Source organism: Bacillus sp. FSL K6-2944 (genome assembly GCF_038005385.1).
Taxonomy (GTDB): Bacteria; Bacillota; Bacilli; order Bacillales; family Bacillaceae_G; genus Bacillus_A; species Bacillus_A cereus.
The window spans coordinates 575,001-690,343 of the sequence record NZ_JBBOTE010000002.1 but is presented as its reverse complement, the minus strand read 5'-3'; the positions used below and the strand labels follow the sequence as shown (position 1 = coordinate 690,343).

The window sequence follows — 115,343 nt, the reverse complement described above, 5'->3', positions numbered from 1 at the left end:
CAATTTGAAATATACCAGCGTTATGAAACGCTCCTTTCACTAATGAAACAGACTGTAATTTATCATTATCTATTTTACTTTCATCTTTTAAAGCGATACGGAGCCTCGTCACACAATGTGCAGCTTGTTCAATATTGTCTTTCCCACCAATATACTGCAACACTTCCTCTGCTGTTTTACGATAGTCTTTCCCCATATTCCCGTCCCTCTTTTCTTTTTTTGATACCGTTTACAATTACATATTAACTCGTATATATAAGTTAGTCAACACTCGTATATACGAGTTTGTGTTTTTTTTATAAAAAAAAGAGATGAAACAATATTTTGTTCCACCTCTTTACTTCCTGCGTGCCACATCCGAAAAGTGAAAAATATCTAAACGGTGGCGTGATTCTGTATATTCAAACTGACTTCCATCATACAAATGTGTAAAGTTTTTCACAACGACAACATAGTCTGTTCCATTTAAATCTAAATACTTTCTGTCATCCTCTGTACATGGCTGTACTTCTATTACCCTCTGCGAATAACTAATATGTAGCCCAAGCTCTTTCTCGATGTATTTATAAATCGATGCAGTTGCAATTTCTTTCGTTAATCCTGGAATAAACTCAGATACAAAATGATTTATATCTAAAATTACTTTTTCTCCATCAATATTTCGTACACGTTTAATATGGTCAATCTCTGTTTTTTCTTTTACATTTAATAATTTCGCAATTTCTTTTGTGGCTTTTTCTTTGTCCATTTCCACAACTTCCGTAATACAATGACGTCCCAAACGTTCATTTTCTTCTTGGAAACTTACAATACCGCCAAAATTAAATTCAATATTTTTTCGCTTTAAAACAAAAACACCTTTTCCATGAATTTTTTGCACATATCCACGCTCTTGCAGTAAATCTACAGCTTTTCTTACCGTGCCTCGGCTTGCCTCATACTGCTTCATTAATTCTGTTTCTGATGGGATTTTGCATCCCTCTTTTAATTGTTTATTATCAATAGATTTACTGATTTCTGTATAAATTTGTTCATACTTACTCATCATCTACAATAGCCCCTTGTCACCTTCTAATTCTATATGTATTATAACATGCTTCACTCTTCTGCCAATCTCTCACTTATTTTCCAGTACAAGAAAAATATAGGTAAATATTTAATCTTTAAAACGTATTTTTATAAAAATTTTTATATTTTTCTTTTCATTCAAAAAAACATGTAGTATACTAACTTCAAAATCAGAGGAGAAAGGGAGCAAAGAACTATGCTTACTTATACAACAACTGTAGTTACATTTGCACAAAAACATCATCATCATACGTAACCCTTGAAACCTAGCGGAAAAATTACGCGTAGGTACAAGGGTTATTCCCGTTGTACCTACGCTTTGGCGAAAGAGCCATGTAGGTATTTTTTTATCTACATGGCTCTTTTTTTATTGTCAAAAAGCTAGTAAAAAATGATGTTTAAGCAAAACTTACTACAAAGGAGTTAACAAAAATGGAAACGAAAAAATGGGGATTATGGGTTTTAACAGCATTTGTTATCGGGAATATGGTTGGCGGTGGCGTATTTATGCTTCCAGCAAATTTAGCACAAGTATCAGGGCCAATGGGTTCTACACTCGCATGGAGTATTACAGGCCTTGGCGTATTTATGATTGCACTTGTATTTGGAAATTTAGCGATTCGGAAACCAGAATTAAAAGCTGGACCACAAAGCTATGCTCAAGCGATGTTTCCTTCAAAAAAAGCTGGTAAAGTTGCAGGATATAGTATGGCATGGGGATATTGGGCTGCTAACTGGGCTGCAACAGCATCTGTTATTATTTCCTTTGCTGGATATTTATCAACATTCTTTCCAGTTTTACAAAGTAAGCAAATTCTTTTTTCAATAAATGGATTTTCACTGGAACTCGGAAAAGGATTAACTTTCCTCGTATGTAGCCTTATGCTGTGGGGAATTCAATATATTCTTTCTCAAAATATTGATCGAGCTGGAAACATGAATCTACTTGCTACCATTGCAAAAATTATTGGATTTACAATGTTTATTGTAATTACATTATTCATTTTCAACGCCTCTAATTTCGGAGACGGTCAAACCTTTATGAATGAAGCAGGACAATCAATCTCATTAGGTGGACAAATCAATTCAGCTGCTATTGCAACACTCTGGGCATTTATCGGTATTGAATCAGCAGTTATGCTTTCTAATCGTGCAAAATCACAGCGCGATGTAAAAAAAGCTACGATTTTCGGATTAATTATCGCTCTTCTTATTTACATGTCAATTACTTTACTTACAATGGGAGCTCTTCCGCAAGATGCTTTAAAAGAGTCTCAAAAACCATTAGTAGACGCATTAAATTTAGCAATTGGAAATAAAGGTGCATATATAATGGCTTTACTCGCTCTTATATCTTTATTTGGATCTACAGTTGGCTGGATTGTTGTTAGTTCAGAGGTACCTTACCAGGCAGCAAAAAATGGACTTTTCCCTAAGTTTTTCGGGAAAACAAATAAAAAAGGTAGTCCTTCAAAATCATTATTGATTACAAATGTAATGACGCAAATTTTCTTATTTTCAACGATTTCTGGTACTGTTTCAGAAGCGTATAGTTTCGCTATCGTCGTAGCAACATTAGCCTATTTAATTCCATACCTTGTTTCTACCTTGTACCAATTAAAATTAGTTATTACAGGAGAAACGTATGATATACTGCCAGGATCTCGAGTAAAAGATGGAATCATTACGACATTAGCGTTGATATACTCCATTTGGGTTATCAAAACGGGAACTGCTGATTTAAAAACATTCTTCTTAGGAATTGGATTGTTCGTATTAGGTCTTATTCTTTATCCAGTACTAATGAAAGACTCACAAAAAACGGATTAAATAAAGAGAAGCTGCTGGCTTCTCTTTTTTATTAAAAATCTGTAATTAACTTTTCTTTTAGCTCTCCTACAGATAAAGGTTTCGCATAATAAAATCCCTGTACATAATCACAGCTCATTGATTGCAACAAACTCTCTTGCTCTACTGTTTCTACTCCTTCAGCAACTACTGCTAAATTTAAACTATGAGCAATTTCAATAACGGATTTTACAATCGTTCGTTCTGGTTGTGCGTGATCATAATGAAATTCACGAATAAAATTACGATCAATTTTTACAATATCCAGTGGTAGTTGTTTTAAATAATATAAGGAAGAATAGCCAGTTCCGAAATCATCCAAAGCAATTAAAACACCCATATTTCTTAATTCTTGTAATGTAGCAATAATATAATCAAAATGGCGGACTGCAATACTTTCCGTTATTTCTAATATTAAACGGTTCGGAGGAAAACCAGTTCTCTTTAAAATGCTACGTACTGATAAAATAAAACGTTTCTGCATTAATTGTTGTATAGATAAATTCACAGATAACTTTAGTCCTTCTTGATAATTCGGCAATGTTTTAAACAAGCGACATGATTTTTCTAATACCCAGTCTCCTAGTTTTATAATAAGTCCAGACTCTTCAGCTACAGGGATAAATTCGCTTGGTGAAATAGGTCCGTCTTCTGTCATACAACGTACTAGAGCTTCTATACCAGAATATCTCTTCGTTTTCAAATCAATAATAGGCTGCAATGCTACATCTAACTCTTCATCACGAATTGCCTTTTGCAAAGCAAACTCAACTTTCATTCTACGATTTATTTTCGCGCGTAGCTCATCTGTAAAGAAACACGCAGCGTTTCTCCCCTGTTCTTTTGCACTATACATAGCTAAGTCAGAGTTTTTCAATAACGTTTCCACATCTTGTCCGTCTTGTGGATAAGAACAAAGTCCCAGACTAGCTGAAATGTATACTTCATGGCCTTCCAGCATAAATGGTGCCTGAAAACATGACAACACAGATGTCGCTAACTGACTCATATCATCTTGTCTATGATTTTTTGTTAACAGCACAAATTCGTCGCCACCTAGCCTAGCCAGAACATCTTTCTCTCCTAGTACATAATGCAACCTTGAAGCAACTTCACTTAAAAGTAAATCCCCTATCATATGACCTAATGTATCATTTACTAATTTAAAACGGTCCAAATCAAAGTAAATCATACCAAATTCTTTTTTATCTGCAATCAATTCGTTAACGGTCGTTATTAATTGTAAACGGTTAGGCAAACTCGTTAAAGCATCATGATAGGCAAGTTCCCTATAACGACTTTCACTTAGCCGCAATCTATGTTCCGCTTCTTTTCTACTACTAATATCATTTCGAATTGCGATAAACTGGTATGGCTCTCCTTTTTCATTTAAAAATGGAACAATTGTTGTTTTGACCCAATAATATGTACCATCTTTTGCTCGATTCCGAATCTCACCTGTCCATACTTTCCCATTCAAAATACGCTTCCATAAGTCTTGAAAAAAGTTTTTTGGATGATGTCCTGAATTTAAAATACGGTGATCTTTTCCAATTAATTCTTCTCTTTTGTATTTAGAGATTTCACAAAATTTATCATTTACATATGTAATAAGACCTTTTCGATCTGTAATTGCAACAATTGAAGACTCATCTAATGCTAACTTTAAATCTCGCAATGAAGAGTCATATAATGCATGACCTCTCTGTTCTAGCATGCGCATCTCTCCTTGCTTCTATCTGACTAAAACACAACCTGTTTCTCTTCATAGAAATAGAGATATTTCATTTTCTAATACTAGCCCATTACATAAATTATCTTTTTGAATAGACCGATTAAAATAACATAATATTATTTGTAATAAAAAGCAATATTATACCGTTCTAATTATAAATAGTAGCTTCTCATCTCCCTAATTATTTCGTACCTTATTATACTGCAATCCCTTTAAGTGGCTCTATGCAAGCCTTGTTTCCAACTAATACCACTCACATCTGATCTCTTTGTTTTTAATAACGAAATAGAAATTAGAACATACTACATAACTATTCACGAATAATAATATAAAACTCTACATCAATGTATATGTTTTTGAATTACAATAACAAAATATTAACATATTTTCACCTTAATTTTGGAAGTATTTTATAAATAAATACCGTATTAAACTAAAAAAGAGGATAGCCTCTTTTTTAGTTTAATACGAATATGGTATTTGCTGATAACCTGGGTATGGCATTGGATACGTTACAGGGTATGGCGACGGATAAGCTACTGGATATGGAGCCGGATAATACCCTCCACTTGTTGCACCTGTTAATGCACCAGCTGTCAGTCCGCCTAACACTCCTCCTGCAAAGCTTCCAGGGAAAAATCCGCCTCCCCATGAACTACCACCACCCCAGCCCCATCCGCCTCCGTGATGATGATGGTGATCATAGTGATTGTGTCCTCCATGGTGATGATGTCCACCGTTATGATTGTGCCCACCATGATTGTGTCCTCCATGATGATTTCGATAATACAATCCATTATTTTCTATATAATTCATGTTTCTCCGCTCCTTTTCGATTTTTTCATTTTCATATGCGTTAAGAGTGGGATAAAAAATGGGATAGTACACTGTATGTAGGACAAATGCGGAAAGTATAGGTGAAATGTCTATATTTTGTAAAAAAAGCAAAACACCTTATAATAAAGATGTCATATTACATCTTCTATTTAAGAAGTCTATATTGAAAAAAGATTAGGGGAATTATATAGAAATGAAGAAGCCTATCGTTCAATTACTATTAATATTTACAATTGTATCTATCGTTCTGTTCCTATTAAATACATCGTATATCTCGTTATATACATTTGTCGGTGCTCTATGGTCCATCACAATCGTAGGAATTTCATTCGTTATTTTTATAGAAAATAGATCTCCACAAAGTACATTAGCATGGTTTTTAGTATTAGCACTTCTTCCTATTATAGGTGTGCTATTATACGCTATTTTCGGGCGCAGCCGCTGGAGAAGAAAAAAACATCTCCATCGTTCAGAAGAACAAAGAAAATTATTCCGTGAAATATTAGAAGGAAGAAGACTAGAGTTATTACTCACAGTCCCACTAAATGAACGTTCCATACATTTAACAGAAGTCATACAAAAATTTGGAGGCGGTCCTGCTGCAGATAAAACAACTACAAAACTTTTAACAAACGGAGATCAAACATTTTCAGAAATTTTGCGAGCTATAGAGCAAGCAAAACATCATATACATATTCAATACTACATTTATAAATCTGATGAAATTGGTACAAAAGTTCGAGATGCTTTAATACAAAAAGCAAAAGATGGTGTTATTGTACGCTTCCTTTATGATGGCCTTGGAAGTAATACGTTAAGACGACGATTTTTGCACCCTATGAAAGAAGCTGGGATTGAAATTGTAGAATTTGACCCTATTTTTTCAGCTTGGTTACTTGAAACTGTCAATTATCGTAACCATCGAAAAATTGTTATTGTAGATGGCGAAATTGGTTTTACCGGAGGACTCAATGTCGGTGATGAATATCTTGGCCGTTCCAAGAAATTTCCTGTTTGGCGTGATAGTCATTTAAAAATAGAAGGAAAAGCATTATATAAATTACAAGCAATCTTTCTAGAAGACTGGCTCTATGCCTCTAGTGGTTTAAATACTTATTCCTGGGATCAATTCATGAATAGACAATACTTCCCAGGTAAAGAGATTTCAAATGCAGAAGGTGCTGTTCAAATCGTAGCAAGCGGACCAAGCTCCGATGATAAAAGTATTCGTAATACATTATTAGCTGTTATGGGTTCTGCAAAAAAATCCATTTGGATCGCTACACCCTACTTTATTCCAGATCAAGAAACTTTAACATTATTACGCTTAAGTGCAATTGCCGGAATAGATGTACGGATTTTATATCCAGGTAAAAGTGATAGCATCATTAGTGATCAAGCATCTCAATCCTATTTCACTCCGCTTTTAAAAGCTGGTGCTTCTATTTACAGTTATAAAGATGGTTTTATGCATGCAAAAATTGTACTCGTTGATGATACAATTGCAACTATTGGAACAGCGAACATGGATGTACGTAGCTTTGAATTGAATTACGAAATTATTAGTGTACTTTATGAATCAAAAACAGTTCACGATATTAAACGTGATTTTGAAGAAGATTTTAAACATTCAACTGAAATTAAATGGAACTCTTTCCAAAAAAGAAGTATAAAAAAACGCATATTGGAGTCTTTCATGAGGCTCATTTCTCCTTTACTGTAGGCAATCAACTTCATCTTGATTGCTTTTTCTTTTCCCTTTATCCTCCTTCCTTTTCTTTGCATACCATATTAAAACAAGTTATCATAAGATGTATTACTTTATGAAAATAATGTTAGGTGGGAAATACATGTTAGAACAATTTCATATACATGCTGATTTAAAACAACAGCTTTCTACGATTCATGAAAAGAATAAGCAAGAAGCTGGTGAAAATGCACATTTAATCGGAACGAAAATATATAAAGCGTCTGATAATAGCATTATTGAAGATGCGATTACAGCACTTCTTCTTGGCAAGAACATTCTATTAAAAGGACCGACTGGTAGTGGTAAAACAGTACTAGCGGAAACTCTTTCTTCTTTATTCCAAAAACCAATGCATAGCATTAACTGCTCTGTCGACTTAGATGTAGAGGGTATTTTAGGATACAACACACTACAAACGAAAGATGGTGCATCTGAAGTTTCATTCGTTAACGGTCCTCTTATGAAAGCAATGAAGAACGGCCACTTCCTATATATTGACGAAATCAATATGGCAAAACCTGAAACGTTACCACTTCTTCACGGCGCATTAGATTACCGTAAAATGATCACAAACCCATTTACACAAGAGGTTGTATACGGTGATGACGAATACCGTGTAATTGCTGCGATTAACGAAGGTTACGTTGGAACAAGTGAACTAAACGAAGCGTTAAAAAACCGTTTCGTTATTATTGAAGTTCCTTACATTCAAGGTGATACATTAAAAGAATTATTATTAGCAGAATCAAAATTAAAAGATGTTGCAACAATTGAAAAGTTCGTTGCCTTTGCAAGCGACCTTATGCCTTTAGCTCGCGATGGACGTGTAAGTGAAGAAGCGGCAAGTATTCGTGGCATTATCGACGCATGTGATTTAGGTGTATATATTCCTGTTATGCGAGCGATTGAACGAAGCATAATTGCAAAACTTAATGATGAAACAGAACAAATGACTGTCCGTGAATTAGCAGAAAGTTATTTCTTTGAGGGATAATTTATGAGACAAATTTTTAGTGACAAAAAAATTGATGCGTCGCTGTTTCTACAAATGGAAAACTTAATGTATGCCCTTCTAAAAGAAGACGATGCCTATCTTGAATATGGCTATAAAGCATACTACGACGAAATTGAAAAGAAAGTTGTCATTAGTCACTTTTGGGATGATCGAAAAGAAGAAGATACAGTAATCGGATTAAAAAGCGAAGTGTTCTTAAAAGCACTTGGTAATAAACATTACTCGGACATGACTTTAATTCGTTCTTATGCGATTGAATTGCAAGAATCGCCCCTAAAAAAGTTTTTAACACAATTATTTGTTCTATTAGAAGATTTACGCGTTGAGGAAATTGTAAAGAACTTACGTCCTGGCACGAAGCATGTTTTTAAAAGAAGAAAAGAAATGTATCGCAATTACTTTAGCTCACAAAATGAAATCAATCGCGTTCGTAACTATCACGGTGATCGTCTATTTTGCCTATGCTATCTTTCATTAACGAGCGATAAATATGAAATGTTTAATAATGAATATTTCGAACAAATTGAAGCTATTTTGCATGAAACATTCCAAGCTCGTAATACGGAAGATATTATGTATATCGTTGAGAAAATTCGCTACCGCTTAGAGGAGCTTCTTGAAAGTGATATGCTTAACAACTATTTCGGACATGCACCGCTTTATTTATCTGTTCTTGCAGACGAAAAGAACTGTCGCGTCGAAGATTTAGCAAATGATGATACGCAGCTTATAGATGACGATGAAAATAAAAACAAAATGGATGAAAGTTTCTCCACATGGCATCGTGAAAATAAAAATAACGAAAACGAGAACTTTTTACGCTTTGAATTAGAAAGCGGAACAAAAACAAACATGATGGGCGATACTGCTCGTGAATCAGAAGATGGCGACCAAGCACTTGGTTCTGTACAAGGTACTTCTCAAAAAAGTACACAATCCAACTTTGATGGCGCTGATACAGAAGAAGCAAGGGCTTCACACGCTTCTAGTCAAAATGATGGTGCATATGGTAAATATAACACTGGCGCTTCTCATACATTTAAAGAAGCACGTAAACCAAATCCTGATGAGAAAAAGGATTACCAAGCTATCAAATCAGTCGTTAATAAAGATGTAAAAGAATTAAAGAAAATTATCGAAAAAACGATTGAAAATAAAACGAATGCAAATAGTGATAAATATTACGGAAGACTTCGTAAGAAATTCCTTCGTATTTATACTGAAAAGCAGCCTCGCATGTTTTATAAAAAAGGGCAAGAATCACAAGAGCTCGACGTTGCATTCCAACTGTTAGTTGACTGTTCTGGTTCTATGTATAACAAAATGGAAGAAACGAAGAAGAGTGTTGTACTATTCCATGAAGCTTTAAAATCTTTAAAAATCCCGCACGCTATTAGCGGATTTTGGGAAGATGCCTCTAGCGCTAAACCTGAAGATAAGCCGAACGTTATCCATGAAGTTGTAAATTATAAAAACTCAACGTTACCAAACGTTGGTCCAGAAATTATGCAACTTCGTGAAGAAGAAGATAACCGCGACGGATATATTATTCGTATCGTTTCTGAAAAGCTTGCCAAAAGACCTGAGAAACATAAATTCTTACTAGTCTTCACAGACGGTGAGCCTTCTGCGCTAGACTATCAACAAGACGGAATTTTAGATACGCATGAAGCTGTTAAACTCGCGCGTAAAAGTGGTATGGAAGTAATCGGTATCTTCATCGAAGAAGGCGAAGCGAAAGAAGCAACTTATCAATTGATGAAAAACATTTATAACCATCACTTCTTAGTTGCAAATCACGCTGAAGATTTACGACTGAAGATTAAACCATTACTGAAAAAATTATTACTGAAGACGATTGAATAGAAAATAGGAGCCTTGTGGCTCCTGTTTTTTCGTTCAATTACTTTGTTTCTGGTTGAAACTTGTATGGAATGGCTACTTCTAACAAATATTCAAATCCTCCGTCATAGTATGGGAAGCGCTCATTCGCAATTGTTCGATCCACCCACTCTACTGCAGAAATTTCACCTTCATCTTCCGCAATAAGTTCACCTTTTTCTACATTCGCTCGGAATGTAAAAAATAGCGCATGATTCCCTGATTCTTCAAAGAATTTTTCATTGATCGCAACAAGTCCACCTAACGTAGCAGTTAAACCTGTCTCTTCTTTCACTTCTCTTATTAGTGCTTCCTCTAATATTTCACCTTTTTCCACAGCCCCACCTGGCAATGACCAAACGTTTTGTTCTACATTATGTACCATTAATATTTTATCTGTTTCTTCATCATGTATTAGTGCATATACGACATCAACTCTTTGCATAAGACCTCTCTCCTTCCAAAAATGAGGAAGAGCCGATTCCTAAGAATCGACTCTTCCTATTAATTCATCACTAACTCAGCTGTGAGCTTTTTTTTTAACTTAGCCAGCATGTCAGTTGTCATTTTGTCTAAATCGTATTCTGCTTTAAAGCCCCACTCTTTCATTGCTGCTGTTGCATCAATAGAGTTTGGCCAGCTATCAGCGATTGTTTGACGAGCTGGATCTACTGCATAATCCATTGTAAACGTCGGAATGTGTTTACGAATTGACGCTGCAATTTGCTCTGGCTCGAAGCTCATTGCTGTAATGTTAAATGCATTTCTATGCACTAGCTTACTTGGATCAGCTTCCATTAATGAAATGATCGCTTGTAAAGCATCAGGCATATACATCATGTCCATATATGTTCCTTCAGCAATGTATGAGGTGTATGCACCTTTTTTAATCGCCTCATAATAAATTTCAACTGCATAATCAGTTGTTCCGCCTCCTGGAGGCGCTACGTAAGAAATTAAACCTGGGAAACGGACACCGCGCGTATCTACGCCAAATTTTTGATAATAATAATCACACAGTAATTCTCCTGCCACTTTGTTTACCCCATACATCGTAGTAGGACGCTGAATTGTATCTTGCGGTGTATTATCTTTTGGCGTTGATGGACCAAATGCACCGATAGAACTTGGCGTGAAGAACTTACAGTTTAATTCACGAGCTGCTTCTAGAGCATTTACAAGTCCACCCATATTTAAATTCCATGCAAATAACGGATTTTTTTCTGCTGTTGCTGAAAGTAAAGCTGCTAAATGAATAATTGTATCTACTTCATTACGCTTTGCGATATCATGTAGTTTTTGTCCATCTGTTACATCTAACGTTTCAAATGGACCAGACGTTACTACTTCACTATCTGTTTCACGAATATCTGTTGCAATAACATTTGATGCGCCGTATACATCACGAAGTTTCATTACTAGTTCAGAACCAATTTGCCCTAAAGAACCGGTTACTAGAATTTTTTTCATTTTCCCCACTCCTCATTTGCAAGCTATTCAAAAGATGTCGTTACTTAAATGATGCCCATTTCTTTTCCTACTTTTTCATACTTAAGAATTGCTTCATCTAACATTTCTTTCGTATGAGCTGCTGTAGGCATATTACGAACGCGCCCTGTTCCTTTTGCTACAGTTGGGAACACGATAGATTTTGCGTATACACCTTCTTCATTTAGACGTTTACTAAATTCTTGTGTTAATACTTCGTCCCCAATGATACAAGGTGTAATTGGCGTTTCACTTTCCCCAATGTTAAAGCCAAGTTCTTTTAATCCTTGTTTCAAGTAGCGTCCATTTTCCCATAAACGATCGTGTAACTCTGTGCTTTCCATTAAGATTTCAATTGATCTCATGCAAGCTGCTGCATCAGCTGGTGTTAATGCTGTAGAGAATAGGAATGGACGTGAACGAACTTTTAACCAGTCAATTAAGTTTTGTTTCCCTGCTACATACCCACCAATTACCCCAATTGCTTTTGATAATGTACCAATTTGGAAATCAACTTTATCAGAAAGACCGAAGTGCTTTACAGTTCCTGCACCTTTTCCAAGTACACCTGAACCGTGTGCATCATCTACGTATGTCATTAAATCTAACTCTTCTGCAATCTCAACAATTTCTGGTAGTTTTGCAACATCTCCATCCATCGAAAAGACACCATCTGTAATTACCATTAATTTATTGTAAAGACCTGATTCTTTCGCCGCGATTGCTTTTTGGCGTAAATCTTCCATATCAGAATGTTTATAAACAATAATTTTTGCTTTTGATAAACGACTACCGTCAATAATAGATGCATGATTTAATTCGTCTGAAAGAATCGCATCATTTTTATCCATAACAGCTGAAATCGCTGCCATATTACAGTTAAATCCTGATTGATAAGCAATTGCTGCTTCTGTATGTTTAAACTTTGCAATTGTTTCTTCTAACTTAATATGCAAATCTAAAGTACCGTTAATTGTACGAACAGCCCCTGCTCCAACACCGTACTTATGAATAGCACCAATTGCTGCTTCTTGCAAACGGCTATCTGTTGCTAATCCAAGATAGTTGTTTGAAGATAAGTTAATATATTCTTTTCCGCCAATTGTAATGATTGGTCCATTCGAACTCTCAAGCGGATCAATTACGTTATAAAGCCCCTTTGATTTTAAATCCTCTAAATTTTCTTCTAAAAATTTCGCAAGTGTTTTACTAGACATTGTGAAGCCTCCCATCGTTCATGTAAGCGGATTATTGTCTTAATAGTTCTAATAATCCCTCTACTAGCTTAACACGTTTTCAGAATTTATTATAGAAAAATAGTTTAAAGTAACCGCTTACAATTCTAGATTATATATGATTCATTACAATAAATCTATCATTTACTTTTCATATTTGATAGAATTAAAAAAATATTTAGGGAGGCTTCAAACATGGCATTTACAGAATCTGATGTATACAATAACACAGCATTTTTCGAACAATATATGAAACGAAGATACCGAGAAAATAGCCCAAATGAATCCATTGAAAAACCAGTATTCTTTCAGCTCATTGGTCATGTGCAAGGAAAACAAATTCTCGATTTAGGCTGTGGTGATGCTAAGTTTGGTGCGGAATTATTAGAAAAGGGATGCTACTCTTACACCGGCATTGAAGGCTCCGAGCTTATGTATGGAAAAGCTAAAAAACAACTAGAAAATAAAAATGGATCTGTTCATTTTTTAAACCTCAAAGATTATACCTATCCCTCTTCCACTTTTGATTTAGTAACCTCTAGACTCGCCTTACATTATATTGAACATCTTGATATCATTTTTCAAAATGTGTTTCAAACTTTAAAAACAAATGGTACCTTTACCTTTAGCGTTCAACATCCCGTTATTACTTCTTCATTTGAAAGCTTACAAACAAGTGGTAAAAGAACGAGTTGGCTCGTCGATGATTATTTTAAACTAGGCAAACGGGTTGAACCATGGATTGACCAAGAAGTTATTAAATATCATCGTACAACGGAAGAGTATTTCACATTATTACAGCAAGCCGGATTTACCATTACATCATTAAAAGAAGCTACACCAAATCCAACCTATTTTCAAAATAAAGAAGAGTATAAACGTCGCTTACGAATTCCTCTCTTCCTCTTATTTTCTTGTACCAAATAAAAAAACGATGAATCACTCATCGTTTTTTATCTCATTGCCTGAGCAACTTCTTTAACTACACGTCTTCCTCTTCCGTGCGGGATACAAAGCGGTGTTCCAAACAACGGATCCGTACTAATTTGACACTCCATTCGGAATACATCACGTACTAGTTTCTCATCTACCACTTCTTCAGGTTTACCTTGTGCATATATTTGTTTATCTTGAATTGCTACAATGTTATCTGCATAACGGCATGCTAAATTCAAATCATGTAATACCATAACAATTGTTCTTTGTTCTGTTTCATTTAATTCGAATAATAAATCTAGCACTTCAATTTGGTGAGTCATATCTAAGTATGTAGTTGGCTCATCCAGTAAAATGATATCTGTATCTTGTGCAAGTGTCATTGCGATCCAAGCACGTTGACGCTGCCCACCTGAAAGAGCATGCACATCACGCTCAGCAAATTCTGTCATACCTGTTGCTGCAAGTGCCTTCTGTACCATTTCCTCATCTTTTTCTGACCACTGTTTCAGCCATGTTTGATATGGATAGCGTCCTTGTTTTACAAGTTGCAATACTGTAAGCCCTTCTGGTGCTTGCGGTCCTTGCGGTAAAATTGCCATTTGACGAGCAATTTGCTTCGTTTGCATACTTTGAATAGCTTGATTATCTAACAAAATGTCACCAGTTGTTGGCTTTAATAATCTAGCTAGTGAACGTAATAAAGTTGATTTCCCGCAACCGTTGGAACCGATAAAGATTGTAATTTCACCTTTTGGAATTTCTAAATTCAACTCATCAATAATAATTGTTTCACCATAAGACAACGTCAAGCGTTTCGTCTCCAATGCTTTTTGCATATTCATCTCCCTTTATGAATTCCGACTTTTATAAAGTAAATAAATAAAATAAGGTGCACCAATTGCTGATGTAAATACCCCTGCTGGAATTTCAAGTGGTGTGAAAATTGTACGCCCTATTAAATCTGCAGCAAGTACTAGAATTGCACCGACAATAGCTGCAACTGGGAGTAATGCACCGTATAAAGAACCAACTAATCTTCGTGAAATATGAGGTGCCATTAAACCGACAAATCCAATCCCTCCGGCAAAGGCTACCGCACCACCAATTAAAGCTGTACTAAGTAATAACATAAATACACGCGACTTCGTTAAAGGAACCCCAAGTCCTACCGCTATATCATCCCCTAGCTCTTGTGCATTTAAATGCCTAGCTGCGATAAATGATATTACTGTTAAAATGAGAACCCAAGGCGCAAGTACCATAACATTTTGCCAAGAAGAGCCGTAAACGGTACCCGTAATCCATACATTCGCTTGGCTCGCTTGATAAATTGGTGCTAGCAACATAAATAATGTTGTCGCCGCCTTCGTTAATGCCCAAAATCCAACACCAATTAAAACGAGACTAATTGGTGATAATCCATCATTTTTCCATGCAAATAAGTATACAAAAACCGCTACAATCGTTGCTCCTGCAAAAGCTGCGAGCGGCATATAATGAATACTTACCGTTAGTGCATTATTTTTATCACTAAATAGCGCTAAAAATAATACAACTGCGACACTTGCCCCGCCCGTAATCCCGATGATATCAGGAGAAGCAAGTGGATTTCGAACGAGCCCTTGTAAAATACAGCCCGCTACCGCAAGCGCAATTCCTACGAGGATAGCAATTAAAATACGTGGCATACGAAACTTATTTACAACCATATTTGACATTGCATCGCCATTTCCGGTAATTGCTTGCCATACGTCATAAGGAGCAATTTTCATGTCTCCCATACCTGCGCTCGCAAAGAATAATCCTATTAAAACAACTAGTAAACTTAACAAGACGAGACAAGCTCGTTTATACATTAAAAACGAGAGCTCGCCTTTTCCTATACGAAACGGAATATATTTCTTCATTTGCTAAGCCCTCTCTTACGTGCAATATAAATAAAGAATGGAGCTCCAATAAATGCTGTCATAACTCCTACTGGTACTTCTTGTGGCATAATGACATATCTTGCTGCTATATCAGCCAATATTAGTAGTATTGCACCTAACAATCCGCTATAAGGCACTCTCCATCTGTGGTCAACTCCAACAAGAAATCTAGCAAAATGCGGAGTAATAATTCCAATAAATCCAATTGGACCAGCAACCGCAACTGAACCACCAGACAACAGTACAATAATAAGTAACACGAATGATTTCATTAAAATTGTTCGTTGTCCAAGTCCTTTCGCGACGTCTTCTCCCATCATCAATGTATTTACTTTCCCTGCCATCATAAGAGATGCAATCCATCCTATTAATAAATATGGGAATACAGATTGTAAAATTTCTAACTTTCTCCCTTGCACAGATCCAGCAAGCCAAAATAATACCTCTTCAAGTGCTTTTTCATTTAACACAAGTAATCCTTGTGTTAATGATGAAAATAACGCACTAATTGCGACCCCTGCTAACGTTAACTTAAGAGGAGTAGTCCCTTCTTTTCCTAAAGAACTAGAAGCAAATACAAGTACAGCTGCAACCGCAGCTCCTAAAAAGGCAATCCATGTGAAAGCTGATAATGATGTTACTGAAAAGATTACAATTGCTACAACTATGAAGAACGCAGCACCTGAATTTAATCCAATAAAATCTGGAGAAGCAAGTGGATTCTTAGTTAAAGTTTGCATAAGACAACCCGCGATGGCTAAACTAGCACCAACACTTGCTGCTATAAGTGCCCTTGGAAGGCGCACATTTTGAATAATAATATGTTCATTAGAACCATTAAAATGGAAAAAAGCATCTAGCGCTAATTTCCAGCTCGTATTTGTATATCCGAAAATAATACTTCCCCAAATACAAATAACGACTGCAATGATTCCAACGAATAATCCAATCCATTTTGCTTGATTTGTTTTTAATAACATGCAGCGTTTCCCCTTCAATGTATAATGATACGTTGTAAGTGTATTTCAACTTAATTCTTATTGTCAACGGAAATGAGAATTATTTTCAACCATATGTATTGACAATCAAAAGATAAAGGCTTAATATCATGCTTGCTATTGAAAAATATTCTCAACATGTAGGGGGTACATAATGAATTTCATGCGGAAGAAATCGTTTACAGTATTTGTATTTTTACTAGCATTTTCAATGCTTTTAAGCGCTTGTGGAAAATCAAATAACAAAGAAGAATCTACAAAAGAAGATAATAAAAAAGAAGTGGTTACTGTAGAACATGCAATGGGTAAAACAGAAGTTCCTGCTAATCCAAAACGTGTAGTTATCTTAACAAATGAAGGAACTGAAGCTTTACTTGAATTAGGTGTGAAACCAGTTGGTGCTGTAAAGTCTTGGACTGGTGACCCATGGTATCCACATATTAAGGATAAAATGAAAGATGTAAAAGTTGTTGGTGATGAAGGACAAGTTAACGTTGAAACAATCGCTTCTTTAAAACCAGACTTAATTATCGGTAACAAAATGCGCCACGAAAAAGTGTACGAACAATTAAAAGCAATTGCACCTACTGTGTTCTCAGAAACATTACGTGGTGAATGGAAAGATAACTTCAAATTTTATGCAAAAGCATTAAATAAAGAAAAAGAAGGTCAAAAAGTTGTAGCTGATTACGAATCACGTATGAAAGATTTAAAAGGCAAACTTGGCGATAAAGTAAATCAAGAAATCTCTATGGTTCGTTTCATGCCTGGTGATGTTCGTATTTATCATGGCGATACATTCTCTGGTGTTATTTTAAAAGAACTTGGATTTAAACGTCCTGGAGATCAAAACAAAGATGATTTTGCAGAGCGTAACGTATCTAAAGAGCGTATTTCTGCTATGGATGGTGACGTATTATTCTACTTCACATTCGATAAAGGAAATGAGAAAAAAGGATCTGAACTAGAAAAAGAATATATAAACGATCCTCTATTTAAAAATTTAAATGCCGTAAAGAATGGTAAAGCATACAAAGTCGACGATGTTATTTGGAATACAGCTGGCGGTGTAATTGCTGCTAACCTATTACTAGATGACATCGAAAAGCGCTTTGTTAAATAATACACCTCTAGTCAGCACCCTCCTATGGTGCTGGCTATTTTCTATTTCACTGAAGTGTCACATTATTTCATTTTGTATTTTTATTCCCAATATGTTATATTATAAAAGTAAATAGAATATATTTTCTCTATATCAGAATAAATATTTTAATCTAAATTTTCTGATTAATCACTATTTTATTTTCTTTTAGAATTCAATTATTACATTTGAAAGCGCTTATCATCTCGTTTTCAGGGCAAAATACAGTAACGGTTGAAGAAAAATAGAACTTTTTAGAAATTTTCTTTCTATTTCCATATAATTCTATTGACTTCTAAATATTTTGTAAATTAAAATGATTACATAAATATCCGTTATACAGGATTAGGGGGAAACAAAAATGGATGCAGCTTTAAAATTAGACAAAGCTGGAGAGCAACAATCACCAAAAAAACATCCACCAGGGTTATACTTGTTGTTCTTTACAGAAGCATGGGAAAGATTTAGTTATTACGGAATGCGTGGCTTATTAGTTCTTTATTTAACAACGAGCTTAGTAAGCGGCGGTTTAGGATTTGATAAAGCAGTTGCAGTTCAAATTTACGGTATTTTCACAATGTTAGTATACTTCACACCGATTATCGGTGGTTGGTTAACTGACCATTTCATTACGAAGCGACATGCCATTACTATTGGTGGTATCATCATGGCACTTGGTAACTTTGTACTATTTTCAATGAACACAAAAACCGGACTATTTTTAGGATTAGGATTATTAGTTATTGGTAATGGATTCTTCAAACCAAATATTTCGACTTTATTAGGTCAATTATATAGCGAAAACGATTCTCGTCGTGATAGTGCCTTCACTATCTTCTACATGGGAATTAACTTAGGGGCTTTTGTTGCTCCATTCATTTGCGGTTATTTCGCAGATTATAAATATGGATTCTTAACAGCTTGTATCGGTATGATCATTGGTCAGATTGCCTTTAACTTATTAGCACCTCGTTACTTAGGATCTATCGGAACAACTGTTGTAGGGAAAAAATCTAAAGAAAAAAATGCAAAAGTAATTGAGAAAAAACCTTTAACAACACAAGAGAAAAAACGCACTGCTGCAATTTTAATTTTAACTTGTTTCGTAGTATTCTTCTGGGCAGGATTTGAACAAGCTGGTAGTTCTTTAACACTTTACACAGATAAGTTCGTAGATCGTACAATCGGTGGATTTACAATTCCAACACCTTGGTTCCAATCTGTAAACCCACTATTCATTATCTTATTAGCATTACCAGTTTCTGCATTATGGATTAAACTTTCGAAAACAAAAAATGGTGATTTGAAAATCCCAACAAAAATGGCATTAGGTATGATTTTACTAGGAATTGGATATCTAGTTCTAACTTTAGCTGTATTAAAAACTGGTAGCGATGAAAGTAATATTACAATAAAGGCAAACTTACTATTCATTGTATTCACTTACATGTTCCATACAATCGGTGAGTTATTCTTATCACCTATCGGATTATCTATGGTAAGTGCAATCGCTCCTGTTAAATTAGCATCATTATTAATGGGTGTATGGTTAGCTGGTACTGGCTGCGCAAACTTATTAGCAGGACAATTAGCTGCTTTCACTCAATCTTTAGGATATTTAGAAGTATTCGCAAGTATCGGTATTATCGTAATTGTACTGGGATTAGTACTTCTTATGTTCTCTAAGAAAATTGCACATATGATGGAATAACAAAAAGACGCTTCTCAATTGAGAGGCGTCTTTTTTATTATTTCTCCTCTAAAGCTGTCACGTCCACATGAACGCTCTCACCAGGATTAGATACATCATACACTTGAGCACTCCCCTTCTGCTCATCACAGCTCTCAATCCATACTGGTACGCCCTCATATGTAACGTCAATTCTACTTGAAGAAGATAAAATTTGTTTCACACGTTTCACATCCATACTACTATCCCTCCTTTTGCTTACTACACTCCTTTCTATTTTTTCTTTTCCTTTTACAATATATTCCGTAAGGCAGCATGTTGATTGATAGTCATTTCTTCCTCACATGCTAATATTTACTCTCTCGCTACCTTTCTGACAAATAAAAAAAGACGTATATTCCATACGTCTTTTTCCATAATATTCAAATTTTAAGAAAATAATGTTTTTACTACCGCACTTACTTTATCATTATGGATTTGATAATACACTTCTAATCCTCGTCTTTCAAAGCGCACTACTTTATTTTGCTTTAACTTCGTTAAATGTTGTGAAACCGTTGATTGCGGAATTTCTAATACTTCCTGTAGTTGTGTTACATTACATGTTCCTCTTTGCATAAGTTCCATTACTAGACGTAGACGAAGTGGGTGAGCTAACGCTCTTAACATTTGTACATCTTCTTCTGAAATACGACATTCGAATTGATTTTGGCTCATAAAGTTCCCCTCATTTTCGTTTTTATTTGCGTTTTTATGTTCTTTTTATTTATTTATATATCTGTTCTTATATTTCCTGTTACGACATAACTTTATCAACCTATAAAGCCGAAAAATTTTTCCATCTTTATCAGCAAAAATTCAGGAAAAAATCCTTGCTGATTTTGAATATTATACTATATGATATAACGAAAAAGCAAAATAATGGCCTACGAATACTTTGCTTGCAAACGTTGTTTTATCAAGCTTTTTGTTATATTTTCACCTCATTGAAACGCACAGTAACGGTATTGTAAAATACCGTCTATAATTGATAACCTATCGTAATGTAGTTGAACTATAATTAACCTCTTTGTTACGCTAAAAGGAATTTTCAGTAAAAAGAGATGATGTGATATTAAAAATTTGTTTCTAATTTTTTATTCGTATTGCAAGCGGTTGGACTGTTGTGCAAAACTTCCTATTTAAATCCACTCACCAATCCTCCCTCACACTAGATCAAATAGGACAGATCAGTTCATATATCAAACTTTATACTCGATATAAAAGATGGCATCTAATATACACTTATAGGAAACATGCCAGCTGAATAAGCAAAATAATATGCAAATAGTTTATACAGCACACTTAAATTCATTTGAGTGTGTTTTTTGTCTACTTTATGAACAAAGCTTTTCTTTTAACACTATTATGGAATAATTATACTTTTTTACGTTGACAATAGTGTTGAAGGAGAATATACTAAGCATGTAAGTTGATTGTGAATAGTTTCACAAATAATGTGAATTTCTTCACATATAATAGATAGGAGTTGTCATTATTATGAGTACTTGGACACAAATTTATGACCCATTAAACAATATTTGGTTATCTGCACTAATCGCAGCACTTCCAATCTTTTGTTTCATCATTTGTTTAATGGGATTCAAAATGAAAAGTTACATGGCTGGTCTTTATAGTGTGATTGTCGCTATTATCCTTGCAATATTTGTTTATAAAATGCCAGCAACAGTAGCTGTAGCATCTGCTGGATTCGGTGTTTTATCTGGATTTTATCCAATTTGTACTATCGTTATCGCCGCAATTTTCCTTTACAAATTAACTGTTAAAACAGAGCAATTCAATATTATTCGCGATAGTATTTCAAGCATTACAAATGATCAACGTTTACAAGTATTATTAATCGCTTATTCTTTCGGTGCTTTCTTAGAAGGTGCAGCTGGTCTAGGGGTTCCAGTTGCTATTACAGCCGCACTACTTGTAGGTATGGGCTTTAATCCATTAAAAGCAGCAGGTATTTGTTTAGTAGCTAATATTGCTGGTGGTGCTATGGGTGCTATGGGTATTCCAGTTACAGTGCCAGCACAATTAACTCAACTTGACGCATTAACTATTGGTCGTCAAACTGTTCTTATTTTACCTTTCATTAGTATTATTTTACCTTTCTTACTTGTTTCAATGGTCGATGGAATTAAAGGTATTAAAGAAACTTGGCAAGGTATTCTTGTAAGTGGTGTTTCTTTCGCTATTACTCAATTCGCTGTGACTTACTTCTTAGGTGCAGAACTTACTAATATTTTCGCAGCAGTTGTAAGTATGATTGCTCTTGCATTATTCTTACGTGTTTGGCAACCAAAATCTTCTACTAAAGAAGAAAAACAAGAAACTAAAGTATCACATACATTCAATCAAATTTTATACGCTTGGTCTCCATTCGTATTCTTAACTGCATTTGTAACAATCTTTAACTTAAAACCGATTAAAGCTTTATTTGCTCCAGATGGTGCGTTAGCAAACTTAGTATTTAACATTCAGTTCCCTGGTCTTCATAATGCTGTTATGAAAACTACACCAATTACAAAAGCTGATACACCTTTCGCAGCTGTTTTCAAATTTGATGTATTCTCTTCTACAACTACTGCGATTGTACTAGCAATTATCGTTTCACTTATCGTTTACCGCGTAAAAGGTAAAATGGTTAAAGAATTAATGATTGAAACAATGAAAGAATTAAAAGCTCCAGTATATACAATTTGTAGCGTTATCGCTTTAGCTTACGTAGAAAACTACTCTGGTATGTCATCTACACTTGGACTTGCATTCTCTTCTACTGGTAATGCATTCCCAGTTCTTTCTCCAATCTTAGGATGGATTGGCGTATTCATTACAGGTTCAGTAGTTTCAAGTGGTTCTTTATTCGCACCACTTCAAGCAGTAACAGCAGACCAGTTAAACATCGTTCCTTCTACACTCGTTGCCTTAAACGTAGTAGGTGGTACAATGGCAAAAATGGTTTCACCACAATCTGTAGCAGTTGCTTGTGCCGCAGTTGGACTAGTTGGTAAAGAATCTGCTCTATTTAAAACAGCAATGAAATACAGTTTAATCTTCTTAGCTGTTATTAGCTTACTTCAATTAAACGCTGTATTTAATATCTTTTAAAAATAAAACACCGATCCAAGTGGATCGGTGTTTTTCACATTACATTTTTTTATTTTTTAATAAAGAAGCTCCAGCAATTTCAGGGTGAGTCATTTCGAATGGATCTAAAATAATATCCAATTCCTCTTCTGTCAGTACACCATGTTCTAAACATAACTCCCTAACAGATTTCCCTGTTTCAATTGCTTCACGTGCAATACGAGATGCTACTTCATAACCAATATGAGGATTAACTGCTGTAATAATTCCAACACTTTTCTCAACATATTGCTTCAGCAATTCTTCATTTGCCGTAATTCCTTCAATACAATATTCACGGAATACACGGAATCCATTATTCATAATACTAATAGATTGAATTAAATTAAATACAAGCACAGGCTCCATTACGTTTAACTCTAATTGTCCTGCTTCTGATGCTAAGCAAATTGTATGATCGTTTCCGATTACTTGGAATGCGACTTGGTTAATCACTTCTGCCATAACTGGATTTACTTTACCTGGCATAATCGATGAACCTGGCTGACGTGCTGGCAATTGAATTTCAGCTAACCCAACACGTGGTCCAGACGCCATAATACGAAGATCGTTTGCAATTTTAGACATGTTCATCATACATACTTTAAGTGCTGCAGATACTTCTGTGTATGCATCTGTATTTTGCGTTGCATCAACTAAATGCTCTGCACCAACAAGTGGGAATCCACTAAACGTTCTTAAATGTTTTACCACTTGTTCAATATACATAGGATTTGCATTCAATCCTGTACCAACAGCTGTCGCCCCCATATTCACTTCATATAAATGCTGACGAGACTGTTTAATTCTTTTTATATCACGCGCAAGCACTCGGCTATACGCTTCAAATTCTTGTCCAAGGCGAATTGGAACTGCATCTTGTAAATGTGTGCGTCCCATTTTAATAACGTGATCAAACTCTTTTGCTTTTTTACGAAAAGCAGAATGAAGTTCTTCCATTGTAATAAGAAGCTTTTCTAACATCATAAGAGTTGCAATATGAATCCCTGTTGGAAACGCATCGTTCGTTGATTGGGCCATGTTCACATGAGTGTTTGGGCTAATTTTCGCATACGCCCCTTTTTCATATCCCATACGTTCTAACGCTCTATTCGCAATTACTTCATTTGTATTCATATTAATAGAAGTTCCGGCTCCGCCTTGAATAGGATCCACGATAAATTGATCATGAAACTTTCCATCAACAATTTCTTGCGCTGCTTCTGCAATTTCATGTCCAATGTCTTTAGCTAAGTAACCAGTATCTATATTCGCAAGCGCCGCCGCTTTTTTCACAATTGCCATTGCTGTAATGAGTGATGGATGAATGCGATATCCTGTAATTGGGAAGTTTTCTACGGCACGTAATGTTTGTACACCATAATAAGCTGCACTTGGTACTTCTTTTTCACCTAAAAAATCTTTTTCTATACGTATATCCTTCGTTGCTATCATTTTTATCACCTATACTTTTTCATTCTAAATCCTTATCCCAAAAATCCGCCCTCTAAAAACACGAGTATCATTCAGAAGAATTTTTCAGTATCCACCTTCACTATATAGCACCTTTTTTGAAAGCGCAAACATTTATTTTTCTGTATATCCTTTTTATTAAAGTTTATAGAAAATCATTCTTCTACTTTCCTTATTTCCACTCGTTTAATTTGATGCATATCCTTTTCAAGGACTTTAAAATAAAAACCGTGTTTCTCAATAATATCTCCTTCAGCAACGATTTGTTTTTGTACCATAATCCAGCCACCAATTGTATCTACATCATCAGCAATTAAATGTATGCCAAGCAAATCATTTACTTCACTAATAAGCACTTTTCCCTCTACGATTTTATAACCTTCACTTATATGCTCTATAGGGGGATTCTCATCTTCATCGTATTCATCTCGAATTTCTCCAACAATTTCTTCTAAAATATCTTCTAGTGTAACAATCCCAGCTGTACCACCATATTCATCATACAATACAGCTAATGGAATGTGTTTTCTTTGCATTTGTAATAGTAAATCATGAATTGGAATATTTTCTAGCACTTCAATAACTGGCCTTGTATATGGCATAATTGAGCACTCCTCATCCCGATTACCATCCATATAACGAATAAATAAATCTTTTACATTAACCATCCCAATAATTTCATCTTTATCTTCACCAAATACAGGATATCTCGTGTACTTTTCTTGCGCGATTACTTTAATATGTGTTTCAAATGGTTCGTCCTCATATAAGCCTACAACTTCCGTACGAGGTACCATAATTTCTTTTGCTACTCTATTATCAAATTCAAAAATATTATTTACATATTTAAATTCCCTTTGGTTAATCTCTCCGCTCTCATAGCTCTCAGATAAGATTAACCTTAATTCTTCTTCTGAATGAGCTACTTCATGTTCAGAAGCTGGATGTAATCCGAATAAACCAGTTACAACCCTCGCTGAACCATTCAAAGCCCAAATAAACGGATACATAACTCGGTAAAAATAAATAAGTGGTTTCGATAACAATAAGCTAACTTGTTCTGCTTTTTGTATAGCAAATGTCTTTGGAGCAAGCTCCCCAATGACAACATGTAAAAATGTAATTACTGCAAAGGCAATAATAAATGAAACTGTACTGGAAATTGCAGGTGAGAATTTTAATTTTAAAAACAACGGCTCGAGTAAATGTTTAATGGTTGGTTCCCCTAACCACCCGAGCCCTAAAGCAGTAATTGTAATGCCTAGCTGACAGGCCGATAAATATTCATCTAAATTTGAAGTTACCTTTTTTGCTGCCAGTGCACCTCTTCTTTTTTCACTAACGAGTTGATCAATACGACTGCTACGTACCTTAATAATTGCAAATTCAACAGCCACAAAAAATGCTGTTAACCCAATAAGAATGACTACCATCAATAATTTTAAAATATCCACATATGCTCTTTAGCTTTCTTAGCTAAAGTTACACCTCCTTTTAAAAAGAAGTTTCACTTTAGTTTCTTCAATTATTGGACAGCAACTCTATATAAAATCCACCAATTTTCAAACCTCATACAATTCTAAAGGTAAAGCATCAGGGTCTTGGAAAAAGACGAATTTCTTCCCCGTTATTTCATCAATACGGATCGGTTCCGTCTCAACACCACATTGGTTTAAATGCTTCACAGCTTCTTCTATATTTGTAACAGCAAATGCTAAATGTCTAAGACCGGCTGCTTCTGGAAAACTTTTGCGCTCAGGCGGATTTGGAAATGAAAATAATTCGATTTGATACTCTTCTCCTACACATAAATCTAATTTATAAGAATCTCGTTCCTTTCTATATACTTCATTTATCTCTTTAAACCCTAATATCCTAGTATAAAAATCCTTTGACGTCTCATAATTCGAACAAATAATTGCAACGTGATGCACTCTACATATATTCATGCTCTCTCTATTCCTTTCTTTACCAAAGATGCATATTCTCCCTTGAAATGAAAAACATATATAGCAGAATATCTCTTTTAGGGGGCTTACCATGAAATTCATTACTTTTTTCGTCGGACTAATTGTTGTTTTCTTGCTCGCTTATATTGCTAGCAATAATAAGAAGCATATTAAATTTAAACCAATTTTTATCATGCTTATTATACAGTTAATTTTAACCTATTTACTATTAAATACAGAAATCGGCCTCATACTTATTAGAATCATTTCCAGTTTGTTTACCAAGCTACTCGAGTATGCTGCTGATGGAATAAATTTCGTATTTGGTGGTCTTGCAAATAAAGGTGAAATGCCATTTTTCCTTACTGTATTATTACCAATCGTCTTTATTTCTGTTTTAATTGGTATATTACAACATTTCAAAATATTACCATTTTTTATTCGTTGGATCGGGTACTTTCTTAGTAAAATAAATGGTCTTGGTAAATTAGAATCTTACAACGCTATCGCCTCTGCCATTGTCGGCCAATCAGAAGTTTTTATTACAGTGAAAAAACAATTAGCTCAAATTCCAAAACACCGTCTTTATACACTTTGTGCCTCTGCTATGTCAACCGTATCTATGTCTATCGTAGGTGCCTATATGACAATGATTGAACCTAAATATGTAGTAACTGCACTCGTTCTCAATTTATTTAGCGGTTTTATTATCATACTCATCATTAACCCTTACGACGTTAAAGATGACGAAGATATTTTAGAAATCAAAGGTGAAAAACAAAGCTTTTTTGAAATGCTTGGAGAATACATTCTTGATGGTTTTCGTGTAGCCATTGTTGTCGGCGCTATGCTCATCGGATTCGTCGCATTAATTAGTTGTATTAATGACCTGTTCCTCATTATATTCGGTATTACGTTCCAACAATTAATCGGCTATGTATTTGCACCTATCGCATTTCTTATCGGTGTACCCAGTTCTGAAATTGTCGCGGCTGGCAGCATTATGGCAACGAAGCTTGTAACGAATGAATTTGTCGCAATGATGGACCTTAGTAAAATTTCTAATAGCCTTTCTCCCCGTACAGTTGGTATTATTTCTGTTTTCCTTGTATCTTTTGCCAATTTTTCTTCCATTGGTATTATTTCAGGTGCGGTAAAAGGACTAAACGAAGAACAAGGAAACGTTGTTGCGAGGTTTGGCCTTAAATTACTATATGGAGCTACTCTCGTTAGTATTTTATCTGCAATTATCGTAAGCATTATGTTGTAATTAGGTAAAATTTTATCATTTTCTTATCCCTATCTTTTGTATACAATAACGAATAGGTGTCTTATAAATAATCAAGACATCTATTTTTTATACATGTACAATCGCTTTTATTTAGCGTAAAATATTTTTTATGTGTTTGAATACACTTCTAAATGTATACACTTTGATAGTTTTAAAGGAGAAAAAATGATGAAATCCGACACGAACAACAATACGCGAGCCAAAAAAGGACGCTCAAAGAAAAAACGCCTACTTTGGTTCCTTCTTATTCCATTACTAATTGTAGCACTTGGAGCAGGAGGCTACTCCTTCCATATATACAGTAAAGCAAAGTCCGTCTTAAATAACGCTTATGCTGAACTAGGTCGAGGAGATAAGTCCAGTAAACGTGAAAAAGCTGTTAAACCTATGACCGACAATATTTCCGTACTAATTATGGGTGTTGATGAAAGTGATATTAGGGAAAAAGGTTATGGAAAAGCAACTCGAACAGATGCGTTATTACTTGCAACAATTAATAAAAACGATAAATCCGTTAAACTTGTAAGCATTCCACGTGACTCACGCGTCTACATTAAATCACGTGATAAATACGATAAAATCACACATGCGCACGTATTCGGTGGTGTAGACAGCACAATTGATACGGTAGAGAACTTTTTAGATGTTCCAGTTGACTACTATGTAAAATTCAATTTTAAATCCTTTATTAAAATTGTTGATTCTCTTGGTGGTATTACTGTAGACGTTCCAGTTGAGTTCACAGAGCAAAATAGTAAAGATGAAGCAGATGCCATTCATCTAAAAAAAGGACGTCAACATTTAAATGGAGAAGAGGCACTGGCACTAGCTAGAACTCGTCATATCGATAGTGATTATATGCGTGGTCAACGTCAACAGCTTGTATTAGAGGCCATTGCTGAAAAGGCACTATCTCTTAATTCCATTAATAAAATCGGTGGCCTACTAGACGCTGTCGATAAAGATTTAAAAACTAATTTAACTTTTGATGATATGATGACAATTACAAAAAATTCAATGGATTCAAATTTAAAAATGGAAACAATGCAAGTAGAGGGTACAGATAAATATATAGGTGGTATTTATTATTACGTTCCAAATGAAAAAAGCGTCGATACTATTTCAACTACCCTTCAAAAACATCTCGGTGTTACGAATAAAAATGAACATAAAAAATTATAATAAAAAGGCTGCTAGATCTTTCTAGACAGCCTTTTTATTATATTTTTCAACATATTTTTCATACACATTGTGACAAGAAGTGACAATTATTACAGCGGTGTAACATTTTTTATGAAAACATTACACACACAGTGAAAATAATAGTATACTAGTACGTACATAATGTTATTTTCATCATTTTTATACAAAAAATGTAATACATATATTTATACATAAATTTCTGGGGGGAAATAAATGAAGCTAAGTAAAATACTGATTGGTTCTGCAATTGCTGGGGGCATATTACTTTGTGTAGGCGGTGTTTGGGGATATCAATATGTATCCAAATTAAATAATCAATTAGATACTACTGCATTACCAAATACTACATTTGAAGGTATTTCTCTCGACGGAAAAAATAAGAAGGATATTCAAGCAATTATTAATCAAAAGGTAACTGAGTTAGATCAAAAATCCCTTACCTACATATTCCAAAATGATAAACAAACTTACACATGGAAAGATTTAGGGATAAATTATAAAGAGAAAGATATTATTGACAAAATCTTCAAAGAACAAGAAGGAAACGTAATGAATCGTTATAAAATGCGTAAGCAAGCTGAAAACGGTGAATTAAAACGTGACTATAAATTAACACCACAATTAAATGCAACAGCTTATGAAACCTTTATAAAAGATAAATATAATGAAACATTAAAAAATCCTGTTAACGCAGAATTAAGTATTGAAGGCTCAACAGTAAATATTAGTCAAAGCCAAAACGGAGAAAAAATTGATAAAGGGAAACTAAGCGGTTTAACAAATGAAGCTATTACTACTGGTAAATCAGATGTTACATTACCAGTTACATTCATAAAACCAGAACGTTCTACAGAAGACATACAGAAAATGGGTATTAAAGAAGTCATTGCTGAATATTCTACTCCAATGGCTGGCCGTAACGGAAATCAATCATTTAACGTAAATAAGTCAGCTAATACTTTAAGTGGGGTTATTGTCGCACCTGATGAAACATTTAGTTTTAACGGTCGCGTTGGCGTAACTGATGCTGCACATGGTTATAAATCTGCAGCAGTATATTCACAAGGTAAAGTAATACAAAGTGCAGGCGGAGGAGTTTGCCAAGTCAGTAGTACATTATACAGTGCAGCTTTAAGGGCAGATTTAGGCATTGTTTCTCGAAGCAATCATTCTATGCCAGTAAATTATTTACCACTTGGGCAAGATGCAGCAGTAGCAGATTATGGTCCAGATTTAAAATTTAAAAATAATACAGGCAATCATATTTATATTCAAGCATTTTCAAATGGAGGTAGTATTACTACACGCATTTTCGGTACAAATACTGGTAAAAATGTTGAAGTTTCTTCTCAAGTAATTAGTAGAACTAGTGATAAAATCACCGCGGTTACGTATAAAAAAGTAACACAAAACGGGGAAGTAATATCAAATGGACAAATTTCAAAAAGCGTATATAAAAGCGCTCCAAAAGAATAGATACTATCAACCGAATAGCATAAAGAAAAAGGCGTGATTAAATCAAGCCTTTTTCTTTTGCAGTAATAGTAAAAAAGTTTCAAGATGGTCTTTCGTTTCTTCTAAAGACCACATACGATTTCCTTGCTTTGCAGCTAATACACACGCCTCTTCCCACGCGTTCTTTTTCTTCATATTTATTAATTCATCACGTAATTTCAAAACAATTTCTTCGTCTTCTTGTTCAATAAACTCTTCCATCACGCTTACTATTTCATCCTCATGAATACTTAACGTACAGTACGATTTAAGAAAGTATTGTAATGTCGTATACATAATGTACTCCCCCTTCTTATTTATCAGATGGATAAGAAGTAATAATCTTAAACCCTAATTCTCCTGACTTATCTCTTGCTAAAACAGTAACAGTTTTTACTAACTTGTCTTTTACACTCATATTTTTCTTTATTACCGTTTTTCCAACAGGAAATGAATGAGTTGTATTTAATACGAGACGAGCCTCTTTAGAATTTTTTAACCAATCTTGAATTTCCTTGTCATGTTGCTTCAAGCTATCTTTTACAGCTTTCGTCGCTGTTTCTTTATCATAGTATGTACTTGCGGCTGACACTTTATCTGTCTTCAAGCGATTCTTCAAATCCTCTTCTGACTTGCCTACATGTCTTTCAATCGTATGACCATTTTTAGGTGGTCCTTCCATTTCATCTAAAATATTATCACTAATTTTTTCTACTGATGTAGCTTGATTCCCTGTCTGTTTCTCTGTTTTTTGTTCTTTTCCTGCACATCCGCTTAAGATCAGCATTAATGCCAATAAACTACTGAAGAAAAGACTACTTATTCGTTTCATCATATCACCTCTTCCATGATTATTATCGCAACTTCACTAAAAGTCAATTTCACAACGAAAAAATCTATCAGTTTTCATTTTTTTATCTATTTTTCCATATTTACTCCAGCAATTTCATCAACCCTCTATTTTTCGCCTTTTATAATATATACCCCCTATATTTTTCGGTTATTTCCCAGATAAAATCACCGATAACATAACTATAAAACTCTTTTATACAAAGGTTTTTATAGTATTTTTAAAAATATTTTAAAATACCCCTATTTTTACATACCCAATACCCATATAAGGTATAAAACACCCTTCTTATCAACGTTTTTCTACATTATGTAAATTTCCCCTTGCCTATACAAACGAAATGTGGTGTAATGCAAAAAAAGATAAAGGATTTTAAACAATGGCTGAAACGATTCAAAATTTCTTAACAGAATACTATTCAATCGCAATTCCACTTAGTATCTTAATTAACATCATCATTAGTCTTTTAGGTTTTATCCCTAGTATTTTTTTAACCGCCATTAATATACAGCTCTTTGGCGTAACAAATGGTACTGTTATTTCGATCGCAGGCGAAGCATTAGGGGCTATTATCTCGTTTTATATTTACCGCATGGGCCTTCAAAAGTTCACTCACGATAAAGTAAATAAATACCCAAAGGTAGAGCGTCTTCTTTATGTAGAAGGTAGAGAGGCCTTTCTACTCGTTCTATCGTTTCGCTTGATACCTTTCATCCCATCAAGTATTGTGACTTTATTTGCGGCTCTAGGTAAGATGTCATTACTCTCCTTCAGTATTGCCAGCACAATAGGGAAAATACCGGCATTGTTAATCGAAGTATATTCTGCCTATCATGTCATGAACGGAACAAATGAAGCAAAGTGGATTGTGACAATTGCAGGTTGTATCGGATTATATTATTTGTGGAAAAAATGGAGAAAAAAATAAAGAAGGAGCATAGGCTCCTTCTTTATTTTTGAGGTATTTTATTAATAGCTATCCTTTAAATTCTTAGTTAATACCAACAGCACTAAATGATTGCTTAACTGCTGCTACTTCCGCAGAAGTCGCACCATATAAATCAGCTGCAGCTTGTACTGCACCAGCACGAGCTTGGCTAAATGTAGTAGATTGCGTGAAATATTGTGTGTTTGCACGGTAATAAATTGCACCTAACTTATCTTTACCAATGCCCGTTACAGTTACACCCGAATGCGTACCACCATTTGCTAATAAATAAGCTTGTTTGTTAATGATACCACTGTTTGTATGAACCCCACCGTTATCACTAGTACCAGTGTAACGCTTAGAATAATGGTCTGGATCACCGTATTTCGCTGGATCACTCATAGAGCGAAGCGCATCTCCTGCTTTACCAGGCGTATAAATATCTTCACCAATCTCCCAATCCGGGTTACGGTTATCATAGAATTCTACTAAAGTACCAAAAATATCAGAAATTGCTTCATTTAGCGCTCCTGATTCATTTTGATAAATTAAGTCCGAGCTATTTTCAGTAACAGCATGCGTTAATTCGTGACCAATTACATCAATTCCACCAGATAATGAAGTGAATGTTACACCATCACCATCTCCGTATACCATTTGTGAGCCATTCCAGAATGCATTATTATACTTACTTCCGTAATGAACTGTCGATTTTAACGGAGCTCCTGCATCATTAATAGAGTTTCTGTTAAATGTAGCTTTATAATAATCATATGTTCTACCTGCATAGTAATGAGCATCTACTGCTGCTGCATCATACGCTGCATTGAAAACATTATCTGCATCTACCCATAAAGTTCCTGGTAATGTAGTACGATTTTTCGCATCATATGTGAAAATTGTTGCCCCGCGCGTATTATCTTGTAAGTAGTAAGATGAACCAGATAACGTTGTATTAAGTGATTTCGTATCTCCTAATACACCTTTACCAGTTCCTACTTTATTTGTTCCTGTTACAGGTTTTACTACTGCTTTCGCATCCTGTTTAGGAGCCTCTTGCTTAACTGGTGATTTATCTTCATTTGTTACATGATCCAATTTATTATATTTATTTAATACTTTACCGCTGTCTGCTTCAATGAAATAGTAGTAGTTTCCTGGACTTGGATCTAAGAAGTTTAGATTTACAACGTATGCATATGTTGTTTCTTCACCATTTTGATATACATATAAGTCCGCTTTTGGTTCTACCTCATATTTCGGTGTTACCCCTAAATCTTGTTGCGCGATTTCAATCGCTTTTGCGCCTTCAATCTTATTTTTATTTTTCAACTTTTCCTTCTTGTCTAAATCAGGTGCAACTGTTCCAGACAATACTTTTAAAGAACCGTCTTTACTTACGTGAGCTACTTGAGTAGAACCCCATACAGGTACTCCTTCGTAAACTTGTTGCATACGTACTACTGTTGAATCAGTTACAGCATCTTTCTTCACTTGTTTCACTTTGAAAGAATCTTGCGCACTCTTTTCCCCTAGCTTGTAATCACCTTTTGCTGCATTTAAGTAATCAAACACAACAGATTCCGCTTTCTTACCAGTCGCTCCAGTTAGATCACCAGAAATAAACTCAGGTGACTGTACTGTCTCATTGTACTTCTTCGTAGAGAGTACATTTTTAGAATCCGCAAATGCAGAGCCTGTCCCTCCAAATGTTGTAACTGCCATTCCTGTCGCTAACACTAACGCTAAACTTTTCTTTTTCATGAACCTTCCCCCTAATAAAAATTTTTTTTGAAAAAGAGTAGTTTTATATTAGCATTATGTTTCCACTATTAATATACTAAAAATTCAAATAATTATTTTCTCAAGTTTTGTAGAATTTTGAGGAACAAATATTGAAAAAACCCTTTCCGGTTGGAAAGGGTTTTCTGTTAAGAATTTATTAATTCTACTACTTTTTCGCCTTGACCATAAATATCCGATGTCCAAGCATATTGCGGTTCCAATACCACTAATACAGCTACCAAAGCCAAAGCACCAATAATTATTTTTTTCATATTATTTTCCTCCCTTTTCTTCTAATAAATTAATTGCTAATTTATAGTAGTTATTACTTTCCTTAAATTCTAGTAATTCCTCGTGATATCCTGCTAGTTCTAAATACACCATTTTTAATTCCTTTTTATTTTCTTCGCCTCTAAAAAATGGGATTGCCTCAACTTCTAAAAATCTTTTATAAACATCTTTCGTTTCAAAGTATTTATTCTTAAGCATTGAAAGTATATATAACATACTTTTATACTTTTCATCCCTCTTGGCAACATCTATTCCTTTATTAATCCAATCTTTCGCTTCTTCAAATTCTTTTAATTCAATACACTGCAAAGCGATCTCATACACTGCATCAATATAATTTAAATCCTCTTCCTTTTTGTACTTTAGGCATTGTAAATAATAATCTTTTGCTTTTGCATAATCTTTTAAGTTATAGTACAAGAAGCCTAAATTATTTAAAGCAATAGCTGTTATACTTTCTTTATCAGCAAAAGAATTTGCTTCCCTCAAAATATTATTATAAATAGATAGTGCTTCATTATATTGCTTTTTTTGTATATAACTCAACGCAATAAGTAACTGGCAATTTATCACATAACGGAATTTATATTCATTCTTAAATCCTTCCATTGCTACATTAGCAAAATGTAAAGTCATATGTTCAACTTCTAATTCATTATAAACAAGAGCCAAATTGAAATATATTCCATTCTCATGATAACCTTGTTCCTTTGCCATTACTTCTGTTCGAGTCAAATACTCCAATGCCTTCTTATATCTATGTTGTAAAAAATAATATAACCCTTTGCTATACGTATATAATAATTTTTGGAATGGTGAATACTTTTTGTACATCTTCTTTAAGCTCTCTAACTCTTTTTCGACAGCAGGAAAATCCCTTTTCATAATTAAATAACGTGTATACAGCAGTTTATAATAATTTATAATTTCAAAATCCAACACATGCTTCATTTCACCTTGCAACTCTTCATATATACGTTCTACTTGTTGCTTGTCTAAATGAACTAGTGCATTTAACCATTCATCTAGCTTCCCCTTCACATCTTCTTCTACATCTCTCAAATCCGTCACAGCAATTTCTAGTCTTGTGCAGAGCAATTGTAGAATTTCTTCTGATGCTTCGATCTTTCCATTTTCGATCTTACTTAAGTATGAGACAGAACAAATGCCCTGACATAATTCTTCTTGTGTCATTTTTTGCTGGAGCCGTTTATAAAAGACTTGTTTGCCTATTTTTTCTAATGTTTGTTGCATTGTCCTCCTCCATTCTCATTACCCCCATTACTCTAATAATACATAAAATTTGGAGAAATATAAATTGATAAATATAAATTTTCTAAAAAATATGCATAATTTCATTTTTTTCTCTCTTGACTTCACATCAATATCTCTTCTTTGCTACGAATGGTGAAAAATTGGTATACTATAACCAAATTATGGAGGTGTTCTCGCGATGACTCATTATAAAGACGATAGTTATGCCTTACATACAGACCTATATCAAATCAACATGGCTTATACATATTGGAAAGATGGTATTCATAATCGCCGTTCTGTTTTTGATTTATATTTTCGAAAGCTTCCATTTGAGAACGGCTACGCTGTTTTTGCTGGCCTTGAGAAAATTGTAGAGTACATAGAAAATTTCAGTTTTACTGAAAGCGATATCGCTTACTTAGCAGAATTACAATTCGAAGAAGAATTCCTTCATTATTTACAAAATATGAAATTCACTGGGACGATTCGCAGTATGCAAGAAGGTGAAGTTGTATTTAATAACGAGCCTTTATTACGTGTTGATGCACCACTTGGTGAAGCACAAATTATTGAGACTGCCCTCTTAAATATTGTGAATTACCAAACATTAATTGCCACAAAAGCAGCACGTATGAAACATGCTGCAAGTAATGATGAGCTTTTAGAGTTCGGCACAAGACGTGCCCATGAGTTCGATGCTGCCCTTTGGGGGACGCGTGCTGCCTTTATTGGTGGTTTCTCCTCTACAAGCAACGTTCGTGCTGGGAAACGCTTTGGGATTCCTGTAGCTGGCACACACGCTCACTCTTTCGTTCAAGCATATCGCGATGAATACGTCGCGTTTAAAAAATACGCTGAAACTCATAAAAAGTGCGTCTTTCTCGTTGATACATATGACACATTGAAATCTGGTGTTCCAAATGCGATTCGTGTTGCAAAAGAATTTGGGGATCGTATTGATTTCTATGGCATACGTCTTGATAGTGGTGATATGGCTTATTTATCGAAAAAGGCACGAAAACTACTAGATGAAGCAGGGTTTACAAATACAAAAATTATCGCTTCTAGCGATTTAGATGAATACACAATTATGCACCTTAAATCTCAAGGAGCAAAAATTGACGTATGGGGCGTTGGAACGAAATTAATTACGTCCTTTGAGCAACCTGCATTGGGGGCTGTTTACAAACTCGTTGCGATTGAAGATACTGACGGAAAATTAAATGATACAATTAAAATTTCATCTAACCCTGAAAAAATTACCACTCCAGGACTGAAACGAATTTATCGTATTATCAATCGGGTTAACGATCATGCAGAAGGCGATTATATTGCGTTAGATTCTGAAGAACCAGGAAAAGAAGAGCGCTTAAAAATGTTCCATCCAGTTCACACATATATAAGTAAATTCGTAACAAACTTTGAAGCCCGTGAACTGCATAAAGACATTTTCGTTAACGGTGAAAGAACATATGAACTACCAAGTATATTAGATATTCAAAAATATAATGAACAGAGCCTCTCTCTATTTTGGGAAGAATATATGCGAACTTTAAACCCTGAAGAATACCCTGTCGATTTAAGCCAAGAGTGCTGGGATCATAAAATGAATTACATTCAAACAGTTCGAGAACAAGTTGAAAAAAACATACAAAAGTAAACAGAGAAGTTTCCCCTTCTCTGTTTTTTCAATACTATATGGATATTTGTAAAAAATATATTAAAATAATAAGAAGAATGTATCTTATTTGCAAATTTTAATATTACACTATTTTAAAGTAAAATAATATTTGATATTATTTTATTGAGTCAATTTCAACAAAATCACCAATAAAAAAGAGGACGCGGTTCGCGTCCTCTTTTTTATAAATCTTTCACTCGTAATACACGCATTGCATTTAACACTGCAAGTAGTGTCACACCAACATCTGAGAAAACAGCTTCCCACATTGTTGCAATACCAAAGGCACCAAGTAATAAAACGATCCCTTTTACACCTAGAGCAAAGATGATATTTTGCCACACTATACTTCTTGTGCGTTTTGCAATTTTTACAGCTGTCGCAATTTTTGAAGGCTCATCAGTCATAATAACGATGTCTGCCGCTTCAATTGCTGCATCTGACCCTAAACCACCCATCGCAATACCAACGTCTGCACGGGCTAATACTGGTGTATCGTTAATACCGTCACCAACGAAGGCAATTTTTTCTTTTCCGTGCTTCGCTGCATCAATTTTTTCAATCTCTTCTACTTTTTGTTGCGGTAGTAATTCCGCATGAACTTCATCTAAGCCTAATTCTTTACCAACAGCTTCACCAACTGATTTTGCATCACCAGTTAACATTACTGTCTTTTTAATACCTAGTTCTTTTAACTTTTGAATCGCTTGTTTCGAATCCTCTTTTACCTCATCAGAGATAACAATATAACCTGCATATCTTCCATCTACAGCAACGTGAACTAATGTACCTACTGTTTCTGGTTGCTTAAATTCAATATTTTCTTTTCTCATTAATTTTGCATTACCTGCAAAAATTTCTTTTCCTTGTACTTTTACGACTGTACCGTGACCAGAAATTTCGTTATAATCATCGATTATTTTTTCATCAATTGATTTTCCATATGCCTTTCGAATAGATTGGGCAATTGGATGGTTAGAATATACTTCAGCAAATGCCGCATACTCTAATAACTCTTCACTTGTAGTACCTTCGCTCGGTTCCATTTTTGTAACTTTGAAAACACCTTTTGTTAATGTTCCTGTTTTGTCAAAAACAATATATTTCACATCATTTAAAGCTTCTAAATAGTTACTACCTTTTACTAACACACCACTTTTAGATGCACCACCAATACCTCCAAAGAATCCAAGAGGAATGGATACAACTAACGCACATGGACAAGAGATTACTAAGAACACTAAAGCTCTATAAATCCACTCAGAGAATGTAGCTCCTTCTAAAATAAGTGGTGTAATAAACGCCATGATTGCCGCTGTAATAACTACAACTGGAGTGTAGTAACGTGCAAACTTCGTAATAAAGTTTTCCGTTGGTGCTTTTTTACTGCTTGCATTTTGAACTAAATCTAAAATTTTCGATACAGTTGATTCACCGAATTCTTTTGTAACTTCAATTGTCAACACACCGTTTTGGTTCACAAAGCCACTTAATACATCATTTCCAACTTCAACTTCACGTGGTACAGATTCACCTGTTAATGCTGAAGTATCTACCATTGATGTTCCTTCAATTACTTTTCCGTCTAACGGCACTTTCTCACCTGGCTTAACGATAATATAATCGCCAATTTGTACATCTTCTGGTGATACTTGTTTCGTTTCATTTCCAACCTTTACATTCGCATAATCAGGACGAATATCCATTAATGAAGTAATTGATTTTCGAGAGCGGTTTACCGCAATGCTTTGGAATAGTTCTCCTACTTGATAAAATAGCATTACTGCTACAGCTTCTGAGTATTGTTGAATTGCAAAAGCTCCTACAGTTGCAATTGCCATTAAGAAGTTTTCATCAAATACTTGGCCACGAGTTATGTTTCTTACCGCTCTCCAAACGATATCTCCACCTATTAATAAATAAGCAAGGACGAATAACGGAATTGTTACCATTTGTGGTAAGCCCGCTAATGCAGCAATTGCTGTCAAAATTCCGCCGACCACTAATCTCCCTACCATCTTTTTCACATTTGCTTCACCATGATCATGACTATGCCCGTGGTCATGACCGTTCTTCTCTTCACGAACAACTTTCACGTCTGGCTCTAACTTTTGAACGACATTTGTTATATTTGCTACAGTCGCTTCTAGTTCTCTTTTATTCGCAACTTCTACTCGTAGTTTCTTCGATACGAAATCAACAGTTGCTTCTGAGACAGCTGGCATTTCCTTAACTTTATTTTCAATTTTCATTGCACAGTTCGCGCAATCTAAACCTTCTAATATAAATACTTCTTTAGCAATTTTATTTTTTTGTTCTTCTTGCACTTTAATATGCGGTTCTAATTTTGTAACGAGTTGTTTTGCTTCCGTAACAACTTCGTTTTCTTTATTTTGTGCCGTTTCTAAAATCATTGTCTTTGTTGCAAAGTTTACAGAGCAAGAATTTACTCCTTCTATATTCCCAACACCTTTTTCAATTTTCATTGCACAATTCGCACAATCTAAACCTTCTAACATCAGTTTCTTTTTCACTAACGCTTCAGCCATCGTTCTCCCTCCTCGCGTTCTTTTTATTCTTCTTCGTTTACGTGTTCAAACGCTTGCTCGAAGATATGAATTACGTGCTGGTCAGCTAACGAATAATAAACAACCTTTCCTTCTTTACGATTCTTCACAAGTTTCGCTTGCTTCAACACACGAAGCTGATGCGAAATAGATGATTGTGTCATTCCTAATAAATAAGCTAAATCACAAACGCACATTTCAGCTTCAAATAGCGCATGTAATATTCTCGTACGTGTACGGTCACCTAATACTTTAAATAGTTCTGCTACTTTACTTAAACTTTCATCAGTTGGAATTGTTTGTTTTACTTGCTCTACAACTTCTTCATGAATTATCGTTTGAGAACATGTCTCTTGTGGTGTTTCTACTTTATTTCCAGCCATTATAGCTCACCTCTTTAATTGAACATATGAACAATCATTCATATATCTTATACTCTTATTATATGAGCGCCTACTCATATGTGTCAATGAAATCTGAATTTTTTTATGAACATTCCGTTCACATTTTAATAAGTCGTATACATATTTTCCGCACCCTCTATATTCTCATACAAAAAAGGATGCACAATTCGCACACCCTTTTTCATATTCCGACATAAAAATTCAACAAAGTAATATACATTCCCTTTATTTCAACAAAAGAAAAAGCCTTGCGCGCTCCCTAGACGCACAAGGCTTACTATACTTATATCCCTTTTAATTAGCTTGTTCTAAATTATCCTGCGAACTTCCATCGTCTTTTAAATGACTATGTTTTTTCGAATAAACAAAGTATACAACTACTCCAATTGCTAACCAAGCACCGAAGTACATCCATGTTTTTAATGGTAGATTTACCATTAAGAATAGACAACATGCAATCGAAATAATCGGCAAGATCGGTACAAGTGGTACCATAAATCCACGTTGTAATTTTGGATGTGTTTTACGAAGAATAATAACTGACACACCAACCATCGCAAATGTTAACAACGCTCCAATATTCGCTAAATTCGACAATTCTTTTAAATCGATAAATCCAGCAATTAAAGCACTACCAATTCCTGTTAACCAAACTGTAAATGTTGGCGCTTCTGTCTTTTTATTAATTTTCGCGAAAGATTCTGGCAATAAACCGTCACGGCTCATCGCAAAGAATACACGTGTCGTTGCATAAATGTAAGCAAAAATTACTGCCATAATACCAATTACAGCTCCAATTGCGATTACACCTGCTACTTTATCTTGTCCTACAACTTCTAACACATATGCCATAGCTTCTGGTACATCTAATTCTTTATAAGAAACCATACCCGTCATAACGAGACAAACTACAACATAAATGATTGTACAAATGACTAACGAAGCGATAATACCAATCGGTAGATCACGTTGCGGATTTTTTACCTCTTCAGCAGAAGTTGCTAATGCATCAAATCCTAAGAAAGCAAAGAATACTGCTGCTCCCCCCGCGAAAACTCCACTTAAACCGTACGGTGCAAATGGTATCCAGTTTTCTGGTTTCACGTAGAATACACCAACTGCAATGAATAAAACAACGATACCAATTTTAATTAATACCATTATGTTATTCACGCGTTTACTTTCTTTCGTACCTCTTGATAATAACCAAGTTATAACTAATGTAACGATAACTGCTGGTAAATTCACCATACCACCTTGAGACGGAATCGTTAGCAGTGCTTTTGGAATTTCAAGCCCTAATCCACTCACTAAGTTATGGAAGTAACCAGTCCATCCGCCAGCTACTGCGGCAGTCGTTACAACATATACGGATAGTAATGTCCATCCCATTAAATGAGCTACAAACTCACCAATTGTTGCATATGAGTATGTGTACACACTACCTGAAACAGGAAGTGTAGAAGCAACCTCTGCGTAACATAATGCTGCAAATCCACAAACGATGGCTGCAATCATGAATGAAAAAATAACTGCTGGACCAGCATCTCTTGCTGCTACTAATCCAGTTAATACTAGAACTCCTGTACCAATTATCGCACCAATCCCTAGCATTGTTAGGTCAAATGCCCCTAGCGTTTTCGTCAAAGTTTTACTTTTACTTTCCCCTAACAATTGCGTAACGGATTTCTTTTTAAATAGGTTGGCCACGATGTATGCCCCCTTTTGCCAAGAAGAGCTAAGAGATCTTCACTCTTAGCTCTTATCATGTTGTTTTATATATTGTTCGATTTTGTTTTGTATAATGCTTCTATTAGCAAGATACTGTTTCTGCTTCTAATAATTCTTTAGCACCTTTGTACTCTACACCGTGAGCTTCTGCAACTGCTTCGAATGTTACATAGCCATCTAATGTGTTAATACCTTTTAGTAATGCAGAGTTGCCTAGGCAAGCTTCTTTGTAGCCTTTGTTAGCAATTTGTACTGCATATGGTACTGTTACGTTTGTTAATGCAAGAGTTGATGTACGTGGAACCGCACCTGGCATGTTTGCAACTGCATAATGAACAACGCCGTGTTTTTCGTAAGTTGGGTTATCATGAGTTGTAATACGGTCAGTTGTTTCGAAAATACCACCTTGGTCAATCGCGATATCTACAACAACAGAACCTGGTTCCATTGATTTAATCATTTCTTCTGTTACAAGTTTTGGAGCTTTTGCACCTGGGATTAATACTGCACCGATTACAAGATCAGACTCTTTAACAGCTTCTGCAATATTGTAAGGATTAGACATTAAAGTTTTTACTTGGTTTCCGAAAATGTCATCTAATTGACGAAGACGTTCTGCACTTAAGTCGATGATTGTTACATCCGCACCTAGTCCAACTGCAATTTTAGCAGCATTTGTACCAGCTTGTCCACCACCGATGATTGTTACTTTACCACGTTTAACCCCTGGAACACCTGCAAGTAAGATACCTTTACCGCCTTTGTTTTTCTCAAGGAATTGTGCACCAATTTGTGCAGCCATACGACCAGCTACTTCACTCATAGGTGCAAGTAATGGTAATGAACGGTTTTCTAATTGTACTGTTTCATATGCGATAGAAACAACTTTTTTCTCGATTAAAGCTTTTGTTAATTCTGGCTCTGGAGCTAAGTGTAAGTATGTGAACAAGATTAAGCCTTCACTGAAGTGTTTGTATTCGCTTTCAATTGGTTCCTTAACTTTCATAACCATTTCCATATTCCAAGCTTCTTCAGCTGTATCAACAATTTTTGCTCCCGCTTCAACATACTGAGCATCTGTGAAACCAGACCCTAAACCTGCACCCTTTTGAATGAATACTTCGTGATTGTTACGAATTAAATGTACAACACCTGCTGGTGTCATTGCCACACGGTTTTCGTTGTTTTTAATTTCTGCTGGTACCCCAATACGCATAATGAAATGCCCCCTTATAATTAACAGAAAAAAGAGATTCTTTTTTCTTTTTGTAATAATTAATAACTTATGTCCTTATTCTAGCATAACTTAAAAGTTATGAAAACGCTAACATATCATTTTCCTAAAGTTTTTATATTTAGAATAGTGTAAATATATAAAACATTGATTCTATTAGGGGTTTCGTGTCATTCCATTATCTTTCACTCTATTTTTATTATACTGCTTCAAAATAAACAGCAATCATTTATTATTTGACAATAATTTAACAATGTAAGAAACCTAAGCGATAACGTATACATATACAGTTATTACTTTACTCAATACTTTAGAGATATATTCTTTTCACAAAAAAACAGCTGCTAGCATTTAGCTAGCAGCTGGGTAACTTATAAATAACTTAGAAAATAAATCATCTGTCGTTTCAGTAATTTTATCAAACAGATCACTTTCTTCCGCTTCTTGCTCTTTTAACATCTTAATTGTTTCACGTGCATCTTCAGGGTAATCGGTTATAATACCATCTACGTTTAACTTATAATATGCCTTTAAATTTTCCATATCATTTACTGTCCATACGTAAATTGGTTTGTTTAACTTCCTTGCTTCTTTTACTAATTTCTTATTTAACATATATTCTTCTGCTACGTAAAAGTCAGCCTTCACATTCTTTAAGTTAGCTCTACTTGCATACAGTATATACCCTACTTTTATATCTGGATTTGCACGCTTAAACTCTTTAATAAGTGGATAGTGTAACGTTTGAATTACACATTGCTTCTCAAATTCATTATCTTTAATCGTTTTTAAGACTTTGTTTACAAAATCTTTTTCGCCCCCATGAAGCTTCACTTCTATATTAAGTTTGATTTTGCCATTTGCTAGCTTAATGATTTCATCAAGTGTACTTATTTGTCCTGAAAGTCCATCTTGACTAAGGGTAAGCTGCCTTAACTCCGCCATCGTTAAATCTGACACATGCACATTAGCATTTGCGAGACGTTTCAGCTTCAAATCATGTATAACCGCTAGCTCACCGTCTTTCGTTTGTAATACATCTATTTCAGCGTAGTCTGCTTTTGCATCAATAGCACCTTGCACAGCTTCTTTCGTATTTTCTACGCCTTTTGATATATACCCGCGGTGCGCCATAATAATCGGTTCTTTATACGAATTTGAAATAAACGTTACAATGAAGGCAACGACCATTCCCGCAGTAATAATCCCTACAATGTATACGCCAATGAATTTCCAACGATGTTTTTGGAAGAAACATTTATCTGCTTTCGTTTTCGAATAATCTAATCCTTCTTCTAATAAAACATCCTCAACTGGAACCTTTTGTAAGTATAATCGCGTAATCGCCATAATATAAAATGGCGTCACGATAAAGCTGAATAAATACAATGTACTCGTTAAAAATACAGAAATCGTTGATTCAGCTAATAATGCAAATGTTCCTTTCGGGTTTGTAAATTCATAAACACCCCATAGGCACAATAAATACATTCCCAAAAACATGACATATACAATTCCAATTGAAATAAAAAATCCTACTAAAAAGAATAGTACTTTAAAAAAGCTTTCCTTTACTAAAGTTGCACTTTTACGTGCTGCCACGCGAAATGGTTTTTGCTCTAAAACAACAATAGGTAGAACGAAAATCCATCTAAGATTCAAATACGCGACTACAGCAAAGAACGTGTAATAACCAACTTGTCCCATCGTTGTCTTAAACAGCTCTCCTGTAATAAAGTTAGGAATTTGAATTTGCGGGATTAATGCCGTTTCATATCCCATATTTAAAAGAGGCAACAATACGACAGCATATAAAATAAATCCTGGTAAGCAATATGTGAAAAGAGTAGGTAAATACGTTACCGTTTTATATAAAATCGGACGTAATTTCACCTTCTGTCTTTTATGAGCGAAATACGAAATAATAATAAGCACCGCAAATTCTGTAAAGATAAGAAACAGTGCTAACAATGATAAAATTACGATTGCTAAGATGCCATAAGGCGTCTTTAAAAACGCTAATAATTCATCATTTGTCGCATTTGCATAACCACCAAAATACAATAACTTATTAAAAATGATTCCAAATAGCGGAACAAACACAATCGCTGCTAATAATTTATAAGCAAGTTGAAAAGTTAATACATTCCAAAAGGCAAATTTAACTGTTTGAAAGGAATGTCTCATTACTCCTGGTATAGATAGTTTTTTACGGTGTTGCATATATTCCTCCAAATTCTAAAACGGTATTTGAGATGGATTCCATATTTCCAGTTCTAATCCATCTTTTTAATAATAATATATTCCGCTTAACATGAACACACTTATACATATAATGAAAAAAGTGATGGCTACTTCCCATCACTTTTTCATTTATTCTATTTTTTCTCTAGCCCTTGTCCAAATGCTTTCAAGAAGCTAAAACCGAATGTAATAGCTCTATTGATATCTGGATCTTTTAATACTTTAAAGAAATCCATCACTTTTGTTTTTTTACCACTATTTAATTCATCTGTTGCAAATTGCAATCCTGTAACTAAACTTGACGTAATTTGCTTCGTTATTTCTGGGTCAACTGAAGATAACGCTTCTCCTGCCCCCATCATATTATTTAACGCATTTTTAACGGGTTCACGATTTAATTGCTCCACAGCGATTTTTGAAACATCTTCCTTCGCAGCAAGTAAACTAATTGCCGCATCTAATATACCAGCCTTCTGCAACTGTGCTAAAAGCTGCATCGTTTCTTCTACTGCTTCACGATTATTAGATAGCTCATTTAGAAGTTCATCTGCTACTTGCTGTTTCTGTTCTTCCTCTGTTACAACTTTCTTTTTAATTACAGTAATTTCTTTCGCCACTATCTCCGCCCCCTAGTCCACAAGTGATACGTATTGTTTTCTTTGCCATTTTTGCTGGATTTCAACACCGTTTTGCGGATTACGCTTTTTATCTCTCGGGTTTGAAGATGGTAACGGACGATTCCCTTTTTCACGTAGTACACGCATCTTTACCATCGTTTGTTTGTACGCTGGTGTACACGTATAAAGATCTGTCGCCGTTCCAGTTAAAATATTGATTGCCTCTTCATTTACCGTTGCATGCATCGGTAAATATAGCTCTTTCCCCGTTACACGCTCTGTAACAAGTGCCTGTACTTTAATTTTCCCAAATGGTGATGCTAATTCTACAAGGCCACCATCTTTCACATTGCGCTCTAGGGCAAGTTCAGGCGAGATTTCAACGAACACTTCAGATACTTTAGATAAAATACCAGCCGATTTATTCGTCATATTCCCTTCGTGGAAATGTTCTAACATACGACCATTATTTAAAAGTAAATCATACTCATCTGGCGCTACAACTGGTGGTACCCATTCATCTAATGATAGACGAGCTAGTTTATCCGGGAAGTTAAATCCGTCCACATATAATAGCGGTGTATCGCTACCATCATGGCTACCCCAACATAAACTATTCCATCCTTCTAAACGATCGTATGTTGCCTGAGAATATAAAGGTGCAAGCGATGCAATTTCATCCATGATTTCACTTGGACTTTCATAATTCCAGTCCCCGCCAAGCGCACGAGCTACTTTTTGTAAAATCCACCAGTCTGGCTTTGAATCACCAAGCGGCTTCAATACTTCATATAATCTTTGAATACGGCGCTCTGTATTCGTAAATGTTCCCTCTTTTTCTAAGCTTGGTGCTGCCGGTAAAATAACATCAGCAAAACGAGCTGTTTTCGATAAGAACATATCTTGAACAACAAGGAAATCTAAATTCGCTAAAATATGTTGTACATGGTTGGCATTCGAATCTACTAAAGCCATTTCTTCACCCATAACATACATACCACGCAGTTTTCCTTCATCTGCCGCAAGTAACATTGCAATATTATTTAAGCCTGGTGCTTTCGGAATTGTAGTACCGTATGCTTTTTCAAATTTCGCACGGAGCGCATCATCTGAAACCGCTTGGTAACCTGGAAGCCAGTTTGGTAATGTTGCCATATCACAAGCGCCTTGTACGTTATTATGTCCGCGTAATGGATATGCTCCTGCACCAGGACGACGATAATTACCCGTAACAAGCAATAGATTTGAAATTGCTGCTGAAGTTGTACTTCCTCCAGTATTTTGCGTTACACCCATTCCCCAAAGTACACAAGTACCATCTGCTTCATATACCATACGAGCCATTTCTTTCAGATTTTCTTTCGAAATCCCCGTAATTTCTTCTGTATAATCAAGCGTATACTTTTCTACCATTTTGCTATATTCATCAAAATTCTTCACATTTTCAGCTATGAACTTTTTATCGTGCCAATCTTGATCAATAATATATCTCGTAATACCAGCGAGCCATACATAATCAGTTCCTTGGCGCGGATGAATGAATAAATCCGCACGCTCTGCCATTTCATGTTTACGAAGATCCGCCACAATTAATTTTTGGTCATGTAATTTATGAGCACGTTTTACACGCGTTGCAAGTACAGGATGTCCTTCTGTCGGATTTGCTCCAACGATAATGACAAGGCCTGCTTCCGCAATATCTTTCACTGTTCCAGCGTCCCCGCCCATACCGACAGTTTTAAATAAACCGTCTGTTGCTGGAGATTGACAATAACGGGAACAGTTGTCTACATTATTCGTTCCATATATTTGACGGGCTAGTTTTTGCATAAGATAATTTTCTTCATTCGTTACTTTCGAAGAAGAAATAAACCCAAATGCATCACTTCCATATTCTGATTTAATATGCTGCATATTGGATGCAACAACTTCAAGAGCCTCTTCCCATGAAGCTTCAACAAACATATCCCCTTGGCGAATTAATGGCTTTGTAATACGATCTTCACTGTTTACAAAATCCCATCCAAATTTGCCTTTTACACATGTTGAAATACCGTTAACCGGCGCATCTGAAACAGGCTGCACTTTCAAAATGTGGCGGTCTTTCGTCCATACTTCAAATGAACAACCTACACCACAAAATGTACAAACTGTTTTTGTTTTATTCACTTTCGTCTTACGCATCGCAGCCTCTACTTCTGAAACTGCTAAAATACTACTATATCCCGGCTCTACATCCTTTACAAAATCAATCATCGGATCTAACACATCCGGTTTCAATCCTGTCATGAATCCAGCTTCACCTAACATTGATTTCTCCATCAACGCATTACATGGACATACTGTTACACATTGCCCGCAACTTACACAAGATGAGTCATTTATACTTACACCATTGTCCCATATAACACGTGGACGGTCTAAGCTCCAGTCTATCGATATAGTTTCATTCACTTGTAAGTTTTGACATACTTCTACACACTGTCCACAAGCAATACATTGATTTGGATCATATCGATAAAACGGATGTGACATATCCACTTCACACGCACTTACTTTTGGCTCATACGGATATTTCTGTTCCTCAATTCCCATCATATGTACTGTATTGTGGACTTTACAGTTACCATTATTGTTATCACAAACGGTACAATACAGTAGATGATTCTCTAATATTCGATCCATTGCCTCAGTCTGTGCCTCTTTTGCACGCTGGGACTGTCTTTCGATATGCATACCGTTCTCTAATTTCGTTGAACAAGCACGCAATAACTTTCCATTTACTTCTACAATACACGTATCACAAGTTTGAATTGGATCTACTTCTGGTACATGACAAATTTGAGGATGTTCCAAATTACTCTCGTTAAATAATTGTAGTATCGTCTTTTCACCTGATGCAGAAAATTCTTTACCATCGACGGTTACACGGACTGTCTGTTCTGCCATAGTTTCCCCTCTCCTTACAACCAACTGTACAACACAATCATGAATCCGTTTTCAAAATCGCATTACTGTACATTTTTTTGAAACGCTCTACCCAAATACTTTCTTATGAAGTCGATTCTAGATGTTATAAGGTATAACTACGAAAGCTTGAAAATATCACTATTCTACAGTTCTATTATATCGTACATATACAATAATAACCAAAATAATCTGTGATCTTCTTGTTAATAGGTGTTTTTATTTTTCCCATTGTTTTATGATAAATGTGGGAGAGAAATACATATAAAAGGGGAATTAAATATGGGGCCTACGCAAGAGACTTATACAATTGTACGTTATCAATCTGGTACATTTTCAAAACAACTTGATGAGATTGTTACAGAATCTCCTATTACTATTAAATTGAATGGTGAAGAATATGTAACAGTCGTATGCACACCAAATTATATTGAAGATATGGTAATTGGTTTTTTAATTTCTGAGGGGATTATTTCTTCCTATAACGATGTTGAAGAACTATGGGTTCAAAAAGATAACGGAATTGTCCATGTAAAATCATCAAAAGTGAATCCGCTCTATCAAACTTTATATAATAAACGATACGTCACTTCTTGCTGCGGAAAAGGTAGACAAGGTTTTATTTTCGTAAACGATGCGGCAAAAGCAAAAGACTTACATGATATACATGTAAAAATTACTCCTGAAGAATGTTTTTACTTAATGAATACTTTACAACAATCTTCCACTACCTTTCGCCAAACTGGTGGTGTTCACAATACCGCGCTATGTGATCGAAATAATATCCTTCTATCAAGAATGGATATCGGAAGACATAATGCATTAGACAAAATATACGGTCATTGTTTACGCAATGATATATCTGTTAAAGGAAAAATTATCGCATTTAGCGGACGTATTTCATCTGAAATTTTACTCAAAGTTTCAAAAATCGGATGTGAAATTGTTCTATCTAAATCTGCCCCAACAAAACTAGCATTGCAACTTGCCCATGATTTAGGCATTACAGTCGTAGGGTTTATTAGAAATGACTCTTGTAATATTTACACACATCCAAAACGAATTGATGGCTATCAATCCAATGTTTAAAAAATAACTCCTCAATCGAGGAGTTATTTTAGTTATAAAAATGTAACATATTAAACACTTGAATAGTTAATAAAGTTAATATATAATTTCATTACATATTAAAAAACAAAACATTGTAGCATATATCTTTTCATTCTTTTACAAATTAAAAGAGACTGCTAACAAAACACATACACACTCTTATAAAAGTAATGGATTTATTTTATTTGAAATCGACCAAGGAGGTTACAACTATGGAAATTCGCTTATTAACGACAGAGGACGCAGAAATATATTTAAAAGTTTGTATGGAAGGTTTAACGAAGAACCCGGAAGCTTTTAGCTCTTCCTATGAAGACGTTTTGAAACATGAGGATCCTGTAGCTGCTATGGCAAAACGATTAAGCAATCCGGATAAGTATACTCTAGGGGTCTTCAAAGATGATGATTTAATCGGCATTGCTACTTTAGAAACAAAGCCTTTTATTAAACAAGAACATAAAGCAAAAATCGGTTCCGTTTTCGTTTCCCCAAAAGCGCGTGGCCTTGGAGCAGGACGAGCTCTTATTAAAGCAATTATTGAAAATGCCGATAAATTACATGTAGAACAACTTATGCTCGATGTTGTAGTTGGTAACGCTGGTGCAAAAAAATTATATGAATCATTAGGTTTCCAGACTTACGGCGTACAAGAGCGTTCATTAAAACATAACGGTCAATATTGGGACGAGGAACATATGGTTCTGTTCTTAAATGATTAATACTTCAATATAGTTTTCCAAAAGCATCTTTTTATTAAGAAAGATGCTTTTTTCATTACAACAATGTAATCTTCATGTCACCTTTATCGATCGTACCAAACCTTTCCATTCATTATACTAAAAATATAAAGTGAAACTTTACTCAGTGGGGAACTACATCCCACGCTGATCGCATGTACTTGATATGTAGAGGAGAATGTGACATGAAACAAAACAAACGAGCTATGCTTTTAATATTTACTACAGCAATTGTAACTTCTGGATTAGCAATTTTACCTTGGTTTATTATATGAACACTCCCCCTAACAATGAAAAAAGCTGATTGCTTCTTAAGAAGCAATCAGCTTTTTTTATATTATAAAATCCCCAAAATTTTATTTACGCAACTTATAATAATAACCATAGATACGGCAACGCACATGACAACCGTATTACGATCTTGCTTTTCTTTTTTTGAAATTTCTTCTTTTGAATTCATGTGTATGATCTCCTTTTAAAAAAAGTGTGAGATAGGAAATTTTTCTTATCCGATGCGAGGTGAATACGAAAACCCTCTCTATCTCACATACACAATAGAATGGAATTGTCATTTTATAAATAAAATGACATGACGTTATGTCGCAACATAGGGTATTTTGTGTCGCTACGTTTTCTATTATAAAAAATAGTTGTGCAAAACTAGTGCATTTTTTATGTCAATTACTCTGAGCGAAAAAATCAGCCCTCCATTCAATCACATAAAAAGAGTTTTTTATTATTTTCATGTAAACTATACAAGTAGAATGAACAGTTTGGGGTGCACAAGATTATGGTAAAAATTTTATTAGTAGACGATGAAGAACGTATGTTACGATTATTAGATCTGTTCTTAAGCCCTCGCGGCTATTTTTGTATGAAAGCTACCTCTGGCCTTGAAGCACTAAAATTAATCGAACAAAAAGAATTCGATATTATTTTATTAGATGTTATGATGCCAAGTATGGATGGATGGGATACTTGCTATCAAATTCGTCAAATTTCCAACGTTCCTATCATTATGTTAACAGCTCGCAACCAAAACTACGATATGGTGAAAGGCCTCACGATGGGCGCAGATGATTATATTACAAAACCATTTGATGAGCATGTATTAGTCGCACGAATCGAGGCTATATTACGCCGTACAAAAAAAGATGGCTTTGTTAGTTTCAATGGTATTGAGTGGGATAAAACGAAACATACTGTCACAGTTTATGATGAAAAAATCTCATTAACTCCTATCGAATTTTCGTTACTCGGACTATTTTTACAAAATACAAACCGTGCTTATAGCCGAGATGATTTAATCGAAAAAATTTGGGGCTATGAAACAGATATCGAATATAGAACAATTGATTCACACATTCGTAATATCCGTGATAAACTACGCAAAAAAGGATTTCCTATTGAAGATTACCTAGAAACGGTCTATAAAGTCGGATATAAATGGAAAAGTGAATAATTACTTCGGTCAGTGGGAAATCGTATACCACTGACTCTTTATTATGAATAAGGTATGGTGAAAAAATGAGTAAACTTTCCCTTAAAATTGGGACATACTTTTTAATATTAGCTTTATGTATTGAAACAATTGCTTTCGTATCTTTTTATAAAAGCCTTTCAAAAATGCGTATTGTAGAGGAAACTGATGCTCTTTTAGAGAAAGGTAATCGCTATAGTAAAAAAATTAAAAGCCGCGAGAGACGGGATGAATATTATAAAGAAATGAAACACGCTGAACATAATAAAAATCCTAAACGTCCTGTGTACCCTGAGTTCGATATTACGAATGAGGCTGCACACTTAGTTGAATCGGAATCAATTTCTAACTCCGATATAGCTATCATTATTACTGACCATAACGGCAAAATTATTTCCACCTCAGAACCCGTAACAAAAGATATGCAAAAACAACTTACTTGTAAAACAGAAACTGTCCCAGACGGCGGATTGGTCGTTGAAAGGAACTGGAAAAAATCAAAGTTCATCACAACAGTAAGCCCACTTAACACAACAAAGTTTCAAGGAAAGCTATATATGTTATTAAAAACATCTTTCCTAGAAAATATGTTACTTAAACTCATGAACCAATTTCTTATCATTAGCGTTTTAACAATTATTTTAACAACAATTTCTGTCTTTGTTTTTTCACGCGTTATTACAGAACCACTTGTAAAAATGAAGAGAGCGACAGAAAAAATGTCAAAATTAAACAAGCCAATTCAATTAGGTATTAAACGAAATGATGAACTCGGAAGTTTAGCAAAAACAATTGAAGATTTATCGAGTGAACTTACGTATATGAAAAAAGAGCGCAATGAATTTCTCGCTAGTGTCGCTCATGAACTATTAACTCCATTGACCTATATGAAAGGTTATGCGAAGGTAGCAAAGAGAGACTCTTTAACAAAAGAGGAGCGAGAAGAATACTTACAAATCATTGAGGATGAAACGGATAGTGTAACCGATCTCGTCCAAGATTTATTTATGCTTGTACAATTAGAACAACACCAATTTGTTATAAAAAAACAAAAAGTGCTTCTTCAGCCATTTTTAGAACGAATGGTAGAAAAAACAAAAACAACATTAACAAATAAGCAAATGCAACTTCATGTATATTGCAAAGATGATTTAGAAGTTTGCATAGACGAAAGACGTATGGAACAAGTTATGTTAAATTTATTACACAACGCTTATCAACATTCGCCAGAAAACACATCCATTACGATACGTGTACTCATGGAAACAGATTCTTTTACAATAAGTGTACAAGATGAAGGTGAAGGTATTCCTGAAGAAGATATCCCGCATATTTTTGACCGTTTTTATCGTGTTGATAAATCCAGAACACGAGCTACAGGTGGAAAAGGCATCGGGCTAGCTGTTGCAAAAGAAATTGTAGAATTGCATAACGGTTCTATTCTAGTAACAAGCCAATTAGGAGCGGGAACAAACTTTATAATCGAGCTACCTTTTGAATAATATGCGTGTGAAAACACCAGTAGTAGTAAACACTACTGGTGTTATTTTGTTCATAAAAACAGCTCATATAAGCTAAGCTTTTGAAATTATTCTTATTTCAATATAAAATAAAGGTACATTTGCAAAGATTTGGAGGGTGATATAATTGGATATCCATGTATTAACAAAAGACGAAGCAGAAATTTACTTAGAACTTCGCGTAGAAGGATTAAAGCAAAACCCTGAAGCATTCAGCTCTTCTTATGAAGATATTATTAATAAAGAGTGTGCGATTGAATATAAAGCACAAAAATTAGCACAAGATGAAAACTATACGCTAGGTGCATTTAAAGATGGAAAATTAATCGGGGTTGCAACACTGGAAACGAAACCATATGTAAAACAAGAACATAAAGCTAAAATCGGTTCTGTATATGTATCTCCAAAAGCGCGCGGACTTGGAGCAGGAAAAGCACTTATTAAAGAATGTCTTGAGCTTGCTAAATCTTTAGAAGTAGAACAAGTTATGCTTGATGTTGTTGTTGGCAACGATGGAGCGAAAAAACTTTATGAATCATTAGGTTTTAAAACATTCGGTGTACAAGAACGTTCATTAAAATATAACGGACAATATTGGGACGAAGAGCATATGGTCTTATTCTTAGATGAAAATAAATAATAAAAAACATCCTCATGTTTGGAGGATGTTTTTTACTTTATTGTAAACCATGCCGTGTGTAATAATTGAATCGCTTTCGCAATTTCTTCCTCTGATAATATCGCAAACCCAAGTAAAACTACATTTTCAGGTGCAGTATCGTCTTTATAGTACGTAGACACAGGATATATTTTGATACTATGTTTCGCAGCTTCTTGAATTAATTCTTCTTCCCGCATTCCATTATGCACTTTTAATAAAATGTGTAATCCTGAATCTTCTCCTATCACTTCAACACGATTAGAGAAATACTTCTCTATTTCAAAAACAAGTCGATCTCTCTTCTTTCGGTAGACGACACGCATTTTATGAATATGTTTTTCCCAATAGCCTTCATTTAAAAATCTTCTAATCACTTCTTGGTCCATTCTTGAAACACTTTGTGTATAAAATAAATATTGCTGTTGATACTTTTTAATTAATTTCTTCGGCAACACCATATAGCTCATCCGTAGCGATGGTAATAATGCTTTAGATAGCGTCCCCATATAAATAACTTTCCCCTCTGTATCTAACCCTTGCAGCGCCGGTATAGGCTTTCCAGAATAGCGAAATTCACTATCATAATCATCTTCAATAATATACCTACTCTCTTCTTTCTTGGCCCATTGTAAAAGCTGCATCCTTCTCGTAATAGGCATAATCATTCCATACGGAAACTGATGGGAAGGTGTAACAAATACAACATTCGCATTGCTATTTTCTAAATCTGCAATACAAATTCCATCTCTATCTAAAGATAACATTTGGACTCTTGCTTCTCCCTGTTCAAAAACAACCATCTTTCTATGATACCCTGGGTTTTCAACTGCATAATTGCTTCCCTTTAACAATTGAAACAATAGTTTCACTAATATTTGTGTTCCCGCTCCTAATACAATTTGACTAGCTGAACAACGTACACCTCTAGATTCATACAAATAATTCGTAATCTCTTCTCTTAAGCTCGCTTCTCCTTGAGGGTGTCCTAGAAAGAGAAGTTCGTTATTATGCGGCTGCCATATTTCATTTACAATTTTCCGATACATATTGAATGGAAAAGCATTTGTATCAATTCCTGTTTGTGTAAAATCAAATTTATAACTCTTCTCCTGAAACGGTACTTCTTCTATTCTATCTCCGCTATCCTCTATATGAACCATTTGCTCAATCTTGCATACAAAATAACCTTTTCTCGATATCGACTCAATATAACCTTCTGCAAGTAATTGTTCGTACGCTGCCTCTACTGTATTTTTACTTACTTGTAAATGTATCGCTAACTTTCGCTTAGCCGGTAATTTCGTAAAAGGGACAATCGATCCATCTTTAATTTCTTTTTTTATATACTCATACAATTGCACATACAATGCCTTTTTACTATTCATATTTAAATTAGGCGTTAATTCTAACATAATATCTGACCCCTTAATAAAACTAAAATCTGATACTTTTTACAGTACCAGAAGTTATATATAATTCCTTTTATCATGTCACACATAAAAAATCAAATACTGGAGAGGAGAAACATGATAATGAACAATGGTAGACGTATCGGACTCATTATGATTATTACAGGGGCTACATTATGGGGATTATCTGGTCCAATGATTCAGTGGCTATTTCAACATACTAATGTATCCTCAATTGATTTTTTAACAATTCGATTGTTGCTTGCAGGAATATTTATTTTGTCTTTCTTACTTATAAAGAAACAAAACATATTTCAAATTTGGAAACACCCTAGATATTCTATACAACTTATTATTTTCTCTATTCTCGGCATGCTCGGTGCGCAATACGCCTTTATCGAAACGGTTCATATTAGTAATGCAGTCACAGCAACGCTATTTCAATTTCTAGGTCCTGTTCTTATTACCATGTATGTTGCATTTGAACAAAGAAAATTCCCTGCTTCCATGCAACTATTCGCAATTATAGCCGCGCTAATAGGAACATACTTTATTATTACAAATGGCTCAATTGAAAATATTGTTTTATCCAAAGAAGCTATTATTTTTGGACTATTAACAGCAATCGGATTTGCATTTTATACCCTTCATCCGGCTTCTCTCATTAAAGAATGCGGGACAACTGTAGTAATTGGTTGGGGGATGTTAATCGGAGGAATTGCACTACTTATTTATAATCGTTCATTCGGGTGGAATCAATTTTCACAAACCCTTACACTAAAAACTTTTTCTATGCTTATTCTTATCATTATTAGTGGTACCCTTTCTTTCCTTCTATATATCGGTAGTCTTAAATATTTAGCAGCAACAGAAACAAGCATTTTATCTAGCATTGAACCCCTTGTAGCTGCCATCGTTTCAATCACTTGGCTAAATGAATCTTTTGGAACATATCAATTATTAGGCGGCGTATGTATCGTTCTGTCCGTTATTTTTTTGACGATGCCTCAAAAAGAAACCGAACCAACCTATACAACGGAACAAATATAAAATGAAACTTTAATTAGTGGGGACTATCTCCCACTAATTATTAACCTACACCAATCGGGCTTTTACGGGATAAAAATGTCAAAAGAGGTCGTACAAAACTTACGACCTCTTTTTATACTTTAAAGGAATTGTCCCGCCTTCTAGCAAATACAATTACACTAACAATAAAAACTAGGAGTGTGGCACCATGAAAAAAATCGGAACTATGCTACTTCTCTCCTTCCTCATCACTGGATGCACACAAACGCAACCGGATTCAAAAGAACAAAAAAAAGACGTAATAGCAACGTCATCCACTCAAGTGAACGCACCTTCCTTCTTTCACCTTAGTGTTTTAAAAGATGTAAATTGGGAAGAAACACCTTCTTTCGTAGAAGGAAAAATGCCTTTAAAAGGCATCGAAGGTAAAGTCGCAATGGCTGATAGTCCTATTATCGCAAATGAACAAAATGAAATAATGTGGCACTTTCTAGATTCTGAAATACCAACTGGAAAATTGTCTATTATTGCGCTAAAACAAGGATCTGTAACTCCGACACAAGTACTCTTTCAAAAAGAAACTTCCAAACAAACTTGGACTACTTCAAATACAATCGATTCTACTACAAACGAACTCCCTCTCACTATGTCACTACCTTCATCTGGATTATGGTTATTAAATATATATGTGAATGAAAAATATTATGATCAGTTTGTAATCACTGCTGAGTAAAGTGACAAAAATAAACCACTTTCTTACAACAATGTAATTTCTACGTCATGTACTTCGATAGTTGAATTATCTCTCTTCTCTTATACTTAAAGTAAGAAATGAAACGAGGAGAGATGAGAGATGAAAAAAATGATAGAAGTGATCGTAGCAGTAACTGAGGTTTTAGTGAATGGTAAACAAGTTGCAATGGAATTAAATAAATAGTGAAGAAACATAAATAATTCTACACTTCTTCATTATTTTGATTTCTTATCTCAAAAAAGCAGTGCCTTTTAGGCACTGCTTTTCGCTATTAATAACGTGGTATTTTCGTAATTTGTGCCACGCCTGAATCAATAGCTGCTTTCGCTACTGCTTCTGCAACACTTGGAACAACTCTTTTATCTAATGGATTCGGGATTACATAATTCGCATTACGTTCTTCATCAGTAATGATGTTAGCGATCCCATATGCTGCCGCTAATTTCATCTCTTCTGTAATATCAGTTGCGCGCACATCTAACGCACCGCGGAATATTCCGGGAAACGCCAATACATTATTTACTTGATTCGCATAATCCGAGCGTCCAGTTCCTACTACAGCTGCCCCAGCCTCTAATGCATCCTCAGGGAAGATTTCTGGAATTGGATTCGCCATTGCAAACACAATTGCTTTCTCATTCATCGTCTGTACAAGTTCTTTCGTTAATACGTTAGGAGCAGATACGCCAATAAAAATATCAGCTTGGTGAATTGCTTCTTTTAACGTTCCACGCACATGTTCACGATTTGTCTTTTTTGAAACTTCAATTTGTGCTTCGTTCATCCATGTTTCACCTTCACAAACAATACCTTCTAGGCTAACTAACGTAATGTGCTTTGCACCAGCCTTTAATAATAATTTTCCAATTGCAATTCCTGCCGAACCCGCACCGTTAATAACGATTTTCACATTATCCATTTGTTTGCTAACAACTTTTAATGCATTAATAACAGCTGCTAAAACGACAATAGCTGTTCCATGTTGATCATCATGGAATACAGGAATATTCGTTTCTTCTTTTAATCGTTTTTCAATTTCAAAACAACGCGGTGCTGCAATATCTTCTAAATTAATCCCTGCAAATGTAGGCTCTAAATTTTTTACAAGGGTAACGATTTCATCTACATCCGTTGTGCCTAAACATAATGGGAAAGCATCTACATTCGCAAACTTCTTAAACAAAATACTTTTTCCTTCCATAACAGGCATAGCCGCTTTCGGTCCAATGTTTCCTAAACCGAGTACCGCTGTTCCATCTGAAACAACTGCCACCATATTGCCACGTGCTGTATAGTCATACACTGTTTCTTCATCTGCCGCAATTGCTTTACACGACTCCGCTACACCTGGTGTATACGTCAGGCTTAAATCATCCGCTGAATTTACCTCCACTTTACTTGTAATTTCAATTTTCCCTACTAATTCTTTATGCAATAACAATGATCTTTCATTAATTTGATTTGCTAACATACTTATAATCTCCCCTTAATTTGACAAGCTAGCTATATGAATATAGCTAGCTTGTTTGATCATGAAAACATTTTTAATAATATTGTCGCCGTTACAACCATTGCCGCCCCGCCTAAACGAGTTGAAATTTGCGCGAACGGCATTAATTCCATACGATTTGAAGCCGATAAAATAGCAACATCTCCAGTTCCGCCTAAACCGCTATGACATCCAGTTACAATCGCCGATTCAACTGGATACATCTTCATCACTTTCCCTACAAGAAAACCTGATGCTACCATTGTAAGAACAACCGATGCGCACACAACAACATATCCTACTGAAAGAACTGCTGCTACGTCTTTTAACGGAATATATAGCAATCCTAATCCAACCATTAAAGGCCAAGTTAAATTCTTCGAAATAAATTTATATAAATGGAATGCTCCTTGCTCCATTTTTGCTGGCATTAATTTAAAGTATTTCACAAGTGCTGCTGAAAAAATCATAATGATTGCCCCAGGAATACCGATGAACTTAGAAGCAAATCCTCCAAAGATGAAGAACGTACACGCAATTAATAAACCTGCTCCCATTAATGAGAAGTCAATTGGCTTCTCTGTATTTTGTTCTTTTAATAATTCTGCTTGATTGTCTGTTTTCACTAATACACCGTTACCACTAAGCTCCGGTTTCTTCTCACCTAAACGCTTCATATACCCTGCACTTACAATTGCGAACATATTTCCAATAATAGCTGCTGGAATAAGCTGTGATACAAACGTCGCTGATGATTCATTTAAAATATCACTATAAGCTAGCGACAATGGTAAAATCCCTTCCCCGATACCACCACTCACAATTGGTACGATGATAAAGAAGAATGTGTGCTTCATTTCAAATCCAAATAATGAACCGACCAATAACCCTACTGCTACAGAAGCTAACGTCCCTACTACTAAAGGAATAAACATACGAACGAAACCTTGTACTAACACTTTACGGTTCATTCCTAAAATACTTCCGACTACTAAACAAGAAATATATAAATATAAAAAGTTCGATTTTTTCATTAACATAGTCGCAGCTTCCATTGAAGCTGGATTCATCCAGTTAAAAAATACAAGTAATGATGGAATAAATAACGAAAGTATTGCTGGACCGCCGATATTTTTTAAAATTGGAATTCTCATCCCAATATCGCCTAAGAAAATCCCCATGATCATAATAACTGCAAATCCACCAATCATATCTGCTGGCAATTTATTATATACAGATGCCCCATAAATAATAGCAGCCAATACTACATATAACGGTAAAGGTATAACACCGATTTTTACATTCATAATTTTAGAAGCGAAAGATTCTCTTTGTACTTCATTTCCTTCAGAAAATGATACCGCTTCCACATTCTTTTGAATTCCCATATGGCACCCCCTCGTTTTCTTAATAACAATATTAAAACGCTTTCAATAGTAAAAATAGTTTTTGTAAGTTTTGTAATTGATTTTGTAATTAAAAAAAGTATAAGCGACTTATATTAAGTCGCTTATACGTAAAACTCTATTTTCTTTTGATCAACACATCTTAATTTACTTACAGGTCTGCCCACATGTTGGTACATCATTTCGTTTTCTAACACTCCAATGTCAGTCAAAAACATTACATATTTTCGAATAGAAACTCTTGAAATTCCAACTAATTGTGCCATTTCATCTGTTGTAAACACTCTTCCATTCAACGACTCGATCTTCTGCCAAATTAATTGCAACGTTTGCTTCGTTAACCCTTTCGGAAGCTCTTTCGTGACAGTAGGCTCCCTTTTTTCTTTTTGTAAAATTAACGAATCTAATTCCGATTGACTAATTTTTTGTTGTTCTTTCATGAAAGTAAGTTTTTCTCGATATATAGTTAATGCCTCTTTAAATCGTTCAAATGTAAATGGTTTAATTAAATAATCTACTACACCATATTGTAATGCTTTTTTAATACTTCCCATATCATGTACAGCTGAAATCATTATAATATCAATTTCTTTTTCTTGGTTCCGGATATACATTAAAAGCTCAAAACCAGTCTCTTCAGGCATAAAAATATCAAGTAATACTAAATCTACTCGTGATTTCTCTAATATTTCGATCGCCGACTTTACTGAGTTAACTGCTTGAACAAGTTCAAATCCTCCTACTTGCTCTAAATAATGCGTATTTAGCATTGCTACCATCGGGTCATCTTCTACAATTAAAACTTTAATCATATTTGCCTCTCATCCCTACCTTTAGGTATTTCAATTGTTATCGTTGTTCCCTTACCTACTAATGAATGCATATGAATTTCCCCATTTATTCGCTGTATACTTTCTTTTACAAGATACAAACCATAACCGCGGTTATCTCCCTTTGTGGAATAACCTTTCGTAAATAATTGCTCTATTTCTTTTTCTTGTATACCTTTTCCCGTATCTTGTACTGTAATAGTTAGTATATCCCCATGTTGTATCTTAACTTCAACTCGCTTCTTTTCACAATTCGTAACTGCCTCTAATGCATTATCAATTAAATTTCCGACAATCGTAATAAGTTCATGAGTAATACTTTCATCATCTATTTCCGGCATATAAGAATCTTCACTTATAATTAATTTTATATTTTTCTCTCTAGCATAGCTGAGCTTACCTAGTAAAAAACCAGCAAATACTGGACTTTTTATTCTTTTCATAACTCCACCAATTTCATATTGATGCTCTGATACCATGCCGCTTATATACTTCTGTAATTCTTCATACTGCTTCATATGTGTAAGCCCTAATACGACATGCATCTTATTCATAAACTCATGAGATTGTGCCCGTAATGCTTCTGCATATAGTCTAATACCAGTTAGTTCCTCTGCTAGTTTTCTAATCTCTGTTTTATCACGAAATGTTGCAATTGCACCAACTATTTCTCCTTTTACATATAAAGGAACTCGATTCGTCACAATCGTAATTCCATAAATATTTTGTTCTTCGTTTAATTGTACTTCTCCCGTTTGCAATACTTCTTTTATACGTGAATTTGGCATATACAACTCAACATCTTTACCGATAAAATCTTCTTCAAGTCCGCTTTTTTTAAATAGACGTTTCGCTTCATTATTAATTAATGTTACTCTAGCCTCTTTATCTACAGCAATAATACCTTCCTTTACAGATTGTAGCATCGTATTTCTTTCTTCAAGAATTTTTGCTATCCTGTGCGGCTCAAGACCGAATAAACTTTTCTTTATATGTCTAGCTAGCAATATTGCTCCTATAATTCCGACTAATACACCAACTCCGACACCAATATAAATGATATGTCTACTTTCCTTAACTCTCTCTTTTACATTATCTGCTGAAATACCAACAGCCACAGCTCCAAGTTGTTCACCTGTTTCAGAAAATATTGGTACAAACACTCGCATGGAAATACCTAAAGTTCCTTCTGCTAACGATACATGTTCTTTTCCTTTCAATGCAGGCCCTTCATCTCCCCCAATAAAATGATGCCCTATTTTTTGAGGATTTGGATGTGACTTTCTTATTCCATTCATGTCCATAACTACAATAAACTGAACACCTGTGTTTTGTAATATTCTATTTGTATACGTTTGGATTGCAGAGGTATCTGCTTTCCCAACCAAACCATCGATTACAATCGAATCATTCGCCACAATGTGTGCAATTGTTTTTGCCTTCTCTGCTTGGCTATCCTCCGTCGTCCGTTCTACATTATGACTAATTAATATATCTGTCACAAGTAAAGAAAAAATTACAACTGTACAAACTAACAATGTAATCGTTTTCCATAAATTCCATAGTCTTTTTCTTTTTTTCATCCCGTTAATGACTCCCCTAATTGCTGAATAGAAAAATAAGTAAGGTGATATTATTTTCACCTTACTTATCTGCTGTTATTATACTTTAAATTTACTAGTCATCGCTTGTAGTTCTTCTGCCATCTCAGCTAAGTTTTGCGAAGCTGAACTAATTTCCTCCATGGAATTAACCTGTTCTTCTGTTGAAGCTGCAACACTTTGCATACTAGCTGTATTTTCTTCTGCAGCAGCTGCAATTTCATCAATAGCATTTGTCACTTCATTTGCATCCCCAGCAATTCTCTTCGTTGTTTCTACCATTTGATTAACTTGAGAAACAATATGTGTAGTAGAACTTAAAATTTCCGTAAAACTTACTTTCGTTTTTGTTACAACATCAAGGCCCTGTTGAACTTCTCCATTCACATTATCCATCGCCTTAACAGTATGTTCAATATCCGCCTTAATTTCTGCAATTAAATTTGCAATCTCTCCAGATGACTCTCCTGATTGCTCTGCTAATTTTCTAACCTCATCTGCTACAATAGCAAATCCTCGTCCCTGTTCACCTGCTCTTGCTGCTTCAATAGCCGCATTCAAAGCTAATAAGTTCGTTTGAGTAGCGATGTTTTGAATTGCTTCAGAAATAGCTCCTACCTGCTTTGATTTCTCATCAAGAAGTTTAATAATAGCATCTGACTCGGATACCGATCTAGAAATAGATTGCATTTGTTTTGCGGTTTGTTCAACTAAATCTTCTCCCTCTTCAGCTCTTTCTCGCGCATGTAATGAGGAAATAGAAATTGACTCTGCGCTTCCAGTTACATCTTGAATTGCTGTATTTACTTGTTGCAATGTAGCCGCACCTTCTTCAACACCTTGACTTTGTGATTCGGCCCCACCTGATACTTGTTCCATTGCAATTGTAATTTGATCTGTCGCATCATTTGCTTGCTGTACGCTCGCTGTTAACTCTTCTGCCGATGCTGCAACATGTTCTGCTGAAAAGCTAATTTGGGTAATAACATCTTGTAAAGACGTAGACATTTCATTAAATGAATTCCCTAATTTCCCTATGTCATCCTTGGAATGGATTGTAATTTTCTCTGTTAAATCTCCCTTACTAATTTTATATGCCGATTCAGCTATTTTTCGTAATGGCCTTGTAATAGACTTTGTAATGAAATAAATTAATATACTACCAAATGCAATAGCGATAGCAATGACAATCAAAGTCTTATAAAACACTGGACTGGCAGCTTGGGTAATTTCTTCATCGAACATAACACCAACTACTTTCCAGCCCGTTTTCTCATTTGTTGCAAAGATTAAATTCTTTTTATCATCTTGTTCTGTATAAGACACATTTCCTTGTTTATCTTCATAAATTGGTTTAATCCAAGGATCAGTAACTTTTGCACCTGGTTTTCTAGATGGATGACTAACAATTTGCTTATTTTGATCTAAAATAACTGCATAACCTTTTTCACCAATGTTAATCATTTTGGAAATTTTTAAGATGTTATCTAAATTGTAACTACTCAGCCACCTTTCGGTGTCTTTTTTAAATTTTACTAGTTTCATATGCCTCCCATTTGTAAATACTGAGTATATCAAACAGGGGAGGTGAATCTTATGGTCGATCGAAAAATTATTTTAGATACATATAAAAAAGGACCTGAAGCTGTTATTTCTTTATTTGAAGAAACATTTTCTAAGTTAGAAAAACGTATACAAGAACTAGAAAATGCTTCAAAAAAAAACTCCAAAAATAGTCATAAGCCACCTTCTACAGATGGTTTGGGTAAGCCCGTTACAAAAAGTTTGCGCAAACCGTCTCATCGTCAAACGGGTGGCCAGTTGGGCCACAAGGGACATACTCTTGGTTTGACAGCGACTCCAGATCATACGATTACACATTCTCCTACATATTGTACTTGTTGTCATACTTCCTTGAACCACGAGCCTGTAAAAGGGTATCGCATTCGCCAAGTGTATGACTTACCACCTATTCAGATCGAAGTGACAGAACATAAAGTAGAACAGAAAGAATGCCCACATTGCCATTCTATCCAAGAAGCCCAATTTCCTTCGACAGTATCTCGTCCTGTTCAATATGGTCCAAATATAAAAAGACTGATTCCCTATTTAACGCATTATCAATGCATTTCTTTGAAGCGAACAAAAGAATTCTTTCAGGATTGTTTTGGACATTCTATAAGCGAAGGAACCCTGGTAAATCATACACAGGCTTTCGCTTCTCAATTGCAGCCATTCATAAAAGAAGTAAAGGAAAAGATTCTGCAGTCTCCTGTTGTCCATTTTGATGAAACTGGTATGCGTGTAGAAAACAAAACACAATGGTTACATACTGCCAGTACACCGGAGGTGACATTGCAACATATTCATCAAAAACGTGGAAAAGAAGCAATGGATGCTGGAGAAATCTTGCCATCTTTTTCTGGAATTGCGATGCATGATGGTTGGAAATCGTATGATGCGTATACAGATTGTCGTCACGTTTTATGTAATGCCCATCTCTTACGAGATTTACAAGGAATTATAGATAGTACTGGAGAACAATGGGCACAACAGATGCAGAAATTTCTAACGCAAGCGTTGACGATGAAAAAGCAATCCGAAGGTACCATGCCAAAAGCGACGCAAAAGAATCTGTTTATTATGTATCAATCCATATTGAAAGAACAACAGATTCTTTCCACGAAACAAAAGAAGAAAGGAAAGCAGACGCCTTCTCAAAATTTATGGAATCGCTTCGTCAAGTATTCTGACAGAATTCTAGCGTTTTTAGAACATCCAGCCATTCCATTTGATAACAATCAAGCAGAACGGGATATTCGGATGACGAAAGTAAAACAGAAAGTGTCTGGGACTTTCCGAAGTAAGAAAGGCGCAGAATCTTTTTGTCAGATACGAAGCTTTATGAGTACCATGAAAAAACAAAAACAATCGGTCTTACAAGCGATAAACCAAGTCATAGAAACTAGAACGGTTCCTTGGAATAACACGACTTCATAAGAGAATTTCTCTATTTGGCATAGATTCTTTCTCTGATTGGAGTATTTTCTTTTCATGTTTTCGAATCGGAAACATGTATTTGGCCTGTTTTTTTATTTGAAGAAGCTGAGTAGTTACTCTAAATTTAAATTAATTCCTATAACACCTTTACCATCTTTTACTTCTTTCGCAATCGTCACTACCATATTTTTTGTAGATGCTGACTGATATGGCGCAGTAACAATTACTTTCCCTTTATTTTCATGTGCTTCTTTATACCAAGATCTATCTGTTGGATTATACCCATCAGCCATTTGAATAAATGGTTCTCTTATAAACTTTCCCGTCTCTGTTCCAATATAAATACCTTCTACTTCTGGATGAAGCTTTATATATTGTGCTAACTTCGTTCTTACTATTTCTTCTTGTCCATTTAGATATGTATCCTCTGTTAAGATGTCTGCAAAGTACGTCGCATCAACAAATTTCTCTTCTATATTTTGAGAAATAACAGTATTTAAAATCGAAATATTCTCCTTTGCCTTATCTGTCATTTGATGCTCAAAATTTGTTTTGGCAGTTTGATATGAAACACCACCGATAATAATTCCTGGTATAGTTAAAATAATAAAAAATGAAATGATTAATTTTTTATTGATACTCATACATTTAACCCAGTTAAATATTTTTTGCATAATAAGCCTCCTTTATGTAATGTGGATACTTGTGTCATTTTATACAATTAATATATATAAAACAATATATAATGATAACATGTATTTTTTTCGTCAATTATGCATTTTTGCATATCCACTCCTTATACGTATTTTAATCATAAAAATAAGAGAACTTTAGCATTATATATGCTAAAGTTCTCTTATTTCTTAACAGCTTCTACTCTATAAAACTTCTCTTATAATCCTCAAATCTTTACCCTTCGCCTTATAGTCATATTACTAAAACTCTTCGTCCTAATTTATTTAGCGCTCTTTACATAACTAATTGCCTGACTTCCCATTTGTACCCATGCCTGTTCAAAGGTTTCTCTCGGTACTTTTACATCTAAGCTATCCTCAAGTGGATCTCGAATATATACAGATTCCTGATCATACCCAATAAGTACAACACAATGTTCATTATACGTAATAGAAACATCTCCACTATTTGTTTCCCATGTAGTAAATTCAGCTTCATCTAATGGTGCAAATGTTGCATTTGTGATCATGACTACAGGTTGCCCTGCTTTTATACTCTTATAAATTTCTTCTATATTCTTCCCTGTTAAGTCTACAGCTTTATTAGGTAAATATTTTTCCGCTAACTGAAAAAGTGGCCCATGATATACACCATATCCCGATTCAGAAAATGTATAAATATTACCTACAAATCCTTCATTCGGATTCCCGCGCACACCATCGTCTATAAAATCAACTTTTTTTATTTCATTTGCTAATGTCATCTTATCCACTGAAACACCAGCGTATTGTAACATCATCGCTAAGCTCGTCACTTCACAGCCTCTATCCAATTCTGGTAACTGCTGAATTAAGGGAACATTTGCTAAGATGACTTTTTCATCGTTATTACTAAACTCCGTTTCTTTTCCTCTTTGTATATTTGAGAATGTTAACTTCTCTACATACTTTGGAATTCCATTTGTATATACACTCCATATTGCTGCACCTAGTAAAGCTGTACATATATACCACTTCAATTTTCTTATCGCTTTCACACCCTTATTAATTCGTTAAATAAGAATAAAATGCGTCAGCATCCGTTCGTACCATCGGTACAAAATTTAGTTCTTTTCCTTTTTCAGGCTGATCTTTTTTTATCTTTTCCGCTAACTCTTGAATATTCATATTCATTTTATCCATATTAAGCTCATCTGCCATTTGTAGCACCTTTTGTTCATTAATTTCTCTTAATATTTGATATATATCTTTACCATACAAATCAATATGATGTTTTTTTGCTTCTTCTTGTACTTTTTGTTCGTACACTTCTTGTGCTAACTCTTCAATTTCTTTTCCTTTTTGAGAAATATCTAACTTTCCTGCTTCTTCTCTTACTTTCTTTCCGTAGATTTCTTCCGCGATGTCTTCGATTTCTTTTCCATCTGTCGAAATACCTAATTTATCTGCTTCATCTTTAATTTTAATCGCATTAATTTGAGTAATTAAATCTACAATTGATGTATTCTCTATAGATATACCTAGCTTTAACGCTTCTTGCTTTACTTTTGTTTCATAGATTTCTTCTGACAGCATCCCAACATCTTTTCCTTCAATCGATATGCCTAACTGCTCTGCTTCCCTTCCTACTTCTGTTTCATGAATTTCTTTTTCTAGTGTAATTTGTTCTTTTCCTTCCGTTTCAATACCTAGTTTCTCTGCTTTTTCTTCTGTATGCACTGCATGTATCTTACCATTGTTCAATTGTTCTTTACTGCGCTGCGTGTAATCTGTCTTTCCTTTTTGTGTTTCAGAAGGAGAGGCCCCCCCTAATATACTTAAACTCATTACTCCAATAGTGAATACCGTCATCATTTTCTTTTTCAAAATTAATTCCTCCCTCTTATACTTTCTTTCCCATCATTCCCCTAGTTTTTTTAATACTATACATACATCTCATCGCTGCTTGAGATAACATTATGATTGATAAACCCCACTCACATACACCTAATCTCTTCTTCATGTAACGAACTTTCTTTATGCCATACATAATATAAATAGTTTCTTAACTTTCCCTTAAAAAAAGACGACCTTGTAAAAACAAGGTCGTCTTCTTACTTATATTTTTTGATTTTTAGGGAAAATCACTTCAAAACAAGTGCCATCTCCCCATTTGCTCTCTACTGATATTTTTCCGTAATGCTTTTCTACAATCCAATTTGCGATTGAAAGACCTAATCCAGCTCCTTCTGACGTACTTCTTGCTTTATCCCCTTGATAAAAACGATCAAATAATTTCGGAATATCTTCTTCTTTCACTCCTATCCCGTCATCTTTCACCTGTATGCGAATTGAACTACTCGTTTGCGTGCAATCAATTTGAATATGCCCACCTTCGTTTGTATACTTCATCGCATTATCTAACAGTATGACCATCATTTGATGAATCCGCTCTCTATCCCCCATAAAAGATACACCACGTTCTACTTTTAGCATCATTTCTTTTTCTTGATAAGAAGCAATCTCTTTATATGGAGCTACTATTTCTTCTAACAATTTATCAAGTTCAAATATTTTCTTATCCATCTCAATTTGATTAGAATCAGAACGTGCTAGCAATAATAAATTACTAACGAGTTTCGATAACCGCCTACATTCTTTTGAAATTGTAGAAATATCCATCGCTTTTTCTTCTATCGTAGCGGATGGTGACTGGAATAAAACATCCGTTTTTGATTGAATAACTGCAAGTGGTGTCCTGAGTTCATGTGATGCATCAGAAACGAATTGTTGCTGTTTCTCCCATGAACTTTGAATAGGTACAAGTGCTATACCAGCTAGGAAAAAGCCAATACCTATCGCACAGAGGCTTCCTATGCTACAACCTATAACGAGAATTAAAAATAAAGTATTTAACATTCCTTCTTCCGCTGTTATATCTCGCACGATTTGAACTATTTCTCCATCTTTTTGAAGCGAAAATGCTCTAAAATATCGTCCTTGTACTTCAATATCTTGTAACTCCTCTAATTTTTCGGGAGAAAAACTTTCCAAATTCTCTTCAAAAATAGAACGGAATTTACGGTTATCGCCCTCTATTTTCACTATTTTCCCATTCCAAGTTATTCTAGTTACTCGCGGATCTCCAATTTGGATATTCTCCATGCGTTTTCTTGGTGGTACTTTAACATCTAATTTTTCTCTATACTGAGCTATCATTTTTATAGATTGATCTACTTCACTATAAATACGCTTGTATGTGTACGAATAAATAATACTGCCTAATATACCTATTAATAGAATAAATACTAATGAGTTCACTATAGTCAAACGAATGCGTGTTTTTTGAAACATACTTCCTTTTTTCATTGTTCTTTTAATATATATCCAATACCTCGAACGGTTTGAATATCTTTCTGATAACCGAATGGCTCTAATTTTTTACGTAAATGATGCACATACACTTCTACAATCGCTACTGTCGTATCTGAATCAAATCCCCAAACACGATCAAAAATTTGTTCACGCATTAAAATCTTTCCGCTATTTTGAACAAGGTACTCTAGAAGCTCATATTGTTTTAATGATAACTTCATACCTTTTCCATCTACTTGAACATCTTTATCTTTTCCGAACAATTCAATGCCTTTATAGCGAATTGTTTGCTGCGTTGTTAAACTACCACTTCTGCGTAGTAAAGCACGAATTCTCGCTTTTAATTCAGGGGCCTGAAATGGCTTAACAATATAGTCATCTCCACCAAAGTCCAATCCCTTCACCCGATCTTCTAAAGAATCTCTCGCTGTCAAAAACAGGACTGGTGTTTCAATCTTTTCATCTCGTATTTTTTGAATCACTTCAAATCCGTCCATCCCTGGCATCATCACATCCAGCAAAATTGCATCATATATATTTTGAAGAGCTAAAAACAATCCATCTTCTCCATTTATTGCCGTATCTACTTCAAATTCATCACGTAAAATTTGTACGATAGACTCTAATAACGAAGCATTATCTTCTACTACAAGTAAACGCATGCTCTCACCTTCCATCAAATAGTTCAATTCTATTTATTATTACATTTCTTCTCTTCATAACAAAAGAATGTAGTTACATTACGTAATTTCATTTTTAACTATTTCCTTCTAAAATTTTGAAGTTTTATTATAAAAACTTTGTCTTAAATTTAGCTTAATAAAAAATTGAAAGAAATAAGATTCCTCTTATCTCTTTCAATTTTTTATTACATATACCTTTTTACTCGGCAACTCTAAACAATTTAGCTGACCGCCATACACAGCCCCGCCATCAATCCCAATAATACGATTACTACCAAAATACACTCCGCAATCCTCACTACCATGAAGCGTTTTTGTTTCCGTATGCCCAAATACAATAACCTTTTCACCGCTATATCCATTATGAAATTCATTACGGATCCACATTAATGTATATGGTTCAGATTCAGAAACTCGTTTCATCGGTTCAACCCCAGCATGTACAAATATATACTCTTCTGTTTCAATGTAATGATCTAATTCTTGAATAAACTTTATATGTTCCTCTAATACACGAGAGTGTAAAATCGGTTTTTGGAAGTCTTTCTCATTAACCGCAATATCTTCTTCTACAAATCCATAGCTATATAATGTCTTATCTCCACCATTTCTTTTTACCCAATGGTTCCATGAACGTTCCTCATTTGTCGTTAACGCCTTAATCATCATATCTTCATGATTTCCTTTTAAAATGAGTGCTCCCTCTTTTTTCAATTCTCTTACCTTTTCAATTACAGCACGCGCATTTGGACCACGATCTACATAATCTCCCAGTAAGATTAATTGATCCTGTTTCGCATCATATTGAGCTTCTTCCAATAAATGTTCGAACTTTTCTATCTCTCCATGAATATCACTAATAACAAGAATTCTTTTCATATTATCCCCCCTCTTTCTAATTATAGTTCAAAACGACAGAAAGTTCAGAATTAAAATCCCGCATTAACGGGCAGTAAGCCCCCCACTGATTACAGTTTCACTTTATTACAAACTAAACTATTATCCTTACAACAATGTAAGTCTCTTGTCATCCAATTCGATAGTTGTAATTACTGTATTTCCTTATACTGAGAGTAAGAAATGAAACAAAAAATAAGGAGAGATGAGAGATGAAAAAAGTAATGGAAGTTGTAGTAGCGGTAGTAGAGGTTTTCGTAAATGGTAAACAAGTCGCAATGGAGTTAAATAAATAATGAAAAGGACAACATTCACTCTAGACCCTTTACTCATATAAAAGAGATAAGACTTCATCATTTCTTTGATCCCTTATCTCCCTATAAAGAAAGCCGTATCCCTTTTAAGGATACGGCTTTCTCTTATTTTTGACTCGTACGAGCTGAAATGCTAATTGCTCTATCTGTTGCTTTGGCAGCTTCATCTAACGCTTCTTTACTATTCTTCCCGTCATACATCGCTTCTAATGCTTTTACAACTGCATCTCGTGATTCTGGGAATACACTAATTAAAGCCCCTTGTGTTGCTGGAGATTGCTTCGTCGCTTGCAATTGATCTACTGTTACTTTCAACTGTGGATATTTTTCATATTGCTCTTTTACTAATGGCTCATTATATGCATCTGGATTAATTGAGAAATAACCTGTTGCAGTATGCCATTTTGCTTGTACGTCTGGCTTCGTTAAATATTTCATAAAGTCCCAAGCACCTTGTTGCGTTTCTTCTGAAACCATATTCGTCATCCATAATGATGCTCCACCAATAACAACACCATTTTGTTTCGAATCCTCAGGATACGGAATATATGAAACACCTACATTAAACTTAGATGCATCGATTAAATCACGAACACCTGCTGAAGAATCTAAATACATAGCAACTTGTCCAGATTGGAACGCGGCACGAATATCATCCCAACTTGCTCCATACTTTCCAAGTGCGCCAGCTTTATTTAAATCATCTAACATTCCAAATACTTTCTGTCCTTCTTTACCGTTAAATACCGCCTTCTTTGCAGCATCTTTACGGCCGTTTTCGTTATCTACATATAAAGCACCTTGTGTCGCTAACAATTCTTCAAAGAACCAACCGTAGTTAAGCATGGAGAATCCATATTGTTTTACATTTCCGCCTTCTTTAATCGTTAACTTTTTCGCTGCTTCTTGTAATTCCGCATATGTTTTTGGAGCTTTCTCTGGATCTAAGCCCGCCTTTGCAAAAGCATCTTTATTATAAATTAATACTGGTGTAGATGAATTAAATGGCATAGAATACATTTTTCCATCAACTGAATAATAATTTGTAATTGCTTTTTCTAATTTTGACGTATCGTACTTATCTTTTTTTATCCAGCTATCAATTGGTGTGATTTTTTTGCTATCAATCATATATTTCGTTGTAATTTCACTCGATTGAACAAGAGCTGGCGCTTCTTTCGTTGCAGACATCGTTCTAAATTTCGTTAAAGACTCTTCATATGTCCCTTGGAACTCTGCCTTTATCTCATATTTATTTTGCGACTTATTATAGTCTGCAACAAGACCATCTAATACTCCTTGTGTTTTTCCACCCATCGCATGCCAGAAGCGAATTACAGTTTTATCACCATTTTTTTCAACAGGTGCTACTTTTGCCTGTACTTCAGGTTTTCCCTCTGTTTTACTATTTGAACAAGCTGCACTAGATAATGCCATTGTTGCTACCATTAATAGAGCAGCACCTTTTTTAACTAGACTCATTTAAATCTCACCTTCTCTTAGTTATTTAATTGCACCTTTTGTTAATCCTTGTTGTAATTGCTTTTGCCCTAAAAATAGTAAAATCAATGTTGGAATAACGATAACCGTAACACCGGCCATTACGCTTCCCCAATCAGTTGCAACTTCTTGAGACTGAAGCTGCTTTACACCGATTTGCACTGTTCTTACTTTTTCATCAGTGGTCACTAAAAGTGGCCATAAATACATATTCCATGTTGTTAAAAAGCTATATACTCCAAGCGTAATAAAACTCGTTTTACAATACGGTATTACAACGCTGAATAAAAATCTTATATTTCCAATCCCTTCAATAAAAGCAGCTTCTTTCAGTTCATTCGGGAGTGTCATAAAATGTTGACGTAACAAGAAAATACCGAAAGCTGTTGCAAAAAACGGCACTGTCATCCCGGCGAAACTATTGATCCAGCCAAAGTTTTGAATCGTTAAAAAGTTAGGCACCATCGTTGCTTCCCACGGAATAAGCATCGTTGAAATAAACAGGAAGAAAATTAAGTTTCTCCCTTTAAACTGAAGAAAAACAAAAGCATAAGCTGCTAAACTTGATACGATAAGTTGTCCAATCATAACGACTGTCGATACAATTAAACTGTTATATAAGTATGTAAAAAGCGGTACTTTTTGAAAAATATTAATGAAATTATCAAAAGTAAACTGGGTCGGAAATAACCTTCTCATTTGAATATCGTCTGGTGTCATAAAGCTTATTAAAAATGCATACAGTACAGGAAAAAATACCATCACTGCACTAATAATGAGTAGCATGTATAATAGGAAATTTTGTTTCCACTGTTTAACAATCATTTATAATGCACCTTTCTCTCAGCAAACTTAAATTGAAGTAATGTAGCAACGAAAATGAAAACAAATAATACCATCGCTTGTGCACTTGCTGTTCCAAATTGATGATTCACAAACGCCTCTTTGTAAATCGAGTACACAATTAAATTCGTTGCATCATTTGGTCCACCGTGCGTTAAAATATCAATTTGTCCAAAGCTTTGGAACGCACTAATTAATGTTACTGTTACAATAAAGAATAAAGTTGGTGATAGCATCGGTAATGTAACACGGCGAAGCTTATATAAATAACTAGCACCATCTATAGATGCACTCTCATATAAAGACGTATCAATATTTTGTAAACCACCTAATATAACTAAAAATGCAAAACCTGTATTCACCCAAACTGTTGTAACTGATACAGAGAATAGTGCCCAGTCCGGACTCGTTAACCATGCGATTGCAGGAAGGTTCATAGAGGCTAATATATTATTAAATAATCCTACACTTGGATGAAATAAAAATAGCCAAATCACTGCACTAGCAGCTACTGATATTCCCATCGTCGAAGAAAACAGAACTCGGAATAACCCAATACCTCTTACCTTTCCATTTGCAATCAATGCAAGAAACAAAGCAAATATAATACTCGTAGGAACTGTATATAAAACAAATAATAAAGTTGATTTTATACTTTTGTAGAAGGCTGGATCAGAGAATAAATATTGATAATTTTCTAAGCCAACGAAAAGATTAGCTTCTCCATGTATATCGGTTAAATAAAAACTATAATAAATCGTCCTAAACAATGGATAGAACAGAAAAATCGAAAATAGCAAAATAGATGGCGCCAAAAACAATAATCCTATTCTTAAATCTTTCGTTCTCTCCCATAATTTTTTCTTTTTTGACACCTTTGTTTGAACTGGTAACTTACTTACTTCGATCATTATTTCGCCACCACTTTCAACTCTTCTTCAGCTACCACTTTTAAGCGTTCATTCGTGTTTTCGTTAAAGAAGCATAACTTTTCTTGCGAGAATAATAATTTTACTTTGTCACCTTTGTTCAGGAGTAACTGTCCGATAACTTTCGCACTCCAAGTTGTTCCATTTACCGCAAAGTTCAATATAGATTCATTCCCTAATACTTCTACAGATTGCAACGTCACTTCTTGTCCCTCCTCAGACAGTGCAATATGCTCAGGGCGCATGCCTATGCGAATTGTTCCTTCTGGTAATTGCTTTAACTGTCTAATAGATAATGGAATTTGCAATTGTCCTATATGTAATACACCTTTTTCTTTATTTACTTCCCCATCATTTATATTCATAGAAGGAGAACCTATAAAGCTTGCAACAAATTCGTTTGCTGGTTCGTTATATATGTTAAGTGGTGTTCCAACTTGCTGTATACTTCCTTTATTTAAAACCATGATACGATCACCCATAGTCATCGCTTCTATTTGATCGTGGGTAACGTAAATCATCGTAATTCCTAATCGCTGCTGAATTTCTCTAATTTCAATTCTCATTTGCGCACGTAATTTCGCATCCAAATTCGAAAGTGGTTCATCCATTAAACAGATTGGCGCTTGACTCACAATTGCCCTGGCAAGTGCAACACGCTGTCTTTGTCCGCCTGATAATTGGCCTGGTTTCATTTTCACATACTCTTTCAGTCCTACCATTTCAATAGCTTCCATTAATCGCTTTTGTCGCTCTTCTTTTTGTACTTTTCTTACCTTAAGTCCAAATAAAATATTTTCTTCTACAGATAAGTGTGGATATAATGCATAATTTTGAAATACCATTGATAGATTACGGTCTTTCGGCTCTAGATCATTTGCAACACGTTCATTAATAATTAAATCTCCTGAAGAAATCTCTTCTAAGCCAGCGATCATTCGTAATAATGTGCTTTTCCCGCATCCTGAAGGTCCAACTAAAACAAAAAATTCACCCTTCTTAATATGAACCGATACGCCTTTAACCGCTGTCTCTTCTGCATTTTTATATACCTTTGAAACATTTTTCAATTCAATCACAAGGTTGCACTCCTTTTTTCTTCTTGTATCCATACTTCATAATGACTTGTTGAAATCGCACTTGCTCCTGCACGAATTGCAATTTCCGCATCTTCTCGCGTTTGAATCAGCCCTCCTGCAATAATAGGAAACTCTATTTCCTCTACTAGCTGCTTAATAATAGAAGGCATAATCCCCGGCATAATCTCTACTGCATTTGGTTTAGTCGTTTTACAATTTTCAATTGATTTAGTAAGAGATAAAGTATCTACAATAAAAATACGTTGAATTGTTTTCAATCCAATTTTATTAGCATTTCGAATTGTTGAACCCTTTGTTGAAATAATACCTTGTGCCCCGATAACATCTTGAATATACAAAAGCGCTTCCTCTGTATTCGTATTTAAGCCTTGTATAAAATCACAATGAAGAAATACATCATGTCCATGTTTCTGCAATTCATATACACGCTCTGGTAATTCCAGCATTGAACCAGTCATAAGAAAAACTGTTTTCGGCAATTTTTTGTATGCTTTGTATCCTTTCCAATCCTTTATCATCGCAATATAAGGTTCTTTAAACATTTATTCCACCTAACTGTTCTATTTTTATCCAAACTAAAAACACCTACTTACATAGAACGCCTTTCTCCTTATTTGAACTCTAGGGAATAGAGCACACCTAAGAAAGTGGCACATTATATGTAAGTGGGTGTTCTCAAATGTTCTCTACCCTAGTTATTTTGTTACCTTTACTATATTACGCATTTATTAAGTCAGTTTTGATAGATTGTTAATTAGGTGTTAATCGAATGTTAATATTCACCATATCATCATTTACATTAATCTAGATATTAAAATATAAATAAATAGAACGAAACAATACTTAAAATTCAATCAATATGTAAATTCATTCCATAGTTAATGATTTTTAGTTTGCTTGCCACTGCTTGCAAACTAAAGTTATCCCAAGCAGTACTATAAAGTGGAATGCGCCTTTTCTCTTGTATTGATATGGCCCAGGCTGTAACAACATCAGTACCATATCCGTTCCCTTGAAACTCCGCTAAAGTTTCCACACTTGCCTCAGCAGCTACGGGCGTACTTCTGGCACTGCAACAAACAGAAACTACTTTTTCATTTTTTACAATTGCCAAATAAGGTTGCCTCCTTATTTACTCCATTTACCATCCATTCATAATCTATTTTTCATGTTCAAAATAAAAATCCCATTCAAATACACATTACTGAATCCATCATACTAACTGATTTCTTCATTCTGTCTATCTAAATGGGATTATTTTTCGTTTTTTACTCTACTGGTTGTTGTGGCTGTACTACTTCATTCGCTCCAGCTACCCTCAACATATTTACAATATCTTTAAAACCTCTTTTTTCAGCGTATTGCAGTGGTGTCAGATGTTCCTTGTTAGCCATGTTTACATCTGCACCGTGATCAATAAGTAATTGAATTACTTTCTTATGGTTTTCACTACCATTTCCTAATACAATTGCTTCTAATAACGCTGTTCCACCACGTTCATTTTTATAATTCACATCAATATCTGTATGCTCTAATAATTCTTTAACAACCTCTACATGGCCACGCTCAGATGCAGAAATAAGTGCTGTCCCACCTGACCTAGTCGTTTCTTTCGTATTAACTCCTGCATTAATTAATACTTTTACAATATCCGTATATCCTTCTCTACTTGCATAAAGAAGTGGATTACTTTTTTTCTCATCTTTAATTTCAATATTAGCACCTGCACCAATTAATGCTTTAACTGTCTCTACATGATTTTGGTACGTCGCTGCAAGGACAGGCGTTTCTCCGTTGTCACCTTCTACGTTTATATTCGCTCCATCCTGAATCAACTTCATAGCTGTCTCTGTGTCTCCAAGAGTAGCTGAAAGTAACAACTGTTTGTCCATTAAATTTATACTTTTCTCTTCTTTAGATTCTTCCTGTTCTTTATGCTTCTCTTTTTTCTTCTCATTTTTCACATGAACCGGTTTCGATTCTGGTTCTTCTTGCTTATCGCAAGCCACTACCGTCATTAAAAGTCCTAATAAAATACATAATAAAATTTTTTGTTTTCTCACAACTACAGCTCCTATGAAAGATAATGTTTTCTTAACCATTCCTCCATCACATACAATAACTCTTCTTGATTACATTTATCCATAAGCCCTTTAGATTCCTTCTTTAATCGGATTATCTTAAGCTTATACTATGTTTCTCAACCTATTGAAATGATACGCCTGATGGCCCCATCATTAACATTATGAAGCAATTAGTTTAGCACGTTTTTACCGCATTTGTATACATTTCTAAAAAGTACATAAATGATTGCTTTAGGTTACTATATTCCATTGTAACCGTTCTGCTAAAAATTTTACACCTTTTCTATATTTGCACCTGAGTAATAATAGAAAAAGACAACTACATAGTTGTCTTTTCCTATTAATGATGTCCACCATGATTTCCTGCTTTCGGTTTCCCCATCATCTCTTTATTCATTTCCCATTTATGCTCTGCTAGCTCTTTATACGAAAGAACTTTCCCCTTATAGTTAGATACAAATCTCTCTGCATCTTTTTTATTTTTAAATGAAATGACATTATAAGCCATCGGTGTCGTTATTGTTTTATCATATACGTAAGTAGCGTCTTCTAACGAAATCCAATCTTTCGAATCATAATCTCGGACAAATTTCTCTTTCGTCTTTTCATCTGAGTTGATCTCCATCCATTTATACATACAACCGATATCATCAAACTTTAACGCTTTTCCATTTTCTAAAATAATTTCTGTTGCAAATTGATTATCTGTTACCCCAATTTGGCAAATATCACATTTATCATGTTTCTCATCAATGGCAACAGCTGCTGTTTCCTTTTTCCCACACCCGACTACCGTAAATACGAAACATAAACATATAGCAAGTACGACATATTTTACTTTCATCAATATTCCTCCCTAGAAACCGTATACTCCACGAAAAGAATACCAAAAGGTTGTGTGAGATTTGTGAAAAAACAATGTGCTTTTTGTAATATAGGAAACAAAAAAAGATGTGTAGTTATTTCTACACATCTCTCATCACTCGCAACCTGTAATTAACAAATCATCTTCTAATTTAACTAATAATGTATCCGCACTAATTTCCTGTCCAACTTCTACATTTACCAATCTTATATTTCCACTAATCCCGACTGCAATTTTTTTAAGCTCACCGTCATTTTTTCGGATCATCAGTAATTTTTCCCATTCATATACGTAAGAAGATTCATTAATAAAAATCTCCTCTACTTTTCCTTCATAAGAGCTATAAATCTCTTCAATTCTCGTTTTCATATAACATCTACTCCCTATTTCACACTTCACTATTTTCATCTTATTCTACCATTCTTACGAGAAGCAGCTTACTTTTTAAAAATTCAAATTAACTACCGTGAACAAAATGAACAAAATAAAAATTATGCTTCTAATGATGTTATTTTTCAAATTATTTACCATTTGAATAGATGCTTTTATTATAAATAAAAAACCTTTTTCTGAATTTTTATTCTATTTTGAAAGCGCAATCATTCTTTTGAGGGGGAAATTACATGTTAGCACTACTTGGATTTGCGATGGTATTTGTCTTTATGTTTTTAATTATGACGAAACGTATGTCAGCGCTAGTAGCATTAATATTAATTCCGAGTGTTTTTGCATTAATTGGCGGATTCTATGCCGATATGGGACCTATGATGTTAGAGGGGATCCAAAAATTAGCACCTACTGGTATTATGCTTATGTTCGCTATTTTATATTTTGGGATTATGATTGATAGCGGTTTATTCGATCCTGTCATTAGTAAGATTTTAAAATTTGTAAAAGGAGATCCTTTAAAAATCGTTGTCGGAACGGCTATATTGACTATTATCGTTTCTCTAGATGGTGATGGTACAACAACATACATGATTACAGTTTCCGCAATGTATCCACTATATAAGCGCCTTGGAATGAACCCCCTCATATTAGCTGGAGTTGTTATGTTAGGGGCAGGGGTAACAAATCTTACACCTTGGGGTGGACCCACAGCTCGTGTTATGAGCGCACTTGGGCTTGAGGCTTCCGAATTATTTACACCTCTTATTCCAGGAATGATTGCTGGTGCAATTTGGGTTGTTTTCGTTGCCTACTATCTTGGAAAAAAAGAAAGAAAACGTTTAGGAATTATGGATGTACAGTATTTAAAACAAATGCAAACAATGGATGAGCAAGCTGCAACTGTCGAAGCAGCAGTGCATAAACGCCCTAAACTTCTATGGATTAACTTTTTATTAACCGCCACATTACTTGTCTGTCTCATACTAGAAGTTATGCCATTACCTGTTTTATTTACAGTCGCTTTTGCTATCGCTGTTATGATTAACTATCCAAACTTAGAGCAACAGAAAGAACGTATTGCTTCTCATGCTGGGAATGTATTAGCAGTTGTTTCTCTCGTATTTGCTGCCGGTATTTTCACTGGTATTTTATCTGGAACAAAAATGGTAGATGCAATGGCTAACAGTGTAGTAACTCTTATACCAGATGCACTTGGACCACAATTGCCAATTATTACAGCACTTCTCAGTATGCCATTCACATTTTTCATGTCTAATGATGCATTTTACTTCGGGGTATTACCTATTTTGACGAAAGCTGCTGCTACTTACGGAATTAGTGCAGCTGAAATGGGACGCGCTTCCTTACTTGGGCAACCCGTTCACTTATTAAGTCCTCTTGTCGCTTCCACTTATTTATTGGTCGGAATGGCAAAAGTTGATTTCGGTGAACATCAACGCTTCACTTTATTGTGGGCCGTTGGAACGACAATGGTTATGTTAATTACCGGAATTGTAATTGGGATTATTCCAATATAAGATGCAAAAAAAACAGTAGAAGGAATAAAATCCTCTACTGTTTTTTATTATGAAGAAACAAGAAAATAACGTCTCTCGGGTCTCCCAACACTTCCATATATTAGCTCTGCGTGGACTTTCTTCCCAGATATCAAATACTCTAAATAACGCCTTGCCGTTGATCGGCTTACGCCTACCATTGAACTTAGCACCTCTGCTGTAATCCCTTCTTCATTAACTGTTAACATATGCTTTTTTATTTTCGCTAAAGTTAAAGGATCTATCCCTTTCGGGGCATATTCTATTTGATCTCCCTTCACCCCTCTTTGAGACCATAAATATTCAATTTGCTCCGTAGATAATTGATTATTTTTCTTTAACTGTATAATCTTTTTTTGATAGCCTTCCAGACTTGCTTTAAATCGATCAAACATTAGTGGCTTTACGATATAATCTGTTACTCCGCCCCGCAGGGCGTGCCTCACTACATCTGTTTCCGATGCCGCTGTAATCATAATAATATCTGTATCGTGCAAATGATGTCTAATATATGTGACAAGTTCCGTTCCTTGCATATCAGGTAAGTACACATCTAATAAAACAAGCTGTGGCTTCACAAGCTCTAGCCATTCTTTCGCTTGTTCTCCAGTCGTTGCCGTTCCAATTACTTTAAATCCCTCAATTTTCTCAGTAAAACGACGATGAATGTCAGCAATCCGAATATCATCTTCTACAATTAATACTTCAATCTCCTCACCCATTACTATTCGCCTCTCTCTTTCGGTAGTGCAATAATAAATAACGCACCACCTAAATCCCCTTTTTCAATTGCAATACTTCCATTTAAATCTTCTACTAACTCTTTCACTTTTGCTAATCCATATCCTCGCTCTCCTCCTTCTTTCGTCGAAAAGCCTTTATAGAATATGCTAGTAATTATTTCATCATGAATCCCTTGCCCTGAATCTTCCACTTCAATTAATATTTCTTCTCCAATATCAGTTACAAACATCCTTACTTTCTTATCATTCTCTTCATTTTTTTCAATTGCTTCAAATGCATTCGTAATTAAATTTCCTAAAATAGAAACGACATAATTACTCTCAATATGTGGACTTAATTTTTCTAAACCACTTTCTCTATCTAGCATAAAATCAATCTTCAACTCTCGTGCTCTATTATAAAATCCAATTAAAATTCCACCTAGCCATGGATTTTGAATCCGCTTCATAATAAATTGAACAAAATCTTGATATACCGCTGTTTCCTTATGAATAAGCTCTAAAGCATCTTCGTATGATTCTAATTGAATAAGACCTGAAAGCGTATACAATAAATTATTATATTCGTGCGCTTGCGCTCGTAATGCCTCTGTATATTGCTTCGTCTGAGATAATTCTGCTGTTAACTGATCCATTTCAGATTTCAAACGTAAGCTCGATACAACACCAGTTACTTTATTCTTTACTTTAATAGGTAGACGGTTCGCAATAACAGCCTGTCCTTTTATATTTAATTGGCGATCAAACTGTTCTTCACCAGTTTGAAGTACATCTAGTATCGTTGAATTAGGAATTACATTTAAAATAAATTCCCCAATAATATTTTGTTGTTTATCTAGCGAAAGAATATCATAAGCTGCTTGATTGACTAAACTAATCATGCCATTTTTATCGATTACAATAATCCCTTCACGTACAGATTGAATCACTGTACTATGCTCTTCATATAAAGATGAAATTTCTTCTGGTTCCATCCCGAACATCATTCTTTTTATACTTGCCGCTAAATATATAGAGCCGATTACTCCAATTAATAGCCCTATTATTGTAATCCAAAATACACGCTTTCCATACACTTCTACCGCTCCATGAATATCAGCCATTGAAAATCCAACAGACACCACACCAATGATTTCATTTTCCTGATTACGGATTGGAACTTTTCCGCGTAATGAAGGGCCTAATGATCCAGTTGCTTTCGAAACATATGATTTTCCTTCTAATAAAACGCCTTTATTATCTCCGCCAACCATTTTTTCTCCTATTTTATCTCGCTCAGGATGCGCATAACGAATCCCCTCTTTGTTTCCAACTACAATGAAGTCAGCCTCTGTATCCATTCGAATTTTTTCTGCGATTGGCTGAATAATAGAAGCTGGATTTTCTTTTTGAAAAGCTTCCTGAATTTCTGGTATCGCGGCAACTGTTTTCGCAACATGCAAAGCCCGTTTCCCAATTTGCTCTTCTACCGTTTCAGATAATATGTAATAAAATAAATAACTCGTTAGCAGAAGTACCACTAAAATAAGTGTACTAATAGTTAATGTAATTCTCGGTTGGAGTTTTAATTTTTTTAATTTCAAAACCATTCCCCTAACATGATTAAAGATAGAATTTAAAGAATATACAGTCTCTTTAATTATACTTAATCATAACACGGTTACTCTATATTTCTTTCTTTTTCTCTTCATAAAAAAAGAAACGAAGTAAAATTATTACCTCGTTTCTTAATATTTGTTATTACACTTTAAACTTACTAATCATCTCTTGTAATTCTTCTGCCATTTGTGATAAATGGACTGCTGCTGCATTTATTTCATCTACTGAAGCTAATTGTTCTTCTGAAGAACCAGCAATATTTTGAACGCTTGCTGCATTTTCTTCAATTGTGGCTGCAATTTCATTAATAGATGCACTTACTTGTTTTGCATCTACCGTCATTTGTTTTGCTACATCTACCATGCTATCAATTTGTACAACTGTATCATTTGTAGACTTCAATATTTCGGCAAAGCTTTGCTTCGTTTCATTTGCAACTACAAGTCCTGATTGTACTTCTGCTCCAACTTGATTCATAGAGCTTACTGTTTCTTTTATATCAAATTGAATCTCTTTCACTAGTTTCCCAATTTCCGTAGAAGACTGTCCTGATTGTTCTGCTAGCTTTCGCACTTCATCTGCTACAATTGCAAATCCTCTTCCTTGCTCTCCAGCTCTCGCAGCCTCAATTGCCGCATTTAACGCTAATAAATTTGTCTGTTCTGCAATATGTTGAATCACTTCAAGGATTGCTCCAATTTGTTTCGACTTATCGTCTAACAAACCAATGATTTTGTCTGACTGTGAAACAGACTCATGAATTAATTGCATTTGATTCACAGTTTGTTCAACTAACTTCCCACCATTTTCAGCTTTTTTCTTCGTATACATAGAGGCTGTAGATACTAATGAAGAACTATCTGCAACACGCTGAATTCCTTCTGTAACTTCTTCTAACAATGTTGCTCCTTCTTCAACTTCTTTCGTTTGTATTTCTGCACCACTTGATACTTGCTCTATCGCCTGTGTAATTTGTTCCGTTGCTTCGCTTGTCTGCTTCATACTAGCTGTTAATTCTTCTGAAGATGCCGCTACATGACTTGCTGAAGTGTTTATATTGGAAATGACACTTTGTAACGATGCAGCCATCTCGTTAAAACTTTCTCCTAGCTGTCCAATTTCATCTTTAGAATGAACTGTAATTGATTCTGTTAAATCACCTTCACTAATCTTCTTCGATGATATGACAAGTTGTTTTAACGGTTTAATAATAGACGCAATTATGAAGTAAATTACAATCCCACCGATTATTAGTGAAATTCCAAGAACAGTTACTGTTTTATAGAAAATAGGTTCAGCCGCTTCGATAATTTCTTTGGAAGGCATAATTCCTGCTATTTTCCACCCAGTTTTCTTATTCGTTTTAAAAGTGATATTGCGATCTTCACCATCTAATGAATAATGAAAATCCCCAGCTTCCTGTTTATACAATTCTTTACTAAGTTTCTCTTCTAATTTCTCTCCTGGCTTCATTTTCGGGTGCGCTACTACATTTTTATCTTGATCAAATATCGCTACATATCCTCCCTTACCAATATTAACCATCTTGGAAGTAGTAACAATATTATTAATGATTAAGTCAATCCCAAGAACTCCACTTTTATCCTCGTTTTGTTTTGCTAGTGTAATAACAATATTCCCTGTCGTTTTTGACTTATATGGAGCAGTTACAATTACCTCTCCACTTTTCTTCACGGCCTCTTTATACCAATCTCTTTCTGTAGGATTATATCCATCTGGCATCTGAATAGCTGGTGATTGAATGAACTGTCCATTACTAGATCCTGTATAGATTGCTTCCATTTCTGGATGCAGTTTATTGTATTCTTCTAGTTTATTTTGTATGTTTTGAATTTGATCTGCTTGGTAACTTGATTGTGTGAATAATTTCGTAAAATAAGTTGCATCTACTTTTTTACTATCCAATTCTTTATTAATTACATTATCCAAAATTTTTATATTATCTTTCGCCGAGTTTAAAATCGTTTCATTAAAATTCGTCTTCGCCTGTTGATAAGACGTCCAACCAATTACAATACTTGGAAGAATTAAAATAATAATAAATGATACAAGTAACTTTGTTTTTAAACTACTACTCCTTAATTTCCCTTGAAACATACTTCTACCCCTCCATACCGTTTTAAATGTAATTAATTAACATTTAATCTTTCTATAAAAATAATACGATTTAAATGTATCAATGAGACTCTCTATCTTTTTATACATCTAAAGAATTGATACATATCTTTTTCATTCTATATAAATTAAATAATTAAAACAATGTATAAAAATGTATATTATTCGAAATATTATAATTCATAGGAGAACCTCTAGTATTTCACTTACTAGAGGTTCTTTCCACCTTATTATTCTTTATCTTTTTCTACTTCTTTTTTCTTATCTTCTACTACAGATACAACAGGTTTATCACTTGATAATTGTTGCACTGCTCCTTTTCCTGCAAATCCTTCTAATAGCTCTTTTAAGTCAATTCCAGAAGAAGCCTTTAACGTTTCTTGCATCGTTGCCATTAAATCAGTCGCATAGCCCGCAACTTTTCCGGCCCCGCTATTTTTACCACCGCCGCCTGTATCGACAACTGTGATTTTATCAATATTACTAAGCGGACTTGCAACTTCCTTCGCATAACTTGGAAGCATTTTAAGAACCATATCCATAATTGCCGCTTGACCATATAATTCAAATGCTTCAGCAATTTTTTGTTTCGCTTCTGCTTCTGCTAAACCTTTTAATCTAATAACATCTGCTTCTGCTGTACCTTGCGCTTTTTGTACTTCCGCTTTCACTTGACCTTGCGCTTTTTCGATTTCCGCCTTCGCTAAACCTTCCACACGTACTTCTTCCGCACGAGCTCTCGCTTCAGCTTCAATCTTATATTGATCCGCATCTGCCTTTTTAATTTGTTTTACTTTTTCTGCTTCTGCTGATTGCTCAACAGCATAACGATCTGCATCTGCTTTTTTCTTAACTTCTGCATCGTATTGCTTTTCACGACGCGCAATCTCTTTTTCTTCTAACTCGATTTGCTTTTCACGCTCAATGATTTTAACGCGCATTTGCTCTTCTGTAACACCTTGTTGTGCTTTCGCTTGTTGTAATTCGTAAGAAAGATCCGCATCTGCACGTGCTTGCTCTTGTTCTCTCTTATAGGACTGTACTTTTAATTCTTTATGTTTTTCAGCTTCAGCGATTTGTGCATCACGTTGATATTCTGCTTCTTTTGCCTCTTTTTCAGCACGTGCTTTTTCAATACGTGCTTCTTTTTCACGCTCTGCATTTGCAATTGTTGCATCACGCTTAACTGTCGCAATTTGCGGCTGACCAAGCGCATCTAAGTATCCGTTTTTATCCATTATTTCTTTAATTGTGAAAGAAACAATGCGAAGTCCCATCTTCTTTAAATCTGTAGAAGCTACTTCATGTACCTTTTGAGCAAATTGCTCTCTATTACTATACGCATCCTCTACTGTCATAGAAGATAAGATTGCACGTAAGTGACCTTCTAAAACCTCTTTTGCTTCTACTTTTAACTCTTCTGTTTCTTTTCCTAAATATTGCTCAGCTGCAGTAGATACTTCTTCAATTGTAGAACCTACTTTAATAATAGAAACACCATTTACTGTAACTGGAACACCTTGCTTCGTATACGTATCACGTGTACCAACTTCTAATTTGTAGTTTAATAGGCTTAAAGGCTCTGCTCTTTGCATAATTGGAACTACGAAAGTACCGCCCCCGCGGATAATCTTAATCTTCTTTCCATCATCCGTGGTAACAACATTCTTTCCTCCACCAAGCCAGTTCCCTGTAACAATTAACGCTTCATCTGGACCAACCGTACGATACTTCGTAATGAATACTAAAATGAGTAGAATTAAAATTGCCAGTAAAACTCCACCGATAATTAATGGAATCGTCATGTAAATTCCCCCTTATAATTTTGGTTTTTTTAAAGAATAAGCGATGTTTTGTACAAGTAAAACACCATCTTGGACTCCCTCGATAATAACCTCTGTTCCTTGCGAAATATCTTTTTTTCCAACAGTTTTAGCTGGGATTGCATTACTTCCAAATTGGGATAAAATTAATACTTCACCAAATCCTTCTGTAGGAATTGTCGTAATGACTTCTCCTTTGCAACCGATAAATTCATCCATACGTTGTACGGTATTTTGTTCTGCTTCTGCAATCGGTTTTAAAATTAGTATTTTCATGATGAAAACACCGATAAAAGATATAGCAAATGCAGCCCCGAAAATAGTAATACTATTAAAGGAAAATAAGTACTCTCCTATATAACTAAGCCCACATAACATGGCGAAGAAACTAAGTAATAAAGTAACAACGGATACAGATCCGCCCCCAAAACTAAATATCGATTCAAATATATCTCCAAAGAAGATATAAATAACAGTGAGTATAGTAGCAATAATAAATCCATATAAATAAATTGTTTCAAGTGGATAACCAAACAAGACCATTTCTTATCCCCCTTTCTTAAACAATCCCTTTTTTGTTATGTGTATGCCCCACCTCTTTCAAAGATTATTGTTCTTAATTTTCAGTCATTTATCTTTTAAATAAAAGCCTGTAAGACAGGCCTCTAAAAAAGAACAGGAGAAACCTATTGTGACAGGCTCCTCCTAGAAAATAACCGATATATTATATATCTATATAATATACTATTTTCCACAAAAAGTAAAGTTAAACATACATTGGAAAAGCACTTATTTTACTGACAATTCGTATGTTCCATCGCCATTATCATATTTATATACATACAAGTAATACTTACCTGGTTTTGCATTAAATTTTGCTTCTATATGATTCCCATTAGCTTGACCGTAAGCCGCATAATTTTGCATATCTGATTCATGGTGAAGTACCCATGTCATCCCAATTCCATACTCATTTAAAACAGAAATGTCGATATCTTTCGCTGATGCTACATTAAATGTATAAACATCAGTGTGGTCCCCGCCAATAAGACTACCTTTTATAGTACTATTTAGCCCGATACGATTTGCTTCCTCTGGACGATTATTTGGTTCTGATTCTGTTAAACTTCCATCTTTAATCGTAACAGTTGTTTCGCTTCTGCTCTCTTTTCCCTTATCATCTTTTACTCTTAACGATACTTTATAAGAACCTTCTCTTTCATATACATGTACTGGATTCACTTCTGCACTTGTGCTTCCATCTCCAAATTCCCATAAATAAGAAGCAATTTTTCCATCTTCATCGTTTGAGCCATCACTTTTAAATTGAATTCCCTCTTTTACAAGACCACTATAAGGGCCATTTATATTAACCGTTGGAGCTTTATTTTCTCCATCATCTTTTGCGATTCCATGGAAGACTACATCATATTCAAATTCATTTGAGCTATTCACACGATAATTGACGAAGTATGCTGTAACAGTTTTGTAGCCACTCCATTCTTTTTGCGCCAATTGTTCTAAAGATTCATTTACTCTTTTACTCATTTCTTTCCAATCTTCTGATTCACCTTTTGTGACACTACCTGTATACGTACCTTCTAATGTAAATGTATTAAAGAATTGAGAATTATGTTTTGTCATTTTTGTATCTTTCATAGGCAACGTATCACTAATTTCTTTCTTCACCGCTGCTAATGACTTCGTTTCATGTTCAGCTAAATAATCATCAGCTACTTCTGGTACAGTGTATGTATCTTGATTATCAATTAACTGCTGCATATACTCTTGATACTCTTTATTTAACTTAGGATCTTTACTTAGATTTTCACGATATGCATCATAATTTTTCACGTCATTCGCACGAATCAAATCTTGAATTTTATCAAATGTTTCAAACTGATGCGTATATAAGTAAGACTGCAATGCGAACGAGTAATTATAGAAATCCCAAGAACCGTATTTAGCAAATAGTGTACGCTCTGCTGTATAACGGCTTGCAGGATCAGATGATAATCCGCTAATTATACTCTTTCTTGGTACAACGTTATTCGTACGAGTAGATCCTGCGAAAAACTCTGCATTTCCTTCTTGGAACCAAGTTAGCCTTTCATTTTGATACATATCTCCTCTTCCAAATAAACCAGGAACTTCATATCTCCCTTGCAGATAATGAGTAAATTCATGACGGAATAACTCTTCTAAACTATAAATACTTTGCTCTGGTGTACGCTCATATGTAAAGAATGTACCTGTCTCTTCAATATAAATTCCACCGTTGTTTGTTTCATATCCATACAATTGTCTATTTAACTGATATTCATCTGGACTATTATAAATTACGATCGTTAATACATCATCCGCATTTCCTGGCTCTAACGCTTTGTCATTTCCAATTACACGGTGATACTGTGCCTTTACTTCCTTCGCAGCCCAATATAGTCTCTTAATTTTTTCTTCTGATACTTTATCTCCTGTTTTGAACACAATTGATCCATCGTCGAATGTATACGTTTTTGGTAAGTATTGCTCTTTTCCTTCTTTACGTATTTTCTCTAAATCTACTGTATTCCCGCTATAATCTTTACCATTATAATTTGTTGTAATTTGTTCTACCGCAACAAAATACGGTTCACTTAAGCGCGGGTACATATGCATTGCTTGTGTAACAACCTCTAATCCTTTATTTGGATTGCTATGAAACTTCCCTAAACGGCTAGCAAAATAAATTCCATTATTAACGAGCCATTTATTTTCTGACGTTACTTCATTTAGAAGAGCAATACGATTTATTTCATTAATAAACCCATCTACTTTTCCATACCACATCGTTTCATTCGCTTCTTTACGAGCCTCAGTTAAGTACGACTGTATATCATAGTCAATACCTTGCATAATATCGTATATTGCTTGTCCCTTCATTCGATCATTTACATAAGTAGTATAATTATCATTGTATTGCTTTAAAATATTCGATGCGTATTGAACCGTTTCAACATCGCTTGAAGCATTACTAATTAATTTACCGTATGCAGATACGACTGTATCTTGTTCAACTGTACCAAGCTTAAAGTTTGGATTTTTTGCGATTGCTTTTAAAGCAGGTAAACATTTATCCTGGAAGCTTCTTTCATTTAAGTCGCTTAATTCACTATTATAAAATGCAAGATAAAAAGCTGAACGCAGCACTTCAGTAAACGTTTGAATTCCTTTTGAATCATCTTTCGTAAATGTACTACCTCTATGAGCTAATTCATCTATAATGACTTGCATTTTTCCTTTATCTTTATAAAAAGCCTTTGCATCTTCATTAAACTGGAATAAGTCTTTAATTTGGTGCCATTTAATACTGCCTAACGTTTCAACTAATTCTTGGTCATTCATTTTGTTTAAATCAGCCATTGAATAGCTTTCTTTAACCTGCTTTACTGCAGTTTTCTTCGTAATAGATGCTGGTCGCTGTGAAAAATCTCCTACTTTTAAACGTTCTTGAAATGATAAAGTTTCATCAACTTTTGAAATATGTCCAACTTCATCTACCGACTTTTCAATTCCAACCGGTTTCGTTTTTAACACGTTATACGGTACTTTTTCTTCCGCTGCTGCATGAGTTTGAAGTGCGCCTAACGATAAAGCCATTGTACTAATGCTAAGCATCACTTTATTGATCTTTGATTTCTTGTTCATATCCTGACCCCCTATTTTAATATTCCATTCAAGAATTTAACATAAAATCTGGATGTAACAATATAAAATGCAATATTTCATATTATTTCTTCCTATAATTTGTACATATCGTGAACGCATTACTCTTTACCTCCCTAAAACAAATTGCATCCTTTCACATTATAAAAAGGGAATTTTTTGACAATTAAAAACTTAATTGTTATGATTATTATAATTGTTAACTTTATTAAATAAGGGTGGGATTCTATGATAAAAAAAGAAAACAGTGTATTTTATATCTCCTTCTTGCTAACAACATTATTCATTATATGGGGAATTACCCCAGCAAGTTGGATACAAGGCTACGATTTACAAAGTGTTACATCTTCTTTAAACTCATTTATCCTCAATAAATTTGGATGGTTTTACTCTCTACTTATGACTACAATGATTATTTTGGCTGCTTATTTAGCATTTTCCAAGTACGGTTCTATTCGTCTTGGTAAAGATGGAGAAAAGCCAAAATATAATTATCCATCTTGGCTATCCATGTTGTTTGGGGCAGGAATGGGAATTGGACTCCTCTTTTATGGAATCGCTGAACCGATTTCACATTTTACAGATCCGTTAACAGGAAAAGCAGGTACAGAAGAAAGCGCCAAACTCGCTATGCAATATTCATTTTTCCACTGGGGACTCTTTCCGTGGTCACTATACGCAATGGTCGCTTTAACAATTGCATATTTCACATTCCGCAAACAAAAAGGTAGCACTATCGGGGCTACAGTTACTCCATTATTTAATCGATCGAAAAATTCTCGTATCGGAAAAACAGTTGATATTTTAGCTGTTTTAGCCACAGTGTTTGGCATTGTACCATCTGTTGGGATTGGTGCTCAACAAATTGCTGGAGGATTAAGCTATTTATTCCCTTCCATTCATAACACTTTACTTACCCAGCTCGTACTTATAGCTACCTTCGCTGTTTTATATTTAACAAGTGCACAAACTGGCTTAGATCGTGGGATTAAATATTTGAGTAACTTGAATTTCTCTCTTGCAGGTATTTTACTCATCTCTTTCTTATTTTTAGGACCAACTGTATTTATTATGAAATATTTCACATCTACACTCGGTTCTTATATTGGAGCTTTACCTAGTATGGGATTAAATTTAGGAGCATTTAATGAAAAATCTTCTGCTTGGATTGAAAACTGGACTATTTTCTATTGGGGATGGTGGATCTCTTGGTCTCCATTCGTCGGTACATTCATCGCTCGTATTTCTAAAGGACGCACAATAAAAGAATTTATTTTTGGAGTTGTATTAGTCCCAACCCTTATCTGTACATTTTGGTTTGCAGTATTTGGTGGTACCGCAATTCATATGGAAATGTTCCAATCGCTTGGAATAGCTGATGAAATTGCAAAAAATGGTACAGAGATTGGATTATTTGCTGTTATTTCACATCTACCATTCTCTACATTTTTAACGATTATCGGGTTAATTTTAGTAGCCACATTTTTCGTTACTTCTGCCGATTCAGCAACATTTGTTGTTTCAATGCAAACGAGTAACGGAAGCTTATCACCGAAAAATAGTTTAAAACTTATATGGGGATTAACAATCGCGATAATTGCCGCTATTTTATTACAAGCTGGAGGATTAAATGCACTACAAATCGCAGCTATCATCGCAGCACTACCATTTTCTATCGTAGTCGTTCTTATGGTCATTTCGCTCTTTAAGGAGCTGCGAAAAGAAGATGTTAATTTGCAAACAAAAGAAGTATCTCAAAAAATAAAAAAGGTTATGTAACGATTAGCACCTCAAATTACTTCTGAATCCGTAACAACTGAGGGAAAAGTAGATTAATAAAACCCATTCGTATGAAATATAATTTTCATACGAATGGGTTTTCACTCTATTATATAGTGTTGTAAACATGCCTTCTCCTCAAATCCTACTTTCTTGTACAATTTCATCGCACGATCATTATTCGTATTCAAACATAATTCTATCTCCTTCATTCCTTGGAAGGAAATAATATACTGAATTGCCTTTTGTAATAACCGCTCTCCGACACCTTTTCTTCTACTATTTTCAGCGGTTGCAATAAATTCGATATTCGCTTTTTGAAACTCTGGATTTACTTCCACATATACATAACCTTCTAACTTATCATTCTTCATACTTACAAATAATTTATTCGTATTACTTAAACGTTCAATAATTTCGTTTCCGTCATAATACGTATTAGAAAACACATGATTGTGTAAAGCGATAAACTGCTCAAACACTTGTGGTAAAGCCTCTTCTACATTACATATAATACGGTGCTCCACAATATTATTTAAAACGAGAATACTATGTCGACCTTGTTCTTTTGCATGTAAATTCCTCATTAAACGGGCACAATTATTATTTTCCACATGATAAAAACCATAAAATCTCTCAATATGAAAAGGCACCTTTTCTATAAGTTCCTTCTACCTATGTAAAGCAACTTCTTCCCAATTCTCTGCGATAATAAACGGCCCCCATATCTCTGCACATTTCTTTACTTCATCCACATCAAATCCTAATAAACCTATTAAATTATTATTCTCATAAGTAGCAACAAAAGATTGTTCCCAGCCTATATCTGAAAAATCATGAATAATTGTCTGTAACAACTCCTCTTTCTCATCTCCACAATAGCCAACATGATGAGTAGCATCTTTATTCATATTCGCAATAAATGCTGCCACCTCTTCAATTTTCAAAATAGAACTGACATACATAACCTCTCCTCCTCGTATATTAATATTTAAGCCCTATTACAGGCTTAGATTTTCTTCTTAATAAGAGCCCTATAAATAAAAATACTTGGACGTCTCAAGATATTTCTAGATAATGATTGTAGGATCATTTGGGACAATTCTTTCACCTCCTGTGGATTTACCACATTTGAAGAGTGTTTCTCAGTGAACGTGCGGGACTCCCTACTCGCAGGCTGAGCAGCCTGCCCCTCGAACCTAGATGATAGTAGCTCTAGGGCGGCTTTCGATTCAGGACTAGCTCTCATACACGAGGTTGTTGGTCGGCGTACACACTAGAGATATCTCGAGACGTCCAAGAAATGATTCTAATATAGAAGGGAGGTCTCTTACATGAGATTATTTGTTGGTTTAGATGTAAGTTCGTTTGATATGAAAGTTTGCTTTTTAAATGGTGATGGAGAAAAACTGGATTCTTTTTCGGTCAGTAATGACCTACCAGGAGCTACTACACTCAAAGAAAAATTATTACAGTGTGTTGCAGGGAAAGAGGTCGACATCCTTAAGATTGGCCTAGAATCCACCTCTGTTTACAGCTTTCATCCTTCTATGTTTCTTCACCATGATATAGATTTACAGCGTTTTGGAGCAAAAGTATTTCTCCTAAACCCAAAGCAAGTCGCAAATTTTAAGAAAAGCTATTCTGACATGAATAAAACCGATGAGATTGATGCCTATGTCATTGCTGATTACTTACGATTTGGCCGCAATCAAATGTCTATCGTAAAAGAAAGCCAGTACGTGGCACTGCAGCAATTAACTCGATCACGATACCAACTTGTCAAAATGTTAACGAAAGAAAAACAACACTTTCTTCAACACCTAAGTTTTAAATGTAATACATTTTCACAAGAGGTGGATACTTCCGTATTTGGTAGCGCCATGACAGAACTATTTCTTGAAAAATTCAGCTTAGAGGAACTAGCTAATATGCCTTTAGAAGAACTCGCTGAGTTCCTACAGGAAAAAAGTCGAAACCGTTTTGGTGATCCAAAATGCGTAGCAGCATCCATTCAAAAAGCTGTGAAAGCTTCTTATCGCTTGGATAAGGTTGTAGAAGATTCAATAGATGTCATCTTAGGTACATCCATCGCAGTCATTCGTACGTTTCAACAGCAAATCAAGGAATTAGAAAAGTCTATTAAAAAAATCATGGCTGGTTTGACCCAAACACTTGAATCTATTCCTGGAGTAGGTCCTGTTTTCGCTGCCGGTATCATTGCTGAAATTGGCCAAATCGAAAGATTTGACGATGAAACAAAAATAGCCAAATACGCTGGATTATACTGGCGAAAGCACCAATCTGGTCGTTTTACAGCTGAAGATACTTCATTATCCCGTACAGGTAATCATTACTTGCGTTATTACTTAGTTGAAGCCGCCAATTCAGTAAGAAAGCATGTATCAGATTATCAAGAGTATTACGTGAAAAAATATAATGAAGTACCAAAACATCAACACAAACGTGCACTCGTTCTAACCGCAAGAAAATTTGTGCGATTGGTGGATGCGCTACTACGTAGCCACCAACTTTTTACGCCTGGAAGGTGTGTGAAAGAATGACATAAATTTTTGTCATCGCTACCTTTCATTATTTTCCAGTAAATTACATTCGTTACTGGTTTAGTTTCGTGATGCCTTTTTTAAACAAATTGACCTTTGGCAACTTTAAACTTTGTTATTTCTCAGTTGACATACTACCGCAGGTCTTCACTAATATATTCACACCTTTTCCATTTATATCCTTCTAAAAAAGACATCACCATAAGCATATTTCAAAATGAAATCGCCATGATAATGTCTTCTCAAAAACTCATATAATCATCTTACGTTATAATAAGATAAAACGTTTTTTATTTCTTAAATAATCTCTTTCTAAATACAAACATACTCAGTGCTGAAAGAACTAACGCTATGCCTGAAAGTAATGTTGATGTATTCTCTTGTCCACCTGTTGCTCCTAATGATTTCTTACTTTCTTCTTGCTTATTAACAGCTGGTTTATTTTCTTTCACAACTTGATTATTCACGTTTTGTTCTTGGACTACTACTGATTGATTTACCGCGTCTTTTGAACCTTCAATTTCTTTTCCTGTTTCTTTTACCTCCGCTTTCGATCCTTCAACTCCTGTTGTTGGCTCGTCCACTTCCTCTTTCGCTTCTTCAACTTCTTTCGTTGGCTCTTTTACTTCCTCTTTTACTTCCTCTTTTACTTCTTTTACCGGTTCTTTCACTTCTTCTTTTGTACTTTCAACTTCTTTTACCGGTTCTTTCACTTCTTCTTTTGTTTCTTCAACTTCTTCTTTTTCCACTATATTCTGTATAACTGTTCCGTTAAACCTGATGCTAATTTCATCAGAATCTAAATCAAATTTATACACCTTTTCACCTAGGGTATTCCATTTTATTACTCCGTTATTAAACGTCCCTCCCTCACTTACCAATTGAATATTTTCAATACTTTCTCCTTCTAAATCATATACAGGAATTTGAATTTCTTCGTTTATTTTTGCATCATTTAAAATGATATTTTGTCTTCCAACATCAATTGTAAACCACTGACCTAATTGTATTAACGGCCTTACATCACGAATCTCATTTCCAGCTAGATTTAAGCTAAATAAGTTTAGCATGGAACCAATAACCGTTACATCTTTAATATGATTGTCCGCAAGATTTAACCACTGTAAATTTTCCAATGAAGATAGTGGTGTTATATCTTCAATTTGATTATGAGATACATTCACATTATTCAATTGTTTCAAGTTTGAGATGAACTCAATATTTTTCAGGCCTACTCCTTCTAAAGTAAGTTTTTCTAAATTCGTCATGTATTCTAAACCTGTTATATCTTTTATCTCATTTCCTTTTTCTTTAAGTATCTCTAATTTTTTAATCTGTAATAAATCTTCTTTTGTGATAGGAGCGTTTACATTCTCTCTACCTAAATTCTCTTTATTAATATGTTGTTGTAAAGTTTTATCGAGAATTACATTTTGACTTTCTTTTTGTTTTTCAACTATATTCTGTATAACCGTGCCATTAAATCTTATTTTACTTTCAGTAGAATTAGTATCTAGTTTAAATTCATATATTTTTTCTCCAGGACTATTCCATTTTATAAATCCGTTATTCAGAGTAGCCCCCTCACTTTGTAGATTAATATTTTGAAGTGGCTCTCCTTTAAGGTTGTATACTGGGATTTTTATTTCTTCATCTACACTTGCTTCATTTAAAAAGATTTTTTGTCTTTGAATGTCAATTGAAATTCGCTTACCTAATTCCTCAACAGGCCTTACGTCAGAAATTTCATTTGCTCCAAGATTTATCTCATGTAAATTTGTTAAGGTGCTCAGCGGCGATACATCAGAGATATAATTCTCTTCTAAATTCAGCACTTGTAAATTTCCTAATTGAGATAATGGTGATATATCTTTTATTTCACTATCAGAAATTTCTAGTTCAATAAGATTACTCATTTTACTAATAGATTCAACATTATTAATTTTATTGTTCCCTATCCATAATAGTTCCACATTATTTAATCGATCAATTCCCGTAAGATCACTGATTTGATTATTTGCTAAGTATAATTGTTTCATAGTTGATAATGTAAATAATGGCTGGATATCTTTAATGTTATTACCGATTAAATCTAATGTTTTAATTTTTTTCATTTTACTTAATGGTGTAAGATCAGAAATTTTATTATCTCTTAAAAAAAGCATATTAATATTCTCTAGCTGCTCAATTGGGTGAATACTTTCAATTGAATTAGACGTTAAATCAACGTACTTCAAACCTCTCAATTTCGAGATGGCTGATATGTCTTTTACATTAGACTCTCGTAACGTCAACTTCTCTAAATTTGTCATATACTCTAAACCAGTTATTTCATTTATTCCTTTACCAGAATAAATGGATAACGTTTTAATTTTTAATAAATCTTTCTTTGTGATTGGCGCATCAACATTATCTCTATTTAAGTTGTATTTATTAATATATTTTTGTAATTGCTTATCTAATATTACATTTCCGTTTTCATCTTGTTTCTCCTCTTTATTTTCCTTTTGTGCTTCTGGAACATCTTTATCTAAATTCAATGTATTTACTTCAAACTGTACTTGGTACTTATTGTCATAGGCCATTGTTGGAATATAAATATGCATTCGCATATTATACCTTTTTCCTAATTCCCCTACTTCAAACTGAATCACTTTCGTTCCATTTTTCTTTTTGTCTTCTGATATTACTTTCACATCATGAAACACACCTGGAGTGTGAATATCCTCTGTCTTCAAGTATTGAAAGAAATCACTATCACTTAACGTTGCTGTTACAATTTTCTTTCCATTCTCAATTGTTAATTTCGGATCCTTTATATAAACAGCTGCCATAGACTCTTCATTCGTTTTATCTTTATACGCTTTAATAACAGCGTCATATGTACCATCTTCTAAACCTTGTCCAGTTTTATTCGCCTCAATTGCTACTGCCGCTAAAGCAGGTGTTGAATACACAGCAAACGGAAGTGATAACGCCGCCGCTATAATCATTGCATTTATACGTTTTCTTTTATTTTGTTTCAACTTTACATCTCCTCCGAAATATATAATTCAAAATGTAATCATTTCTCGAATAAATGATAATGATTTTCATTATCATTGTCAACTGAAAAAATAAAAAGTTTACAAAAAAAGAACCTCTTTAAAAGAGGTTATGCCATTTTCTCACCTGATTCTTCTCTAAAAAAGCTTTTCATCGCATGAAATACGTCTGCTTTTTGCTTTAAAATATAGTATCTAAAGTTTTCATCTTTAATAATTTTATAGGCTGACATGAGTGTACTGTGGCGGTTGTACTGATTCACTTCCCCATACCCAAACATATTACACTTCTTCATTAGCTCTTCAACAAGTTTTACACATCTAGCATTATCTGATGTTAAATTATCACCATCTGAAAAATGGAATGGATAAATATTATAGCGGTCAGGTGAATATTTATTATCGATAAGTTCTAATGCTTTTTTATATACGGAAGAACATATTGTTCCGCCACTTTCTCCTTTTGAGAAAAATTCTTCTTCTGTAACGACTTTCGCTTCTGTATGATGAGCAATAAATTCAATATCAACTGTTTCATACTTTGTGCGTAAAAATCTTGTCATCCAGAAAAAGAAGCTACGTGCCATATATTTCTCCCATATTCCCATCGATCCACTCGTATCCATCATCGCTAATACAACAGCTTTTGAATCTGGCTTTAATACTTCATTCCAAGTGCGGAACTTTAAGTCTTCTTGATGAATTGGATGAAAAGATGCTTTACCACCCATCGCATTTCGTTTATATGCGGATATCATTGTTCGTTTCTTATCGATATTTCCCCATAATCCTGTTTTTCTAATGTCATTAAATTCAACATGTTCAATCCGGTTTTCATCCATTTCTTTTCTCTTTAAATTAGGCAGTTCTAACTCTCTGAAAAACGCTTGCTCTAATTCTAAAATAGAGACTTCAGCTTCATAGTAATCTTCCCCAGCTGCATCTCCTGCTCCTTGCCCTTTTCCTGGCCCTTTTTGTTTTTGACCACCTGATCCATCTCTCGCAACGACATCACCAACTTTGCTGTCACCGTTTCCTTGCCCAACATGTTTATTTTTATCATAATTGTATCTAATCTTATATTCATCTAGAGAACGAATTGGTATTTTTACAACATCCTTGCCATTAGACATAACTATACTTTCTTCTGTTACAAGATCGGGTAAATTATTCTTAATTGCCTCTTGTACTTTTTCTTGATGGCGCTGTTGGTCGTCATATCCTTTGCGATGGAGGGACCAGTTTTCCTGTGAAATCGTATAATTTGGTTGATTTTCTTCGCCCATTCCTTTCCCTCCTTACTGTAATTGTCTTCCTGTATGAACAGCAATCTATAAATTTTGTTCTGTAATATGCAAGCTAGAATATTTGAAAGGTAACTGCCCACAGAAAATCATCCCATAAACATTTATAACGTTTTTCATACAATACCCCGAGCATCCTAAACAAAATTTTGCCACTCACATAAATAGAAAGAAATATTCAGCCACTGATAAGAAAGAAACACAATGCATTGTTGCACACATTTTTACTTTGCAACATATTGTATTGTGTTGGCTTTTTTCGTATGAATGGTTGGTTACTCTATCATATGCATATTGTAAAAATAATTGACAATAAATTCATAAAATTACATCTTAATTTATTACATTTGGACAAGGTATGACACTTTATACACATATGAACGGATAATAAAACGCTGTCCCGCAAAATACAAGAGACAGCGTTTTGTTATCAAACTATCTGTTTAACAAGCTACCTACATAGCGTAGTAATTCATTTGCTGAAGAAGAATTATAACCATGCTCATCAATTAAACGCGCAACAACATCATTGATTTTCTTAAGCTGATTTTCGTCCGGCGTTTTCGTTGATGTTGTAATTTTCACTATATCTTTTAAATCAGCAAATAGTTTTTTCTGAATCGCTTCACGAAGACGTTCATGTGAATTATAATCAAAGCGTTTTCCTTTACGGGCATAAGCAGAAATGCGAATTAAAATCTCTTCACGGAACGCTTTCTTAGCATTTTCTGAAATTCCAATTTGCTCTTCAATTGAGCGCATTAATTTTTCATCTGGACTCATTTCTTCTCCTGTTAACGGATCACGTAATTTCGATTTATTGCAGTACGCCTCAACGTTATCTAAGTAATTATCCATAAGCGTCTTAGCTGATTCTTCATATGAATAAACAAACGCTTTTTGTACTTCTTTCTTCGCGATTTCATCGTATTCTTTTCTCGCTAATGAGATGAAGTTCATGTAACGTTCACGGTCTTCATTACTAATGGATGGATGCTGATCTAGCCCATCTTTTAAAGATCTAAGTACATCTAACGCGTTAATAGATGGTACCTCTTTTCGAATGATTGTAGACGAAATTCGGTTAATGACATAACGAGGATCAATACCCTTCATACCTTCATCTTGATATTCGCGTTGTAATTCTTCTACATCAATCGCATTATAACCTTCTACCGTTTCTCCATCATACAAACGCATCTTTTTAATTAAATCAATATCCGGACGCTTCGGATCTTTTAAACGAGTTAAAATAGTGAACATTGCTGCAACGCGAAGTGTGTGTGGTGCAATGTGAACATTCGATACATCACTTTCACGAATCATTTTTTCATAAATATGTTCTTCTTCACTTACTCGTAAATTATAAGGAACTGGCATTACAATAATTCTTGAGTGCAATGCTTCATTTTTCTTATTTGCTATAAATGAGCGATACTCTGTTTCATTCGTATGCGCTACAATTAATTCATCTGCTGAAATAAGCGCAAATCTTCCCGCTTTGAAATTCCCTTCTTGCGTAAGCGATAATAAGTGCCATAAAAACTTCTCATCGCATTTTAACATCTCTTGGAACTCCATCATTCCTCGGTTTGCCTTATTTAATTCTCCATCAAATCGATACGCACGCGGATCTGATTCTGAACCATATTCTGCAATCGTAGAAAAGTCCAGACTACCTGTTAAATCTGCAATATCCTGTGATTTTGGATCAGACGGGCTAAATGTACCAATCCCTGTACGGCGATCTTCAGAGAAGAAAATACGCTCTACAACTACATCCTCAATTCTTGATCCGTATTCTTGCTCTAAACGCATGACATTTAGTGGTGATAAATTCCCTTCAATTCTAACCCCATACTCATCAAAGAAATCATCTCGTAAATGATGTGGAATTAAATGCAGTGGATCCTCGTGCATTGGGCATCCTTTAATTGCAAAAATTGCTCCGCGATCTGTTCTCGAATATGTTTCTAATCCTCGTTTCAACATTGTAACTAACGTTGATTTCCCTCCACTAACAGGACCCATTAATAATAAAATTCTTTTTCTAACATCTAATCGTTTTGCAGATGGATGAAAATATTCCTCTACAAGACGTTCTAGAGCATCCTCTAATCCAAAGAGCTGATTACTAAAGAAGTTATACTTTCTTCTACCATCAACTTCTTCAATTCCAGCGTCTTTTATCATATTGTAAATGCGAGAGTGTGCTGTTTGAGCCACCCATGGTCTTTCTTTCACAAGCTCCAAATACTCCGCAAACGTACCTTCCCATTGTAAACGTTCTTCTGCTGCTCGATGCTGTTCAATCTTTTTTAGAATATCCATTATAGCTCCTCCCCCATCTCCTTGTTCAATCGGATTATTATAAAAGGTATGCTAGGATGTCCTTAAACATTCTTTAAATCAAAACGAAATATATAATAGCACGCTAAAATTCTCTCCAAAATTCAAAGAAAATTCTGTATAATATAGGTATTAACATTTTTACACTGCTATTCATTATAAATAAATTCTTTTCTTCTAAGAACCTTACATACATTTTGGATAATAAATAAAACTCATAAACCGAAAACAGTAAGGAGGATATTAGTATGAAATTATTATTAATTTTAGGTGTATCACTCACATTTCTTACAGCTATTTTTACATCCGGTTACAATGACAAACCAGGTACACATAAAAAATGATGTGCTTTTAGCACATCATTTTTTTATTTATAATACATATTTTCCATATCATATTTGGATAGTGGTCGGCTATAATAATAACCTTGTACAAGCTTCACATTCTTTTCTTTCAAAAACTGTATTTGCTCCTTTTTTTCTACTCCTTCTGCAATTATATTCAATTCTAAAGTATGAGCTAAATGAATAATTGCAGCTGCAATATTCGTATCACGTTCATCTATATGTATACCTTCCATAAAAGAACGATCAATTTTTAAAGTATCAATTGGATATGTTTTTAAATAACTTAAAGATGAATAGCCTGTTCCAAAATCATCTAAATGAATCTTTAAATTTTGTTCTTTTAATTGTAGTAACACTCTCTTTGATATATCTTTATGTATAAGAGCTCCTTCTGTAACCTCTATCGCTAATAAATGAGCTGATACATTGTACTTATTTAAAGCCCGTGTAATCATCTCTATTAATGTAATAGAACGAAAGTGTCTAGCTGAAATATTAACCGCAATTGGGACCACTTCATATCCTTTATTTAACCATTCGCGCAGTTGCTGACACACTTGATTTACTACCCATTCATCGAGCTTAATAATAAATCCTGTTCTTTCTGCCAACGGAATAAATTGGTTTGGAGAAACAAATCCTAATTCCTTATTCTCCCACCTTATTAAAGCTTCCATACTAGCTATTTTTTTCGTTTCAATATTAATTTGTGGCTGATAATATAAGAAAAATTCATTTTTTTCTATAGCACGATGTAACTGGTTTTCTATTATAAACCTTTGTTCACGCTCACAGTCTAATCCACTACAATAAAAATGATAATGTCCTTTTCCTTTTTCTTTTGCTTTTTCTAAAGCAGCATCGACCCTCTGAAATAGTATTTTTTCATCTTCTCCATCTGCTGGAGCCATTACAATTCCAATTGATGCACTTAAATATACATCTTCTTCTTCGATTACAAAATATTCACTAATATTTTTCAGTATGCTTTTTGCAACTTCCTCTACATATTCTTTCTTTATATTTTCTATCAACATAACAAATTGATCATCGTGTTCTCTAAATAAGTGCATACCTTCTATTTTTAGATTGCTTAAACATTCTGTAACTTTTTGTAATACTTTATCTCCCTCTTTATGACCAAATGTATCATTAATACGATGAAACTCATCTAAATCTATAAATACAAGCGCAAAATTTACACTCTCATTTAAAAAAGTATTTAACTTATTTGTACATGAAATTCTATTCATTAATCCCGTTAACTGGTCATAGTAAGCTAAATATTCTGTTCGCATTTCGTTTAATACTTGCCTTGTAACATCTCTCGTAACAATATAAATCCCAACAATTTCACCGTTCACAATAATCGGGATAGTTCTCAAAGAAATATATAGCTCGTACCCTTCTTTATGAACATATTTCTTTGAAACAATTTGTTTTGCTTTTCCTTGCATCGATCCCTTAAATATACTTTGAAAATCTTTTTCATATTCTTTATTAATGAATTCAAAAATAAATTTATTATTTAATTCCTCATACCGGTATCCAAATATTTCATACGTTGCCGGATTTGCATATGTAACTCTCCCTATAGAATCTATAGATATAATTGAGTCATTATTATATTCCAGTAACGACTTAAATAACATTTGTTTTTCCTCTATCTTTGTCTTCTCCTCAATTTGAGCTGTAATATCTCTTGTAATGCAAATAACAAATTGACATATTCCTTCTTCGTCGCAGACAGGATTAAGTGAAGATTCATAATGTATCTCACCTTTTGGTAAATTGACTACATCACAAAAGGTGTGTGCTTTCGCTTCTCTCACTACTTTTGCATATTGCCTTTGCAATATCCCCGCTATATCTTTTGGTAATACTTCTGCAAAAGTTTTTCCATAGCACTCTTCGCTTAACCTAGCATAATCCATTCCTATTTTATTCACATACATATATTGAAACGTTTCATTATCAATAACTTTCAATATGAATACTAAATCTTGAATAGCATGTAATAATCCTTGTCTAATTAAATCCATATCTATCATACTTAAAAAGGTATTTTGATTACTATATTCTTCCTTCATATTTATCTCAACCCGTCTTATCTATTTTTAATCATATATCCCATTCTATATGATTATGTCCTCTCTTTTAAATGTATGATTATATATTATTTTTATTTTATAAAAAAAGTCGCCATATGGCGACTTTTAATAAACGATTTCTAAATCTAATCCAGGGTAATTTTGTTGACGGAACGCTTCATAAATTAAAATTGCTGCTGTATTAGATAAATTTAATGAACGTACTTTATCTGTCATTGGAATACGTAAACAATGATCAAAGTTTTCTTCGATTACATTAGCTGGTAAGCCGTTTGTTTCTCTTCCAAATACAAAATAGTAATCCTTCTCACGCTTGCTATAGTCAAACGCTGTATGAGCTTTCTCGCCATACTTTGTTAAATAGAAGAATTCACCGTCTTTATTTTTTTCATAAAATTCTTCAATTGAATCATAATACGTAATTTTTACGTGCTGCCAATAATCTAATCCTGCACGCTTTAACATTTTATCATCCGTTGAAAATCCAAGCGGTCTAATCAAATGTAATTCTGTTCCAGTTGCTGCACAAGTACGAGCAATATTCCCTGTATTTGCTGGAATTTCTGGCTGATATAAAACAACATGTACTCCCACGCGATATTCACCTCTGTTTTTTGTCTACTACGTATTATACCACTTGAGCGAAAAATCTCTACCCATTAATAATATGAAAGAATTTATATTTCATTTGTGGTGTATATTTACTAGAGTCTTCATAGTTCCAATAACGTCGACGGCTATTCGCTGAATGTGCATTTACAAGCGGCATACCATCTGCATCTTTTGCTACTACAATCGTCGTATGATTCCATCTTCCGTCATCCTCGAAATCATAAGCAATGACATCTCCAAGAATAAGTTCTTCTGGCCTCTCTACCGCCTCTGCTCGAAGTCCTGTTGTAGCACCTGACAAATACCAATAAAAAGAATGTGCAACAGCCCAGCTCCAACTCCACTGATTCTCCCTTTGCCACCATCCTTTACGAATATTAGGATACCCGTTCATAGGTACTTCTCCAGTATGAAGACATTGAGAAATGAAATTCGTACAATTATCAGGGAAATTACGATACATAGGATTCCGGTCATCCCACCAACGCTCTGCATATTTCACTGCCTCTAAACGATTATACTGATAAGAACCGTACTTCTCTTTCGTAATATCCCTTTCTAATGTCTCACCCATTCTAATTTCTTCTGACACTTCAATAGCAGAATCGCCTATAATTCGACTATTATTTAAACAAACTCTTCGTTTTAATTGTTCCTCTTCAATATAAAATAATTCTTTATGCTTAATTAAATATTTAAAATGTATTTGATAATCAATTTCTTGATGGTCATTACTATTTAATTGTCTAATGAAAGAAACATCCGCAGTTGCTTTCACTATATGTGCACTACGCCTTTGAAACAATTGTTTCTTTCTCAGTGCCATTTGTAGTAAATCCTCAGCAATACCATCCACATTCGTTCTTTTCTCCGTTATATATGCTAAAAATTGTTGTACTTGGTTTTCAATCTTCGTTTTTACAACCATTCTGTCTCCCTCCCATATTACAATATGAAAAAGGGAAATATTATCTACTCTTTTTTCTGTGCTAACAATTCAAGCCCGCGATTCATTTCATGAAGCACTTCTTCATCTTTCTCACGTTCCATCGCTTTCTCAATCGCTTCGCCTACTCCATCTCCGCCAATTTTCCCAAGTGCCCATGCTGCCGTTCCGCGTAGTACCGGTCTTGGGTCATCTTTCATAACACCAATTAAATCTGGAATTGCCGATGCTTCTTTAAAATGTGCTAATGCTAAAATCGCATTTCTTTGCAGTGGTTTTTTCCCTCTCCATGACCCTGACATAATCCCATATTTCTCTTTAAAATCACGATTACTAATTGTTAAAAGTGGCGTTAATAATGGTTTAACTAGCTCAGGATCCGGCTCCATCTCAGGATGATTATGAAAATCCATTCCTTTGTTTTTCGGACAAACAGTCTGACACGTATCACATCCATATATGCGATTTCCTATTTTATCGCGATATTCTTCAGGTAGGAATCCTTTCGTTTGTGTTAAAAACGCAATGCACTTCTTCGAATCTAACTGTCCCCCCTGTATTAAAGCACCGGTAGGGCAAATATCGATACATTTCGTACAGCCTCCGCATTGATCTTCTATCGGCTTATCTGGCGGGAATGGAACATTTGTAATCATTTCCCCTAAGTATACGTACGAACCAAATTCAGGTGTAATAATAGAGCAGTTTTTACCGCTCCATCCAATACCAGCACGCTCTGATACAGCTCGATCACTTAATTCACCTGTATCAACCATGGACTTCACTTCTATATCGGGAAGTTTTTCAATTAAATATGCCTCTAATTTTTGCAAACGATCTCGTAAAACAAGATGATAATCTTGTCCCCAAGAAGCACGACAAAAAATCCCACGGCGTTCTCCACGCTTACTTAATGGTGCATTTTTTAATTTTGAAGGATATGCTAAAGCAATCGCAATAATTGATTTAGCACCCGGTAATAACAGTTGCGGATTCGTTCTCTTCTCTATATCAGGCTCTTCAAATCCAGATTGATAATTTAATTGTTGTTGCTGGATTAAGCGCTGCTTTAATTCCTCAAAAGGAGAAGCGCTCGCAAAGCCTATTTTATCTATGCCAATTGTTTTACTATACGCAATTACATCTTGCTTTAATTGTTCAAAATCCACTCTTAATCGCCTCCTCAGATGAATCCACCCCTTATGTAACCACTCTATTGGTTAGTAATTCACGTTTGGAATACTATCATTTACTTCTATTTTCGCATGTAATTATATTTTTCAAACATTAAAAAACGCAATGCCTCGTTTATCTCGGAAACGAAACACTGCGTTGATCACAATTTATAGAAAAACTTTTAATAAAATTTGGAGCGGGTGAAGAGAATCGAACTCTCGACCAGAGCTTGGAAGGCTCTTGTTTTACCACTAAACTACACCCGCAAATATGAATTACATATAAGATATTAGAATAACTTATGTAAAATAGTATAGCATGTAAAAAAAGTAGAGGCAAGAATTTTATCGAAAAAAGTCGAAAAAGTGATGAGAGACCTCATCACTTTTTCAATTCTTTATCAATTGCCTTCTTCATACTATCAAAATCAGGATTTGCAAGATTTCCGTTTACATATACAGAAGGAGCACCTTGAACTTTTAATTTTTGAGCACGATCTGAATCTTTACTTACTTTTTCTTTAATGTCTTTACTGTGTAAATCTTTCTTAAATTGCTCTACATCAACTTTTGGAAGTTTCTCTTTCACAATGCTAAGAAGCAAATCTTCTGTAATCCATTCTTCCGTATCTTTCTTTTGATTTTGATAAATCTCATCATAGAAAATCCAGAATGAATCTTTATCTTGTTTATAAATTGCTTCACCAGCTGCTGCACCTAAATCTGAGTCTTTTCCGATAAATGGGAAGTTAATAAAGTATAACTGCACTTTGCCTTTATCAATATACTCTTCTTTTAATCGAGGTAATACTGTTACATCCCAAGTACGACAAGCAGGACATTTAAAGTCTCCAAATTCAACTACCTTAACTGGAGCATCATCTTTCCCTAAAGATTGTTGCGTAGAATAAGCAAACATCTCATTCCCTTTATCTTTTTTGTCATTTATGATGCTATACGCAATTGTTCCAATTACAATCAATACTGCGATAGAAAAAACTATACCAAGAGCCATGAGTTTATTTGATTTCATATACATTCCTCTTTAAATTCATATTCTGTATACAGCATTGTACACAATACACATAATATCAACACTTATATACGTCACGCAATGAACACGCTCACATAAATTACAAAAACACAATAATTGTGACGATATTGTGTCACAATTTGTCACAATTTATTCAAAAAAAGAAGCTCCTCTGTAGGAACTTCTCTTAACTTACTGCTTTTTTACGCGCGCTATTTAACATCGACTGCTCTATTTTTATATCATGACGAATTACCAATTTCTCACTAACTGCTTGAACATACTCATCATGGCTTATATAGCCTTCTTTCTCCATTAGTCTCAAAACGACATTACGTCTCTCTACTGCTTTATCATAATTTTGGGCAGGTGAGTAATAAGCAGGTGCTTTTACTACAGCAGCCATCATTGCACTTTCAGCCAACGTTAATTGGTTCACCTTTTTACCGAAGTAAAGGTTTGCTGCTTTTTCAATTCCCCATGCTCCTTCTCCATAATAAATATTACTTACATATAATTTTAATATTTCATCCTTCGTAAATGTGCGTTCAATTTTTTTCGTATAAAAAATCTCTTTCCACTTCCGAGAAAATGTACGTTCATTCGTTAAAAAGGCATTTTTAGATAGCTGCTGTGTAATTGTGCTTCCTCCTTGCACGACACCACCAGCCTTTATATTCTCAACAGAGGCCCTAATAATTGCTATATAATCTAAACCGTTATGATGATAAAATCTTTTATCTTCTGTCGCAATAAATGCATGTGTTAATGATTCTGGCACCTCTAACTTAGCCGGTACATGTAATTTACTAATATCACTTTTCTCAATCATTACATTTCCAATGAATAATAACGTACAACTTAACAATAATAATAATATAATGGCTTTATAAAAAAGTTTAGTCATTGGATTTAATGCAACTTTTTGATGATAGTTCACCCTAGATAATACTCGTTCTTTCATCTTGAACACCTCTTTTCCACACAGCATATAACTCTTACTTTAAGAATACATTGTTGTAAAAAAATATCCCATCGATTTCTCTTACACGTACCTTACATCATTGTAAGGTATAAAGTGAAACTTTAATCGGCCCTCATTAATCAAGCTTACTGCCCAGCAAATAGTTGGATAAAAAAGTATTGTATCACAGTCTTTTTTTATCTACTATTCATCTGAAATATTGAATATAGGTTATGTTAAAGTACGAATAACCAATAAAAGAGAAACCCTTAAGACTATTATATTTTCACTTTACACTTTAATTATATCATCTACAAATATATATACTTTTGACTATCTAGTAATCTAAATGTATATAACATATAGATTTATTATACAGAACAAACGTTCCCGAAATCAATACTAGTGCTATTATTATTTTGACCTTTTTCTTAAACAGTATACAAAAAAAGAGTAGTGATTCGAATGTATCTCAAATCGGCTACTCTTTTCTTTACAATCTTCCTATTAAATTATACGGCTGTACTTCCCACGTTTCATACGGAATAAAATGTGTTGCTCTCATTGCATCAAGCGTTCTAGATTTCATATGAGGACGCGTTATATACTCATCTATGTTCTCTTCATTTAAATCAACAAATTTAGCCTCTTGTATTTCTTCAGGTTGAATTTTTATTTCACCACTTATATATGCTACTTTAAAAACAACAGCTAGAATATGCATAGAAGTATTATAATAAACGCCTGTAATTCCGATAGGCTTCACCGTTAACCCTGTTTCCTCTTTTATTTCCCTACAGACAGCTTGATCGAGCGCTTCGCCTTCTTCTACCTGTCCTCCTGGCAACTCCCACGTATCAGCTCGCCAGTGCACTTTTGTTAATAACACTTCATTTTTTTCATTTGTTAAATAACCTGCTACAGCAACGATATGCTTTGGTGTCTTATGTTCCATATTAAGCCTCCTAGAGATAATGAATATTTTATATATCCCTATAATCATATTCCCTACCTACAACAAAATACCTTTAATACTTCATCACCTTAATTAACTTCATAAAAAAGACCCTATCCGCTAAGCGAAAAGGGTCATCTATCGTATTACTCTCCTAAGTCTACGTTGTGATAAACTTGTTGAACATCTTCTAAATCTTCTAATGCATCAACCATTTTCTCAAATTGTGCTTGAGCATCTTCAGGAAGTGTTACATCACTTTGTGCAAGCATTGTTAATTCTGCAACTGTAAACTCCTCAACGCCAGCACCTTTAAGTGCAGATTGTACTGCATGAAATTGATCTGGTTCAGCATACACGATAACAGAATCTTCTTCTTCTAGAATGTCACGTGCATCTACATCTGCTTCCATTAAAATTTCAAGAACTTCATCTGATGTTTTACCTTCAAGGCCGATAACAGCTGTCGCATCAAACATGTAAGCTACAGAACCGTTCACACCCATATTACCACTGTTTTTGCTAAATGCAGCTCGTACATCTGCTGCAGTACGGTTTACGTTATTTGTAAGTGTATCTACAATAACCATAGCTCCATTTGGTCCGAATCCTTCATAACGAAGCTCGTCATAATTTTCTTCTGAACCGCCTTTTGCTTTTTCAACTGCACGATCAATAATTGTTCTTGGAACATTGTATGTTTTCGCACGCTCTAATACAACTCTTAGTGCTTGGTTTGATTCTGGATCTGGCTCGCCTTGTTTTGCTGCCACATAAATTTCACGCCCAAATTTCGCGTATATACGGCTTGTATTTGCATCTTTTGATGCTTTTTTGTCTTTAATATTGTTCCATTTACGGCCCATACTTTCCACTCTCTTTCCCGTTTTAAATCTACATAAAAATATTAATATGAAATATAATGTGTGTTCAACACATTTTTAAAAGAAATATAAAAAGTTCATTTTTGATTCATATTACAGACATAATATAAATCACTATCATTTTGTTCTTTCGACAAGTTATATTATACATGAATTCCTACGTTTATTACGAATTTTAGAAGCACATAGTATAATTTAACAAAAAGACTCTAACATTTCTGTTACAGTCTTTTTATATTGCCAATAAAGATTTCCATATTATTCCCATAATTGTTTTCTATTGTTGTATAATAAAAATAGGAAAAAATTTGAAGGAAAGATAGAAGGTGAATTATGACACATTCAAAAGACAAAAAATCACATGCTTTTAAAGGAATAGGAGAGAAGTTAAACCCAACTATCTATCAAGTGAGATTCATGAAATTAGATGAACCAATTCGATTTGAGTCGTTTCCTGAATTAAAGGAATTAGGAGACTGGTTGAGTACTTCAACGCACATGTGGTCATGCCACTCAACTATGTACAAATACAACAGAGAAGAGTTTGAAAAGAAGTTCTTAGAAATTACGAAATTAACAGCTGATCATGTACTAATATCTACTGGTGGCGTCGGATTTAACTTCATGTCACCAGGTTGGAGAAATTCTCTATAAAATAATGAAATTATATAAAGGGATAAAAATTTATCCCTTTATTGTTTTGTAGCTTTCCCCAACTGTATCGCATGTACTAAATGAATAAGTTTACCTTAATCATTTATAACCATTTCACCAACACACCATTTTTGCTTATTTTATAGTATGATGAAAACATAAAAAGACTCTACACATTTGGTGTAGAGTCTTTTATTACGCCGTTCATGATACCGATGGTCGGGGTCGAACCGACACTCCCGAAGGAACACGATTTTGAGTCGTGCGCGTCTGCCAATTCCGCCACATCGGCACAAAAGAAAAGGCGGCAACCGGATTTGAACCGGTGATAAAGGTTTTGCAGACCTCTGCCTTACCACTTGGCTATGCCGCCATATAAAGTTTTATTGGAGCGGAAGACGGGATTCGAACCCGCGACCCCAACCTTGGCAAGGTTGTATTCTACCACTGAACTACTTCCGCAAAAATGGCTGGGCTAGCTGGATTCGAACCAGCGCATGACGGAGTCAAAGTCCGTTGCCTTACCGCTTGGCTATAGCCCATCGAATTCTTACTTAATTATATGTAAGTATCCATTAGATTATTTGTAATTTTTAAAATAAAAATGGGGCGACTGATGGGAATCGAACCCACGAATGCCGGAGCCACAATCCGGTGCGTTAACCACTTCGCCACAACCGCCATGTTGTGTAAATATATTTGGCAGGGGCAGTAGGAATCGAACCCACACTGGAGGTTTTGGAGACCTCAGTTCTACCTTTAAACTATGCCCCTATGTAAATGGTGGAGGGGGGCAGATTCGAACTGCCGAACCCGAAGGAGCGGATTTACAGTCCGCCGCGTTTAGCCACTTCGCTACCCCTCCGAAACTTACATGGTGCCGGCTAGAGGACTTGAACCCCCAACCTACTGATTACAAGTCAGTTGCTCTACCAATTGAGCTAAGCCGGCGTATTTTATTAAAATAAATGGTGGCTCGGGACGGAATCGAACCGCCGACACGAGGATTTTCAGTCCTCTGCTCTACCGACTGAGCTACCGAGCCTTATTAAAATGGCGGTCCCGACCGGGGTCGAACCGGCGATCTCCTGCGTGACAGGCAGGCATGTTAACCACTACACCACGGGACCATTTGGTTGCGGGGACAGGATTTGAACCTGCGACCTTCGGGTTATGAGCCCGACGAGCTACCGTGCTGCTCCACCCCGCGATAATACTATTCATATAAAATTTATATGGTGGAGGATGACGGGATCGAACCGCCGACCCCCTGCTTGTAAGGCAGGTGCTCTCCCAGCTGAGCTAATCCTCCAAAGTGGTGACCCGTACGGGATTCGAACCCGTGTTACCGCCGTGAAAGGGCGGTGTCTTAACCACTTGACCAACGGGCCAAATATTATAAATCCTATGGCGGAGAGCAAGGGATTCGAACCCTTGATACGCTTGTGACGTATACACGATTTCCAATCGTGCTCCTTCGGCCAACTCGGACAGCTCTCCAATGGCTCCGCAGGTAGGAATCGAACCTACGACCGATCGGTTAACAGCCGATAGCTCTACCGCTGAGCTACTGCGGAATAATATTGCCTGGCAACGTCCTACTCTCACAGGGACAAGGTCCCAACTACCATCGGCGCTAGAGAGCTTAACTTCCGTGTTCGGTATGGGAACGGGTGTGACCTCTCTGCCATCATTACCAGACATTATTCTTTTGAGACAATCATTATTATAACTTATTTACTTTAAAAGTCAACAAGTTTTTTATGTTCTCTCAAAACTAGATAACATTGCTACATATTATATGGTTAAGTCCTCGATCTATTAGTATTCGTCAGCTCCACATGTCACCATGCTTCCACCTCGAACCTATCAACCTGATCATCTTTCAGGGATCTTACTAGCTTACGCTATGGGAAATCTCATCTTGAGGGGGGCTTCATGCTTAGATGCTTTCAGCACTTATCCCTTCCGCACATAGCTACCCAGCTATGCCCTTGGCAGAACAACTGGTACACCAGCGGTGCGTCCATCCCGGTCCTCTCGTACTAAGGACAGCTCCTCTCAAATTTCCTACGCCCACGACGGATAGGGACCGAACTGTCTCACGACGTTCTGAACCCAGCTCGCGTACCGCTTTAATGGGCGAACAGCCCAACCCTTGGGACCGACTACAGCCCCAGGATGCGATGAGCCGACATCGAGGTGCCAAACCTCCCCGTCGATGTGGACTCTTGGGGGAGATAAGCCTGTTATCCCCGGGGTAGCTTTTATCCGTTGAGCGATGGCCCTTCCATGCGGAACCACCGGATCACTAAGCCCGACTTTCGTCCCTGCTCGACTTGTAGGTCTCGCAGTCAAGCTCCCTTATGCCTTTGCACTCTACGAATGATTTCCAACCATTCTGAGGGAACCTTTGGGCGCCTCCGTTACACTTTAGGAGGCGACCGCCCCAGTCAAACTGCCCACCTGACACTGTCTCCCGGGTCGATAAGACCCGTAGGTTAGAATTTCAATACAGTCAGGGCGGTATCCCACCAGCGCCTCCACCGAAGCTAGCGCTCCGGTTTCAATGGCTCCCGCCTATCCTGTACAAACTGTACCAAAATTCAATATCAGGCTACAGTAAAGCTCCACGGGGTCTTTCCGTCCTGTCGCGGGTAACCTGCATCTTCACAGGTACTATAATTTCACCGAGTCTCTGGTTGAGACAGTGCCCAAATCGTTACACCTTTCGTGCGGGTCGGAACTTACCCGACAAGGAATTTCGCTACCTTAGGACCGTTATAGTTACGGCCGCCGTTTACTGGGGCTTCAGTTCAGAGCTTCGCTTACGCTAACCCCTCTCCTTAACCTTCCAGCACCGGGCAGGTGTCACCCCCTATACTTCGCCTTACGGCTTCGCAGAGAGCTGTGTTTTTGCTAAACAGTCGCTTGGGCCTATTCACTGCGGCTTTCCGTTAAGAAAGCACCCCTTCTCCCGAAGTTACGGGGTCATTTTGCCGAGTTCCTTAACCAGAGTTCTCTCGCACACCTTAGGATTCTCTCCTCGCCTACCTGTGTCGGTTTGCGGTACAGGCACCTTTTATCTCGCTAGAAGCTTTTCTTGGCAGCGGGGAATCAAAGACTTCGCTCCATAAGGAGCTTCCCCATCACAGCTCAGCCTTTACGATAAGCGGATTTGCCTACTTATCAGCCTAACTGCTTGGACGTGCACAACCAATCGCACGCTTCTTCTATCCTTCTGCGTCCCTCCATTGCTCAAACGATAAAGAGGTGGTACAGGAATATCAACCTGTTGTCCATCGCCTACGCCTGTCGGCCTCGGCTTAGGTCCTGACTAACCCTGAGCGGACGAGCCTTCCTCAGGAAACCTTAGGCATTCGGTGGACGGGATTCTCACCCGTCTTTCGCTACTCATACCGGCATTCTCACTTCTAAGCACTCCACCAGTCCTTCCGGTCTGACTTCACTGTCCTTAGAACGCTCCCCTACCACTGATACCATTGGTATCAATCCGCAGCTTCGGTGGTGTATTTAGCCCCGGTACATTTTCGGCGCAGAGTCACTCGACTAGTGAGCTATTACGCACTCTTTAAATGGTGGCTGCTTCTAAGCCAACATCCTAGTTGTCTAAGCAACTCCACATCCTTTTCCACTTAATACACACTTTGGGACCTTAGCTGGCGGTCTGGGCTGTTTCCCTTT

At 35.1% G+C, this 115,343-nt stretch carries 88 protein-coding genes, 16 tRNA genes, 2 rRNA genes and 5 pseudogenes (2 of these 111 cut by a window edge); 25 read left to right on the top strand and 86 right to left on the bottom strand.

Translation table 11 applies throughout. The annotated features are described in order from the left end of the window. Both treP and treR read right to left on the bottom strand, forming a co-directional pair. Nucleotides 1–196, bottom strand: partial view of a PTS system trehalose-specific EIIBC component gene (treP, locus tag MHH55_RS24550; protein WP_000513935.1) — the start only. The gene continues 1,232 nt to the left of window position 1, outside the view; only the first 196 of its 1,428 coding nucleotides appear in the window; the start codon lies at nt 194–196; the stop codon falls past the left edge of the window. A gap of 141 nt (nt 197–337) precedes the next feature. Continuing rightward, the gene (gene treR / locus MHH55_RS24545; RefSeq protein WP_000987242.1) at nt 338–1,048 is read right to left on the bottom strand and encodes a trehalose operon repressor; all 711 of its coding nucleotides are present in this window, start codon (nt 1,046–1,048) and stop codon (nt 338–340) included. A 452-nt stretch (nt 1,049–1,500) separates the two neighbouring features. Here treR and MHH55_RS24540 point away from each other — a divergent pair, with 452 nt between their 5' ends. Next, a complete protein-coding gene (locus MHH55_RS24540) occupies nt 1,501–2,898 on the top strand; it encodes an amino acid permease (protein ID WP_000448447.1) in 1,398 nt (465 codons plus the stop codon). Nucleotides 2,899–2,929: 31 nt separating this feature from the next. Here MHH55_RS24540 and MHH55_RS24535 read toward each other — a convergent pair whose 3' ends face one another. Next, a complete protein-coding gene (locus MHH55_RS24535) occupies nt 2,930–4,633 on the bottom strand; it encodes a putative bifunctional diguanylate cyclase/phosphodiesterase (RefSeq protein WP_063225515.1) in 1,704 nt (567 codons plus the stop codon). A gap of 480 nt (nt 4,634–5,113) precedes the next feature. Further along, nucleotides 5,114–5,467 carry a hypothetical protein gene (locus MHH55_RS24530; protein WP_001106379.1) on the bottom strand — a complete coding sequence of 118 codons (354 nt, stop codon included), beginning with the start codon at nt 5,465–5,467 and terminating at the stop codon, nt 5,114–5,116. A 214-nt stretch (nt 5,468–5,681) separates the two neighbouring features. Between MHH55_RS24530 and MHH55_RS24525 the strand changes: the two genes are divergently transcribed. The 3 genes from MHH55_RS24525 to MHH55_RS24515 all read left to right on the top strand — a co-directional run bounded on the left by MHH55_RS24525 (nt 5,682) and on the right by MHH55_RS24515 (nt 10,119). Continuing rightward, nucleotides 5,682–7,211, top strand: a complete 1,530-nt coding sequence (locus MHH55_RS24525) for a cardiolipin synthase (RefSeq protein ID WP_000743025.1) — start codon at nt 5,682–5,684, stop codon at nt 7,209–7,211. A gap of 127 nt (nt 7,212–7,338) precedes the next feature. Beyond that, complete coding sequence (locus MHH55_RS24520) at nt 7,339–8,232, top strand: ATP-binding protein (RefSeq protein WP_000892971.1); 894 nt, start codon at nt 7,339–7,341, stop codon at nt 8,230–8,232. 3 nt (nt 8,233–8,235) lie between these two features. After that, on the top strand, nt 8,236–10,119 hold the full coding sequence (locus tag MHH55_RS24515; RefSeq protein WP_001248875.1) for a vWA domain-containing protein: 1,884 nt from the start codon (nt 8,236–8,238) through the stop codon (nt 10,117–10,119). Nucleotides 10,120–10,156: 37 nt separating this feature from the next. On the opposite strand, the gene MHH55_RS24510 is transcribed toward MHH55_RS24515, so the two are convergent. The 3 genes from MHH55_RS24510 to MHH55_RS24500 are packed head-to-tail and all read right to left on the bottom strand — an operon-like array spanning nt 10,157 to nt 12,839. After that, a complete protein-coding gene (locus MHH55_RS24510) occupies nt 10,157–10,579 on the bottom strand; it encodes an NUDIX hydrolase (protein ID WP_001189941.1) in 423 nt (140 codons plus the stop codon). Between the two features lie 59 nt (nt 10,580–10,638). Continuing rightward, entirely contained in the window at nt 10,639–11,604 is a 966-nt protein-coding gene (locus MHH55_RS24505) for an L-threonine 3-dehydrogenase (RefSeq protein ID WP_000723149.1), read from the bottom strand. A gap of 44 nt (nt 11,605–11,648) precedes the next feature. Next, nucleotides 11,649–12,839, bottom strand: coding sequence for a glycine C-acetyltransferase (locus MHH55_RS24500; protein ID WP_000095905.1), 1,191 nt, complete (start codon nt 12,837–12,839; stop codon nt 11,649–11,651). 213 nt (nt 12,840–13,052) lie between these two features. Between MHH55_RS24500 and MHH55_RS24495 the strand changes: the two genes are divergently transcribed. Then, complete coding sequence (locus tag MHH55_RS24495) at nt 13,053–13,784, top strand: class I SAM-dependent DNA methyltransferase (protein ID WP_000885975.1); 732 nt, start codon at nt 13,053–13,055, stop codon at nt 13,782–13,784. 26 nt (nt 13,785–13,810) lie between these two features. On the opposite strand, the gene MHH55_RS24490 is transcribed toward MHH55_RS24495, so the two are convergent. The 3 genes from MHH55_RS24490 to MHH55_RS24480 are packed head-to-tail and all read right to left on the bottom strand — an operon-like array spanning nt 13,811 to nt 16,704. Beyond that, entirely contained in the window at nt 13,811–14,632 is an 822-nt protein-coding gene (locus tag MHH55_RS24490; RefSeq protein ID WP_001167962.1) for an ABC transporter ATP-binding protein, read from the bottom strand. A gap of 12 nt (nt 14,633–14,644) precedes the next feature. Next, a complete protein-coding gene (locus tag MHH55_RS24485) occupies nt 14,645–15,703 on the bottom strand; it encodes a FecCD family ABC transporter permease (protein ID WP_000760057.1) in 1,059 nt (352 codons plus the stop codon). Continuing rightward, the gene (locus MHH55_RS24480; protein ID WP_000925211.1) at nt 15,700–16,704 is read right to left on the bottom strand and encodes a FecCD family ABC transporter permease; all 1,005 of its coding nucleotides are present in this window, start codon (nt 16,702–16,704) and stop codon (nt 15,700–15,702) included. Before MHH55_RS24480 ends, MHH55_RS24485 begins: the two co-directional genes overlap by 4 nt. A gap of 172 nt (nt 16,705–16,876) precedes the next feature. On the opposite strand from MHH55_RS24480, the gene MHH55_RS24475 reads away from it, so the two are divergent. Both MHH55_RS24475 and MHH55_RS24470 read left to right on the top strand, forming a co-directional pair. Next, a complete protein-coding gene (locus MHH55_RS24475; RefSeq protein WP_001010276.1) occupies nt 16,877–17,845 on the top strand; it encodes an ABC transporter substrate-binding protein in 969 nt (322 codons plus the stop codon). A 379-nt stretch (nt 17,846–18,224) separates the two neighbouring features. After that, nucleotides 18,225–19,574 carry a peptide MFS transporter gene (locus tag MHH55_RS24470; protein ID WP_000338317.1) on the top strand — a complete coding sequence of 450 codons (1,350 nt, stop codon included), beginning with the start codon at nt 18,225–18,227 and terminating at the stop codon, nt 19,572–19,574. Nucleotides 19,575–19,611: 37 nt separating this feature from the next. On the opposite strand, the gene MHH55_RS24465 is transcribed toward MHH55_RS24470, so the two are convergent. Together MHH55_RS24465 and MHH55_RS24460 are read right to left on the bottom strand one after the other, a co-directional pair. Further along, the gene (locus tag MHH55_RS24465) at nt 19,612–19,791 is read right to left on the bottom strand and encodes an acid-soluble spore protein H (protein WP_000382679.1); all 180 of its coding nucleotides are present in this window, start codon (nt 19,789–19,791) and stop codon (nt 19,612–19,614) included. Nucleotides 19,792–19,982: 191 nt separating this feature from the next. Further along, nucleotides 19,983–20,270, bottom strand: coding sequence for an ArsR/SmtB family transcription factor (locus MHH55_RS24460; RefSeq protein WP_000081428.1), 288 nt, complete (start codon nt 20,268–20,270; stop codon nt 19,983–19,985). An 822-nt stretch (nt 20,271–21,092) separates the two neighbouring features. On the opposite strand from MHH55_RS24460, the gene MHH55_RS24455 reads away from it, so the two are divergent. Beyond that, a complete protein-coding gene (locus MHH55_RS24455) occupies nt 21,093–22,712 on the top strand; it encodes an L-lactate permease (protein WP_000109096.1) in 1,620 nt (539 codons plus the stop codon). A 39-nt stretch (nt 22,713–22,751) separates the two neighbouring features. On the opposite strand, the gene aspA is transcribed toward MHH55_RS24455, so the two are convergent. From aspA to gloA2, 3 genes are all read right to left on the bottom strand, one after another. Beyond that, on the bottom strand, nt 22,752–24,185 hold the full coding sequence (aspA, locus tag MHH55_RS24450; RefSeq protein WP_000562128.1) for an aspartate ammonia-lyase: 1,434 nt from the start codon (nt 24,183–24,185) through the stop codon (nt 22,752–22,754). A gap of 173 nt (nt 24,186–24,358) precedes the next feature. Beyond that, the gene (locus tag MHH55_RS24445; protein ID WP_000353313.1) at nt 24,359–25,657 is read right to left on the bottom strand and encodes a hemolysin family protein; all 1,299 of its coding nucleotides are present in this window, start codon (nt 25,655–25,657) and stop codon (nt 24,359–24,361) included. A gap of 108 nt (nt 25,658–25,765) precedes the next feature. After that, on the bottom strand, nt 25,766–26,152 hold the full coding sequence (gene gloA2 / locus MHH55_RS24440) for an SMU1112c/YaeR family gloxylase I-like metalloprotein (protein WP_001017674.1): 387 nt from the start codon (nt 26,150–26,152) through the stop codon (nt 25,766–25,768). 91 nt (nt 26,153–26,243) lie between these two features. On the opposite strand from gloA2, the gene MHH55_RS24435 reads away from it, so the two are divergent. From MHH55_RS24435 to MHH55_RS24425, 3 genes are all read left to right on the top strand, one after another. Continuing rightward, nucleotides 26,244–27,422, top strand: coding sequence for a NupC/NupG family nucleoside CNT transporter (locus tag MHH55_RS24435; RefSeq protein ID WP_000668866.1), 1,179 nt, complete (start codon nt 26,244–26,246; stop codon nt 27,420–27,422). Nucleotides 27,423–27,608: 186 nt separating this feature from the next. Then, nucleotides 27,609–28,625, top strand: coding sequence for an LCP family glycopolymer transferase (locus MHH55_RS24430; protein WP_139362434.1), 1,017 nt, complete (start codon nt 27,609–27,611; stop codon nt 28,623–28,625). Between the two features lie 234 nt (nt 28,626–28,859). Next, complete coding sequence (locus MHH55_RS24425; protein ID WP_074553794.1) at nt 28,860–30,122, top strand: VanW family protein; 1,263 nt, start codon at nt 28,860–28,862, stop codon at nt 30,120–30,122. Between the two features lie 42 nt (nt 30,123–30,164). On the opposite strand, the gene MHH55_RS24420 is transcribed toward MHH55_RS24425, so the two are convergent. Both MHH55_RS24420 and MHH55_RS24415 read right to left on the bottom strand, forming a co-directional pair. Beyond that, the gene (locus MHH55_RS24420) at nt 30,165–30,437 is read right to left on the bottom strand and encodes a hypothetical protein (protein ID WP_000288803.1); all 273 of its coding nucleotides are present in this window, start codon (nt 30,435–30,437) and stop codon (nt 30,165–30,167) included. Between the two features lie 16 nt (nt 30,438–30,453). After that, nucleotides 30,454–30,972 (bottom strand): RNase A-like domain-containing lipoprotein, encoded by a 519-nt coding sequence (locus MHH55_RS24415; protein ID WP_000822694.1) that lies wholly within the window; start codon nt 30,970–30,972, stop codon nt 30,454–30,456. 397 nt (nt 30,973–31,369) lie between these two features. Between MHH55_RS24415 and MHH55_RS24410 the strand changes: the two genes are divergently transcribed. Continuing rightward, nucleotides 31,370–31,918: a TVP38/TMEM64 family protein gene (locus MHH55_RS24410; RefSeq protein WP_000852222.1), complete on the top strand. Its 549-nt coding sequence runs from the start codon at nt 31,370–31,372 to the stop codon at nt 31,916–31,918. Between the two features lie 63 nt (nt 31,919–31,981). Here the strand turns inward: MHH55_RS24410 and MHH55_RS24405 are convergent, their stop codons facing one another. The 3 genes from MHH55_RS24405 to MHH55_RS24395 all read right to left on the bottom strand — a co-directional run bounded on the left by MHH55_RS24405 (nt 31,982) and on the right by MHH55_RS24395 (nt 35,248). Beyond that, nucleotides 31,982–33,682, bottom strand: a complete 1,701-nt coding sequence (locus tag MHH55_RS24405; RefSeq protein ID WP_000730383.1) for a M4 family metallopeptidase — start codon at nt 33,680–33,682, stop codon at nt 31,982–31,984. A 167-nt stretch (nt 33,683–33,849) separates the two neighbouring features. Further along, on the bottom strand, nt 33,850–33,975 hold the full coding sequence (locus MHH55_RS24400; protein WP_000720172.1) for an NprX family peptide pheromone: 126 nt from the start codon (nt 33,973–33,975) through the stop codon (nt 33,850–33,852). A 1-nt stretch (nt 33,976) separates the two neighbouring features. After that, nucleotides 33,977–35,248, bottom strand: a complete 1,272-nt coding sequence (locus MHH55_RS24395; RefSeq protein ID WP_001187959.1) for a helix-turn-helix domain-containing protein — start codon at nt 35,246–35,248, stop codon at nt 33,977–33,979. A gap of 199 nt (nt 35,249–35,447) precedes the next feature. Between MHH55_RS24395 and MHH55_RS24390 the strand changes: the two genes are divergently transcribed. Then, nucleotides 35,448–36,911, top strand: a complete 1,464-nt coding sequence (locus MHH55_RS24390) for a nicotinate phosphoribosyltransferase (RefSeq protein WP_000150184.1) — start codon at nt 35,448–35,450, stop codon at nt 36,909–36,911. A 203-nt stretch (nt 36,912–37,114) separates the two neighbouring features. Here the strand turns inward: MHH55_RS24390 and MHH55_RS24385 are convergent, their stop codons facing one another. The 7 genes from MHH55_RS24385 to fdhF form a co-directional block, all read right to left on the bottom strand. Continuing rightward, nucleotides 37,115–39,481, bottom strand: coding sequence for a heavy metal translocating P-type ATPase (locus tag MHH55_RS24385; RefSeq protein WP_078186561.1), 2,367 nt, complete (start codon nt 39,479–39,481; stop codon nt 37,115–37,117). Nucleotides 39,482–39,504: 23 nt separating this feature from the next. Continuing rightward, the gene (locus MHH55_RS24380) at nt 39,505–39,882 is read right to left on the bottom strand and encodes an ArsR/SmtB family transcription factor (RefSeq protein WP_000918378.1); all 378 of its coding nucleotides are present in this window, start codon (nt 39,880–39,882) and stop codon (nt 39,505–39,507) included. 315 nt (nt 39,883–40,197) lie between these two features. Beyond that, nucleotides 40,198–41,613 (bottom strand): amino acid permease, encoded by a 1,416-nt coding sequence (locus MHH55_RS24375; protein WP_001284893.1) that lies wholly within the window; start codon nt 41,611–41,613, stop codon nt 40,198–40,200. 103 nt (nt 41,614–41,716) lie between these two features. Then, a complete protein-coding gene (gene ald / locus MHH55_RS24370; protein WP_001219742.1) occupies nt 41,717–42,850 on the bottom strand; it encodes an alanine dehydrogenase in 1,134 nt (377 codons plus the stop codon). A gap of 369 nt (nt 42,851–43,219) precedes the next feature. Then, nucleotides 43,220–45,091 carry a glycerophosphodiester phosphodiesterase gene (locus MHH55_RS24365; protein WP_001164716.1) on the bottom strand — a complete coding sequence of 624 codons (1,872 nt, stop codon included), beginning with the start codon at nt 45,089–45,091 and terminating at the stop codon, nt 43,220–43,222. Nucleotides 45,092–45,246: 155 nt separating this feature from the next. Then, nucleotides 45,247–45,729, bottom strand: coding sequence for a DUF1641 domain-containing protein (locus MHH55_RS24360; RefSeq protein ID WP_001040540.1), 483 nt, complete (start codon nt 45,727–45,729; stop codon nt 45,247–45,249). A 12-nt stretch (nt 45,730–45,741) separates the two neighbouring features. Next, nucleotides 45,742–48,678: a formate dehydrogenase subunit alpha gene (gene fdhF / locus MHH55_RS24355; RefSeq protein WP_078186562.1), complete on the bottom strand. Its 2,937-nt coding sequence runs from the start codon at nt 48,676–48,678 to the stop codon at nt 45,742–45,744. Between the two features lie 300 nt (nt 48,679–48,978). Here fdhF and fdhD point away from each other — a divergent pair, with 300 nt between their 5' ends. Further along, the gene (gene fdhD / locus MHH55_RS24350; protein ID WP_000529241.1) at nt 48,979–49,785 is read left to right on the top strand and encodes a formate dehydrogenase accessory sulfurtransferase FdhD; all 807 of its coding nucleotides are present in this window, start codon (nt 48,979–48,981) and stop codon (nt 49,783–49,785) included. 233 nt (nt 49,786–50,018) lie between these two features. Continuing rightward, nucleotides 50,019–50,525 carry a GNAT family N-acetyltransferase gene (locus MHH55_RS24345; protein WP_000405868.1) on the top strand — a complete coding sequence of 169 codons (507 nt, stop codon included), beginning with the start codon at nt 50,019–50,021 and terminating at the stop codon, nt 50,523–50,525. A gap of 355 nt (nt 50,526–50,880) precedes the next feature. On the opposite strand, the gene MHH55_RS24340 is transcribed toward MHH55_RS24345, so the two are convergent. Then, complete coding sequence (locus MHH55_RS24340; RefSeq protein WP_001085006.1) at nt 50,881–51,003, bottom strand: hypothetical protein; 123 nt, start codon at nt 51,001–51,003, stop codon at nt 50,881–50,883. Nucleotides 51,004–51,333: 330 nt separating this feature from the next. On the opposite strand from MHH55_RS24340, the gene MHH55_RS24335 reads away from it, so the two are divergent. From MHH55_RS24335 to MHH55_RS24325, 3 genes are all read left to right on the top strand, one after another. Next, the gene (locus MHH55_RS24335) at nt 51,334–52,005 is read left to right on the top strand and encodes a response regulator transcription factor (RefSeq protein ID WP_000238957.1); all 672 of its coding nucleotides are present in this window, start codon (nt 51,334–51,336) and stop codon (nt 52,003–52,005) included. A 65-nt stretch (nt 52,006–52,070) separates the two neighbouring features. After that, nucleotides 52,071–53,525 (top strand): HAMP domain-containing sensor histidine kinase, encoded by a 1,455-nt coding sequence (locus tag MHH55_RS24330; RefSeq protein WP_000041024.1) that lies wholly within the window; start codon nt 52,071–52,073, stop codon nt 53,523–53,525. A 145-nt stretch (nt 53,526–53,670) separates the two neighbouring features. Beyond that, on the top strand, nt 53,671–54,183 hold the full coding sequence (locus MHH55_RS24325; protein WP_000351212.1) for a GNAT family N-acetyltransferase: 513 nt from the start codon (nt 53,671–53,673) through the stop codon (nt 54,181–54,183). 32 nt (nt 54,184–54,215) lie between these two features. On the opposite strand, the gene pdxR is transcribed toward MHH55_RS24325, so the two are convergent. Beyond that, complete coding sequence (gene pdxR / locus MHH55_RS24320; RefSeq protein ID WP_000891876.1) at nt 54,216–55,616, bottom strand: MocR-like pyridoxine biosynthesis transcription factor PdxR; 1,401 nt, start codon at nt 55,614–55,616, stop codon at nt 54,216–54,218. 120 nt (nt 55,617–55,736) lie between these two features. Between pdxR and MHH55_RS24315 the strand changes: the two genes are divergently transcribed. Continuing rightward, a complete protein-coding gene (locus MHH55_RS24315; RefSeq protein ID WP_001059054.1) occupies nt 55,737–56,663 on the top strand; it encodes a DMT family transporter in 927 nt (308 codons plus the stop codon). A 187-nt stretch (nt 56,664–56,850) separates the two neighbouring features. Continuing rightward, nucleotides 56,851–57,375: a DUF4871 domain-containing protein gene (locus tag MHH55_RS24310; RefSeq protein WP_000719692.1), complete on the top strand. Its 525-nt coding sequence runs from the start codon at nt 56,851–56,853 to the stop codon at nt 57,373–57,375. 292 nt (nt 57,376–57,667) lie between these two features. Here the strand turns inward: MHH55_RS24310 and MHH55_RS24305 are convergent, their stop codons facing one another. The 5 genes and pseudogenes from MHH55_RS24305 to MHH55_RS24285 form a co-directional block, all read right to left on the bottom strand. Next, a complete protein-coding gene (locus tag MHH55_RS24305) occupies nt 57,668–58,867 on the bottom strand; it encodes an NAD(P)-dependent malic enzyme (protein WP_000880780.1) in 1,200 nt (399 codons plus the stop codon). Nucleotides 58,868–58,926: 59 nt separating this feature from the next. Continuing rightward, nucleotides 58,927–60,273: a 2-hydroxycarboxylate transporter family protein gene (locus MHH55_RS24300; protein ID WP_000512722.1), complete on the bottom strand. Its 1,347-nt coding sequence runs from the start codon at nt 60,271–60,273 to the stop codon at nt 58,927–58,929. Nucleotides 60,274–60,395: 122 nt separating this feature from the next. Next, nucleotides 60,396–61,103: a response regulator gene (locus MHH55_RS24295; RefSeq protein ID WP_000598666.1), complete on the bottom strand. Its 708-nt coding sequence runs from the start codon at nt 61,101–61,103 to the stop codon at nt 60,396–60,398. Beyond that, nucleotides 61,100–62,704, bottom strand: a complete 1,605-nt coding sequence (locus MHH55_RS24290; RefSeq protein WP_000746421.1) for a sensor histidine kinase — start codon at nt 62,702–62,704, stop codon at nt 61,100–61,102. The genes MHH55_RS24295 and MHH55_RS24290 overlap by 4 nt, the downstream gene beginning before the upstream one ends. 78 nt (nt 62,705–62,782) lie before the next feature. Beyond that, nucleotides 62,783–64,216 (bottom strand): annotated as a pseudogene (locus MHH55_RS24285) (methyl-accepting chemotaxis protein); the annotation flags it as partial. Nucleotides 64,217–64,318: 102 nt separating this feature from the next. Between MHH55_RS24285 and tnpC the strand changes: the two are divergent. Next, complete coding sequence (gene tnpC / locus MHH55_RS24280; RefSeq protein ID WP_100910632.1) at nt 64,319–65,722, top strand: IS66 family transposase; 1,404 nt, start codon at nt 64,319–64,321, stop codon at nt 65,720–65,722. A gap of 116 nt (nt 65,723–65,838) precedes the next feature. Here tnpC and MHH55_RS24275 read toward each other — a convergent pair. From MHH55_RS24275 to MHH55_RS24205, 15 genes and pseudogenes are all read right to left on the bottom strand, one after another. Continuing rightward, nucleotides 65,839–66,396, bottom strand: a pseudogene (locus MHH55_RS24275) (PDC sensor domain-containing protein); the annotation flags it as partial. Between the two features lie 281 nt (nt 66,397–66,677). Next, a complete protein-coding gene (locus MHH55_RS24270; RefSeq protein ID WP_033689701.1) occupies nt 66,678–67,433 on the bottom strand; it encodes a C39 family peptidase in 756 nt (251 codons plus the stop codon). 7 nt (nt 67,434–67,440) lie between these two features. Continuing rightward, nucleotides 67,441–68,262, bottom strand: a complete 822-nt coding sequence (locus MHH55_RS24265; protein WP_000728585.1) for a hypothetical protein — start codon at nt 68,260–68,262, stop codon at nt 67,441–67,443. 231 nt (nt 68,263–68,493) lie between these two features. Further along, complete coding sequence (locus MHH55_RS24260) at nt 68,494–69,744, bottom strand: sensor histidine kinase (RefSeq protein ID WP_078186953.1); 1,251 nt, start codon at nt 69,742–69,744, stop codon at nt 68,494–68,496. Then, the gene (locus MHH55_RS24255) at nt 69,741–70,412 is read right to left on the bottom strand and encodes a response regulator transcription factor (RefSeq protein ID WP_001238621.1); all 672 of its coding nucleotides are present in this window, start codon (nt 70,410–70,412) and stop codon (nt 69,741–69,743) included. The genes MHH55_RS24260 and MHH55_RS24255 overlap by 4 nt, the downstream gene beginning before the upstream one ends. A 195-nt stretch (nt 70,413–70,607) precedes the next feature. Beyond that, nucleotides 70,608–71,312 carry a metallophosphoesterase family protein gene (locus MHH55_RS24250; protein ID WP_000821952.1) on the bottom strand — a complete coding sequence of 235 codons (705 nt, stop codon included), beginning with the start codon at nt 71,310–71,312 and terminating at the stop codon, nt 70,608–70,610. Nucleotides 71,313–71,749: 437 nt separating this feature from the next. Continuing rightward, nucleotides 71,750–73,126, bottom strand: coding sequence for an ABC transporter substrate-binding protein (locus tag MHH55_RS24245; RefSeq protein WP_000060609.1), 1,377 nt, complete (start codon nt 73,124–73,126; stop codon nt 71,750–71,752). A 21-nt stretch (nt 73,127–73,147) separates the two neighbouring features. Then, nucleotides 73,148–73,969 carry a carbohydrate ABC transporter permease gene (locus tag MHH55_RS24240; RefSeq protein ID WP_000635946.1) on the bottom strand — a complete coding sequence of 274 codons (822 nt, stop codon included), beginning with the start codon at nt 73,967–73,969 and terminating at the stop codon, nt 73,148–73,150. Next, nucleotides 73,966–74,898: a carbohydrate ABC transporter permease gene (locus MHH55_RS24235; protein WP_000573797.1), complete on the bottom strand. Its 933-nt coding sequence runs from the start codon at nt 74,896–74,898 to the stop codon at nt 73,966–73,968. Before MHH55_RS24235 ends, MHH55_RS24240 begins: the two co-directional genes overlap by 4 nt. Continuing rightward, entirely contained in the window at nt 74,898–75,995 is a 1,098-nt protein-coding gene (locus MHH55_RS24230) for an ABC transporter ATP-binding protein (protein ID WP_000571390.1), read from the bottom strand. The genes MHH55_RS24235 and MHH55_RS24230 overlap by 1 nt, the downstream gene beginning before the upstream one ends. After that, on the bottom strand, nt 75,992–76,558 hold the full coding sequence (locus MHH55_RS24225) for a glycerol-3-phosphate responsive antiterminator (protein WP_000472003.1): 567 nt from the start codon (nt 76,556–76,558) through the stop codon (nt 75,992–75,994). The genes MHH55_RS24230 and MHH55_RS24225 overlap by 4 nt, the downstream gene beginning before the upstream one ends. A gap of 308 nt (nt 76,559–76,866) precedes the next feature. Continuing rightward, nucleotides 76,867–77,142, bottom strand: a pseudogene (locus tag MHH55_RS24220) (GNAT family N-acetyltransferase); the annotation flags it as partial. Nucleotides 77,143–77,284: 142 nt separating this feature from the next. Further along, complete coding sequence (locus MHH55_RS24215) at nt 77,285–78,118, bottom strand: ankyrin repeat domain-containing protein (RefSeq protein WP_000239625.1); 834 nt, start codon at nt 78,116–78,118, stop codon at nt 77,285–77,287. A 322-nt stretch (nt 78,119–78,440) separates the two neighbouring features. After that, nucleotides 78,441–78,944, bottom strand: a complete 504-nt coding sequence (locus MHH55_RS24210; RefSeq protein WP_048538433.1) for a nitrous oxide reductase accessory protein NosL — start codon at nt 78,942–78,944, stop codon at nt 78,441–78,443. A 135-nt stretch (nt 78,945–79,079) separates the two neighbouring features. Next, nucleotides 79,080–79,334: a hypothetical protein gene (locus MHH55_RS24205; protein ID WP_000857376.1), complete on the bottom strand. Its 255-nt coding sequence runs from the start codon at nt 79,332–79,334 to the stop codon at nt 79,080–79,082. Between the two features lie 254 nt (nt 79,335–79,588). Here MHH55_RS24205 and MHH55_RS24200 point away from each other — a divergent pair, with 254 nt between their 5' ends. Beyond that, nucleotides 79,589–80,893, top strand: a complete 1,305-nt coding sequence (locus MHH55_RS24200) for a CitMHS family transporter (RefSeq protein WP_000880464.1) — start codon at nt 79,589–79,591, stop codon at nt 80,891–80,893. Nucleotides 80,894–80,940: 47 nt separating this feature from the next. On the opposite strand, the gene MHH55_RS24195 is transcribed toward MHH55_RS24200, so the two are convergent. From MHH55_RS24195 to colA, 7 genes and pseudogenes are all read right to left on the bottom strand, one after another. Beyond that, on the bottom strand, nt 80,941–81,633 hold the full coding sequence (locus MHH55_RS24195) for a response regulator (protein ID WP_000503461.1): 693 nt from the start codon (nt 81,631–81,633) through the stop codon (nt 80,941–80,943). 2 nt (nt 81,634–81,635) lie between these two features. Continuing rightward, a complete protein-coding gene (locus MHH55_RS24190; RefSeq protein WP_002025277.1) occupies nt 81,636–83,243 on the bottom strand; it encodes an ATP-binding protein in 1,608 nt (535 codons plus the stop codon). A gap of 151 nt (nt 83,244–83,394) precedes the next feature. Beyond that, nucleotides 83,395–84,255: a methyl-accepting chemotaxis protein gene (locus MHH55_RS36475; protein ID WP_370622813.1), complete on the bottom strand. Its 861-nt coding sequence runs from the start codon at nt 84,253–84,255 to the stop codon at nt 83,395–83,397. A gap of 81 nt (nt 84,256–84,336) precedes the next feature. Beyond that, nucleotides 84,337–85,371: pseudogene (locus MHH55_RS36470) on the bottom strand (HAMP domain-containing protein); the annotation flags it as partial. A 248-nt stretch (nt 85,372–85,619) separates the two neighbouring features. Beyond that, the gene (locus MHH55_RS24180; protein WP_078186954.1) at nt 85,620–87,194 is read right to left on the bottom strand and encodes a flotillin family protein; all 1,575 of its coding nucleotides are present in this window, start codon (nt 87,192–87,194) and stop codon (nt 85,620–85,622) included. A 12-nt stretch (nt 87,195–87,206) separates the two neighbouring features. Next, nucleotides 87,207–87,755: an NfeD family protein gene (locus MHH55_RS24175; RefSeq protein ID WP_000242445.1), complete on the bottom strand. Its 549-nt coding sequence runs from the start codon at nt 87,753–87,755 to the stop codon at nt 87,207–87,209. Between the two features lie 246 nt (nt 87,756–88,001). Further along, nucleotides 88,002–90,899, bottom strand: coding sequence for a collagenase ColA (gene colA / locus MHH55_RS24170; RefSeq protein ID WP_017656620.1), 2,898 nt, complete (start codon nt 90,897–90,899; stop codon nt 88,002–88,004). A gap of 246 nt (nt 90,900–91,145) precedes the next feature. On the opposite strand from colA, the gene opuD reads away from it, so the two are divergent. Beyond that, nucleotides 91,146–92,696, top strand: coding sequence for a glycine betaine transporter OpuD (gene opuD / locus MHH55_RS24165; RefSeq protein ID WP_000591577.1), 1,551 nt, complete (start codon nt 91,146–91,148; stop codon nt 92,694–92,696). 101 nt (nt 92,697–92,797) lie between these two features. Here opuD and MHH55_RS24160 read toward each other — a convergent pair. After that, nucleotides 92,798–93,661, bottom strand: a pseudogene (locus MHH55_RS24160) (GNAT family N-acetyltransferase). 369 nt (nt 93,662–94,030) lie between these two features. Here MHH55_RS24160 and MHH55_RS24155 point away from each other — a divergent pair. Next, entirely contained in the window at nt 94,031–95,260 is a 1,230-nt protein-coding gene (locus MHH55_RS24155) for an IS110 family transposase (protein WP_340880302.1), read from the top strand. Between the two features lie 290 nt (nt 95,261–95,550). On the opposite strand, the gene MHH55_RS24150 is transcribed toward MHH55_RS24155, so the two are convergent. The 12 genes from MHH55_RS24150 to MHH55_RS24095 form a co-directional block, all read right to left on the bottom strand. Beyond that, nucleotides 95,551–98,286, bottom strand: coding sequence for a leucine-rich repeat domain-containing protein (locus MHH55_RS24150; protein ID WP_017656616.1), 2,736 nt, complete (start codon nt 98,284–98,286; stop codon nt 95,551–95,553). A 128-nt stretch (nt 98,287–98,414) separates the two neighbouring features. Then, nucleotides 98,415–99,590: a sporulation protein YhbH gene (gene yhbH / locus MHH55_RS24145; RefSeq protein ID WP_078187316.1), complete on the bottom strand. Its 1,176-nt coding sequence runs from the start codon at nt 99,588–99,590 to the stop codon at nt 98,415–98,417. 453 nt (nt 99,591–100,043) lie between these two features. Continuing rightward, nucleotides 100,044–101,939 (bottom strand): PrkA family serine protein kinase, encoded by a 1,896-nt coding sequence (locus MHH55_RS24140; RefSeq protein WP_000353273.1) that lies wholly within the window; start codon nt 101,937–101,939, stop codon nt 100,044–100,046. Between the two features lie 385 nt (nt 101,940–102,324). After that, nucleotides 102,325–104,394, bottom strand: a complete 2,070-nt coding sequence (locus MHH55_RS24135; protein WP_075676510.1) for a sensor domain-containing protein — start codon at nt 104,392–104,394, stop codon at nt 102,325–102,327. A gap of 126 nt (nt 104,395–104,520) precedes the next feature. After that, nucleotides 104,521–105,009 carry a tRNA (uridine(34)/cytosine(34)/5-carboxymethylaminomethyluridine(34)-2'-O)-methyltransferase TrmL gene (gene trmL, locus MHH55_RS24130; protein ID WP_000538147.1) on the bottom strand — a complete coding sequence of 163 codons (489 nt, stop codon included), beginning with the start codon at nt 105,007–105,009 and terminating at the stop codon, nt 104,521–104,523. 58 nt (nt 105,010–105,067) lie between these two features. Continuing rightward, on the bottom strand, nt 105,068–105,955 hold the full coding sequence (locus MHH55_RS24125) for an amidase domain-containing protein (RefSeq protein WP_000260591.1): 888 nt from the start codon (nt 105,953–105,955) through the stop codon (nt 105,068–105,070). A gap of 44 nt (nt 105,956–105,999) precedes the next feature. Continuing rightward, entirely contained in the window at nt 106,000–107,142 is a 1,143-nt protein-coding gene (queG, locus tag MHH55_RS24120) for a tRNA epoxyqueuosine(34) reductase QueG (protein ID WP_000345215.1), read from the bottom strand. A gap of 199 nt (nt 107,143–107,341) precedes the next feature. Further along, nucleotides 107,342–107,415, bottom strand: a tRNA-Gly gene (locus MHH55_RS24115). A gap of 115 nt (nt 107,416–107,530) precedes the next feature. Next, nucleotides 107,531–108,181 carry a DsbA family protein gene (locus tag MHH55_RS24110; RefSeq protein ID WP_000841307.1) on the bottom strand — a complete coding sequence of 217 codons (651 nt, stop codon included), beginning with the start codon at nt 108,179–108,181 and terminating at the stop codon, nt 107,531–107,533. Nucleotides 108,182–108,368: 187 nt separating this feature from the next. Continuing rightward, nucleotides 108,369–109,145: a transglycosylase domain-containing protein gene (locus tag MHH55_RS24105; RefSeq protein WP_000664715.1), complete on the bottom strand. Its 777-nt coding sequence runs from the start codon at nt 109,143–109,145 to the stop codon at nt 108,369–108,371. 493 nt (nt 109,146–109,638) lie between these two features. After that, complete coding sequence (locus MHH55_RS24100; RefSeq protein WP_000400455.1) at nt 109,639–110,100, bottom strand: NUDIX hydrolase; 462 nt, start codon at nt 110,098–110,100, stop codon at nt 109,639–109,641. Nucleotides 110,101–110,246: 146 nt separating this feature from the next. Continuing rightward, a complete protein-coding gene (locus MHH55_RS24095) occupies nt 110,247–110,966 on the bottom strand; it encodes a YebC/PmpR family DNA-binding transcriptional regulator (protein ID WP_000532952.1) in 720 nt (239 codons plus the stop codon). 351 nt (nt 110,967–111,317) lie between these two features. Here MHH55_RS24095 and MHH55_RS24090 point away from each other — a divergent pair, with 351 nt between their 5' ends. Then, nucleotides 111,318–111,638, top strand: a complete 321-nt coding sequence (locus MHH55_RS24090; RefSeq protein ID WP_000149743.1) for a DUF3884 family protein — start codon at nt 111,318–111,320, stop codon at nt 111,636–111,638. A gap of 210 nt (nt 111,639–111,848) precedes the next feature. Here the strand turns inward: MHH55_RS24090 and MHH55_RS24085 are convergent. The 17 genes from MHH55_RS24085 to MHH55_RS24005 form a co-directional block, all read right to left on the bottom strand. Further along, nucleotides 111,849–111,930: transfer RNA gene (locus MHH55_RS24085), tRNA-Leu, on the bottom strand. A 10-nt stretch (nt 111,931–111,940) separates the two neighbouring features. Further along, a tRNA-Cys gene (locus MHH55_RS24080) sits at nt 111,941–112,011 on the bottom strand. A 14-nt stretch (nt 112,012–112,025) separates the two neighbouring features. Next, nucleotides 112,026–112,100, bottom strand: a tRNA-Gly gene (locus MHH55_RS24075). Nucleotides 112,101–112,105: 5 nt separating this feature from the next. After that, nucleotides 112,106–112,180 (bottom strand) — tRNA-Gln (locus MHH55_RS24070). A 63-nt stretch (nt 112,181–112,243) separates the two neighbouring features. Continuing rightward, nucleotides 112,244–112,319, bottom strand: a tRNA-His gene (locus tag MHH55_RS24065). 19 nt (nt 112,320–112,338) lie between these two features. Beyond that, nucleotides 112,339–112,412 (bottom strand) — tRNA-Trp (locus MHH55_RS24060). Nucleotides 112,413–112,419: 7 nt separating this feature from the next. Further along, a tRNA-Tyr gene (locus MHH55_RS24055) sits at nt 112,420–112,503 on the bottom strand. Between the two features lie 10 nt (nt 112,504–112,513). Then, nucleotides 112,514–112,589: transfer RNA gene (locus tag MHH55_RS24050), tRNA-Thr, on the bottom strand. Nucleotides 112,590–112,607: 18 nt separating this feature from the next. Further along, a tRNA-Phe gene (locus tag MHH55_RS24045) sits at nt 112,608–112,683 on the bottom strand. Nucleotides 112,684–112,692: 9 nt separating this feature from the next. Continuing rightward, a tRNA-Asp gene (locus tag MHH55_RS24040) sits at nt 112,693–112,768 on the bottom strand. Nucleotides 112,769–112,771: 3 nt separating this feature from the next. Continuing rightward, nucleotides 112,772–112,848 (bottom strand) — tRNA-Met (locus MHH55_RS24035). A 26-nt stretch (nt 112,849–112,874) separates the two neighbouring features. Next, a tRNA-Val gene (locus tag MHH55_RS24030) sits at nt 112,875–112,950 on the bottom strand. A gap of 4 nt (nt 112,951–112,954) precedes the next feature. Continuing rightward, a tRNA-Glu gene (locus MHH55_RS24025) sits at nt 112,955–113,029 on the bottom strand. A 17-nt stretch (nt 113,030–113,046) separates the two neighbouring features. Beyond that, nucleotides 113,047–113,138: transfer RNA gene (locus MHH55_RS24020), tRNA-Ser, on the bottom strand. Nucleotides 113,139–113,140: 2 nt separating this feature from the next. Further along, nucleotides 113,141–113,215, bottom strand: a tRNA-Asn gene (locus MHH55_RS24015). A gap of 8 nt (nt 113,216–113,223) precedes the next feature. Next, nucleotides 113,224–113,339, bottom strand: a 5S ribosomal RNA gene (gene rrf, locus MHH55_RS24010). A 100-nt stretch (nt 113,340–113,439) separates the two neighbouring features. After that, nucleotides 113,440–115,343 (bottom strand): 23S ribosomal RNA (locus MHH55_RS24005); it runs 1,018 nt beyond the window's last position.

Coding starts and splice junctions, on each gene's coding strand:
- treR (WP_000987242.1), bottom strand. CDS start 1,048: ATGATGAGTAAGTATGAACAAATTTATACAGAAATCAGTAAATCTATT.
- MHH55_RS24540 (WP_000448447.1), top strand. CDS start 1,501: ATGGAAACGAAAAAATGGGGATTATGGGTTTTAACAGCATTTGTTATC.
- MHH55_RS24535 (WP_063225515.1), bottom strand. CDS start 4,633: ATGCTAGAACAGAGAGGTCATGCATTATATGACTCTTCATTGCGAGAT.
- MHH55_RS24530 (WP_001106379.1), bottom strand. CDS start 5,467: ATGAATTATATAGAAAATAATGGATTGTATTATCGAAATCATCATGGA.
- MHH55_RS24525 (WP_000743025.1), top strand. CDS start 5,682: ATGAAGAAGCCTATCGTTCAATTACTATTAATATTTACAATTGTATCT.
- MHH55_RS24520 (WP_000892971.1), top strand. CDS start 7,339: ATGTTAGAACAATTTCATATACATGCTGATTTAAAACAACAGCTTTCT.
- MHH55_RS24515 (WP_001248875.1), top strand. CDS start 8,236: ATGAGACAAATTTTTAGTGACAAAAAAATTGATGCGTCGCTGTTTCTA.
- MHH55_RS24510 (WP_001189941.1), bottom strand. CDS start 10,579: ATGCAAAGAGTTGATGTCGTATATGCACTAATACATGATGAAGAAACA.
- MHH55_RS24505 (WP_000723149.1), bottom strand. CDS start 11,604: ATGAAAAAAATTCTAGTAACCGGTTCTTTAGGGCAAATTGGTTCTGAA.
- MHH55_RS24500 (WP_000095905.1), bottom strand. CDS start 12,839: ATGTCTAGTAAAACACTTGCGAAATTTTTAGAAGAAAATTTAGAGGAT.
- MHH55_RS24495 (WP_000885975.1), top strand. CDS start 13,053: ATGGCATTTACAGAATCTGATGTATACAATAACACAGCATTTTTCGAA.
- MHH55_RS24490 (WP_001167962.1), bottom strand. CDS start 14,632: ATGCAAAAAGCATTGGAGACGAAACGCTTGACGTTGTCTTATGGTGAA.
- MHH55_RS24485 (WP_000760057.1), bottom strand. CDS start 15,703: ATGAAGAAATATATTCCGTTTCGTATAGGAAAAGGCGAGCTCTCGTTT.
- MHH55_RS24480 (WP_000925211.1), bottom strand. CDS start 16,704: ATGTTATTAAAAACAAATCAAGCAAAATGGATTGGATTATTCGTTGGA.
- MHH55_RS24475 (WP_001010276.1), top strand. CDS start 16,877: ATGAATTTCATGCGGAAGAAATCGTTTACAGTATTTGTATTTTTACTA.
- MHH55_RS24470 (WP_000338317.1), top strand. CDS start 18,225: ATGGATGCAGCTTTAAAATTAGACAAAGCTGGAGAGCAACAATCACCA.
- MHH55_RS24465 (WP_000382679.1), bottom strand. CDS start 19,791: ATGGATGTGAAACGTGTGAAACAAATTTTATCTTCTTCAAGTAGAATT.
- MHH55_RS24460 (WP_000081428.1), bottom strand. CDS start 20,270: ATGAGCCAAAATCAATTCGAATGTCGTATTTCAGAAGAAGATGTACAA.
- MHH55_RS24455 (WP_000109096.1), top strand. CDS start 21,093: ATGAGTACTTGGACACAAATTTATGACCCATTAAACAATATTTGGTTA.
- aspA (WP_000562128.1), bottom strand. CDS start 24,185: ATGATAGCAACGAAGGATATACGTATAGAAAAAGATTTTTTAGGTGAA.
- gloA2 (WP_001017674.1), bottom strand. CDS start 26,152: ATGAATATATGTAGAGTGCATCACGTTGCAATTATTTGTTCGAATTAT.
- MHH55_RS24435 (WP_000668866.1), top strand. CDS start 26,244: ATGAAATTCATTACTTTTTTCGTCGGACTAATTGTTGTTTTCTTGCTC.
- MHH55_RS24430 (WP_139362434.1), top strand. CDS start 27,609: ATGATGAAATCCGACACGAACAACAATACGCGAGCCAAAAAAGGACGC.
- MHH55_RS24425 (WP_074553794.1), top strand. CDS start 28,860: ATGAAGCTAAGTAAAATACTGATTGGTTCTGCAATTGCTGGGGGCATA.
- MHH55_RS24420 (WP_000288803.1), bottom strand. CDS start 30,437: ATGTATACGACATTACAATACTTTCTTAAATCGTACTGTACGTTAAGT.
- MHH55_RS24415 (WP_000822694.1), bottom strand. CDS start 30,972: ATGAAACGAATAAGTAGTCTTTTCTTCAGTAGTTTATTGGCATTAATG.
- MHH55_RS24410 (WP_000852222.1), top strand. CDS start 31,370: ATGGCTGAAACGATTCAAAATTTCTTAACAGAATACTATTCAATCGCA.
- MHH55_RS24405 (WP_000730383.1), bottom strand. CDS start 33,682: ATGAAAAAGAAAAGTTTAGCGTTAGTGTTAGCGACAGGAATGGCAGTT.
- MHH55_RS24400 (WP_000720172.1), bottom strand. CDS start 33,975: ATGAAAAAAATAATTATTGGTGCTTTGGCTTTGGTAGCTGTATTAGTG.
- MHH55_RS24395 (WP_001187959.1), bottom strand. CDS start 35,248: ATGCAACAAACATTAGAAAAAATAGGCAAACAAGTCTTTTATAAACGG.
- MHH55_RS24390 (WP_000150184.1), top strand. CDS start 35,448: ATGACTCATTATAAAGACGATAGTTATGCCTTACATACAGACCTATAT.
- MHH55_RS24385 (WP_078186561.1), bottom strand. CDS start 39,481: ATGGCTGAAGCGTTAGTGAAAAAGAAACTGATGTTAGAAGGTTTAGAT.
- MHH55_RS24380 (WP_000918378.1), bottom strand. CDS start 39,882: ATGGCTGGAAATAAAGTAGAAACACCACAAGAGACATGTTCTCAAACG.
- ald (WP_001219742.1), bottom strand. CDS start 42,850: ATGCGTATTGGGGTACCAGCAGAAATTAAAAACAACGAAAACCGTGTG.
- MHH55_RS24365 (WP_001164716.1), bottom strand. CDS start 45,091: ATGCAACACCGTAAAAAACTATCTATACCAGGAGTAATGAGACATTCC.
- fdhF (WP_078186562.1), bottom strand. CDS start 48,678: ATGGCAGAACAGACAGTCCGTGTAACCGTCGATGGTAAAGAATTTTCT.
- fdhD (WP_000529241.1), top strand. CDS start 48,979: ATGGGGCCTACGCAAGAGACTTATACAATTGTACGTTATCAATCTGGT.
- MHH55_RS24345 (WP_000405868.1), top strand. CDS start 50,019: ATGGAAATTCGCTTATTAACGACAGAGGACGCAGAAATATATTTAAAA.
- MHH55_RS24340 (WP_001085006.1), bottom strand. CDS start 51,003: ATGAATTCAAAAGAAGAAATTTCAAAAAAAGAAAAGCAAGATCGTAAT.
- MHH55_RS24335 (WP_000238957.1), top strand. CDS start 51,334: ATGGTAAAAATTTTATTAGTAGACGATGAAGAACGTATGTTACGATTA.
- MHH55_RS24330 (WP_000041024.1), top strand. CDS start 52,071: ATGAGTAAACTTTCCCTTAAAATTGGGACATACTTTTTAATATTAGCT.
- pdxR (WP_000891876.1), bottom strand. CDS start 55,616: ATGTTAGAATTAACGCCTAATTTAAATATGAATAGTAAAAAGGCATTG.
- MHH55_RS24315 (WP_001059054.1), top strand. CDS start 55,737: ATGAACAATGGTAGACGTATCGGACTCATTATGATTATTACAGGGGCT.
- MHH55_RS24310 (WP_000719692.1), top strand. CDS start 56,851: ATGAAAAAAATCGGAACTATGCTACTTCTCTCCTTCCTCATCACTGGA.
- MHH55_RS24305 (WP_000880780.1), bottom strand. CDS start 58,867: ATGTTAGCAAATCAAATTAATGAAAGATCATTGTTATTGCATAAAGAA.
- MHH55_RS24300 (WP_000512722.1), bottom strand. CDS start 60,273: ATGGGAATTCAAAAGAATGTGGAAGCGGTATCATTTTCTGAAGGAAAT.
- MHH55_RS24295 (WP_000598666.1), bottom strand. CDS start 61,103: ATGATTAAAGTTTTAATTGTAGAAGATGACCCGATGGTAGCAATGCTA.
- MHH55_RS24290 (WP_000746421.1), bottom strand. CDS start 62,704: ATGAAAAAAAGAAAAAGACTATGGAATTTATGGAAAACGATTACATTG.
- tnpC (WP_100910632.1), top strand. CDS start 64,319: ATGGTCGATCGAAAAATTATTTTAGATACATATAAAAAAGGACCTGAA.
- MHH55_RS24260 (WP_078186953.1), bottom strand. CDS start 69,744: ATGAAAAAAGGAAGTATGTTTCAAAAAACACGCATTCGTTTGACTATA.
- MHH55_RS24255 (WP_001238621.1), bottom strand. CDS start 70,412: ATGCGTTTACTTGTAGTAGAAGATAATGCTTCGTTATTAGAGTCTATC.
- MHH55_RS24250 (WP_000821952.1), bottom strand. CDS start 71,312: ATGAAAAGAATTCTTGTTATTAGTGATATTCATGGAGAGATAGAAAAG.
- MHH55_RS24245 (WP_000060609.1), bottom strand. CDS start 73,126: ATGAGTCTAGTTAAAAAAGGTGCTGCTCTATTAATGGTAGCAACAATG.
- MHH55_RS24240 (WP_000635946.1), bottom strand. CDS start 73,969: ATGATTGTTAAACAGTGGAAACAAAATTTCCTATTATACATGCTACTC.
- MHH55_RS24235 (WP_000573797.1), bottom strand. CDS start 74,898: ATGATCGAAGTAAGTAAGTTACCAGTTCAAACAAAGGTGTCAAAAAAG.
- MHH55_RS24225 (WP_000472003.1), bottom strand. CDS start 76,558: ATGTTTAAAGAACCTTATATTGCGATGATAAAGGATTGGAAAGGATAC.
- MHH55_RS24215 (WP_000239625.1), bottom strand. CDS start 78,118: ATGGTTAAGAAAACATTATCTTTCATAGGAGCTGTAGTTGTGAGAAAA.
- MHH55_RS24210 (WP_048538433.1), bottom strand. CDS start 78,944: ATGAAAGTAAAATATGTCGTACTTGCTATATGTTTATGTTTCGTATTT.
- MHH55_RS24205 (WP_000857376.1), bottom strand. CDS start 79,334: ATGAAAACGAGAATTGAAGAGATTTATAGCTCTTATGAAGGAAAAGTA.
- MHH55_RS24200 (WP_000880464.1), top strand. CDS start 79,589: ATGTTAGCACTACTTGGATTTGCGATGGTATTTGTCTTTATGTTTTTA.
- MHH55_RS24195 (WP_000503461.1), bottom strand. CDS start 81,633: ATGGGTGAGGAGATTGAAGTATTAATTGTAGAAGATGATATTCGGATT.
- MHH55_RS24190 (WP_002025277.1), bottom strand. CDS start 83,243: ATGGTTTTGAAATTAAAAAAATTAAAACTCCAACCGAGAATTACATTA.
- MHH55_RS36475 (WP_370622813.1), bottom strand. CDS start 84,255: ATGAAGCAGACAAGCGAAGCAACGGAACAAATTACACAGGCGATAGAG.
- MHH55_RS24180 (WP_078186954.1), bottom strand. CDS start 87,194: ATGACGATTCCATTAATTATCGGTGGAGTTTTACTGGCAATTTTAATT.
- MHH55_RS24175 (WP_000242445.1), bottom strand. CDS start 87,755: ATGGTCTTGTTTGGTTATCCACTTGAAACAATTTATTTATATGGATTT.
- colA (WP_017656620.1), bottom strand. CDS start 90,899: ATGAACAAGAAATCAAAGATCAATAAAGTGATGCTTAGCATTAGTACA.
- opuD (WP_000591577.1), top strand. CDS start 91,146: ATGATAAAAAAAGAAAACAGTGTATTTTATATCTCCTTCTTGCTAACA.
- MHH55_RS24155 (WP_340880302.1), top strand. CDS start 94,031: ATGAGATTATTTGTTGGTTTAGATGTAAGTTCGTTTGATATGAAAGTT.
- yhbH (WP_078187316.1), bottom strand. CDS start 99,590: ATGGGCGAAGAAAATCAACCAAATTATACGATTTCACAGGAAAACTGG.
- MHH55_RS24140 (WP_000353273.1), bottom strand. CDS start 101,939: ATGGATATTCTAAAAAAGATTGAACAGCATCGAGCAGCAGAAGAACGT.
- MHH55_RS24135 (WP_075676510.1), bottom strand. CDS start 104,394: ATGAAGGAAGAATATAGTAATCAAAATACCTTTTTAAGTATGATAGAT.
- MHH55_RS24125 (WP_000260591.1), bottom strand. CDS start 105,955: ATGGTTGTAAAAACGAAGATTGAAAACCAAGTACAACAATTTTTAGCA.
- MHH55_RS24110 (WP_000841307.1), bottom strand. CDS start 108,181: ATGAAATCAAATAAACTCATGGCTCTTGGTATAGTTTTTTCTATCGCA.
- MHH55_RS24105 (WP_000664715.1), bottom strand. CDS start 109,145: ATGAAAGAACGAGTATTATCTAGGGTGAACTATCATCAAAAAGTTGCA.
- MHH55_RS24100 (WP_000400455.1), bottom strand. CDS start 110,100: ATGGAACATAAGACACCAAAGCATATCGTTGCTGTAGCAGGTTATTTA.
- MHH55_RS24095 (WP_000532952.1), bottom strand. CDS start 110,966: ATGGGCCGTAAATGGAACAATATTAAAGACAAAAAAGCATCAAAAGAT.
- MHH55_RS24090 (WP_000149743.1), top strand. CDS start 111,318: ATGACACATTCAAAAGACAAAAAATCACATGCTTTTAAAGGAATAGGA.